Below are 114,218 nucleotides of genomic sequence, written 5' to 3'. Positions count from 1 at the left end.
GGTGACCGCTTCGATGACCTCGGGGGTGACCTTCGTCGACCCGTTGACCACACGTGACACGGTCGCGCGCGAAACTCCGGCCAGCGCGGCCACCGCTTCGAGCGTCGGCACAGCGCGGCTGTCGAGTTTCTCCGAGGTCATCTCGTCGTTCCTCCCGGTCCGGTTTCCATGTTAGGCGTCTGCCGGAAGCGCGGCCGCGAAGCGTGCCGCGGCCTCGGACGTCGCAGCGGATGCCGCATGCGCCTGCGCGATGATCGCCGCGTACTCGAGGCCGCTGTCCTTCACGATCCGCTCCTGTGTCTCGTAGTCGACGCGGATGATCCCGAACCGCTTGTTGTACCCCCAGGCCCATTCGAAGTTGTCGAGCAGGGACCACACGAAGTAGCCCCGCACATCCGCCCCTTCGGCGATCGCGCCGGCGACCACCTCGATGTGCGATCGAATGTACGCCGACCGCTCCGTGTCGTGAACCCGTCCGTCCGCACTGACCGTGTCGTCGTAGCAGGCACCGTTCTCGGTGATGTACAGCGGCGGCAGCGTCGGATACTCCTGGCCCAGGCGCACGAGCAGGCTGCCCAGCCCGTCCGGGTTGACCTCCCAGCCCATCGCGGTGCGGGGGAGCGCCCGCGGCGGGAAGGTGACGTATTCGCTCCCCGGGAACGGCGAGCCTTTGGGGCGGTCGGTCGGCTGGAGGCCGCCCGGAGCATCCGCCGGCTGCGGGTGACCGCTGACGTTGTCGTCGTGGTAGTGGTTGACGCCGAGGAAGTCGATGGGCTGCGCGATGATCGCCAGGTCGCCGTCCTCGATGACCTCCGCGAGACCGAGGCCCGCTACGTCGTCGAGGAGGTCGTCCGGGTAGCGGCCGAGCAGGAGCGGCTCCAGGAACATCCGGTTCCAGAGCGCGTCGATGCGGCGCGCTGCCTCGAGGTCGACCGGGTCTGCCGGGTCGTTCGGAACGGCGTTGGTCAGGTTGAGCGTGATGCCGAAACGCAGGTCGGCGGCTTCCGCATCCCCTGCGGCTGCGCCGGAGCGCTCCCGCAGCGTCTGGATGGCGAGGCCGTGCGCGAGGTGCTGGTGATGCACCGCAGCGAGCGCTGCGCGTCCGTCGCTGCGGCCGGGCGCATGCTCGCCGGCGCCGTAGGCGATGAGGGATGAGCAGAGCGGCTCGTTGAACGTCGTCCAGTGGGTGACGCGGTCGCCGAGCGCTTCGTACACGGCCTCCGCGTAGTCGCGGAACCGGTACGCGGTGTCACGATTCGCCCATCCGCCCCGCTCTTCGAGCGCTTGCGGCAAATCCCAGTGGTACAGGGTGAGCCACGGCAGGATGCCCGCGCCGAGCAGTTCGTCGACGAGGCGGCTGTAGAAGTCGAGGCCGGCCCGGTTGATGGAGCGGTCCCCGGGCTTGACCCGCGCCCAGCTCGTCGAGAAGCGGTACGAGTCGAGGCCGAGCTCCTTCATGAGCGCGACATCGTCGGGCATCCGGTGGTAGTGGTCGACCGCGATCTCGGGGGTGTCGCCGTGCGCGACGGCACCGGGGATTCGGGCGAAGTGGTCCCAGATCGAGTCCTCTTTGCCATCTTCGTGCGCGGCGCCCTCGATCTGCGCCGCAGCGGTGGCCGAGCCCCAGAGGAACCCGTCCGGCCAGCGGTCGAACGTGATGTCTGTCATGCCTAGCCTTTCACCGCGCCCGCCATGATGCCCGAGACGAGCTGCTTTCCGGCGAGGACGAAGAGGATGAGAAGGGGGATCGTCGCCATCACTGCGCCGGCGAGCACGATCGAGTAGTCGACGTATTTGGCGGACTGCAGCTGGCTGAGCGCGACCTGCAGTGTCGGGTTCTGCGGAACGACGAGCAGCGGCCAGAGGTAGTCGGTCCACGCGGTCATGAAGGTGAAGAGCCCGAGGATGGCCATCGCAGGCCGGGCCGCCGGAACGCCGACGTGCCAGAACGTGCTGATCATGCTCGCGCCGTCGACGCGGGCCGCCTCGATGAGCTCATCCGGGATCACGTCGACCAGGTACTGCCGCATGAAGAACACGCCGAACGCGGTGACCAGCGTCGGCACGATCACTGCGCCGAGCGTGCCCGTCCAGCCGAACTGCTTCATCACCATGAAGAGGGGGATGATGCCGAGCTGCGTGGGGACGGCGAGCGTCGCGATGACGAAGACCAGCAGCCCCTCACGCCCGCGGAACCGCAGCTTCGCGAACGCGTACCCGGCGAGCGTGGAGAAGAACACGACCGAGAGGGTGATGACCGTCGAGACGATGATGCTGTTGCCGAGCGCGAGCCAGAACGGCACCGTGTCGAGCACCTGTCCGACGTTCTGCCAGAACAGACCGCCGGGAAGAAGCGGCGGCCAGGTCGCGGTCAGGACGGTGCTGGGGCTGGAGCCTGCGACGAACGACCACCACAGCGGGTAGGCGCCGCCGAGGAAGACGGCGAGCAGCAGCCCGTAGGTGAGGAAGCCGGGGCGGCGGTCGATTCCGAGCGCCTTGCGCCGGGGTTCGCGCGGCTTGGTGGGTTTCGCGGTCGTTGTGGCCTTCGTGGTCGCGGGGGTCCGGTTCTCGGTGACCTGGCTCATACCCGTTCCTCCTCTGCTGCTGCGGCGACGGCGCGGGCGCCCTCCGCCTTGTCCTGCTGGTGCTGTGCGATCCTCCGGGCGGTCCGCTTGCGGCTGACCCGCGCCTCCGTCGACGCGATCCGCCGGGAGATCAGGAAGTTGATCACCCCGAAGATGACGATGATCAGGAAGAGCATCCAGGCGATCGCGGATGCGCGCCCGAAGTTGCCGCGGTTGAACGCCATATCCCACAGGTAGAGCACGGTCGTCTGGTACTGCCGCTGGGGGCCGCCCGGCACCGCGCTCGACGGATTGAACAGCTTGGGCTCTGTGAAGATCTGCAGGCCGCCGATGGTGGCGGTGATGATCACGAAGATCATGGTGGGGCGGATGCTCGGGAGAGTGATCGAGAAGAACCGCCGGAAGCTGCCGGCGCCGTCGAGGGCTGCCGACTCGTGCAGGTCGCGCGGCACGGCCTGCATGGCCGCGAGCAGGATGAGCGCGTTGTAGCCGGTCCAGCGCCAGTTCACCATCGTGGCGATGGCGATGTGGGAGGGGAACGTCTCGGTCTTCCACATGATCGGACTGAGGTGGAAGGACTGGAGGAGGTTGTTGATCAGGCCGTACTTCTCGTCGAAGGCGCTGGAGAAGATGAGGGTCACAGCGACGGGCGTGACGACGTAGGGGATCAGGACGCTCATGCGCCAGAAGGTCTTGGAGCGGATGTTCTGGTCGAGGATCGCGGCGATCGCGACGGCGGCGATCAGCTGCGGGATGGCCGACAGCAGGAAGATGCTGACCGTGTTGAACAGCGAGTTCCAGAAGAACGGGTCGGTGAGCTCTTTGACGTAGTTGCCGAGACCGATCCACTCGCCGGGGCCGGTGAGGAGGTTCCAGTTGTTCAGCGACACGACGAAGGTGTAGCCGAGGGGGAACAGGCCGACCAGTCCGAAGAGGATGAAGAACGGCGCCACATAGAAGTAGGGCGAGGCCTTCACGTCGAAGCGGCTGAGCTTCTGGCGGAACTCGAGCTTGGTGCGGGGTGATCGCTTCGGGCTCGAGGTGCGCCCGGCCGGTCGCTCCGGCGGTTCCGTGCCCTGCACGGACGGGGTGACTGCGGTGGTCATGCGAGATCCTCCCAAGGATCGAGGCCCCCCGGAATCGGGTCTCCGGGGGGCCTCCGTGGAGCGGGTGTGATTACTTGTTGACGACCAGCTGGTCGAGCAGCTTCATAGCGTCTGCCCAGGCCTGGTCACCGGTCTTCTTGCCGGAGTCGAGCTCCTGCACGGACGGTCCGAACACCTGCGACTGGATGACCGAGTCATCCGGTCCCTTGTACTGAGCGACGACGCCCTTCGCCCGTGCGGCGAGGATCTGGCCGATCGGTGCGTTGTTGAAGAACTTCGTCAGGTCGCTCGGTCCGGTCACACCGGGGTCGGACTGCGCTGCGGTCACCGACGGGAAGGTGCCCGCCGCCTGGAAGGTGGCGACCTGCGACTTGGCGGTGGTCAGCCAGGCTGCGAGAGCTGCCGCTTCCTTCGGGTGCTTCGACTGCTTGGGAACGGTCAGGAACGATCCTCCCCAGTTGGCGGCTCCCCCCGGGAAGACGTTCGCGAAGTCCCAGCCGGTCGAAGCGTCGCCGCCGCCGGCCTTGACCTGGCCCTGGACCACGCCGAGCATCCAGCCCGGGCAGACGAAGGTCGCGAAGGCTCCGTCAGTGAACGCCTTGCCCTTGCCCCAGTCCCACTGGGTCTGGTTGGCGGTGAGTCCGGCCTTGGCGCCCGCTGCGAGCTGGTCCCACAGGGCCTTCATGTCGGCGTTGTCCTTGATGTTGAGCTTGCCGTCCTTGGTGTAGTAACCCTCGGGCAGCTGGTTCACCATCGCGTTCCAGACGAAGCCGGACTGGTCGTAGAAAGCCTTGCCGGTCTTGGCCTTGTACTGTTCTCCGACCTTGAAGAAGTCGGCCCAGGTCGCGTTGTCGCCACCGAAGAGCGTGGCGACGGCGTCGCGGTCGCTCGGCAGGCCGGCGGCGGCGAAGAGCTTGCTGTTGTAGCAGAGACCCTCCGGTCCGATGTCGGTGCCGTAGCCGATGATGTGGCCGTTCTTGTCGGTCGCCTGCTTCAGCTTCCAGTCGACCCAGCGGCTCTTGATGTCGTTGGCGCCGTAGCTCTTGAGGTCGTTGAACTGGTCGGAGACCTGCATGACCTTGCTGAGCCAGCCTTCTTCGACGGCCTGGACGTCGGGGAGGCCACTGCCGGCCGCTTCCTTCGTCTGCCAGTCGGTCAGGGCGTTGTCACCAGTGTCGATGTTGGTCGCCTTGATCGTGATGCCCGGGTGTTCTTTTTCGTACTGTGCGTACAGCTTGTCGAATCCCATGGTGCCGAACGTGGTGACGGTCAGTGTGATGGGGCTTGAGGTGCTGCCGCTGCCCCCGCCGCTGGATGAGCATCCGGCTGCGAGGAGAGCGAAGGATGCTGCGCCGGCTACGGCCGCAACGACCTTGGTGCGTCGTGAAAGTTTCACGGTCACTCCCTTGTGCGTGTGTTTGTGCGTGTGGTCAGGTGGTGAGCCGCTGAGAGCGCTCTCACCGAGATGTGTGAGAGCGCTCTCACGACTTCTGTCACAACGTAGGCAGGGGGTTGGCGCGCTGTCAAGATGAATTTCGCTCACGCGGATTGTCGGGTGGGGCTTCGAGACTCGGCGCGCCGTGAGAGCGCTCTCACGGATCCGCGGGATTTCAACGGAAAAGGGCCCGCGCGGTCACGCGCGCCGACTCTCACGGGGGTCGTCGTCGTTACCGAATCGTTACCGGGGCTCGCGCGATCGTCCCCATCGCAAAGCGGTCGAGCACAGGAAAAAGCAGCCCATTCGTCCGAATTGGGCCGCTTTTTCCTGTGCTCGACGCCTGGCGCGGGTGCGGCCCGGCGCGCCACGCAGTCGAGCCCGGGAAAAGTACGCGGATCCGTGAGAATCAGCGGACTTTTCCCGGGCTCGATGCGTGCCCGCGCGGGGTCAGTCGGTGGCGGGGTTCGCCTTCGGACGGACCGCGCGGAGCGAGGCGGTGTCGGCGCCGGGCTCGATCAGGGCACCGAAATCGTCGGCGGCACGGTGGGCGATGATGCCGGTGTCGTACTCCTCCGACTCGATGTCGTCCGATGCAGAACCGAGCACGCGGGCGACCACGGGGATCTGCTCCTCCTCGTCCTCCATCGCGGCGATGCGCTCTGCCTCTTCCTTGTTGTCCGCGGCCTCCTGCAGCGCCGACTTGGAGCGCAGCGGCGGGGTCTTGAAGAACAAGGTGAGGACGAAGGCGATCAGCACGACGATCAACGCGACCCAGTAGATCTGGACGGCGGATGCGTTGAAGCCCTGCAGGAACGGCTTGCTCAGGCGCGGGTCCGCTCCGTTCAGGAACGACGTGTCATCGAGCGAACCGCTGCTGGCCGACGACTTGCCCGCGAGGCCGGACTGGAGCTTCGGGACGGTGGCTGCGACGACCGCTGCGCGCTGCGAGTCGTTCGAGAAGTCGATCGGCTTCGCAGGAACCTGGGTCTCCGCGACATCCTGCGGCACGCCCTGCTTGACGAGCGCGGCCACGCCGGCATCGTGCGCCGCCTTCTGCGCCGCGGCCTCGACGGGCGTCACGATCGGGGTGTAGATCGTGGCCATGATCTTCTTGTTCTCGGGTGCGGTCGCGACCGTCGGGTTCATCGCGGCATCCAGGGCGTTCGTCAGCGTCTCCGTGTTGGTCAGCGACGACTGGATGTTGCCGGGCAGAACCGTGAACAGCAGCGAAAGCAGGACGGCCGTGCCCATCGTTCCACCGATCTGGCGGAAGAAGGTCGAGGCGCTGGTGGCAACACCCATGTCACGCAGGCCGACCGAGTTCTGGCTGGCGATCGTCAGCGTCTGCATCAGCTGGCCGAGGCCGAGACCGATGAGCAGCATCGCGCCCGCCAGGAACCAGTACGACGAGTTGTACTGCAGGAACGTCAGGTCGAGGAACCCAGCCGAGAGGAACAGCGTGCCCAGGATCGGGAAGATGCGGTACCGCCCGGTGCGCGCGATGAGCTGGCCGCTCGCGATCGAGGAGATCATGAGACCGAGGATCATCGGCAGCATCTGCAGGCCGCTCTCAGTGGGCGTGGCGCCGAGCACCAGCTGCAGGTAGAGCGGCAGGGTCAGCATCGCGCCGAACATCCCGAAACCGACGAAGACGCCGATGATGGTGGCCATCGAGAAGGTCGAGGAGCGGAAGAGCTTCAGCGGGATGAGCGCGTCGTCCTTCATGAACATCTCGATGATGATGAAGGCGAGGATGCCGAGGGCCCCGATCACGTAGCAGGCGATCGCACTGGGGCTGTCCCAGCCCCAGGTGCGGCCCTCTTCGGCGACGAGCAGCAGAGGCACCAGCGCGACGATGACCGCCGTGGCACCCCACCAGTCGATGCGCACGGAGTAGCGCTCGTGCTTCGGCAGGTGCAGGAATCGCAGCACGATGAGGAGCGCGACGATGCCGATCGGGACGTTGATGAGGAACACCCAGCGCCAGCCGGCGATGCCGAGGATCTGGTCAGCACCGGCGAACAGGCCGCCGACCAGCGGGCCGATCAGGCTGGACACACCGAAGACGGCCAGGAAGTACCCCTGGTATTTGGCGCGCTCGCGCGGTGCGAGCATGTCGCCCATGATCGCCAGGGGCATCGACATCAGACCACCGGCGCCGAGGCCCTGGATGGCGCGGAACACGGCCAGCTCGACCATCGAGGTCGAGAAGCTGGCGAGGATCGATCCGATGATGAAGACGACGATCGCGAAGATGAACAGCGGACGGCGCCCGTAGATGTCGGACAGCTTTCCGTAGATCGGTGTGGAGATCGTGGAGACGATGAGGTAGGCGGTTGTGACCCACGCCTGCTGGCTGAGGCCGTGGAGGTCGTCGCCGATGGTGCGGATCGCGGTGCCGACTACGGTCTGGTCGAGGGCGGAGAGGAACATGCCCGCCATGAGGCCGAAGATCACGAAGAGGATCTGCCTGTGGGACATGATTCCCGAGGATGGGGCTGGCGGGGCAGCCGGATTTGCTTGTGACATGTGTCCTCGAGTCGATTGCTGGGAGGGGATGCCCGGATCCACGGGCATCACACCGGTGTGGGCTCAGAAAAAGAAAATTGCGGAGAGTGCAAAGTTACACCCACTGACGGTGCCGCGGCAACGTCAGGGTACCCGCGGGCGGTATGGTTCGCCCCTGGCGAACGGATTTCGGGCGATCCGCGCCACGCTGGCCCCCTCTCAGGTGCCACCTATGATTCTCGCGTACCGTTTGAAGCACGGACGTCTCTCCCACCACAAGGTTTTCTTCATGCGCTCTGGTCTGCCCCGCACCACACGAAGCCGGTTCCTCGCACTCGCTGGAACCGTCGCCGCAGCCGCTCTCCTGCTAACGGGATGCGCGGGAGGGCCCTCGAAGGCACCAGCGGCCGGAGCGGGCGGCGGAGACAAGCCGGCCGCTGCCGCTGCGGCGCCTGCGCCCACGGCGATCACCGCAGTCTCGCCCGGCGGGGGTTCGGTGTCAGGCACCAACACGGTCACGCTGACCGGAACATCCCTCTCTGATGTCAAGAGCGTGACCATCGGCGGCCAGGCCGCGGCGATCAGCTCGAGCGGCTCCGACAAGCTCGCAGTGGTCGTGCCGCAGGCGGCGATGTTCAACCCGGCGAAGGTCGACATCGTCGCGAACGAAGCCGACGGCAAACCGCTCGCCACCGTCACCGGCGGCTACCAGTACCAGGTCGTCACGCCGATCGACAAGCAGCTCAACTATGCGATGAAGCACTGGAACAACTACAACACAGCCGTCTACGGCGACCTCAACCCGGTCGGTGGCGACTGTGCGAACTTCGTCAGCCAGTCGCTGATCGCCCGAGGCTGGACGATGAGCGACGACTGGTACAACCACAATGCCGCGGCGAGCTGGAGCCCGTCGTGGGGCTACGTGCCGTCGATGGATGCCTACTTCCGCGCCACGCCGAGCCTCGGCCTCCACGAGTATCCACTCAGCCAGCGCGACAAGATCAAGGTCGGCGACATCGTGATGTTCGACTGGAACAACAACAACTCGCTCGACCACGTGCAGATCGTGTCGCAGGTGCTCCACGTGAACGGCAAGATCGTCATCAAGATGGTCGGCCACAACACCGACTCCGACTATCGCGACCTCGACACGGCGATCACGGTGGACCACCCGGGCGCCGGCGGCCACTTCTGGAGCTTCAGCGCCTGACAGCGGTCGCGCGCCGCGGCGCGCGGGGCGATCTCCTTGGCGGATTCTCAGAGGCGGACCCCTAGTCTCATCAGGTGATGTCGAGATCCGTCGTGGCGCGCGCCGCCGCCGTCCTCCTGGTGCTGGGGCTGGCCGGATGCTCGACGACCCTCCAGCCGGGCACGCCGGGCGCACAGTCGGACACCGCATCGGAGTCGCCGACGACGACCCCGTCGACTCCCGCGACAGCTACGGCGACCCCATCGACGCCGTATCCCGGCTCTGCAGCCACGCTGTCGTCGACCGCGACGCCGGCACCGAGCCTCCCGCCACTGGCCGCATCCCCATCAGCTCCTCCTGCGGTCGTCTTCGACAAGACCGCGCGGTCGGTCGACGACCCGGCGAGCATCTGGGTGGTCGTCAACAAGGTCCGTGCGCTCAACGCGGTCACGTTCGTTCCACCGGACCTCGTCTACCCGGCCGTCACCTATGTGAACCGGCAGCCGATGCGTCGCGAGGCGGCGGGTGCGCTGGTCGCGATGCTCACTGCGGCGCGAACGGAGGCGGGTCTCACGTTCGCGGTACAGAGCGCCTATCGCTCGTATGCGACGCAGACCGAGGTCTACAACGACGACGCCGCCCGCAACGGTCGCGCCCACGCCGACACCGACACCGCCCGGCCCGGGCACAGCGAGCATCAGACCGGGCTCGCGATCGACCTCAGCGCTACGCCCGCGCGATGCTCCCTGGCCGCCTGCCTCGGTGCGACGCCCCACGGGATGTGGCTCGCGGCGAACGCCTGGCGGTTCGGCTTCGTGCTGCGCTACCCGGCAGATAAGGTCGCGGTCACCGGGTTCACCTATGAGCCGTGGCACTTCCGCTACGTCGGCACCGCGCTGGCCGCGGAGCTCCACCGGTCGGGGACGAAGACCCTCGAGGAGTTCTTCGGCCTGCCCGGCGGCGCGGTCTATCGCTGATCCCGCTCCGTGGAGATTGGTTGCCAAAAGATTGGCCACCAATCGCACGGGAAGCCAATCTTTTGGCAACCAATCGCGCTAAGCGTCGGTCGGCGGCCGACGCATCGCACCGGGAAGCCAATCTTTTGGCGAGCAATCGCGCGGGAAGCCAATCTTTTGGCGAGCAATCGCGCGAAGCCAAACTTTTGGCGAGCAACTAGCTGGAAGCCCGTTGGCGCAGCCTCAGGCTCCCTCGAGCGCCCGGTCGACGATCGCCTTCGCGTCGGACTGCACCCGCTTCAGGTGGTCCGCACCCTCGAACGACTCCGCGTAGATCTTGTACACGTTCTCCGTGCCGCTCGGGCGCGCCGCGAACCACGCGTTCGCCGTCTCGACCTTCACCCCGCCGAGCGCAGCGTCGTTCCCAGGCGCGCGGCTGAGTTTGGCGACGATCCCCTCCCCGGCGAGTTCGGTCGCAGCGATCGCGTCGCCGTCGAGCTTGCCGAGCGCGGACTTCTGCGCGGGGCTGGCCGGTGCATCCACCCGCTCGTAGACGGGGCTGCCGAACCGCTCGGTCAGTTCCCGGTAGTGCTGGCTGGGCGTCTTGCCCGTGGTCGCGAGGATCTCGCTCGCCAGCAGCGCCAGCAGGATGCCGTCTTTGTCGGTCGTCCAGACCGACCCGTCGAATCGCAGGAAGCTGGCTCCCGCGCTCTCCTCGCCGCCGAATCCGACCGATCCGTCGACCAGCCCGGGTACGAACCATTTGAACCCGACGGGCACCTCCCACAGTCGGCGCCCGAGCGATTCGGCGACCCGGTCGATGATCGACGATGACACCAGGGTCTTGCCGACCGCCGCATCCGCCCGCCATCCGGTCCGGGTGCGGAACAGGTAGTCGATCGCGACCGCGAGATAGTGGTTGGGGTTCATCAGGCCGGCGTCGGGGGTGACGATTCCGTGGCGGTCCGCATCCGCATCGTTCCCCGTGACGATGTCGAAGTCGTCTTTGTGGGTCAGCACCGACGCCATCGCCGACGGGCTCGACGGGTCCATGCGGATCTTGCCGTCCCAGTCGAGCGTCATGAACGACCAGGTCGGGTCGACGGCGGGATTGACGACGGTGAGGTCGAGCCCGTAACGCTCTCCGATCGCCGCCCAGTAGTTGACGCTGGCGCCGCCGAGCGGGTCGGCCCCGATGCGGATGCCGCTGGCCGCGATCGCCTTCACGTCGATGATGTTCTGCAGGTCTTCGACGTAGTTCCCCCGGAAGTCGTAGGTCTCCACTCCGCTCGGCTCGCTCATCCGCACTCCGCGCATCCCGTCGGCGATGAGCTCGTTGGCGCGGGCGGCGATCCAGCTGGTCGCGTCCGTGTCGGCCGGGCCGCCGTGCGGCGGGTTGTATTTGAAGCCCCCGTCCCTGGGCGGATTGTGGCTGGGGGTGACGACGATGCCGTCGGCCCGGTCGGAATGGCCCGCATTGTTGTAGACGAGGATGGCGTGCGAGAGCGCCGGGGTGGGCACCCAGTCGCCGAACGCGTCGACGAGCACCCGTACTTCGTTGGCGACGAGCACTTCGAGCGCGGTGGTCATCGCCGGGCCGCTGAGCTCATGGGTGTCTGCGCCGAGGAACAGCGGGCCGTCGATCCCCTGCGCAGCCCGGTATTCGCAGATCGCCTGCGTGGTCGCCGCGATGTGGTTCTCGTTGAACGCTGTGTCGAGCGAGCTGCCACGGTGGCCCGAGGTGCCGAACACAACCCGCTGCTCCGGGATGCCCACATCGGGTTTGAGGTCGTAGTAGGCCGCCCGCAGCGCGTCGATGTCGACGAGGTCGGATTCCTGGGCCGGTGTTCCTGCTCGATCGTTCATCGTCCCAGTCAACCACCTTGGATAGGCTGTGGGCCATGCCCGAAACCGCCGACCAGCCTGCCGACCAGCGCGCCGTCGCGTCCGATCCAGCAGCCGAGGTCTACAGCTTCCTCGGTCCCTCCGGCACGTTCACCGAGGCGGCTCTGGCGCAGGTTCCGCAGGCGCGCGGCAAGCACTGGCGCTCGGTGAACAATGTGGGCGAAGCGCTGGGGGATGTGGTGGCCGGCCGCAGCGTCGCGGCCATGATCGCGATCGAGAACTCGATCGAGGGCGGCGTGTCGGTCGCCCAGGATGCGCTCGCGACCATCCCCGATCTCCGCATCGTCGGCGAATACCTCGTCCCCGTGAACTTCGTCTTGGTCGCCCGGCCCGGCACGAAGCTGTCGGATGTGAAGGTCATCAACGCGCATCCGGTCGCCTACGCTCAGTGCCATCTCTGGCTCGACGCCAACCTGCCTGCGCACGGCCACCTGCCCGCTTCGAGCAATGTGGCGGCCGCCGCATCCCTGCTCGACGGCAGCCCGGCCGACGCCGCGATCGCGCCTCCCGGCATCATCGACCACCACGACCTCGACGTGCTCGCCGAGGACATCGGCGACAACCCGAACGCGGTGACGCGCTTCGTGCTGGTCAGTCGCACCACGGGCATCCCCGCCCCGACCGGCGCGGACAAGACGAGCATCATCGCGGAACTCCCCGACGACCGGCCAGGAAGCCTCCTCGATCTGCTGGAGCAGTTCTCGACCCGCGGCGTCAACCTGAGCCTCATCGAGTCGCGTCCCATCGGCGACGCCCTCGGCCGCTACCGTTTCGTCATCGACGCCGACGGTCACATCGCCGACGAGCGGGTGGCGGATGCTCTTCTCGGCCTCCGCAGGTTCAGCCCGGCCGTCATCTTCCTGGGTTCCTATCCGCGTGCCGACGGGCGCCACGTCGACTACGACCACCGCTATCGCGACGCCGTGTTCACCGAGGCGAGGGAGTGGCTGAAAGGGCTCGGGGCGCCGCGCGGCGAGTAGTCTGGCTCCGAGCGAGGAGGCGTTGTGGGGAACGACATCGACCCGAGATTCGACCCGGCGTTCCAGCGGGGGTACAAGCCCAAGCCGGGGGAGCGGTCGCGCACGCGTGTCAAGCCGCCGGAGCCGGTGAGCAGCCCGAACGGTTCCGCACCCGCCCCGCCCCGACCCTACTCGTCGGCATCGGACGAGGTCCCGTGGCCCGATGACGAGGCGGAGGCGGAGGTCGTGCCCGTCCACGTCGTCGACGTGGACACGGGCACGGTCGTCGAGCAGGACTTCGTCGACGAAGGCGTCAGCGTCTTCGCGGGTGTCGAGACCGCGCCGCGCCGCAACCGCTATTTCCTCGCCCTGTGGGTGATGGCGATCGGGTTCATCGTGCTCGGCATCCTTCTCTACGTCATGTCGGTGGCGACGTCGTACACGAGCACGAACACGAACGGGTCGGATGTGGTGCAGCTCGTCTTCAGCCAACTCGGCTGGATGCTCGCGGCTCCCCTGATCACGGTCGGCCTGCTGACCGTGGTGGTGCTGGTGCTCATCCAGGCACTGCGCCCAAGGGTGAGTCGGGACTAGGAACCGCTGCGCGGAACGCGCACGAGGAGCGACCGGTGCCCGACCGTGAAGTCGATGCCCACCACATCGCCGATCTCGTCGCCGTCGAGCTCGAACGGCGCGGGGTCGTCGACGGAGAGCCGTACGGATGAGCTCCGCAGATAGATGAGCTCGGTGCGCCCGCGACGATCGCTCATCCGGATGATGGTGCGGCCGAGTGACGTGCGCCGCAGCACCCGGTTCTCCCAGGTGACGCGCCGCCAGATGAACAGCCAGCCGAGCCACGACTTCGGCTGCAGCACCGCGATGTCCAGTTCTCCGTCGTCGAGGATCGTGTCGGGGATGAGCTCGATCGCCCCGGGGAGGCTGCCGCAGTTGGCCACGAGGATCGTGCTCACGTGAGCGGCGTGTTCCTCGCCATCGTCGAGGGCGTAGCCGACGCGCACCTTCGACGTCTCCGGAAGCGCGCGGAAGCCCGCATCCACGTAAGCGAGCCAGCCGAACCGGCGCTTGAGCATCGGGCGCGTCTTCGCCATCATGGCGGCGTCGATGCCGAGCCCGGCCATGACGAGGAAGGCATGCTCAGTGTCCTCGCCGTCCGCCCGCGACAGGGCGGCGATGCCGATGTCGATGGCCCGGTCCTCGCCCGCGAACGCGATCGTGCATGCCTCGTCGAGGTCGGTCAGCGGCAGTTCGAGATTGCGGGCGAGCAGGTTGCCGGTGCCCGAGGGGAGGATGCCGAGCGACGCGCCCGTGTCCCTGAGGGCCTCGGCGACCGCGCGCACCGTGCCGTCCCCGCCCGCCGCGACGACCAGGGTCGCACCCCGTGCGACAGCTTCGCGGGCCTGCGCCTGGCCCTCTTCGTCCTCGGTCGTCTCGAACCACAGCACGTCGCGCCAGCCCGCGTGTGTGGCGGCCGTGCGGACAGCGGACCTGAGCCGGTTCACATCCGCCTTGATGGGGTTGTAGACGACCGCCGCGCGGGCGGGCAGTTCGGAACCGGGCTCATCCACGAGGTTCACCGTACTCTCACGCCCCGGCCACCGGCGCCCGCCGCCCCAGAACTAGACTGGCTCCCGTGATCGATCCCGTGCTGCTCCGCGAAAATCCCGACCTGGTCAAACGCTCGCAAGAGGCTCGGGGCGAATCCGCGGCCCTCGTCGATGCCGCACTGCTCGCCGATGTCGAACGGCGGTCGTCGATCGCAGCGTTCGAGGAGCTTCGCGCCGAGCAGAACCAGTTCGGCAAGAAGGTCGCTGCCGCGCCGAAGGATGAGAAGAAGGCGCTCGTCGCGCAAGCGCAGGACCTCGCCGCGCGCGTGAAGAGTGCGCAACAGGCCGCCAACGAGGCGGAGGAGGCGTTCGGGGTCGCCATCCGCGCTCTCGGCAACCCGATCATCGACGGTGTTCCGGCCGGCGGCGAGGACGATTTCGTCACGCTGCGGACGGTCGGCGAGAAGCCGGCGTTCGACTTCGAGGCCCGTGATCACCTCGAGATCGGCGAGCTGCTGGGCGGCATCGACATGGCGCGCGGGGCGAAGGTCTCTGGCGCGCGCTTCTACTACCTGAAGGGCGTCGTCGCCCGGCTCGAGATCGCGCTGATGAACATGGCCCTCGACCGCGCGCTCAGCGCAGGCTTCACACCCATGATCACCCCGACCCTGGTCAAGCCGGAGATCATGCAGGGCACCGGCTTCCTCGGGGCGCACGCCGACGAGATCTACTACCTGCCCGCCGACGACCTGTACCTCACCGGGACCAGCGAGGTGGCGCTCGCCGGATACCACTCCGACGAGATCCTCGACCTGGCAGCTGGCCCGCTCCGGTACGCCGGCTGGTCGACCTGCTACCGGCGCGAGGCCGGCTCGGGCGGCAAGGACACCCGCGGCATCATCCGGGTGCACCAGTTCAACAAGCTCGAGATGTTCGTCTACACGCTGCCGGAAGACGCCGAGGCCGAGCACGATCGTCTCGTCGCCTGGCAGGAAGGGATGCTGCAGGCGCTCGGCCTCGCCTACCGCGTCATCGACGTGGCGGCGGGCGACCTGGGCTCGAGCGCCGCACGCAAGTTCGACATCGAGGCCTGGGTGCCGACGCAGGATGCGTTCCGCGAGCTCACGTCGACCTCCAACTGCACGACGTTCCAGGCTCGGCGGCTCGACATCCGCTACCGCACCGAGAGCGGCAAGACCACCCCGGTCGCCACCCTCAACGGAACGCTGGCGACCACGCGCTGGATCGTGGCCATCCTCGAGACGCACCAGCGGGCGGACGGCTCGGTGGTCGTTCCCGAGGCCCTCCGGCCCTACCTCGGCGGTCTCGACGTGCTCGAGCCGGTCGGCTAGATGGCGGAGAACGAGCGTCTGCTCATCGCACTCGACGTCGATGGAACCCTGATCAACGAAGACGAGAGGGTCGGGCAGTCCGTCGTCGACGCGGTCGCGAGGGTGCGCGACGCGGGACACGAGGTGATGCTCGCAACGGGGCGCAGTTGGGAGACCGCCGCGGGCATCCAGCAGCGGTTCGGGCTCGACTCGGAGTTCGTCGTGTGCGCAAACGGCGCCCTGACGATGCAGCGCGATCCGGCGGCCGAGGGCGGGTACCGCCGCGAGTTCGTCGAGGTGTTCGACCCGTCCGAGGTGCTCGAGATGATCCGCCCCCACCTGCCGAGCGGAAGTTTCATGGTCGAGGACCCGACCGGCTTCCGCCGCTACACCGCAGGGATGAGCGAGTGGGAGCTGACGAACGGCGAGGAGGTGCCGTTCGAGGAGCTGTCCGCCCATCCGGCGACCCGTGTCGTCGTCATCTCGCCGCAGCACGACGAGGAGGAGTTCCTCTCCATCGTCGAGCGGATGGGCCTCCACAAGGTCAGCTATTCGATCGGCTGGACCGCGTGGCTCGACATCGCACCGGATGGCGTCAACAAGGCGACCGCGCTCGAGCGCGTGCGCGAACGGCTCGGCATCGATCGCGCGCAGCTCGTTGCCGTGGGGGACGGCCGCAACGACCTGGACATGCTCCGCTGGGCGGGCGCCGAGGGGCGCAGCTTCGCGATGGGCCAGGCTCCGGATGATGTCAAGGCCGCCGCGACGGCCGTTGCGGGGCCGGTGCTGGAGGACGGGCTGGCTGCGGTTCTCGACGCGCTGTAAGACGATCCGGATGCTCTCCGCCCGGCCTCCGCGCATCCGTTCAGAGCTTTGCCAGACTGGTCTGAGAGGCTTGAACACCTGTGCCCTGAGCTGAAAGGAAGTGAATGAGCGACCTGCGACCCCGCGCCAACCGGAGTAGAACCGGAACTGGTGACGCCTCCCCGATCGCCCGTCACGGCCAGCTCAAGCGCCGGAACCCCTTCAGCACGCTCGCGAAGATCGTCGCCGCCACCCTCGGTGTCGTGCTCGTCAGCGGCGTCTCCGTCGCTGCAATCGCGGCGTGGGATGTGACCTCCAGCGTCCACAAGTCCGTCACCCTCGTCGACTCCAAGGGCAACGCCATCGTGCCGCAGGTCGGCGCCATCGACGGCGCCTTCAACGTGCTCCTCGCCGGCAGCGACAGCGGCGACGGCAACGCCGCCTACGGCACCCGCGGCGAGAACCTCAACGACGTGACGATGCTGCTGCACGTGTCCGCGGACCACAAGAACGCGACCGTCATCAGCTTCCCCCGCGACATGTTCGTCTCCATCCCCTCGTGCCCCGACCCCAAGGGCGGGTCGTTCTCGGCGATGAGCTACCAGAAGATCAACAACACGCTCACGTACGGCGGTCTGGCGTGCACCGTGCTCACGGTGGAGAAGCTCACCGGCCTCACGATCCCGTACGCGGGCGTGATCCAGTTCGACGGCGTGATCGAGATGTCGAACGCCGTCGGCGGTGTCCCCGTCTGCGTCGCCGGCAATATCACCGACCCGTACACCGGCCTGAACGTGAAGGCCGGCCAGAACACCCTGCAGGGCGCCCAGGCGCTCGCCTTCCTGCGCACCCGCCACGGCGTCGGCGACGGCTCCGACCTCGGCCGCATCAGCAACCAGCAGGTGTTCCTGTCGTCGCTCGTGCGCACCATCAAGAGCGCGGACACGCTCGCCAACCCGGTGAAGGTCTACGCCCTGGCCAAGGCCGCTGCGAGCAACATGAGCCTCTCCGAGAGCCTCAACAACCCGACGACGATCGCCTCGATGGCCATCGCGATGAAGGGCATCGACCTCAACAAGGTCGTCTTCGTGCAGTACCCGAACCACTACGTCGACGGCGGTGTCGCGCCGACCGAAGACGCGGCCACAGCGCTCATGACGGCCCTGCAGAACGACAAGCCGGTCGTCGTCACCGGTGACACCGGTGTCGGATCGGTGAAGGACCCGAACGCTCCCGCATCCTCGACCGCGCCGTCGACAGGTGCATCGTCCACGGCGCCGTCGACGACCGCACCCTCGACGACCGCACCGTCGACCGGGTCGTCCAACGCGTCCTCGGGCAGCTCGGGTAGCTCGGGCACTGGCTCGGGCTCGGCTGTCGACCTGCCGAGCGACGTGCACGGCCAGACCGCCGGGCAGTACACCTGCTCGAAGCCGTTCTCCGAATAGTCATCGCGTCGGCTCCCTCCGTGACCCCCATATCGGGGTAGGGCGCGTGGGGCAGACCTGCCTGTACAGTGTGCTCCGAGGTTCGCTCGGTCCCTCGACGTGTGCGCGGAGGGACGACGATGCGGAAACTCTCGAGGCTCGCGGTGTCGGCGGTGCTTGCACTCGGACTGGCGGTGGGCGTGCTCGCTGCGCCGACGGCGGCGCTGGCTGTCACAGCGCCGGTGACCACGGTCATCCGCGCGCACGTGAGCGTCGGGCCCGAAAAGCGACCGGCGGTGGCCGGCGAGGTCTCGGTCAGCTACCAGTTCTCGACGGATGACGCGACTTGGGGAGACCCGCAAGCGACCGCATTGACCACCAACGCGAACGGTGTCTTCGGCGCCGTGGACATGCCGGTGGGCTACTACCGGGTCACGGTCACGGATCTCCTCCATCCGAACCTTCTGCCCTTCGTCGGTGTCATCGACGCGACGGGCCCCAGCAGTCCCTTTCTCGACGTCGAGTTGAGTGGGACGACCACCATCTCCGGCTCCGTCCTGCTCGATGATCAGACCAACGCGAATCCGCGCGCCGCGACTGCTGGGGAGGTGCGGGTCTACCTCTGGGAGATGGTCGACGGCAGCATCAGTGGGTGGGAAGTCCCATCGGTCCTCACGGATGCGTCGGGCAGCTACAGCTTCGCGGGCCTCGACACCGCCGACACCGCCTACACGCTCGAATTCGCCTACGCCGGAAGCTCGCCGAGCTACCCCACGATCTGGTGGGGCGGGTCCGACCAGTCCACGGCCGCCGCACCGATCGCTGCGCCCGGGAGCGTGGTGCCTCCACTGGACATCACGATCCCCTTCACGAACACGGTCGCAGGGACCGTGGTCGACAGCGCTTCACGGCCGGTCGCGGGCGTGACGGTCTGCGTATTCAAGAAGCCCTGGCCGTGGCCGCAGCCCACCTCGGCGCCGCACATCTGCGACGGCAGCGCATTCAGCAGTGCCGTCACCGACGCCTCCGGTCACTACGCGATCGGCCGCCTCGCCGATGCGGACTATTCGGTCGCATTCTCTCCGCCGACCACGTACTCGACGCAGCTGTGGAAGGGCCGGAACACCTTCTTGACACCAACGCTCGTCTCGCTGAGCGGCCAGAAGCTCGTGAGCGGGATAGACGCGACCCTGCTGAAGGACGAAACGATCACGACGAGCATCTCGGTCAACGGGCTCACGGCGGCCCAGGCGGCGGCCGTGGGCCACGGATCGGTCGATGTGCAGCAGCTCGATCCGGCCACCAACGCCTGGGTCGACTCGAACCTGTGGAACACGTCTGACGCATCCGGCCACTACACCATCACGTCCCTCCTTCCGGGAACGTACCGGGTGGACCTCAAATACACGGACAAGTACGGTGGCTCGGTCCACCAGCTCTCTTCGCCGGTGACCCTCACAGGCGAAGGGAAGACGACCTCGGTCAGCGCATCCCTGCTGCAGCCGATCCGGCCCGGAACGACGGTGAAGACGCCGACGTCGTCGACCGTCTACCTCGTGGACGGGGCCTCGACGCTCGTCCCCGTCGATTCGATGACGACGCTGAGCGACATCGGCTTCAGCACGAGACCGGTCACCTACGCCGCGAACCGACTCGCGAGCTACACGATCTCCTCGAGCCACCTGAGCAATGCGATCGAGTGCGCAAACGGCCAGCAGTGGATCGGCGGATCAGGCATGCTCAACACCGTCTGGGACGGGACGGGGCTTTCGAAGACCGGGCCCGGTCTTACCAAGCTCGAGGACTCGACCTGCGCGGTTGCGCCGAAATCGTCGGCGGGGACCTACGCGATACCGCCCGTCGTAGCGGTGCACGGAAACTCCACCGTCTACATGATCGGCTCAGATGGCAAGAAGCACGCCTACCTCAACGGGAGCGACCTGCGTCTCGAGGACAGCTACGATCCGATCATCATCTGGACCTCGTCCTACTACCTGAACCGGATCGCCACCGGCAGCGTTCACATTCCGGCGGGGCATCTCGTGAAGACGACGACGTCATCGTCCGTCTACGTGGTCGATGGTCAGTCGCGGCTGCTGCCGCTCACCAACTTCGCGATCGCCGCCGATGCCGGCATCAGCATGCGGATCGACACTGTGGCCCCGTCGCAGATCACGGGCTACACGGTGGCGGTGACCCCGTTCCGCAATGTCTTCGTCTGCCTCGATCAGACACTCATCGCCGGAGGTGGACACCTCTATGTGGTCAACCCTGCGTTGGTGACGGCCGTCCCGAAGCTCACCCTCGACGCCGCGACGTGCGATCAGCTCCACGCCTGGAACAACGGGCAGGTGATCTTCAATCACGCCCTGTTCGTGCGGTCGGCGACGAACTCGACGATCTACTACATCAATGCCGCCGGGCAGAAGCAGCGGGTCTTCTCGATGGCCACGGTCGCGAAACTCAGCGCACCGGATCCGGCACGCTACCTCACCGCCAGCGACGCCTTCCTCGCCACGTTGCCGAACGGCCTCGACCTGGTGACGGCCGGACTGCTCGTGAAGTCCCCGACCTCGACGAGTGTCTACGTCGCGGATGGCGCGGGCGGCCTCATCCCGCTCCGTTCGTTCACGACGGCGACCGATCTCGGCCTTTCCTCGCACTACGTGACCGCAACGGCGGCGACGATGAAGACGCTGAAGGTCGGGTCTGCCGCGCTCACCAACCTGGTGTCGTGTGGGGGTGCCTACGACATCGGGGGAGCGGGCAAGCTCTGGTCGATCGACCCGTCCGTGGTCGGCTCGCTTGCCCTGTCGAGCCTTCCCGCCGGCCTGTGCGCAGTGCTGCCGAAGAGTGCAGCCGCGCTCGGCACCGCCGTGTTCATCAAGAGTGCGACGTCGGCGACGGTCTACACGCTGGAGGCAGGGGTGAAGCATCCGGTCTCCGCCTGGGCGACGCTGGTGCGGCTGGCGGCAGGTAAGCCGGTCACCGTGCTGTCGGTGGACGCTGGGTTCGTCGCGCGCATCCCGACCGGAGCCGTCCGCAGGTAGCGGCGGCGTCATTCGCCCGCCGAGCACAGGAATAAGCACCTCATCCGGCCCGGATGACGTGCCTTTCCCTGTGCTCGACGCACAGCGGCCGTTCGGTAGACTCGTGCGAGCCGGTTCGCGCCGGCACGGGAGGGCTGTCCGAGCGGCCGATGGAGCCAGTCTTGAAAACTGGTGGGCAGAAATGTCTCGTGGGTTCGAATCCCACGCCCTCCGCTTACAAGTGCTGATCAGCCTATATTTTTCTTCGAGCGATTCCTAGAAGACGCCGTGGTCGGGGGGGATCTGGCGACGGACTTCGTCCATGGTTTCCGCGAGTGCGACGGAGTCAGCCATTGTGTGGAGTGGTGACTCGAGGCGGCCCTCGCTCAGATAGTTTGCGAGCGCGGCGGCCTGCCAGACCAAGCCCTGCCGACCGCGGAGGCCTGAGTCGTCCACCCAATCTTCGATGTCATTCGCTGTACGTATGCGGAGGCGTGACGGAAAGACGAAGTAGTCCAGGCATTCGATGCTCCCTTCCGTGCCATGCACAGACGCGTGCCCTGAATTCGTCACAGTCATGCTTGCCGTAATGGCAGCGTGTCGCCCGGTATCTGATCGAAGAACCGCCGCGATCTGTTCGTCGACTCCCGATTCAGAAATGCTGCCGACTGCCCTCACTGCGCTGACATGTCCGATAGCGAATTGCGCGAACCAGAGTGCGTACACACCCATGTCGAGGAGCGTTCCGCCCCCTAGCTCCGGGCTGAAGATCTTGTTGTCGCGGGGTTCAGTGGGTACGCGCCAGCCGACGTTGGCGGTCGCCAGTCGAATGTCACCAAGCGACCCTCGCCGGATGAGCTCGGCGATGACGATGGAGTGCGGAAGATACCGCGTCCACATGGCCTCCATCACGAGAACCTTTGAGGATCTGCCGGCGGCGGCGATCTCTCGAGCTTCGGAGGCGTTCATCGCGAGGGGCTTCTCGACCAGAACGTGCTTTCCGGCAGCGATCGCGAGGAGAGCGAGATCGCGATGAAACGCGTTCGGCGCCGCGACGTACACCGCGTCAACGGTCGGATCCGTAACTGCTGCCTCGTACGTGTCGTATCGTCCATCGACGCCGAACTCAGCTCCAAAAGAGTGAGCTCGGTCTCGCGATCGAGACCCGACGGCGACGACCCGCTGAGTTGAGTTCTGATGCAGCGCCCGTGTGAAGTCGTGGGCGATCTCTCCGGGGGCCAGCACTGCCCACCGAATCGTCGGACCGTTCAGAAGCGACTCCCTCATCGCAACGAGTTCAGCCGTCATTCGGGTTCTCCTCCATCGCGCCTGGGTCACCGCGGTGAGGCGCCACCGATTCGAGTCGGCAGGAGCGCTCCGCGTTGCCGCTAGTCCTCGTCGACCCTTGAGGACTTTCGTCGCTCCAGTCGCCAGTGGATCTCGTGGGTGGTGGGATGACGCCACTCCACCATCCGGTACTCGAAGCCCGGAAGCAGCACGATCGGGATCGGGTCGGGCGAGGCTGGAGCGACGACGCCGACGACGATTTTTGCGTCACTCGGGATGAACGGCGACTGCGCGGGCACAGGTGCGGTAAGGATCTCGACAGGGTCACCGTAGGGTCGCGCCATAACCGCACCCTATCACGCCTGAGAATCCACTGAGAGGACTCATACGTCGATTATACAGACGCCATAGCGGCCTGTTAGGGTTCGTTCATTCATTTTCATCCGCCTTGGCCGGTGTGGGGTGACGCAGCCTCTGGGCAGAGTTCTGAATCGCTGCGTGGGTCTCCGATCCGGCCTCGATGCCAGCCCGTCGAAGGGCGATCAGGGCGGCGCCGGCGACTCCGTCGGTGGCAACGCGGATGTCACTGTCTTGTCGCACTGTGGCGATGAGTTGGGAGAGTGTGTGCGAGTGTGTCAGGATTCCGCCTCCGAGGACGATCGGACCGGGGACGTCGGGTCGCGTCACCGCGGCGAGCGTGTCGAGGAGGTGTTCGGCGGCTTTGTGAACGATGGCGTCGGCGGTCGGGTCGCCCTCGGCTTCGAACGCCAACGGGGCGAATTGCGCGAGCTGTACGGGTCGCAGCGCGTAGACCTTCTTCAGGATGGAGTCGACTGCGGTGGGGCGGCCGTGGTCGGTGGAGTCGGGTGGGGCGTCGACCGCGAGCTCGCGCAGCAGAAGTTCGGTGAGTCGTGTCGGCGCCGCACGGTGATCGAGGGCGGCGAGGGCTGCCAGGACGACGCGATGCCCGATCCAGAAGCCCGAGCCGGCGTCCCCGAGCAGCCAGCCCAGCCCGTCGCTGGTGGCCACGACCTCACCGTGTTCGATGCGGACCGCGGAGGCGCCGGTTCCGGACAACAGCACGTAGCCGTCCAATCGTGCCGTCCCGGTGTGGAACGTCGCGAGAAGGTCATGTTCGAGGCGAAGGGGCGCGGAGATGCCGATCGCCCGCAGTGGCACCTCGATCCAGCTGGTCTCCTGGATGGTGCTCGCACCGGCCATCGCGAGGGTCACTGCCGAGATGACTGCGTGCTCGAGGCCGGCGGTCTGGAGGCAGAGCGAGATGCCATCGACAATCGAGGCGGCAGCGAGTTCGGGCCCGTGGGAGATCGGGTTTCCCCCGGCCGTCTTGCTGTAGGCAAGGCAACGGCCGGAGTCGTCCACGAGCAGGGTTCGCGTTGATGTTCCGCCGGCATCGATGGCTAGGAAGAGGGCCATGGCAGCCCGGTGCGCTGGAGCGGGAATGTAATCACCGCACCAGTATGCGGTACGCGATGTCCTCGGTGACCCTTCAGACCACGCCGGTCGAAATTGGTCTAGCGGACCGTGGGCGAGTGCCCTTCAGCCCCATGCGTTGCACCGAAAATTCGGTCGAATTGGTCTACTCACTGGTTGACGGTGTTGATGCGCGTGCCTGAGATAGTCACTGTGCCAACGACCGATGACCCGTCCGTTCAGGACATGGTGCGCGCGCACGTTCGCGGTCTGATCAGTGAGGCGCGGCCGGGGGACCGGTTGCCCGCCGAACGGGAGCTGAGCGAGCGGTGCGGCGCGGCGAGGATGACCATCCGCCGCGTCGTCGATGGTCTGGTCACTGACGGCGTGGTCGAGCGACGGCCGGGCTCGGGTACGTATGTGCGGCGGCAGCCGCTCGTCCGGTCGTTGGGGTTGACCTCGTTCTCCGAGGACATGCGTGCGCGGGGATTGATACCGGGCTCGCGCCTGGTGGCGTTCACACGTGAGTTCGACGTGCCGAAGATCACTGAACAGTTGAATGTGGACAAGCGTGCGGCAATCTGCCACATCAGCCGGCTGCGGTTGGGAAGCGGGGAAGCGATCGCTCTCGAAGACATCTGGATTCCTGAGACGTTCGTGCCTGGCCTCACGCGGGCGGATTTGGCGGGTTCGCTGTACACGGTGCTGCATCGCCGTTACGGGCTCGCGGTCGATTCCGCGTCGGTACTGATCGAATCGACGGTTCCGGATGCCCGGGTCAGTTCGCTCCTGGGTATCGACCAGAGCCAGGCGTGCCTGCGGTTGCGGATGACCGATGTGGATTCCCGCGGACGCGTGCTGATGGTCGCCCAGTGCGACTACCGCGGCGATAAGTACCGCCTGATGGCGAACGTCGACCGGTCGCCGCGACTGGTGCCGATAGGTCAGGCGTGATGGTCGCGGAAGTAAGCGGATGTGCCACGAAATGAACGTTGAAGAAACAGGAAGGACGGTCCAGATGGATCGCATGGAAAAGTCGTCAGGGTTGCGGTATCTCGACGTTGTCGGGGCGCTGGTACAGCGCCTCGCTGACACGGAATGGCCACACATTCAGAGCGCGGCGACGCTGATCTGTACCGCCTACCGGAATGGCGGGAAGGTCCACGCCTTTGGGACGGGGCACTCCCACATGCTCGCAGAGGAGCTCTTCTATCGTGCGGGCGGGTTGGTCGACATCAACCCGATCATCTTCGACGGGCTCACTGTTCACAATGATCCGGAGTTGAGCACGTCCCTGGAGCGCCTTCCTGGATTGGCGGCGGCGATCCTGGACTCTCACGAGATCTCGGTCGGTGATGTTCTGATCGCGGGGTCGAATTCGGGCGGGAATGCGGCGATCGTCGAGATGGCCCAGTTGGCGCGAGCACGGGGTGCGAGTGTGATCGCTATCACCAGTCTGTCGCACGCCAATTCGGAATCGGCTCGTCACGTGGCAGGTGCCCGGCTGCACGACCGCGCAGACGTCGTCATCGATACCGGGGGACGGGTTGGCGATGCCGCAATCTCGATCGACGGCTTCGAGAAGCGGGTCGCGCCGACATCGACCGTGATCGCGGCTGCTGTGGTCAACACCATTGTCGCCGAGGTCGTCGAACAGCTCGTCGCTGCAGGTGAACGCCCCGGTGTGTACATGAGCGCGAACCTCTCCGGGGGCGACGCCGACAACGCGAGCCTGCTCGCACTCCAGGCGGCGCAATCGTGAGCGGGGGTATCCACGCGCGCTGGCCGCGCCCGGACGACGCGTTCCAAATCCGGGGCATTGTCGAGGGGTTCTACGGGACACCGTGGAGTCACGACCAACGCCTCGAGATGATCGAGTTCATCGCGGCCCGCGGAATGAACACGTTCGTCTACGCGCCGAAGGACGATTCCCTTCACCGCAGGCACTGGCGGTCCCCGTATGAGGGAGACGCGCTCGACCGACTGGCCGAACTGGTCGCACTGTGTCGATCCCAGGGTGTCGAGTTCGTTTACTGCCTCTCACCCGGGCTGTCCATCGAGTATTCGAGCGCCACGGACATTGCTGACCTGTGCCGGAAATACGAGACCGTCCGGTCATTGGGTGTGCGCAGCTTCGGCCTCCTGCTGGACGACATCCCCGCAATCCTGCAGCACGAATCGGATGCCGAGATGTTCGATGACCTCGTCACTGCACACATTCACGTTGTCAACGAGGTCTTCCGAGAGCTGAACGACCAGAGCGCGGACACCACACTGTTCGTCTGCCCGACCGAGTACTGGGGGCGCGGCGACGAGTCCTATATCTCAGCGCTGGGATGCGGGATCGATCCGCGAATCGAGATCTTCTGGACAGGGCGGGCAATCTGCTCACCGACCATCGACCTCGATGACGCGGCGACCGTTGCTCGGGCAACTCGACGCCCGATCGTGTTCTGGGACAACTACCCGGTCAACGACGTTGCAATGTACAACGAATTGCACGTCGGACCGTACCAGGGGCGGGATCGGCATCTGCACCGTTTCGCGCGGGGCGTCATTGCCAATGGGATGGAACTGTTCGAGTCCTCGAAGATCGCGTTCGCGACGATCGCCATCTACCTCAACGACCCCGTGGACTACGACGCTGAGCGGAGTTGGCAGGTCGCGTTGCGCGATGTGACGGGCAACGAAGACGACTTCAACGCCTATCGAACGTTTGCGGACAATGTGCGGTCATCGTGCCTGTCGGCCGGTGGCGCGCCCACGACGGCCGCCGCAATTGCGCAGTTCGTCTTCGAAGTCGAAACCGGGCAAACCACGCAAGCCGCGGAACGCCTTCACCGGCTTGCGCAGGGCTACCTCGCCGCCGCCGAGCACCTTCAGGACGGAACATTCGCGAACTCGCAGCTGATCGCTGAAGCGGCCCCCTGGGTCGAGACCTTCCGACTCGGTGCGGAAGCGATGCATCAGATGGCGGACGCAGTGTTCGACGGCCCGCTGACAACCCGGTCACGGCGGGAACTCACCGACTATCAGGACCGCCTGCGCGCCACGAACAGACGCGTATTCGGTGACAGCGTGGATCTCCTGCTGTCGAACCTCGACCTCATCGACCAACCAGTAACGAACAAGAAAGTAAAGGTGCTCTCATGATTCCGCACACCATCCGACGGACGGCGACGTTGGCCATCGCCGCGACCGCCGCAGTGACCCTGCTCGCCAGCTGCGCGACCGCCGCCCCTGCAGCGACCTCCGCTTCGAAAGCCCCGACGGGGACCATTTCGCTGTGGCACTACTACACCGCTCGTGAAGCCGGTCTCATTCAGACCGTGGTCACCGACTTCGAGAAGCAGTACCCCGGAGTCACGGTTCAGATCCACAGCGGGCAGTCCTACGACAAGGTCGCACAGGTGATCGCGTCGGGCGGTGATGTCGACGTCGTCCTGCTCGGAGGCGGCGACAACCTCGGATCGATCTGCTCCTCAGGCGCGTTCTCCGACCTCGACCCGTACCTGAAGAAAGATCACATCGCTGCGTCGAGCTTCGTCCAAGGTCCGTTCCTCTCCAGCAAGTTCGACGGCAAGCAGTGCAGCCTGCCGTCGATGTCTGACGTGTACGGACTGTATTTCAACACCGCCGAGCTGAAGGCCGCAGGCTACACGGCGCCGCCGCGCACACTCGACGACCTCGAGAACATGGCGCTCAAGATGACCACCTACAACCCGGACGGGTCGATCAAGACGCTCGGGTTCGATCCACTCATGGGGTTCTACGAGAACCAGGCCAGCTCGTTCTCGGCCATCACCGGCGCAACCTGGATGAAGCACGGGAAGAGCGCCATCTCCCAGGACTCGGCCTGGACAGACCTCATGACCTGGCAGAAGGCCTTCGTCGACAAGATCGGCTACAGCAAGCTGAAGACCTTCACTGCAGGTCTCGGCGATGAGTGGTCCGCCAACAACGCGTTCCAGACCGGACAGGTCGCGATGACGATCGACGGCGAGTGGCGGGGCGCGTTCATCGCCAGCCAGAAGCCCGGCCTGCAGTACGGCACAGCGCCGTTCCCCACCGGAACGGGCCACGAGAACCTGTATGGCAGTGGGCTGTCGATGTCGTCATACGTCGGAGTCTCATCCAAGTCGAAGAACGCAGACCTCGCCTGGCTCCTCACGAAATACCTGGCGACCGACACGAAGTCGCTCGTCTACCTCACCAACGAGCTTCAGAACATCCCGACCACGTACGCCGCGCTGCACTCTTCACAGCTGAAGATCTCCAGCCAGTTCAAGACCTTCATGGACATCGCCGGCAACAAGCGCGTGTACTACGTGCCGCAGACCTCCGCAGGAGCGACGCCGGTGACCACGATTCAGAACTACTGGGAGCAGTATCAGTCCGGACACGGCGGTGACCTCGAGGCGGGCCTGAAGACGGTGGACAAGACCACCAACGACGCGATCGCGCTGGGTCAGTGAAGCGATGACACTGGTCACAGTCCCACCGCGGGCGCCCACCGAGCCTTCAGCCCCGATCGCTCCACCCCGACGAAGACCGCGAACGCCACCGGGCGCGTGGTCGAAGATCAGACGCCGCATCCCGATCTGGGTGATGCTCACACCTGCGCTACTCGGGCTGGTGGTGTTCTTCATCTACCCGCTGTGCGCAAACGTCTACTTCTCGTTCACGAGATACAACCTGCTCACCCCTCCCGTCTGGGTCGGGCTGAAGAACTACGTCTACCTCTTCACCCAAGACCCGAACGTGCCGATCGCAGCGCTGAACACACTGTGGCTGGTGCTGATCCTCGTCCCCGTGCGGATCATCACAGCCCTGGGCATGGCCGGGCTCCTGGCCCGGCGGAAGACCGCGGCAGGACTGTGGCGGACCATCTTCTACATCCCGGCGATAGTCCCGCCAGTGGCCGCGACCATCGCGTTCGTGTTCCTGTTCAACCCGGGCGTCGGCGTGGTGAACAAGGGCCTGGCTCTGATCGGCATCAAGGGGCCCCTATGGTTCAACGACGCCGCGTGGTCGAAACCGTCACTCCTACTCCTCGGGCTATGGGTGATGGGGGACATCATGATCATCTTCCTCGCCGCGCTCCTGGACGTCCCGAAGGAACAGTACGAGGCCGCGGCCCTGGACGGCGCGAACGCACTCCAGCGCGGGCGCTATGTGACACTCCCTAACATCAGCCCGGTGGTGGTCTTCGCGATCATCACCGGGGTGATCTGGGCGCTGCAGTATTTCACCGAGGCAGCCGTCGCCTCCAGCGTCGCCAGCGGGAAGACCGGGATATCCGTCAGCCTCAACCAGGTGCTGGGCTATCCGGACAATTCACTGCTCACGTATGCGGAATGGCTCTACGTTCGAGGATTCACGCAGTTCCAGCTCGGATATTCGGCCGCGCTCGCCGTGGTGCTGTTCGTCGTGACGGGACTATTCCTTGTCTTCCTGCTACGCCGATTTCGTACCTTCAGCCCGGGGGGAGCCAGATGACCTCGTATCCCTTGAAAAAGGCTCTCCTGTGGATCGCGGAACATGCGCTGCTCGTCGCCCTGGCGGTGATCTTCGTCGTGCCGATCGTATTCATCGTGCTGACGTCGTTCATGGCGCCGAGCCAGACATTCACCGGTTCCCTCTGGCCGAACCCCTGGGTCTGGCAGAACTACGTGGATGCGTTCAAACAGGTTCCCCTCGCCACATGGTTCGGGAACTCCTTCCTGTACGCCTCCCTCGCCACCGTATTCATGCTGGTCTCCTCGGTGCCCGCCGCATACGTTCTCGCCAAAGTGCGGATCAGGTTCGCGAACGCCATCTTCTTCGCGATCGTCGTCGCGATGCTCCTGCCGCCACAGGTCACGATCGTGCCGATCTACATCATGTGGGCGCACCTCGGTCTGACCGGGACGCTCTGGCCGCTGATCCTGCCGAACCTGCTCGGTGACGCCTTCTCCATTTTCCTGCTGCGGCAGTTCCTGGTGACGATCCCGAACGAGTACATCGACGCCGCGCGCATCGACGGCAGTGGTGAATTCGGTGTCCTCTCGCGGGTGATCGTTCCGATGGCCAGGCCAGGGATCGCGGCCGCCGCGATCTTCCTGTTCTTCCATGCATGGAGCGACTACTTCGGCCCGCTCCTCTACGCATCCGAGAATCCGTCCAACTGGCCGGCCGCTTACGGTCTCGCCGTCTTCCACGGCACGCGGGGCACCGACTGGGGGATGACCATGACAGTGACCGTGCTGCTGTCCGTCCCCGTCGTGATCGTCTTCTTCTTCGCCCAGCGGGTCTTCGTCGAAGGGATCACGCTCACCGGAGTCAAGGGGTGAGGGTGAGCAGAGAGGAAGCGCACAAGATGCAGGCCGCTGACAACCCGCTCGAGCCGGGAACCGACCGCTACGAGAACACGCCGACGCCTAGCGAGCCAGGAAAGCACCTGCCCCAGGGTGCGAGCCAGCACACTACCGCCGGCCCGTACTCACCAGTGCTGCAGGTTCGCGGCGGGTTCGTCGTGATCTCCGGGCAAGTCGCGATCCGCCACGACGGTTCGATCGTCTCCGAGGAGTTCACTCCGCAGGCGATCGCGACATTGCGGAACTGCGAAACGCAGCTCGCGGCAGCCGGATGCACCCTTGCCGACGTGTTCAAGACGAACGTCTACCTCGCTGATCTCGCGAACTGGGCAGAGTTCAATGCTGTCTATCGGGAGCTCGTACCCGAACCTCGCCCTGTGAGGACCGCAATCGGTGCAGCGCTGCTGCCGGGCATTCTTGTCGAGGTCGAGATGTGGGCGACTGTGCCCGCTTCTCGTGGCACGACTGCGTAACGGGGTGCACATGGGTGACGTGTACGAGCACCTCGGGTTATCGACGGTCGTCAACGCAGCGGCAACGTTCACGGTTCTCGGCGGAGCTCTCATGCCGCCGGAAGTGCTCGAGGCAATGCATGACGCCGCCGCACACAACGTCGACATGCACGAGCTTCACCTCGCCGCAGGGGCGAAGATCGCCGAGCTCACCAGGAATGAAGCCGCCTACGTGACCAGTGGGTGCGCAGCCGGGATCGTGCTGGCGACACTTGCCGCTCGAAACGGCGGTGACCCGCAGATCATCAGCGAATGGCCCGGTCATCACCAGGCGCGCCACGAGGTGGTCATGCATGCTGCGCACCGCATCCCGTATGACTCTGCTGTGATGCTGGCCGGTGGAACTATCCGCCAGATCGGAGATATGTTCCAGACCTTCCCCTGGCAGCTCGAAGGCGCGATCAACGACAGGACAGCCGCGGTACTGTACGTGGCCGGTACCCATCTCCCGCAGAGCGCATTGCCGGTCGAGGTCGTCTGCGAGATCGCGCACCGGCACGGTGTTCCCGTTATCGTCGACGCTGCGGCCCAGCTGCCTCCGGCCGAAAACCTCTGGCGGTTCACCCGGGAGTACGGGGCCGACGTTGCTGTCTTCTCGGGCGGGAAAGGTTTGCGCGGCCCACAATCCTCCGGACTGATGGTTGGGTCGAGCGCGTTTATCGAGGCCGCGCGCCAGAATGGCGCGCCGTACCAGAGATGGGCGCGTGCGCTGAAAGTCGGGAAGGAGGAGATCGTCGGTCTCACAGCCGCGGTCGAACGATTCGTCAAGCTGGATCATGCCGCGATGCGACAGCAATCACAGGCTGACTGTGAGGCGTGGGTCGCAGCGCTCGCGGGGCTCGACGGTGTAAAAGCGAACATCGAGGCGACCAACGAGGCCGGTCAGAGCCTGCCCCGTGTACATGTCACCGTGACACACCCAGCCGACGTGACTCGGATGGTTACCTTCTTCGACGCGGCCAAGCCTCGGCTGGCGGTCTACCCGGACGCACCTCTCGGGGTGGTGCAGGGGTTCTGGGTAACACCGGAACTCGTCGGACGGCAACACGTCGAGTACGTGGTCGATACGATTCGGCGCGCGCACGCTGCGAGCATCGGGTGACTGGCGCAGATGCGCTGGACGCAACGAAGACCGCACCCGGCCGGCGCCGGCCTGGCACCGCCCAGCGCGACGAGACCATCATCCGCGGAGCCTTGATTCTCGACGGAAGCGGACGACCGGGTCGAGTTGGTGATGTTCATCTTCGGGGGGGCCGCATCGCCCGGGTAGGTGGGCGTGTCGAGGTCCCTGGAGCCAGAGTTGTGGAGGCGGTCGGGCTGGCGCTGGCCCCTGGCTTCGTCGACATGCATTCCCATTCCGATCTTGCTGTCCTGACCGACCCTCTGCATCTCGCGAAGGTTGCCCAGGGAGTCACGACCGAAGTCGTCGGCCAGGACGGGCTCTCGTACTCGCCGGCGACCGAAGCGTCGGTTGCCGTGCTTCGGGACCAACTCGCGGGCTGGAACGGCATCCCCGACTCCTTAGAGTTCGGCTGGCCTTCCATCGCTGACTACCTGGACGAAGTCGACCGGCAGGGCGTCGCAGTCAACGTGGCCGCACTCATTCCTCAAGCCACAGTGCGTATGAACGTCCTTGGGTCCGAGAACCGTACCGCAACCCCGTCGGAGCTCACAGCGATGCGGGCCCAGGTCGATCGGGGAATGCGCGACGGCGCGTTCGGATTGTCATCCGGCCTCACCTATGTGCCCGGCACGTTCACCACTGGCCAGGAGCTGATCGAACTTTGCAAGGTGGTGGCGGCGTACGGCGGGTACTACGCTCCGCACCACCGCTCCTACGGCGCCGGCGCGTTGGGTGCGTACAGCGAGATGATCGACGTCGCCCGCCAGTCCGGATGCCCCCTGCATCTGACGCACGCCACCATGAACTTCACCATCAACCGTGGCCGGGCTCGTGAACTCCTCGCACTGATCGATGAAGCCCTCGCCGATGGCGTCGACATCACTCTCGACACCTATCCCTATCTGGCCGGGAGCACGACACTCGCTGCGCTCCTTCCCAGCTGGGCGGCGAGCGGTGGGCCGGACGAAACACTTGCGCGACTGCGGGACCCGGAACAGCGCGCTCGCATAGCGGAGGCACTCGACCTCACTGGTAGCGATGGTTGCCACGGAGTCACTGTTGAGTGGCAGACGATCCAGGTGGCCGGGGTCCGAGACCCGAGGCTTGCGGACCGGGTTGGTCGAACCATCGCCGAGATTGCCGCAGCCGAAGGACGGCAACCGAGTGAAACCGCCATGACGCTGATGGTCGCCGATGGACTCGGCACGAGTATCCTCCAGCACGTCGGTGACGAGGGAAATGTCCGAGCCATCATGCGCCACTCCCGGCACACCGGCGGGAGCGACGGCCTGCTCATCGGCGGCCAGCCGCACCCACGTGGGTGGGGAACCTTCCCTCGCTACTTGGCCCACTACGTTCGAGACGAAGGCGTGCTCACGCTCGAAGACGCAATCGTGCACCTCGCGACACGGCCGGCGGCGCGCCTCGGGCTCAGAGATCGCGGACGAATCAGAAGCGGGCTCGTCGCTGACCTCGTACTCTTTGACCCCGAGACGGTCCTCGATCGCGCCACCTACGATAACCCCCGGGTGTCACCGGCCGGGATCCCGTGGGTTTTTGTTGCGGGCGACCCGGTGATCGCGGACGGGGTCCGAACGGCGTCACGTCCAGGGGTAGCCCTTCGACGGGAGGCTCAGCTCGGTAAGGTAGCGCGCGACACGCGGGCTACGGGTCAGTGACTGCGCTACGTCGCCGGACGGCTGCCGGCGAAGCGATTCTCATAGCAAGCTGCGGTATCGGCGGCGACACCGGTTTGCAGCGCTGGGAATCCGTCGCTGGAGTCTGGGAGCTCGGTGCCCGTGCGACGGCTGACCAACTCTCGTCGTTGGTTGTGCACCCCTCGCTTCCGCTCGCCTATGGAGTGTCGGCGATCGGCGAAACGAGTAGCCGCATATATTGCTGGCGCATCGACGGCAACGAGATCGTCGTGCACGGAGAACAGGACGGGTTCGGAGTCGATCCCTGCAACGTGATCGTCGACCCCACTGGGCGGTTGCTCGTTGTGACGAACTTCGCGTCCGGCGATCTCACTGTTCAGAGGCTCTCGGCCGAAGGCACATTCGACGGGCCACCTTATGCCCTTGCTCTCACGGGGAGCAGCGTCGACAAGGAACGACAGAGCCAGGCGCATCCGCATCAAGCCGCTTTCGTCGGGGGTGTGCTCGTCGTCGTCGACCTTGGTGCCGACGTCCTCCGCGAATTCGAGGCCAACCCCTTTGCCGGCGGACCGAATGCTCTTCGGGAGACGCGGCAGACGCCGGTTCCACCCGGTTCCGGACCGCGGCACCTCGCCGTGCTGCCGGATGGTCGCGTCGCACTGAGCGGTGAATTGGCCTCCACCCTTCTCGTCGGACGCCTGGGCGACGGGGTGACCGCGTGGGTTAGCATCCCAAGCACGCAACGCACGGGCCCGGCCAAAACGCGGCATCCGAGGAACTACCCGGGCGACATCCAAGCCTCGCCGGACGGTCGTTTCGTCTATCTGGCGAACCGCGGGTACGACACGATCGCCGTGTTCGCGGTCGACGGCCCAGTCCCCTACCTCGTCTCAGAGCAGGACGCGACGGTTGCGTGGCCGCAACACATGCTTGTGCGTGGCGACAAACTCATCGTCGCCGGCTGGGACAGCTCGAGAGTCGTCGTGCTCCCGTTGGAAGCAGGCGTTCCGGGCACAGCGAGTCCGATTCTCGACTGTTCGAACCCGGTGTGGTTGCTTCGGGCCGACGCAGCTAACTGAGTTCCACAACGTCGTCACGGAACTCGCGCGGATAAGGCTTCGACATGATGGCATCCTTCCAGGCCGCCCTCCGGGCAAGGCAGCTTAGGTGTCACCTATCCGTGCAGCAGACCCTGGCGCTTCGAAATCGTTGATTTTCCGGGGATTCCCAAAGTCATGGCGGCGCTGCCGAGGGCCCGGACAGAGGTCGAATCCCACGCCCTCCGCTTTGTGATGGGTCGGGACATATGTCTCAGATGAGTCTCCGCGTCTTCCGCAACAGCAACGGCCGATATTGGCACCTCAGCGGGCCTCTTCTGGCAACCCCCCGGTTAGACCCGGTTTTCAGAACTATGGTGTTGAAATGGCCCATCTCCCCGGGAACGCGACCACCCGGCACAGCAACGTTTCGTTGCTCTCGGTCGCGACCACGCTGGCTAATCGGATCACCACGTCCCAGGAGATCGAGCGGCACCTGCTGCCGGTGCTCGAGCGACTGAAATTACCAACCGGGCTGCTCGAGAGGGTCGCCGGGGTTCGCGAGCGCCGCAACTGGGAAGAGGGCGCGACGTTCGACTCAGCCGCCGTCGACGCCGGGCGTCGTGCGCTAGCCGAGGCCGGCGTGCGGCCGGACCAGGTTGGCCTTCTCATCAATACCTCGATCACGCGCCCGCATCTCGAGCCCTCGGTCGCCGTGCGCATCCATCACGGGCTCGGTCTGCCATCGTCGGCGATCAACTTCGACATCACGAACGCCTGCCTCGGGTTCGTGAACGGGATGACACTGGCGGCCGGCATGGTCGACTCGGGGCAGATCGATTACGCGGTGGTGGTCGACGGTGAGGATGCCGATCAGGTGCAGGTCAACACGATCGAGCGCCTGAAGCGCGCAGGCATCGGTCGCGCCGAGTTCATGAGCGAGTTCGCGAGCCTTACGCTCGGGTCGGGAGCTGCGGCCGCCGTGATCGGACGCAGCGATCTGCACCCGGAGGGCCACCGGATGCTCGGCGGCGTCACCCGCGCGGCCACGCAATTCAATGCTCTGTGCGTCGGCAGCGTCGACGGCATGTTCACGGACGCGAAAGCGCTCTTGAAAGGCGGTATGGATCTCGTGACCGCAGCCTGGCGAGAAGCCCGCAAGAACTGGAACTGGACCCAGATGGACCGGTACATTCTGCATCAGGTCTCCAACGTGCACACGGACGCGATCGTGAAAGCTGTGAAGCTGGATCGCTCGCGCATCCCGCTCACGTACCCGACGCTCGGCAACATCGGGCCGGCCTCCATTCCGATCACTCTGGCGCAGGAGGCCGCTTCACTGCGACGCGGCGACCGGTTGCTGCTCATGGGAGTGGGCTCCGGGCTCAACACCTCGATGCTCGAGATCGTCTGGTAGGGCGGACATGGGAGCATCCTTTCCGCCGACAGGCCTGCCCGGGCTCGACGGGGACTTCTCGCGTATCGTCACTGCCGCTGGCGCCGAATGGCATCTGCTCGACACGGGACCCGAGCTCGACGCCGCGGGTATCACCCCTGTCGGCACCCTCCTGTGCGTGCACGGCAACCCCACGTGGTCGTACCTGTGGCGCCGCCTGGTCGCCGAGGCAGCGGCTGCCGCGCGGGCCGACCCCGGCCGTGCCGCCTGGCGGGTGATCGCCGTCGACCAGCTCGAGATGGGCTTCTCCGAGCGCACTGGCCGCCTCCGCCGTCTTGCCGACCGGGTCGCCGACCTCGGTGCCCTCACCGACACGCTCGGCCTGACAGGGCCGGTCGTCACTGCGGGCCATGACTGGGGTGGGCCCGTGAGTCTCGGATGGGCCGTCGACCATCCGGAACTCCTCTCCGGAGTCGTGCTGCTGAACACAGCGGTGCATCAGCCGCACGGTCGGGCGATTCCCGCCCCCCTGCGCGCAGCCCTTGCGCCGGGCATGCTCGACGTCGCGACAGCGGCAACGCCGGCGTTCCTCGAGACGACACTGTCGCTTGCGCGACCCCGGCTCGATCGTGACGTCCGCGACGCATTCCGTTCGCCCTACCTGTCAGCTGCGCGGCGGCGGGGCGTCCGCGACTTCGTCGCCGACATCCCTGTCGACCGGTCGCATCCGAGCTTCCCCGAGCTCGACCGCATTGCTGCGGGTGTCGCCGCTCTCGACGTTCCTGCGCTCATCGTCTGGGGGCCGCGGGATCCGGTATTCGGCGAGGTGTACCTGCGCGATCTGCTCGGACGGATGCCGCACGCCGACGTCCATCGCTTCGAGGGGGCCGGGCACCTCGTCGCCGAGGAGGTCGAGTACGCGCCGATCGTGCTCGACTGGGTGAACGAGAAGGTTGTAGGACCCAGCGCAGACACGCCGAACGACCCTGTGGAGTGGTCGAGTGATCCGTTGTGGGCGGCCATCGAGCGCAACGCCGGCAGCGACGCACCGGCGCTGATCGACATGGGCGCCGGACCGTCCGGGACGGCGCGCGTCATCCCGTGGTCGCTACTAGCCAGTCGAGTCGACGAACTGGCGCATGGCTTCCTCGCCGCGGGCGTGCGGCCGGGCGACCGTGTGAGCCTGCTCGTCCCGCCGTCGGCTGACCTCACGGCCGTGCTCTACGCGGCGGTGCGCATCGGCGCGGTCGTCGTCGTCGCAGACGCCGGTCTCGGACTACGCGGCCTCGGCCGGGCGATCCGCGGCGCTCACCCCGCCGTCATCGTGGGTGCGCTCCCGGGGCTCGCTGCGGCCCGCGCGCTCGGTTGGCCCGGTCGTCGTATCTCCGTGGCCACCTTGTCACCCGCTTTGGCGCGCTCCCTGCGGGTCGAGCACTCACTGGGCGACCTGCTGCGCCTGGGCAGGGCGAGGATCGCCGCATCCGATCACGCGCCGCTGGCGACACCGGCGCCATCGGATCTTGCAGCCGTGCTGTTCACCTCGGGTTCGACCGGTCCCGCGAAGGGCGTGCGCTACACGCATGCGCAGCTCAGTGCTCTGCGTGACGCCCTCGCCGACCACTACGATCTCGGCGCAGGGACGGGAATCGTCGCCGGATTCGCGCCGTTCGCTCTGCTCGGGCCGGCGCTCGGCGCCCGGTCGGTGATTCCGATCGGCGACGTCACCTCTCCCCGCACCCTGACCGCGAGTGCCGTCGCCGACGCTGCGGGTGCCGCCGAGGCGACCGTGCTGTTCCTCTCGCCGGCCGCTCTCACCAACGTCGTGGCGACGGCCGATGCCCTCGACGCGACGCAGCGCGACGCTCTGGCGGGAATCCGCACCGTCCTCTCGGCCGGGGCGCCGGTCTCAGCGCGACTGCTCGAGCGCGTCCTCGAGCTCATGCCGGGCGCCGCCGCCCATACGCCCTACGGGATGACCGAAGGGCTTCTGATGACCGACATCACGCTCGAGGGCATCCGCGCCGCGGCGGACGATGCCGCGACCCAGAGCAAGGCCGATGCCGGCGGTGTGTGCGTCGGCATGCCCGTCGCGGGCGTCACGGTCCGCATCGACCCGCTCGATGCGGACGGCCGGCCCTCCGGGGAGCTCGCCGGCGAGCCCGGGGTCACCGGCGAGGTCGTCGTCGAGGCGCTGCACCTGCGCGACGGCTACGACCGGCTCTGGGCGGTCGATCGCATCGCGAAGACGCACAGCGTGCCGGACGGCCGGCGGCACAGCACCGGCGATGTCGGCCACCTCGACTCGCGGGGTCGCTTGTGGATCGAGGGACGGCTCCAGCACGTTGTGGTCACCGCCGACGGAATTGTGACCCCCGTCGGTATCGAGCAGCAGATCGAGGCCGTCAGCGGCGTGCATCGATCCGCCCTCGTCGGCGTCGGTCCCCGTGGCACCCAGGCGCTCGTGGCCGTGGTCGAACTCGATGGCCCGGCGCGCTCGGGACTCGCCGACGCACCGCTCGCGGCTGCTGTGCGCGCGGCATCCTCCCGACCGCTTGCGGCCGTGCTGACCGTGAAGGCGCTGCCGACTGACATCCGTCACAACTCCAAGATCGACCGCACCTCGCTCGCGACCTGGGCCGACGCCGTGCTGCGCGGAGAACGGGCCAGTGGACCGTGAAGGTACTGGTGACGGGAGCGAGCGGCTTCCTCGGGAGTGCCGTCGCGTCGGCCCTCGCCGCCCGAGGCGACGACGTGCGCACGCTCCAGCGCCGGCCGTCGGGTGTCGTGGGCGTCGACGACGTCCGCGGAGACGTCACCGATGCCGCCTCCGTGCGTGCGGCGGTCGAGGGCGTCGACGCCGTCGTCCACCTCGCGGCGAAGGTCTCGCTGGTCGGCGCCGCGGCCGACTTCGATCGCGTGAACGTCGGCGGCACGCGCACGGTGCTCCGAGAAGCGCGGGCGGCGGGCGTGCGCCGTTTCGTACACGTCTCCTCGCCGTCCGTTGCGCACGCGGGCGCATCGCTCGTGGGCGATCCCACCCTCCCCGCCGACCCTGATCAGGCGCGCGGGGATTACGCGCGGACGAAAGCCGCTGGGGAACGTCTCGCACTCGCCGCCGACGGACCGGACTTCGCCGTCGTCGTCGTCAGACCGCACCTCGTGTGGGGGCCGGGCGACGTGCAACTCGTCGGCCGTATCGTCGAACGCGCCAGACGACGGCGCCTTCCTCTCATCGGGAGCGGGTCCGCGCTGATCGACACGACCTACGTCGACAACGCGGTCTCGGCCCTCGTCGCCGCACTCGACCGTGCCGACGCGGTCCACGGTCGTTCCTATGTGGTGACGAACGGCGAGCCGCGCCCGGTGGCCGAGCTCCTCGCCGGCATCTGCGCCGCGTGCGGTGCTCCGGCTCCGTCCTGGCGAGTGCCGGCGTCGCTCGCTCGGACGGCCGGCGGTGTCGTGGAAGCCGCGTGGCGCATTCGGCCGGGCCGCGACGAGCCGCCGATGACGCGGTTTCTCGCCGAGCAGCTTTCGACCGCACACTGGTTCGACCAGCGCCGCATCCGCGCCGACCTCGAATGGTCGCCGACGGTCACCATCGACGAGGGGTTGGCGCTGCTCGCCGCATGGTCGGCCGAATCGGAGCGGGCGACGACCTAGTCGGTCGACGGGCGCTGCCGCACGAGTTCGAGGCGAGGACCCAGCAACACATCGCGCACCGCTGTCGAAATGCCCCTTCCGCGTTCGTGGCACTGGTGAGAGAAAGGAACTCACCATGAAACTCACGATCAGCCTGCAGGTCACCCTGGACGGCGTGGCACAGGCGAACGGCGGGAACAACGAGGAGATGGACCCCGGATTCACCCGCGGGGGCTGGGCGCTCGCGTTCGACGACAAGGATGCTGCCCAGTACATCCTCGATACCTGGCGTCGTCCGGATGCGTTCCTGCTCGGCCGCAGGACGTTCTCCCTCTTCGAGACGTTCTGGGGAGCCCGGAGCGACGACGGAGGGTTCGGTGAGGCGATCAGCTCCAAGCCGAAGTACCTGGTGTCGAACACGCTGACCGATCCGGCCTGGGAGCACACCACCGTGATCTCGGGTGACATCGCAGCCCAGATCCGCGGACTCAAGGCGCAGCCGGGCGGCGAGCTCCTGCTTGTCGGCAGTGCTGCGCTCGCCCGCTGGCTGCTGGAGAACGAGCTGGTGGACGAGCTGAACCTCGTCCAGTTCCCCGTGATCGTCGGGGAAGGCAAGCGGTTCTTCCCGCAGGACGGCCTGGACTTCGGACTCGAGTTGCAGGATTCGACGGTGTTCGGCACGGGCATCGTTGCACTCACCTACCGCGTGGGCGGCCGCCCCGTGTACGCCTGAGCGAGAGGATGGTTGACATGCAGTACTTGGTCAACGTGATCGACAGTCGAAGCGAGTCCGGCACCGCCGAGGAGATGGTCGCGATCGACGCGTTCAACGAGAAGCTGGTGGCCGGCGGCAACTGGGTGTTCGCGGCCGGCTTGGCCGACCCGACCGCATCGACCGTCGTCGATGGCCGCGGCGACGAGCCGGTGTTCACCGACGGCCCGTTCGTAGAGGCGAAGGAGTGGGCGGCAGGATTCTGGATCATCGAGGCCCCCGACCTCGACGTCGCGTTGGAGCTGATGGCTGAGGGCTCCAGAGCCTGCAATCGCCGCCTCGAGATTCGTCCGGTTCTTCCGCCGCCCGAGTGAGCGACGTCGGCGACGCGCTGGCCCGTGCCCACCGCGAGGAGTGGGCGCGGGTCGTCGCGACGCTCGCCAAGCGCTTCGGCAACCTCGACACGGCAGAGGACGCTGCCGCGGAAGCCTTCGCAACCGCAGCGGAGCGGTGGCCGGCGGACGGCATCCCGCCTGCACCCGGCGCCTGGCTGACGACGACGGCGACGCGGAAGGCAATCGACAGGATCAGGCGCGAGAGCACGCGCGATGCCAGACACAGGGAGGCGATGCTCGTGTACGACACCGAGACGGAGCCGCTCGGCGTCATCGACGACGATCGCCTGCGCCTGATCTTCATCTGCTGCCACCCCGCGCTTGCGATGGAGGCGCGGATCGCCCTGACGCTTCGCATGGTCGGCGGCCTGACGGTGCCGGAGATCGCGAACGCTTTCTTCGTGCAGGATACGACGATGGGTGCTCGCATCACCCGCGCGAAGTCGAAGATCACGGCGAGCGGCATCCCGTACCGCATGCCTGCCCCCGAAGACCTGCCCGCGCGGGTGTCGGGGGTGCTGGCCGTGCTCTTCCTGATCTTCAACGAGGGCTACCTCGCGTCGGGACCCGGTACTCCTCCGGTGCGCGAGGAGCTCACGACGGAGGCGATCCGCCTCACCCGGCTGCTGCGCGAGCTGCTGCCGGCGAACGGCGAGGTCACCGGGATGCTGGGGCTGATGCTGCTGACCGAGGCGCGTCGTGGGGCGCGCGTCTCGCCGTCGGGTGAGCTGGTCCCGCTGTTCGAGCAGGACAGGGCCTTGTGGGATACCGCGCTCATCTCCGAGGGGCACGTCCTGGTTCGCGAGCGACTGGATTCCGGTCTCGCGCCGGGGCGGTATCAGCTGATGGCCGCGATCAACGCAGTGCACACCGACGGGCCTGCGACCGACTGGACGCAGGTGGTGGCGCTCTACGATCAGCTTGTGCGGCTCGACCCGTCGCCGATCGTCCGGCTCAGCCGGGCGATAGCCGTCGGCGAGTCCGACGGCCCCGACGTGGGACTCGCACTGGTCGACCAGCTCGCGCCAGAGCTCGACGGGTACCACCCGTTCCATGCCGCGCGGGCGCGGCTGCTGGTGCGCCTTGGCCGGGATGCGGAGGCGCGGGATGCCTACGGTGCCGCGATCGCGCTCGCCGCGAACTCCGCCGAAGTCGCTTACCTGAAGCGGCGACTGTCGGAGCTCCGCTCCTAGGACCTATATGCACCTGGAGCCGAGCTGATCACCCGAAACCGCTATGGCGCCGAACCCCCCAGTACACGCACACCTGTCGTCGCCGGCCGACTCCGTTGACTATCTGCGCTGCGGCCTCGACCACCTCCGCGCGGAGGGCAACGGCGTGCCGCGCATGATGTCCGTCGGCCCGCACCCCTGGCTCTCCGGGCATGCTGCTCGGGCGGCGCGGTGCGGGAGTGGCTCAATGGAAGGCGGCGGCGCCGTTGACCGCGACGACGGTCCCGGACGCGAAGCCGCCTGCATCCGACGCGAGATACAGCGTCGTCGCGGCGACGTCGGCCGGCGTGCCGGCGCGACGGAGCGGGGTAGCGGCGATGCTTGCGAGCTGGTCTGCTTCGGGGGTGAAGCGCTCGTGGAACGGTGTGTCGAGGATGAGGCCCGGCGCGATGGCCGAGACGGCGATTCCGCGCGGCCCGAGCTCTTTTGCGAGGGCGCGGGTGAGGCCCTCGACACCCGCCTTGGCCGCGGCGTACGCACCGGCTCCGGGGCCGCCGCCGTTGTGCGCCGCCAGAGAGGAGATGTTGACGATGCGGCCGCCCTCGACCATCAGCGGTGCGGCCGCGCGAACGACGTAGAAGACACTCGAGAGGTTGAGCTCGAGGACGTGATGCCAGTGCTCGTCGTCCATCCCGTCCAGCGCGCGGCGGCCGACGAGGCCGCCGGCATTGTTGACCACAACGTCGATGCGGCCCCCGAGAGCCTCGGCGATCCGCGGAACGGTCGCCGACACGGCGGCGCTGTCGGTGACATCCATCCGCTCGGCGATCACCCGGTCGGCCAGATGCTCGGGCACCGGGGTCGTATTGGTCGTGATCGCCACGCGGTGACCTGCGCGAAGAAAAGCCTCGGCGATACCGAGGCCGATGCCTGTCGCGCCGCCCGTGATCAGGACGGTTCGGTCGGTGGAGGGTTCGGTCAAGGAGATCTCCATCTCGGTCGGAACAGTGAGTGTGTTGTCATCGGTGTCAGCCGGCTGTCGGTCGCATCACGACCTCGCTGACGGTGGCGCGCGCGGGCAGCCGGATGATCGCGAGGCAGACATCTGCGACGTCTTCTGGCTGCAGAGCGTTCGCCAGCTCGCCGGGTGACGGAGCTTTCGGGCGGTGCCGCACGAAGGCGGTGTCGATGAGACCCGGCGAGATCGTCGTTACGCGTACGCCGTCGCCCCCGGCTTCGAGCGCTGTGGCGCGGGCGAGCGCGGCGAGACCCGCTTTGCTCGCCTGGTAGGCCGCGCCGGAGGAGTCGGCGGCAATGGCCGCGACAGAAGAGATGTGGATGATCAGTCCGCCGCCGTTGGCCCTGAAACCCGGCAGCACCGCCTGGGTGAGGTGGAACGCGGAGGTGAGATTGCCGTCGAGGACCGAGCGCCAGCCGGATTCGTCGAGCTCATCGAGGCGACGGGCTCTGAGGTTGACGCCGACGGCGTTGACGACGACATCTATTCCCCCAACGTCCTCCCGCAGGGCCGCAACGGCAGCGTCGAGCTCGTCGGCGTGGGTCGCGTCTGCGACGGCGAGGTGCGCCGTTCCGCCGGCGTCGATCACCTCGGTTCGCACGGCGTTGAGGCGACTTGCGTCGCGCCCGAGGAGCAGCACGGCCGCGCCCTCGGCCGAAGCACGGAGGGCGACAGCACGGCCGACACCCCCGGCGGCGCCGGCGATGAGCACTCGAACGCCGGATGCGGTCACTGGGACCTCCTCGAGCTCGAAGCACGCACCACAAGGGTGGGCGGAAAGACGAGGGAGCGTTTTCGCAGCTCGCCGGCATCGGTTCCGCCGTTCGCCAGCCCGACCACCGCCTCGGCCATCTCACGCAGCGGCTGCTGCACCGTCGTCAGCGCCGGCGAGACGAGGCTTCCGATCGGGATGTCGTCGAAGCCGACCACAGCGACCTCCGCGATGTCGCGACCGGCATCACGGATCGCGGCGGACGCGCCGAGCGCGAGCATGTCATTGACGGCGACCAGGGCGGTCGGTGGTTCGTCCAGCGCAAGAAGCGCGCGCACGGCCTCGCGCGCGAGGGGGCTGCTGTCGGCATCCCCGAAGTCTGGGGAGAGGGGCACGAGGGCGTCGTCCAGCCGTATGCCGTGCTCAGCGAGCGCCCGCTGATATCCGGCGAAACGCCGACGCCGGCTGACCGTCAGGATCGCACCGGATACGAAGGCGATGCGTCGGTGACCACGCTCGATGAGGTGCTGGGTGGCCATCCACGCGCCGGCCTCATTGTCGATGCTGACGTTCAGGAGGTCCGGAGGGTCTGTCTCCTGGTGCTCGCGGTCGAATGCGATGATCTGGACGCCGGCGTCCATCGCGGGGCGCAGGTGCTCGAGCGAGGGCAGGGACGTGGAGAGCACGATGTGCTCGACGCCGTCTGACCAGAGCTGCTCGACGTAGGCGCGCTCCCGCTCGGGATCGCGATCGCTGTTGCAGAGGTAGATCTGCTGGCCTCGCGAATGGAACGCCTCCTCGAGGTGGGCGGCCCACAATCCCCAGAACGGGTTGGCCACAGAGGGGACGATGAGCCCGAACGTGGGGTTCGGGGCGCCGCGCAACTGCTGCGCGACCCGGCTCGGCCGGTAGGAGAGCGACTCCATGGCCTCGAGCACACGACGCCGGGTCTCCGGCTGCATGAGATGCTCGCGGGCGTTGAGCAGGTTCGAGACGGTGGAGGGTGAGACGCCAGCGGCCCGGGCCACATCTTTGATCGTGGCGATCGCTCTCACCTGCCTTCTGGTTGACCTGTTGAGGATTCACTGTATCGTTGCACGAGTCACTGTATCGTTGCACAAAACCTCCCGATGCCCCAAATAAGGAGTTCGCTATGCCGCACGATGACCCGACGACGACCTGGAGTGTCTTCACCAAACCGTGGCGGGAGCAGCCGATCGACGCTCTCGGCGAGTTGGTGGCGGGCATGGGCTTCGACGCTGTGGAACTGCCGGTACGGCCCGGCTACCAGGTGACACCGGACGAGGTGTCGACGGCCCTGCCGGCGGCCGTGCGCGAGCTCGGGCGGGCAGGCGTCACGGTCGCGAGCATCGCCTCCGGCACCGACGAGGCGACGTTCGCTGCCTGTGCGGAAGCTGGCGTCCCGTTCATCCGGATCATGGTGCCGATCGGGCCCCGTGGATACGCAGCGACCGGCTCCGAGATCATCCAGACCATCGCCGGACTCGCAGGACGCGCCGAGCGCTACGGCGTCCGAATCGCGATCCAACCGCACTATGACGACTACATCGCCGATTCCTCGGAGCTGTTCGCCCTGCTCCGGCAGTTCGACCCCCAGGTCGTCGCGGCGGTCTGGGACTCTGCGCACGACGCCCTCGCGCGCAAGCGGCCGGCGCACGGCCTCGAACTGCTGTGGCCGTGGCTCGGCATCGTGAATCTGAAGAGCGCGTACTTCGAGCGCGTCGACGATCCCGCATCCGCACAGGGCGACCCGGTCTGGGAGCCGGTCTTCACCGACGGACGCAGCGGCATGGCGGAATGGGGCCGCGCGATCGGGTACCTCACGGAGCACGCGTTCGCCGGCCCGATCTGCCTGACGGCGGAGTACACAGACGAGAGCGACCTCGTGGCCAAGGTGACCGCCGATCTCGAATATGCGCGGAGCCTTCGTGCCGCGGCTCGCGGCACCGTCGGGGTGGCACGATGAGCGTCGCCGAGTCGAGACGGGTGCGAGTCGCCGTCATCGGAGCCGGGCAGATGGCGAATCTCGTGCACTACCCGTCGCTGGCCTCGCTGTCCGACGTCGAGATTGTCGGCATCTGCGACCTCTCGACCGAGCGCCTGGAGGCCTCCGGCGAGCGGTGGGGAATCGCCGCTCGCTTCGGCGACTGGACGACGATGCTCGACGTGACGCGGCCCGACGCCGTCTACGTCATCGGGCCGCCGGAGCTCATGTACGGCATCTGGTGCGCCTGCCTCAAACGTGGGCTCGACCTGTTCGTCGAGAAGCCGCTCGGGCTCACGGTTCATCAGGCGCGTACGCTCGCCCGGCTCGCGGACGAGAACGGCTGCATCACGCAGGTCGGCTTCCAGCGGCGCTCATCCCCTCTGCTCGATCGGATGCTCGAGCGGGTCCGCGAGCACGGCGACGTCGTGCACGCGGTATGCCGGTTCTACAAGAACGATCCCACCCCGATGGAGTCGGCGCGCGACCGGATGATGGACGACGGCGTGCATGTGATCGACACGCTGCGGCATCTGTGCGGCGGCGAGGTCGTCGCGGTCTCGGATGTGAGGCGCCGCGTGCTCGTCGACGACCTCAACTTCATCGCGGCGACGCTCGAGTTCGACACGGGCGCGGTCGGCATCCTCATCATGAGCTGGACGAGCGGCCGGAGGACATTCGGCGTGGAGATCCACGCGCCGGGGATCATGGCGGAAGGCGACCTGGAGGTCGGCGGCACCGTGTGGGACGCGGATGGGGCAACACCTCTCGATGCCGCCGAGGTCGCAGGATCGGCTGAGCTGTATCTGCTCGGCGGCTTCCTTGCCAAGAGCGCGGAGTTCATCGAGGCGGTGCGTTCCCGTCGCCAGCCGTCGTCCCACTTCGGGGATGCCCTGAAGACCATGACCGTGGCGGAGACCATCCTCGCTCACGATCTGCTGGACGGAGAACAGTGAACAAAACGTTTCGCCTTTTGGAAAAAAACAGTTGACTCAGCAGGGTCGAATTTCGTAGCATCAGTGCGGTCGTAACGTTTCGCTTAATCACTCAAGGAGGAGTATATGAAGGCACGGTTGAAAACTCTGAAGGGGCGGAGTCGCGTCGGTGTCTCCGTTGCGGTCGCGGGAGTGCTCGCCCTCGGGCTCGCCGCATGCTCGGGAGGTGGCGGTGCGTCGGGCCTCGACGGCAAGACCCTCAAGATGTACACGTGGATCGGCGGCAAGGCCGACAAGCAGCAGTGGAGTGACTACATCGCCGGAGGCAAGCACGCCGACCCGACGATGGCGGTGAGCTTTTCCGGCCCGCCGATCGGCGACTACTACACCAAGCTCCCCACCGTCATGAGGAGCAGTAGCGCGCCCTGCCTGGTCACGTTCCAGAACGGCCGGGTTGGCCAGTACGTGCAGGGGCTGGAGCCGCTCGACGACCTGGCGAAGAAGGACAACCTCGACCTGTCGGCCTACAGCTCCGCCATGCTCGAGCAGCTCAGCGTGAACGGCAAGCTCTACTCCATCCCGTTCAACGCCGGGCCCACCGTGGTCCTCTACAACAAGAAGATGTTCAAGGACGCCGGCGTGGCCGAACCCAGCAACAGCTGGACGACCGACGACTTCATCGCGGCTGCGAAGGCGACCACGAGGAACGGCGTGTACGGCTTCGCGATCCCCCAGGGGTCGAACCCCATCAGTACCCTGATGGCGGCCGATGGACACCCCTGGGCGGACAAGAACGGTCCGAAGTTAACCGACCCGAACTTCCGCGACGCGCTGCAGCTGCTCGTCGACCTGGCGAACAAGTACAAGGTCGCGAAGCCGCTCGAGGCTGCCGCGGGTGGCACTTTCCCCGACATCGACGCGTTCAACACCGGGCAGTCGGCCATGGAGATGCAGGGGCTGTGGGATCTGCAGCACGCGCAGCAGAGCCTCGGCAAGGACAATGTCGGCATCGCCGTCATTCCGAGCAAGAGCGGTACCTCGAAGGGGTTCATCGGCGGATCCGGCTTCGGCATCACGAAGTCCTGCGGTGACAAGCAGAAGGCATTCAAGGCCATCGAGGCGATGACGAGCAAGAGCGGACTCGAGTTCGTGACCAAGTCGCAGGCTTCAGTCCCGGCCCGGCTCGACGCTCTGGACGCTTGGTCCACCAATGTCGGATCGCCGGAGTTCACTGCTGTCATCAAGCAGATGACGGGTGACGCGACGCCCTCGCCCGTGCCGTCGAACCAGGCTCAGATCGACACGCTGCTGACGCAGTACGAGGTGGATGCGTTCTCCGGTAAGAGCACGGTGGAGCAGGTGCTGCAGCAGGTGAAGGCCGGCCTCGCGCAATGACCTTCGTGCGTCTGGACCAAGCGGAGGAAGAGGTCTCCGACGGGTCCGCCGCCCTACCGGAACCCCCGAGGGGTCGGCTTCGTCGCCGGCTCCTCGGGGGCCCCCGCTGGGTGGGGTGGGCCTTCGTCCTCCCCGGGCTCATCGGGCTGGCGGTATTCATCGTCATCCCCCAGCTCGCCTCGCTGATCTTGGGGTTCTCCGACTCGACCCTGCTGGGAGGCACCCAGTTCACCGGCACGGAGAACTACGCCCGGTTGCTGCGCGACCCGCAGTTCCTCAACAGCGTCATGGTGACGGCGATCTTCGTGCTCGTTTATGTCCCGGCGAACATCGCGATCTCGATGGCGATGGCGCTGTGGCTGAAGACGCGCATCGCGGGCCGGAACTGGCTTCGGGTGATCTTCCTGATCCCGGCCCTGTCTCCGATGGTGGCGAACGCCGCGGTCTTCCGTTTGCTGTTCCAGAAGGACGGCGCCGTGAACCAGGCGCTGGCGGGGATCGGACTGGGCCCGATCCCCTGGCTCAGCGACGGGAACTGGGCGCTGGCGGTCGTGATCGGCGTCTCGCTCTGGCAGTCGTTCGGGTACAACATGATCGTGCTCGGCGCTGGTATCGACTCGATCAGCCCAGACGTCATCGCGGCGTCGCGGATCGACGGGGCGGGCCGATTCCGCCGCTTCTTCTCGATCACGCTTCCGCTGGTCAGCCCTGCCCTGTTCTTTACGACGGTGCTGACCGTGATCGGCGCCTGGCAGACCTTCGCACAGGCCTACGTGATCACCGGCGGCGGCCCCGGCAACAGCACGATGACGATCATGCTGTACCTCTACCAGACCGCTTTCACGAACAATCAGCTCGGATATGCGTCGGCCATCGCCACCGTCCTGTTCGTGATCATCGCGATCTTCACGCTGTTCCAACTCTGGGGGCAGAGGAAGTGGGTCCACTATGACTGAGCACCAGCTACCGGCCTCGGGCTCTCGCTGGCGTCGCCGGGGACGGACCCTCGGGTTCGCCGCCAACACCACGGCGGCGTGGCTGTTCGCGCTCGTGTTCTCGTTCCCGTTGATCTGGACCTTCTTCACCGCGCTGAAGCCGGCGAACGAGGTGTTCGCAGCGCAGATCACCTTCATCGGCTCGAAGGTGCTCTGGTCCAACTTCGTGGACGCGTGGACGGAAGTCGACTTCGGGCGACTGCTCGTGAACAGCCTGGTCGTGGCCGCAATCTCGACTGTGCTGACCCTGATCGTCGCGACCCTCACGGCGTTCGCGTTCGCACGGCTGCGCTTCCCGGGCCGAAGCGCCGTCTTCCTGCTGTTCGTCATCACGCTGACCCTGCCGAGCGAGGTCGCCGTCGTGCCCCTCTTCCTCGGCTTCGACCAGGCGGGCCTCGCGGACACCTGGGTAGCACTCATCCTGCCGGGACTCTTCGGTGCCTTCGGAGCGTTCCTGCTCCGGCAGTTCATGCTCCAGATCCCCGCCGAGCTGGAGGAGGCGGCGCGCCTCGACGGTGCCTCGACCTGGCGCATCCTGGTCAGCGTCATCGTCCCGCTGGTGCGGCCGGCACTGTCGGTGCTGGCGATCTTCGCCTTCCTGGGGAGCTGGAACAGCTTCCTGTGGCCGCTGATCATCCTCAACAGTTCCGAGAAGTGGACGATCCCCATCGGGATCGCTGGCTTCACGACCCAGACCGGCACGCAATGGCAACTGTTGATGGCGGCGTGCGTGATGACGATCGCTCCGGTGGTGGTCGTGGTCGCTTTCGCCCAGAGACAACTGGTGGCCGCGATCGGCGCGGGCGCCTTCGGCGGCCGTTGAGCCCCGACCGACGGAGACATATGAACCTCGAACCGCTCGACCCCTCGACCCTCCCGGCGCCCGTCGACGTGTCGGACAACCGTCCGGCTCTCGCGATGGTCGACGCCGTCATCGAAGCGGGGCCGTACGACGCCACCTGGGAGTCGCTGTCCCGGTATCGCGCTCCCCAGTGGTACCGCGACGCCAAGTTCGGCATCTTCCTGCACTGGGGAGCCTTCTCGGTGCCGGCGTTCGGCAACGAGTGGTACCCGCGCACGATGTACCGGCGCGGCACCGAGGCCTTCGACCACCATGTGGCGACGTACGGGCCGCACGACCGCTTCGGTTACAAGGACTTCCTCCCGCACTTCCGGATGGAGCGCTACGACCCGCAGCAGTGGGTCGCGCTCTTCAAGCGCGCCGGCGCACAGTTCGTGGTGCCGGTCGCCGAGCACCACGATGGCTACGCGATGTACGACACCGCCCGCTCGCGCTGGAAGGTGACCGAGATCGGCCCGCAGCGCGACGTCATGGGAGACCTCTTCTCGGCGGTCGACGCGTCGTGGTTGATCGCCGGCGCATCGACGCACCGGGCGGAGCACTGGTTCTTCATGAACGGGGGAGCGGAGTTCGATTCCGATGTGCGCGACCCTGCCTACGCAGACCTCTACGGCCCGGCGCTGCGCAAGGAGATGAACCCCACCGAGCGGTTCCTCGAGGATTGGCTGCTCCGCACCGTGGAGATCATCGACTCCTACCGGCCGCAGATGCTCTACTTCGACACCGGCATCGAGGAGCCCTCGTTCGAGCCGTACATCCGACGCCTCGCCGCGTACTACTACAACCGGGCGGCGGAGTGGGGGCGGGAAGTCGTCATCAACTACAAGTGGGAGGCGTTCGCACCGGGATCGGCGGTGCTCGACATCGAGCGCGGCACGATGGACGGCATCCGTCCCGACGTCTGGCAGAACGACACCTCGGTGTCCCGGACGTCCTGGAGCTGGGTGGAGGGGCACGACTACAAGGACGCCTCCGAGCTCATCCAGGAACTCGTCGACGTGGTCGCGAAGAACGGCAACCTGCTGCTCAACATCGGCCCGCGACCCGACGGGACGATCCCCGAAGATGAGGTCGCACTGCTGGAGGCCGTGGGCGACTGGCTGGCCGTCCACGGCGAGGCGATCTACGGCTCCAGCCCGTGGGTCGTGTTCGGCGAGGGGCCGACGGCTCCGGCCGCCGGCTCGTTCACCGACGCAGCGGCACCCGTCTACACCGCAGAGGACATTCGCTTCACCACGATGACCGAGGTCGGCCACGATTACGTCTACGCGATCGGGCTCGTCCGCCCGTCGGACGGCCGCATGCGGATTCGCAGCTTCGGCTCGGACAGCCGTTCCCTCGACCGTCCGATCGTCGACGTGCGGGTCCTGGGCTCGCGCGAGCAGCCGGAGTGGACCCGCACCGGCGAGCACCTCGAGGTCGTGCTGCCGGAGTCCGAGACCGCCGGGCCCGGCGGCGCCATCGTGCGGGTCGAGCTGGCGCCGGAGACGGCGGAGACGCGCATCGACTTCTTCCACGGCCTGAACATCTGACAGCGATGCGAGCCTTCGTGATGGACGGACCGGGCCGCGGGTCGGTCGTCGACGTGCCCGATCCGCGGATCGGCGACTACGACGCCGAGGTGGAGATGCTCTGGTGCGGGGTGTGTTCGAGCACCGACAAGATGCTCCGCACCGGCACGTTTCGCGGCGGCGTCTCGTACCCCAGCATCCTGGGTCACGAGTCGGTGGGCCGGGTGACGGCGGTCGGTTCCGGCGTGCGCCACCTCGCGATCGGCGATCTCGTCACGCGGCCGGCCGCGTACGCGACCGAGTCGGCGCCCGTCGCGATGCACTGGGGTGGATTCGCGGAGCGCGGCGTCGTCCAGGACGTCCGTGCGGAGGCAGAGGATGGGGGCGTCAGCGGGGGCGTGGCACCCTGGGTGCGGCTCGCGCCCGAGACCGACCCGGTGTCGGCGGCGCTCTCGATCAGCCTCAGCGAGACCTTTAGCGTAGCCTGCCGTGAGGACGTGCTGGGGGCGACGGTCGTCGTCGCCGGCACAGGCGTCGCGGGCCTCTCGCTCATGCGGTACGCCGCATTGCTCGGCGCAGCCCAGATCATCGGCGTCGGGCGCCGCCCCGAGCGCCTCGAAGAAGCGGCACGTGCAGGGGCGACGGAGACTCTGCTCGCCGACGACGCCGCTGGTGAGCTGGCTCGGCGCCATGACGCAGACATCGTGTTCGAAGCCTCGGGCCAGGCGTCGATGGTCGACATCGAATTCGGCTGGCTCCGCCCGGGTGGTCGGCTCGTCGTTTACAGCGCCCCGGAGGGCACCGCAGAGCTGGACCTTATGGCGGCCCCGCGCGACGTGACCCTCCGCGTCGCGTCCACCCATGAGACCGCTGTGCTGCCGAACATCGCTCAGCTCGTGCAATCGGGCTATCTCGACGTCGATTCGTTCGTCACACTGCGCGTCGACCTTGCCGACATCACCGGCGCCTTCGACGCCATCGATCGTGGCGACGTCGTCAAGGCGATGGTGCGGCTCGGCTGAAGGTCCGTCCGCCGAGAACCCAGAACCAATGAAACGGAGAACACACACATGACCGAGATCGACACCGTGCCCGCCCGCCGCCTCGCGAGCGGGGCCGTGATGCCCGCCATCGGTGTCGGGACGTTCGGATCCGACCACTACGGGCCGGACAAGGTGGCCGCTGCCGTGGCCGCTGCGATCCGAGCGGGGTACCGCCTGGTCGACTGCGCCCCCGTGTACGGCAACGAGGCACAGGTCGGCGTGGTCCTCCAGGACGCGATCACCGGCGGCGTGCCCCGTGACGAGCTGTTCGTGATGTCGAAAGTGTGGAACGACGCCCACGAGCCCGAGGCCGCAGTCGCCTCGGTCCGCCGGTCGCTGCGCGACCTCCGACTGGACGTGTTCGATGCGGTGTTCGTGCACTGGCCGTTCCCGAACCACCACGCAGCGTTCGCCGACGCTGCCGACCGCGACCCAGACGCGCGCCCGTACATTCACGAGGAGTACATGGCGCTCTGGCACGCGCTGGAGGGCCTCGTCGATGAGGGGGTCGTGCGGCACCTCGGGACCTCGAACGTCACCATCCCGAAGCTGACGGCGATCCTTGCCGATGCGCGGATCGCGCCGGCGTTGAACGAGATGGAACTGCATCCGTGCTTCCAGCAGCCCGAGCTCTTCCGGTTCTGCCTCGATCACGGGATCCAGCCGGTGGGTTACTCGCCTCTGGGCTCGCCGTCGCGGCCCGAACGCGACCGCGTCCTCTCGGATGCGTCGGACATGGAGCATCCCGTCGTGGTCTCGATCGCCCGCGCGCACGGGGTGCATCCGGCATCGATCTGCCTGAAGTGGGCGGTACAGCGCGGCCAGATCCCGATCCCGTTCTCGGTGAAGGAGTCGCAGCTGGTCGCCAACCTGCGGTCGGTGGTCGAGGATCCGCTGACTCCGGCGGAGCTCGAGGAGCTGCGATCGGCGGAACAGAACAACCGCCTCATCAAGGGTCAGGTGTTCTTGTGGCCAGGGGCGGGCAGCTGGCTGGACCTGTGGGACGTCGACGGCACGATCCCCAGCTGGGATGGTTACGCAGCCGGCCGCGCAGCAGCGGAGGTGTCCGCATGATCACCGGCCCGCTCGTCCATCCTCCGCTGCTGGAGGCGCTCGCCTCGTCGGGCCACGGCTCCGGGGTGCTGATCGCCGACGGGAATTACCCATACCTGACCGCCACCGGATCGGGCGTGCGCCTCATCCATCTCAATCTGCGTCCCGGCCTGCTCGACGTCACATCGGTGCTCGACGCTGTGCTCACCGTCGTCAACATCGAATCGGCAACCGTCATGCAGACCCCGCCCGGGGTCGCCGCCCCAGCGCAGGACGACTACGAACGCAGGCTGGGCGCGGACGTGCCCATGGAGAGAGTCGACCGGTTCGCCTTCTACGACCGGGTGCGCTCACCGGACGTCGGCGTGGTCATCGCCACCGGAGACGAACGCCTGTACGGCAACCTGCTTCTCACGATCGGTCTGCGCTGACGCGGTTGCGCTTCCCGCCCGACGCTACAAAGCCACTCGACTGAGCGAAAAAGCGGCCTGAGCAGCCCCGCCTGAACACATGACCGGATTCGAGGAGACAATGAAAGCCACACCCGACTGGAACAACCCCGCCGCCTACGAATGGGGGAGTGAACCCGCTCATGCCACTCTGGTGACGTACGACACGCTGACGCAAGCGGTGCGGGCCGATCGCTCGGCATCGCCCTTCCGGGTCAGCCTCGACGGAGACTGGAAGTTCCGGTGGTCACCGAACCCGGAATCGCGGCTGCCCGATTTCGCAGACGAGAACGCCGACGATTCAGGCTGGGACCTCATCCCGGTTCCCTCGAGCTGGCAGCTGCACGGGTACGACTACCCGATCGGGGTCAACACGGTCCTGCCGTGGACCGGCGAGAACGGCAAGAACGAACAGCCCGCTCCCACCGGCGACTACCCGCACGCCCCGACTCGCTACAACCCGGTCGGCCAGTACCGGACGACGTTCGAGCTCCCTGAGTGCTGGGCCGGCCGGCGAACGTTCATCCAGTTCGACGGCGTGGAATCCGCGTACTACGTCTGGATCAACGGCCAGCGCGTCGGCTACCGCGAAGACAGCTATACCCGCGGTGAATTCGACCTGACCCCGTACGTGCACAGCGGGCCTAATGTGCTGGCCGTCGAGGTGTACCGGTGGTCAACGGGGTCCTACCTGGAGAACCAGGACAATGTGCGGCTCTCGGGCATCTTCCGCAGCGTGCTTCTGGTCTCCCGCACGCCGGTCCTCATCCGGGACTTCACCGTCAGGACTCCGCTCGCTGACGACTTCTCCGAGGCGGCACTCGAGCTGGCCGTCGAGGTGCGCGACTACGTCGGCGCGTACATCGGGGAGGACTTCCAGGTCAGGGCGACGCTCTTCGACGGAACGGATGCGGGGGCTGTCGAGGTCTGGTCGCGATCCGCGCCGGTTGAACCGGTGGCTCCCGGTCGAGATGTGTCCGCGGCGCTCACGGAGCCGGTGGTGTCGCCTCGGCTCTGGTCCGCTGAGCGCCCAGAGTTGTACACACTGGTCGTCGAACTCTGCGACGCGAATGCGTCGGTAGTGGATCGCGTATCCACCCGTGTCGGCTTCCGCCGAGTCGAGATCGTCGACGGCGTGTACCGGATCAACGGGCAGGCGCTCTCGCTTCGAGGCGTCAACCGGCACGAGTGGAATCCGCGAACCGGTCGCACCCTCAGTTCGGCCGACATGATCGCCGACATCACTCTGATGAAGCAGAACAACATCAACGCCGTCCGCACCTCCCACTACCCGAACGACCCGCGGTGGTACGAACTCGCCGACGAGTACGGGCTGTACGTGTTCGATGAGGCGAACAACGAAACCCACATCAACCGCGTCGACGCTGACGGGCGACCGAACATCCCGGGCGATCGCCCAGAACTCCGGGCGCCCCTCCTGTGGCGGATGCGGAACCTGGTCGACCGCGACAAGAACCACGCGTGCGTGATCGCCTGGTCGATCGGCAACGAGTCGGGAGTCGGCTCGAACCTGAAAGCCATGTACGACTGGGCCAAGAGTTACGATCCCACCCGCCCGGTGAGCTATCAGGATCCGAACGGCTCCGGCTCGCCGATCGTCCCCTCCGACATCTCCGACTTCGACGGCGACTTCTACCCGCCGGTGCCCGAGCTGATCGACCGGGCCGGCCGCGATCCGAGGCCCTACCTGCTCGTCGAGTACGCATTCAGCCAGGGGAACACCTCTGGCTATTTGGATGAGACGTGGGCGGCCATCCGCGAGCATCCGGGCCAGGTGCTGGGCGGCTTCCTGTGGGACTGGGCCGACAAGGGGCTGTGGTGGGAGATCGCGGGACGGCCAGGTGAGGAATTCCTCGCCTACGGCGGCGACTGGGGCGACGATCCCAACGAAGAAGGCGCACACATGAGCGGCCTGGCGCTTTCCGACCGAACCCCCACACCGAAGCTGGAGGAGGCCAAGCTGGCCTACCAACCAGTGAGCATTACCCTTTCAGACCCGGACACCCGGACCATAAAGATCACGAACGAGTACCTGTTCACGACCTTGGATGACCACAGACTGCGCTGGGCGGTCACTGAGGACGGAAATGCGATCCAAAGCGGAACGATCCCCGGCCAACGGCTCTCGATCGGACCGTTGCAAAGCGCGGACATCACACTGCCGTGCTCGCTGCCGAAGCAGCCGCGGGCCGGTTCCGAATACCGGCTGGAGCTCTCGATCGTTCTCGACGCTCCTGCTCCTTGGGCGAAACCGGGCCACGTCGTAGCCAGGGCGCAATTTGCGCTTCCCATCGTCGCTCCCGCCCTCGCGCTCATCCCGTCGGCGGAGTTGGCCTCGCCGCAGATCCGCCAGACCGAGGAGATGATCGAGGTCGCGGGCGTTGATTACGCGGTCAGGATCGACCGCTCCACCGGCCGCCTGACGTCTTTGCGATATGACGGCCGCGAAATGCTGGCAAGCGACCTGATGCCGAACTACTGGCGTGCACCGAATGATCCGGAGTTGTCGATACCTGAATTCAGGGAGACCCTGCCAGAGCCGTCTCAACCGTGGCGCGGCGTCGGTGAAGACTGGGCTATCAGCGAGATCGAATCGTCGTCCGTTCCGGGTGGTGTACGGGTAACCGTGCGCGGAAGCGTCGCCACTACGATACCGTTCCGTCCCAGCCAGCGCATCACGACTTCGCCGCAGTCGATCGTCTACACCATCTACGGAAACGGCCAGGTGGATGTGCTGTCGACATTCGAGCCCCTACCCGGCACGCCCAACCCGCAGGTCGTCGGTACGACATTCGGGCTACGGGCCGAACTCGCAACCATCGAATGGTACGGCCGTGGTCCGTGGGAGTCGACCGCCGACCGGCGGAGTTCGGCATTCTTCGGACGATACTCGGGATCGGTCGCCGATCAGGTCACCCGATACGGCCGACCGCAGGACACGGGGAACAAGGCCGACACCCGCTGGGCTGCCCTTACCGACGATGCCGGCAGAGGAGTGCTACTGGTGGCTGGAGGAAGCATGTACCTCAACGTCCAACCGAACAGTCCGGCTGAACTGGCCGGAAACCGTCACTGGCACGAGGTACCGGAATCGTGGCGGACCGTCGTACGCGCAGACGCTGCGCAGGAAGGCCTGCTCGGCGGCAACTGGGACCTGCTGACGCGCCCGGACAATTACAGCAATACGCCGGCCAAAGGGCCATACACCCTCCTCTACCGCGTCCTTCCCCTTCGCGAAGGGCAGGATCCGGCAGCTTTGGCGACGCAATACGTGGATACTGACCTCCCGAATTGACCGACCTGTGACCGCTCACCACCATCTGGAGATCATCCCCATGGCATCCGCCCCGCTCCCGCTCCCCGTCATCACCATCGACGACCGTGTCACCGAGTCGACCGTTCTCCCGCACGTCTGGAGCATGTGTGCGGGGGCGGGCCGGGCGAATGAAGCGCTTCGAGCCGACTGGCAGCATCAGTTCCGTGAGGCAGTGGATCGCCTCGGGTTCCGCTATCTCCGCTTCCATGGCGTATTCCATGACGACATGTTCGTGTACCGCGGCTCCTACGGCGGAGGCTTCGGGCCGGATCTGCCTCTCGAGACACCGGTGCACACCTTCTCCTACGTGGACAAGGTGTTCGACTTCCTGATCGATCTGGGGGTGCGTCCGTTCGTGGAGCTCGGCTTCATGCCGCGCGAGCTGGCAACCAAGACCGAGACCGTGTTCTGGTGGGGTGCGCACTGCAGCCCGCCCAACGACATGGATCGCTGGGTGGAATTGGTGGAGCGTTCGGTGGAGCACTGGATCGAGCGCTACGGTCTCGCCGAAGTGCGGGAGTGGCGGTTCGAGGTCTGGAACGAGCCCAACCTCGTTCCGCATTTCTGGACCGGCACGAAGACCGAGTACTTCGAGCTGTACGCCCGAACCGTGCAGGCCATCAAGGCCATCGATCCCGGGCTCAAGGTCGGCGGTCCGTCGACCAGTGTCTTCGTGCCGGACGAGCGCTACGCGGGAGAGACCGAGGACCGTTCGGCCGAGCACGCCACCGCCGCTGCATCCGACCCGGACGCGCTGGACTGGCGCCCGGTGTGGATCGAGGACTTCCTCGTCTGGTGCGCTGAGCGGGAGCTCCCGGTCGATTTCATCTCGACGCACCTGTACCCCACCGACTTCGCCTTCGGGGCCAACGGCGAGACCGTCAGTCTCACCCGTTACGCCGATGCCACGCCGGACGACTTGACGCTGCTGCGGCGGCTGATCGGCGAGAGCGCCTATCCGGATGCGGAGGTGCACATCACCGAGTGGTCGAGCTCGCCGTCGAGCAGGGACCACATCCACGACACGGTGTGCGCGGCCACCTACATCACGCGGGCCTATCTCCGGTGCGCAGATCTGGCCGACTCCATCTCGTACTGGACCTTCACCGACATCTTCGAGGAGGGCGGTGCGGGGATCGGCCCTTTCCATGGCGGATTCGGCCTGGTGAACGAGCAGGGCATCCACAAGCCGACCTTCCACGCCTTCGCGATGCTGAACCGGCTGGGCGATCGGCTGATCGCTTCCACCGCGCGGGGCGTCGTCTCGCAGCATGGCGCGACGGGTGAGCTGGCCGCGCTCTTCTACAACTACCCCGACGACATGAACGGCCGCTCGGTCGGCTCGCGCACCTCCTACGAGGCGACGCGCGATTTGATCGGAATAGGCACCGAAGAGCGCGTGCGGCACACCATCGGCGGGCTGGAACCGGGCGCCGTCTTCGCGGTCGAGATCCTCGCACCCGGGCACGGCGACGCGGCCGAAGCGTGGAGTGCCATGGGTCAGCCCCTCAACATCTCCCGTGCCCAGGCCGCCTACCTGCGCGAGCAGGGCGACGCCCTCCAGCGCCAGACCCTCATCGCCTCGAAGAGCGGGACCCTCGAAATCGACCTCGCCCTGGCCCCGTGGGCCGTCGCGTCGGTCTTCGCACTGTAGGACCACGATGACTCCGATCACCGGTGCCCGCGTCTTCGACGTGCGCATTCCAACGTCGCTCAGTCTCGACGGCTCGGATGCGATAAACAAGGACGGCGACTACTCCGCCGCCTACGTCGGCAACCTGCTTCTCACCATCGGCCTGCGCTGAGGGGCGGGCGCTCCTCACTCGTCGAGGCGCTTGACGGATGCCCCAGGGATGAGGTGCGCTTCGAGATACTCGATCCGTGGCGCGGGGCGCTCGCCCGGCGACTCGATGAGGTCGGCGATCAGCCGGGCCGCATGCGTTGCGATCTTCTTGGTCGGCTGCACGACGACCGTCAGCTTCGGTACGAGTGCCTGGGCGAGCTCGCGGCTGTCGAACCCGACCACGGAGATGTCGCGGCCGATGCGCAGGCCGGAGTCGTTCACGGCCGTCACGGCGCCGAGGGTGAGCTCGTAGTTCGCGGTGAAGAGCGCCGTCGGGCGGGGCCGGAGGGCGAGCAGTTCGTGAGCGGCCCGGTAGCCGGCTTCGATCGTCAGCGGCACGAGACGCTCCAGTGCAGGATCGGCCTCGACTCCATCGGAGGCCAGCGCACGCTCGAAGCCTTCCGTGCGTAGGCGCATCGAGGAGATCGCCGGATCGCCGGAGACCAGGCCGATTCGCCGGTGGCCGTGGTCGAGGAGATGGCGGGCGCCCAGGCCGCCGGCGGCGGCGTTGTCGATGAAGACGCCGTCGGCCTGGATGTCGTCGATGAACCAGTCGACCATCACGACGGGTACACGGGAGGCCGCGTCGCGGAGCGCCGGGGCATCGTGCGGTGAGGTGACCGCGACGATCCCGTCGACCATCCGGTCCATCAGAAGGCCGACCGTCTCGTCGCGTGGGTCGGGGCTTGCCGCCACGATCACGCTGATGCCGTGCGGGCGCAGGGCCTCCTCGACCCCGGCGATGATCGTCAGGTGGAAGTCGTTGTCGAGCGCGGGGAGCAGAACACCGACCGTCCGGGACCGTCGGGAGCGCAGCATGCGGGCGAACTGGTTGGGGCGGAAGTCGAGCTCGCGAGCCGCCGACTCGATCGCCTCGCGGTTGGCCTCCAGCACATTCAGACCGTTGAAGTACTTCGAGATCGTTGCGAGCGAAAGCCCAGTGGCCCGCTGGATGTCCTTGTAGGTCGTCACAGCCTCGTCTTTCCTCGGTGTCACGGCCGGCAATCACGTCGACGGCCGGCGAGATTTCTTCGGGCCCGCGATGCCCAGCATAATCGAGCAGAGGTGTAGCGCGAATCGTTTCACCCCGAACAGTAACTCCGCCAGCAACGGGTGAAAACCAACAGTGACCGGGAGGTATCCCTGGTTCGGAGAGGGGTATGCGCCTTTGGTATGAGACTTCCACGAGACTGCGAAGCATACTCGGGACCATGACTACTTCTTCCACCAATCCGACCATCGTCCTGGTGCACGGGGCATGGGCTGACTCGTCGAGTTTCGCCGCCGTCACCGCGTCCTTGCAGCTCGAGGGCTATACCGTCCTGTCAGCGCCCAACCCGCTCCGCGGCGTCGAGACCGACACGAAAGCCGTCGCCGATTTCCTTGCGCAAGCCACGTCCGGACCCGTCGTCCTGGCTGCTCATTCCTATGGCGGTGTCGTCATCACCGGAGCTGCGATGACGCACCCGAACGTAAAAGCCCTTGTGTACATCGACGCATACGCGCCCGATGACGGCGAGAGCGTCATCGGCCTCACGAACGCGCTCCCGGGCTCACTGCTCAACGTCCCCGATCCCACGACCGTGTTCGACTTCGTGCTGCCCGCTGCGGACGCGCCGCAGGGAGACTACGACAGCTACATCAAGCGGGGCCGTTTCCACGAGATCTTCGCCGAGACCCTTCCCGAGGTGGAGGCGAACATCCTCGGCGCGGGGCAGGCTCCTGCGACGCTCGCGGCTCTTGGAACCCCGTTCAGTGGGACACCGGCGTGGAAGACCATTCCGAGCTGGTTCTTCATCGGTGAGGTGGACCGTGTGCTTCCTGCCGCTCAGCAGCGCGTGATGGCGGAGCGCGCGGGCGGTGTCGTCGTTGAGGGCCACGCGCCGCACCTCTCCATGCTTGCCGAGCCCCGGAAGGTCAGTCAGTTGATCGTGCAGGCCTGCACGTCGATCAGCGAAAGCTGACCGGACTCAGGCCGCCGTGGCCGTCGCGCTGGAAAATGCGCCGGCGATGTTGAGGAACTGCTTCACAACCTTCGAGACATTGGCGGGATGCCTGGCAAAGCCGACCGTTCGTTGGATGGGCTGCGGCGGCGTTGCCAGCTGCAGCCCTTCGGCTCGGCCCATCATGGCCACAGAAGGTGGAACCACCGCTACAGTGCGGCCGGTGTGAGCGATCGGTACCAGAAAGTCGCAGTTCGCCACTTCCAGGTGTGATGCCGGCTGCATGTTCATCATCCCGTAGAGCAGCATTCCCCGCTGGTTCGGGTACTGAACTTCCGGCAAATGCATCATGGTCCGCTCCTCGAGCATGGGGGCGGTAAGGGTCGGGATGGGGCCGGTTGGATCCGTGTCAACGCCGCCGGGCCCCAGGACGACGTAGAAGTCCTGTTTGAGAATCGGGTGGGCAACAAGAGCCGGGGAGAGAACCGGGAGATCTACGATCGCCAGGTCGTGCAGACCGGCTTCCACCATCGCGACAGCGGCCGCAGTGGTCTCCGAGGATTCCATGCGGAACTCCACTTCAGGAAGCATCTCGTGGAATCGGCCGATGATGGGGCCGAACGTTGTACTGAGGTGGGATACCCCGACGATGCTCATGGACCCTCGAGTGCCTGATCGCACGAGGTCGATCGCGCCACGGACGGACTCGGCTTCGTGCAAGGCTCGGCGCGCGGGTTCGAGCAGCGCCCTGCCGGTGTCGGTGACGACCACCCCGTGCGGGGTGCGGATGAAAAGGCGCGTGTCGAGCTCGCGCTCGAGTTGTGCAACCCGCCGGGTCAGAGCGGGCTGGGAAAGATAGAGCGCAGTCGCAGCTCTGGAGAAGGATCCATGATCATGCACGGCCAGGACGGCTTCTAAACCTCTCAGGTCCACGGTGTGTCCTCTGCTCGTCCCGCTTTAGCGGTCGTTCATACTCTAAACCTGCCCAGTGCGCCATGTACAGTCGAGCAGCTGTCAGCGCAATGTCCCGCCACTATGGGTGACGGGACATTGCGCTGGATGGCTAGTGGATGGATTTGGCGGCGTCGAGGATGACGTTCGTCACCTGGATCGGCTTGGCCAGCATGGAGAGGTGCGGGGCGTCGACCTCCGTGATGGTCCCGTGCGCACGCTCCGCCATGAGGCGCTGTTCGGCGGCGGGGAGAACACGGTCAGCGGTGCCGATCACGAACCAACTGGGGATCGTGTTCCACGCCGGAGTCCCCATGAACGGAGTTCCGAGCGCGCCGAACGTGATGGGGCTCTGGCCGGCCGCCAGCACGTTGGTGATGGTGCTCGGCAGGCTTGCCGCGAAGACGGACCGGAACTTGTCCTGCCTGATATAGCTGTCCCAGTCGGGTAGGGCTGCGGTCGGTGACGGCAGAACAACGTTGAAGACGGTGCTGGGATCCGTCACACTCAAGAGCGACCCGGGAGAGGCATTGGTCAGAGACTGTGCGCTGTCGCCATCAGCGGGTGCGTAGGCGTCGATGTAGACGAGAGCCTTGACGTTCGGATCGGCGAGGGCGGCTCCGGTGATGAGCATGCCGCCGTACGAGTGTCCGACGAGGACCACAGGTCCGGTGGTTCGCTGGTTGATGAAATCGGCGACGGCCTTGGTGTCGGTCTGGAGGTCTCGAAGCGGGTCGGGTGCGGCCAGCACCGTGTAGCCGGCTGCCTGCAGCGCAGCAGTCTCCGGAGCGAAGCTCGAGGAGTCGGCCCACGCGCCGTGGACGAGCACGATGGTGGGCTTCACCGAGGAGGTGCTGGCGTGGATCGTCGAAGTCTCGGCGACGGATGCACTGCTCATCTGGGCGGGGATTGCTACGGCCAGGAGGCCTGCAACGGCAGCAGCGATCGCTGCGACTTTGGTGCGCGGTGCGCGGGTTCGGGGTTTCATGGGTTCGAGTATGTGCGCCCGGTGGCGTGAAGTCTCATGCCGGATGCGCATACCTGCGCCGCGGATTCGATAGGGCTTGGGCCGAGCTATTCGGGCACAGGAGGCCAGATGCTCCCGTCCCATTCGCGGACCAACAAGTCCACGCCGGTGAACACTCCGCCGGGGACCTGCTGCAGGCGGGACCCCTCAGCCAGGCCACCGAGGTCCAGGGGCGCGAATCCCATTTGGGCGAGGAGCGACTCGAATGCTTCTTTGGAGGGGACGTCGTCACCGCTGACGAAGAGAACGCGGCGATAGCCCGGGACGGGTCGAGGGTCACTGGCGAGAACGGTCGCGAAGAGACTGTTGAGCGATTTGATCACTCGGGCGTCACGGGCCATGTCCGCGACGATCTCGCTGGAGGAGAGCTCTCCCGGAAGGGGAGGAGAGTGCATGAAGAAGTGGTTGGTGGCATCGACGAGGGTCCGGCCATCCCATCCGCCAAGATCCGCCAACGCGGCCGGCACCTGAAGTGCGGGCACCGCGAGAATGACGATCTCCTCGCCGGCCGCTTCAAACTTCGAGGCGGCCCTGGCGCCTGTCCCGAGATCGCGTATGACGTCGGAGAGGCTGTCGGTTCCTTGCGTATTACTCAGGATGACCGTGTGACCGGACGCGATCGCACGGACAGCAAATGCTTGTGCGAGGGCCCCCGCGCCAATGATTCCGATGCGCATGCGTTCACCTTTCGAAGTGGCGGTTCGGGTCGGGTCCTGTGTGAGGGCCGAGACTCGCTGAGAGGGTCAATATGTCTGTGGAAACGTGCCTACGATGGTGAGCGGGGGCATCGTCTTCGAGCCGCCGAAGGAGATGCCGAATGCGATCGTCGAAAGCTGTGACAGCGCAGCGCCGGGACGAGATCCTGGACGTCGCCGTCAGGCAAATCAAACAGCGTGGCGTCGATGGCGTCCGGATCCCCGACGTCATGAACGACGCAGGCATGACGCAGGGCGGCTTCTACCGGCATTTCGACTCCAAGAGCAGCCTCACCGACGAAGCAGTACGCCGTTCGTTTGGCATACACCGAGACATCGTCGAGGGGATCTCGGACGAATGGCGCGGAGACCCCGGGGCGGCACAGGAAGCATTCGTCGAGTTGTACCTCTCGTGGGCCAACCCTGAAAGCCTGGCCATCGGGTGCCCTGTCAGCGCTCTTGCCGGCGACGTGGCTCGCGCACCGCTCAATGCTTCCGTCAGGCAGGTGTGGGTGGAAGAGCTCAAGAAGACCTTCGACGTTGTGAGCGTCCTCGGGGACGCAGAGGACATCTCACCGGACGAGCTGAAGGAACAGCGCGCCCGCGCGATCGCTGAATTCGCCACACTCGTGGGGGCGTCCATGCTGGCTCGCGCAGCGGCCGGCGACCCTCTTTCCGACGAGATTCTCGAAGCAGTGAGGTCACGAATCACCAGCGACACCCCCTAGCTCGGTGTGGCAGCTCGCGCACGTTCATCAGCTGCATCGCGAGCCCCCTCCCCAGCATTGACGCTCGTCCCAGTAGTCAAGCCCGGGCGTCTGCCGGCGTCCAATGTCGATAGCGAGGGCGACCGATCAGCTATTTGCATACCCCCGGAATCGGGGTGGCGTCTCTGGGAGCTGTGTCGCTTCCGGGTCGAGCGCTGCGAGCGCTGCAACGAGGACTCTTGCTGACCGGGTCTGGTCAGCCCGCCTGGTCGGTGGCGGCCCCGGTCGCGGTCGCTGAACGCTTCGCGGCATTCCGGATCACTTCGGGCCCCGTGACGAGCACGCGCCGCCACGGCGCGACCCCGTCGATTTCGATCTGAAGCGAGAAACTCAGCACCACCCGGATAGCCACGACGATCGCGAGCACGGCGGCGTCGGTGAGCGACGGAGTGCTGGTCACGGTCTTCACCAGGTCGGCCGCGACGAGGATTTCCAGGCCGAGGAGGATGACTCCGCCGATCGCCTCGCGCAGGGTGCGGTAGGCGACCGCGCCATCACGCGAGCGCCTCCAGGCCCGGATGGCGATGACGACAGCCACGATGAACCCGACGGCCATCGTGGTGACCCCGGCAGCCTCGAATACGAGGGTGACGGTCTCGAAGTAGCCCTGCATGCGCTCATGGTCCCACACCCCGCGCCGGAGTCGGGTGAAGCGGGAACGTGGAGTGCGGTGGGGGTGTCACAGCGGCGGGGGTGCCGTGTCAGGCTCGGGATCGGCCAGAAGGCTCTCTATGCGATGTTCTTGCGCCATCGCGCGGAGAAACAGGTCGCGGCGAAGCCGATCGACTCGTTGACCTCGAGCATCGGGCGGTTCTCCTCGGCGTTGACCGTCTCCACGCGTTCACACGCGGGGAACCGTGCGGCCAGTTCACGGAGATTGGTGAGCTTCAGCAGCATCCCGAGCCGGTGTCCGCGGTGCTCGCGCAGAACCAGGGTGTCCATCTGGTCGGCGGGCCGGTCGGACTCGGCCGACACGTCGAGCTCCGTGAACCCGGCAGCCTGTCCTGTCGCCTCGTCGACCGCGATCGACGTCAGTGCGATCCGCGGGCTTTCGGCCCAGAGGTCGTCGACGGAACGCACGCGGTCCGCCGTCCAGACGTCGGTCATCTGGATACCGGCGTTGGGAGCGTCGGTGCTCATCCGCGTGCGAAGAAGCGCGATGGCTTCGACCCACTCCTCCGGCGTGCGCCCCTGCCAGGAGACGGTCCGGTAGCCGGCAGCCGCGGTGACCGCTTCGCCGAGGCGAGCGGAAACCACGTTCGCGTCGGCGGGCAGCGGGAGAGCGCTGACGCGCCCCACTTGTTCCAGTGAGAAGCCGTGACGGCGCAGGAATCGGGTCGACGGGAGATCGATCGGCACCGACCCGAAACCCGTCGGTGCGGGGACGGCCTCGCCCTCGACGCCCGCCGGGTAGGTCGTCTGATTCTGGATGGTCGTGCGGCCGGCATCCTGAGCCAGCTGCTCGAGGCGGGCGTAGAGCGCAGAGCCGATGCCGCGGCCACGGAACCCGGGGAGGACGGAGATCGCGCCCCAGCATTCCCCTGCACCGACCGGCAGTGCCAGGTTCCCTCGGGCGACGACGCGGCCGCCGACTTTGGCGACGAGTCCGGCCATGGGCTTGGACTCGTCCTTCCAGTCCGGCAGCAGTTCGGCGGCGGTCATGACCTCGCCGGTGTGGCCGCGCTGCTCCGCCTCGACGGCGCTGCGCACCGCGGCCATGGCGATGAAGTCCGCCGCATCCGTCACGTCGATGCTGACCGGGACGACGAGCGGTTCGATGGTGAAGCCCGAGAGCGTGATGGTGTGATCTGAAGAAGACATGAAACCTCTTTGTTCGCAGGATCGATCGACTCACCCACGGTCGTGGGGAGGAAGGGAATCACTGCTAGAGGACCACGACGTTCAGCATTCCACAGCAGCGCCCCGCACGACAAGGCCCGGGCGCCACCCACTGTGAGACACTACAGTTCATGAGGCGTGCCACCATCTATGACGTGGCCCGTCAGGCGGGTGTCTCGCATCAGACGGTGACCAGGTTCCTCAACGGGTTCGAGGGGATTCGCCCCGAGACGCGCGAAAAGGTCCAGCGTGCACTTGCAGAGTTGAATTATCGTCCGAACGGCGCCGCGCGCTGGTTGAGGTCGCGACAGTCGAACAGGATCGGCGTTCTCGCACACCGCATGGAGCTTTCGGGTCCGGGCCGGATCATCGTGGGCGCGAACGCCGCCGCGCGCAGCCATGGATTCGTGCTCGACATCGCGTCGATGGATGGCGAAGACGCCGCCTCGGTCGATGCCGCCCTCGACCTGGTGATGGAGCACCAGATCGCAGGGGTGTTCGCGACCGCGCAGACGGATGTTGTCAGGGCCGCAGTCGCGAACCGGGCCATCGACATTCCGATCTCGATCGACTCCGGTGAGGGCCTGGCCTCGGCCGGGGATAATCCGCGCGCGCATCCGGGCCTGCTGGCGGCCGCCCACCTGGCCGGGCTCGGTCATCACCGGGTGGCGTTCGTGAACGGGCCGCGCATCTGGATCGCGTCGGGAGAGCGTAGGAACGGATTCGTCGGCGAGGTGGCCGCGCGGGGTCTTGAGCTGGTATGGGAAGCGGAAGGCGACTGGTCTGCCGAGTCGGGGTACCGCGCAGCGCGCGAGTTGCCGGACGGCGTTACAGCCGTCGCCCTCGCGAACGACAGCATGGCGATCGGTTTCATCTTCGGTCTCGCCGAACGCGGCATCCGGGTGCCCGAGGATGTGAGTGTGATCGGGATGGACGACTCTCCGGAGTCGCGGTACCACCTGCCATCACTGTCGACCATCCGTCTCGACTTCGAGGGGGAGGGCGCATACCTGATGAACGTTCTCATCGCCAACATCGAGGGCGAACCCGTCGCTGATGTCCCGGGTTACGAACTTCCCGAGCTCGTAGCGCGCGGTTCGACTGCCGCCATCGTCGCAGAGTAACCATCTGGTCACGGCCCTTGCGTCGCCGTCGAATGCCTGTGTAACCTATCGCTCAAGCTGAATGTTGTCGACAACATTGGTTGGAATGATTCGTTATGTTGTCGACAACAGATACCGACGCGGAAGGTCGACGATGACTCAGAACCCCCAGTTCTCCGGCGTGCTCTTCGGATCCGCTTACTACGCGGAGTACCAGGAGGCCGGGACGCTCGATCGTGACCTCGACCTGATGGTGGAGGCGGGTTTCACCGTCATCCGGGTCGGAGAGTCGGTCTGGTCGACGTGGGAGCCGCGCAACGGTGAGTTCGAGCTGGACTGGTTGCAGCCGGTGCTCGATGGGGCGCACGAGCGGGGCATCTCGGTCATCCTGGGTACGCCGACCTATGCGATCCCGCCGTGGCTCCAGACGTTGCACCCCGAGATCGCCGCCATCGGCGCCGACGGCCACGCCATCGGCTGGGGAGCTCGCCAGGAGATGGACCAGTCCATTCCTGTCTACCGCTGGTACGCGGAGCGGATCATCCGCAAAGTCATCGCCCGCTACGCCGACCACCCGGCCGTGATCGGTTATCAGGTCGACAATGAGCCGGGCAACAACCTGGCTCACAACGAGACCACCTTCCAGTCGTTCGTCGCCTGGCTGCGCACCCGATACGGCACGGTCGAGCGTCTCAACGAGGAGTGGGGGCTCGTCTACTGGTCGCACCGCATCGCCGAATGGTCGGAACTGTGGCGACCAGGTGGCAACCTCATGCCGCAGTACCAACTCGAGTGGCGGCGGTTCCAGGGTGAGCAGGCAACGGATCTGATCGCGTGGCAGGCCGGGATCGTGCGCGAGTATGCTCGCGACGACCAGTTCGTCACGACCTGTATCTCGTACCCGCGGCCGCAGATCTCGGATGACGAGCTCGCCGCCTCGCTCGATGTCACCGCCGGCAACCCGTACTACCTGATGCAGGACGGCCTCTCCGCAGACGTCGATCTTCCGCGACGTGTCGAGTGGTGGCATTCCGGTCCGTGGGCGCTGTTCCAGTGGGGCGACCGCGCTTTCTCGTCGGCGCAGGAGCGGTTCCTCGTCACCGAGACCAACGCTCAGTCGATCGGGGGTCCGTGGCAGAACCAGCCGCCCTATCCGGGGCAGATCAAGCAGGCCGCGTACGCCCTCATCAGTCGAGGCGCCCGCATGATCGAGTACTGGCACTGGCACACACTGCACTTCGGCGTCGAGACATACTGGGGCGGCATCCTTCCGCACAGCCAGCGTCCCGGGCGTATCTACCGCGAGGTGGCGGAGCTCGGGGCGAGCCTGAAACGCATCGGGGGAGCGCTCGACGACTTCGCCCCGGATGCCGACGTACTGATGCTCTACTCCACCGACACCAAGTGGTCGTTCGACTTCTTCCCGCCTCTGGCGACCGAAGACGGGGGGCCGGACCGGCGCTCCTACGCGCACATCGTCGACGCGTTCTACCGCGGGTTCAGCGAGGTGGGCGCCCAGGTGCGCGTGCAGCACACCCGCCAGTTCGTCGAGCAGGATGCAGCGGCGTTGGTCGCGGACTATCCGGTGCTCGTCGCCGCGGCGGAGTACGTGGCCGACGATGCCACCCTCGATGCGCTTCGCGCTTACGCAGAGGCGGGCGGACACCTCGTGCTCGGCATCCGTACCGGCTACGGTGACGAGCTTGCACGGGCCCGTCGTGGCATTGCGCCCGACCGTCTGCACGTAGCGGCCGGGGTCTGGTACGACGAGTACAGCAACCTCGCCGAGCCGGTTGCGGTGACAGCAGCCCGCGCCGGCTTCGAACTCGAGCCCGGCTCACAGGCGACCGCCTGGGTCGACGTCCTGAACGTCGACGGAGCGGAGGTCGTTGTCGAGTACGAGCCGACCGAACTCGGTGCGAGCGCTGCGATCACCACCACTGCCTTCGGAGCGGGCCGGATAACGTACGTCGGCACCGTTCCCAACCAGCCTCTCGCCCGCAGCATCGCGCGCTGGCTTGTGCCGTCCACCGAATCCGGGTCGTGGCGTACCGAACTTCCCGTCACGGTCAGCACCGGGCGGTCCGGCGAGAACTCGGTCGCCTTCGTGCACAACTGGTCGGCGACGACGCACGCTGTGACAGTGCCCGCCGACTGCACCCACGTAGAAACCGGTGAACATCTCGCTGCCGGATCCCGTTTCATCCTCGAACCGCGCGATGTCGCCGTGTTCGAGATCCCCGGTTCACAGGCGTGACCGGATCACCAAGAGAAAGAGAATGCTCATGAGGAAGAAAGCACCGAGAAAAGCAGTCGTGCTCGGCACCGGTCTCCTGGCTGTCGCCCTCGCGTTGACCGGCTGCACAGGCGGCGGCGGAACGTCGGGTACGACGACCAAGCCCGTCTCGCAGTCCGAGATCGACAAGGCGATGACGACCCCGACCACGCTCACGTTCTGGACCTGGGTTCCGAACATCAAGAATGAGGTCGCCCTCTTCGAGAAGAAGTACCCGGCGATCAAAGTCGACGTCGAGAACGTGGGCCAGGGAGCTCCGCACTACCAGAAGCTGCGCACTGCGCTGAAGGCGGGCAAGGGCGCCCCGGATGTGGCGCAGATGGAGTTCCAGTACATCTCGTCGTTCACGGTGACCGGCAGCCTCCTCGACCTGACTCCCTATGGGGCGTCCGGTCTCGGGAACGAGTACGTGCCCTGGGTGTGGAACCAGGTCAAGCAGAACAACGGGGTCTATGCCATCCCGCAGGACTCGGGCCCGATGGGCAACCTGTACCGCAAGGACATCCTCGACAAAGCTGGAATCACCAAGCCGCCGACGACATGGGATGAATACGCCGCGGATGCCGCAACGGTGAAGTCCAAGACCGGCGTGTACATGTCGGACCTGGCTTCGAGCCAGGCCGGCCAGATGCTCGGATTGCTGTGGCAGGCCGGCGTCAAACCGTTCGGGTACGACGGTAGCAAGGGCGTGAAGGTCGACGTCAACAGTGCGGAGGCGAAGAAGGTCGCGTCGTACTGGCAGGGCCTGATCCAGAAGGGATACGTCTCGACCGACCCCGATTTCACCGACAGCTGGTATCAGGGTCTCGCCAACGGCAAATATGCCGGATGGCTGACCGCGGCGTGGGCGCCCGTATTCTTGCAGGGCACGGCTGCAAAAACCTCTGGTCTCTGGCGCGCAGCCGCGCTGCCGCAGACCCCGGGCACGCAGGCAGCGTCCGGCAACTGGGGTGGATCGTCCGACGCGGTACTGAAGACGACGAAGAACCCGATCGCCGCCTATGAGCTCGCCAAGTTCATCAACAACGATCCCGAGTCCACCCTCATGTTCGCGAACAAGCAGTTCCTGTTCCCGACGTTGAACGCGACGCTGAAGGATCCTGCGTTCGTGGACCAGGCGGCGCCGTTCTACGGCGGCCAGAAGGTGAACGCCCTGTTCGCGAACATTTCGACCACCGTCGACACGAAGTTCGATTGGCTTCCGTACATGGACTATGCGTACTCGAGCTATACCGAGACGATGGGCAAGGCGCTCGCGGCGAAGGGTGATCTCTCCGCGGGTCTCGACGCCTGGCAGAAAGCGCTCGTCACCTACGGAACCCAGCAGGGGTTCTCCGTCAACAAGTAAGACCCGCAGGGTGGCGGGCACGACGACCCCGCCACCCTGCGGCGCACCTGGCCGAACAAGGGAGTTCATGATGACCCAGTCCGTCGCACCCGCCCCGGTGCGAGCGCGTGAGCGCACGAACCAGGAACGGCCGAAGCGCAGCGCGAACAAACGACGGCTGAACATCGCCGCGTACCTGTTCGTGGCGCCCTTCATGATCGTCTTCGTCGTCATGCTCCTGCTGCCGCTGTTCTACGCCGGATACCTGAGCCTGTTCACGACGCAACTCATCGGGGGCCAGACGTTCGCGTGGTTCGCCAACTATGTGAGGGCGTTCACCGACCCGGACTTCCTCGCCGGCATCGCACGAATGGCGCTGTTCCTCGTGATCCAGGTGCCGATCATGTTGGCGCTCTCGCTGTTCTTCGCGCTGGCACTCGACAGCGGAAGGGTGCGTGGATCGGTAGCCCTCCGGCTGTTGATCTTCCTGCCGTTCGCTGTTCCCGGCGTGGTGGCCACCCTGATGTGGGGTTACCTCTACGGCAACGACTTCGGTCCCATCGCCCAGACGTTCCGGGCCATCGGACTTGCCGCGCCCGACCTGCTCAGCGACCAGAACATGCTGGGCTCGATGATGAACATCGTCACCTGGGCATTCGTCGGCTACAACATGATCATCATGTATGCCGCCCTGCGCTCCATTCCGACCGAGTTGTTCGAGGCTGCGGAGATCGACGGGGCCAGTCAATGGCGGGTGGCATGGAGCATCAAGATCCCTGGTATCCGCCCCGCCATCATCCTGACGGTGATCTTCTCCATCATCGGCACCTTCCAGCTGTTCAACGAGCCGAGCCTGCTGCACTCGCTCGCGCCCAACGTCATCGACAACGGGTACACACCCAACTACTACGCGTACAACCTCGCCTTCACCAACCAGGACGTCAACTACGCTGCGGCGATCGCGTTCCTGCTCGGGATCGTGATCGCCGTCGTCTCCTACGTCGTGCAACTATCAGCCCAACGGAGGGAGGCCCGCAATGACTGAGACAGCAACGGACCGGACCGTCGCCACACCCGGAGTGGCAGTTCCCAGACGTCGCGCCCGGCGTGGCGACGCACGGGGCTACGCCCGGGAGAACCAGCGCAGCACCCTCCTCACGGTTCTCCTGTGGATCTGCGCACTCTATTTCCTGCTCCCGATCGTGTGGCTGTTCATTGCGTCGACCAAGAACAACGGCGACCTGTTCAGCACCTTCGGCTTCGCGTTCGGGCGTTCGTTCGATCTGTTCACCAACATCGGAGCGGTCTTCACCACGCAGAACGGCATCTACCTGCAATGGGCGATCAACACCCTGATCTACGCCGTGGTGGCCGCGATCGGTGCCTCGCTCCTCGCGACGATGGCAGGATACGCCTTCGCAAAGTACCGGTTCCCCGGGGCGCTGGTGATGTTCAGCATCGTGCTGGGGGCGATCATGATCCCGCTCACGGCGCTCGCCCTTCCGACCTACTTGATGTTCAGCCAGATCGGGATCACGAACACCCCGGCCGCTGTCATCGTGCCGTCGCTGGTGAGCCCGTTCGGCGTGTTCCTGATGCGGGTCTATGCCGCAGACGCCATCCCGGACTCGATGATCGAAGCAGGACGAGTCGACGGAGCCGGCGAGTTCCGCATCTTCTGGCAGGTGGGAATCCGGCTTCTCGCCCCTGGAATCGTCACGGTCTTCCTCTTCGCGCTGGTCGGGACCTGGAACAACTATTTCCTCCCACTGATCATGCTCAACAGCTCAAACCTCTACCCGCTCACGGTGGGCCTCGCCCAATTGCAGGCGACGAGCGCGGCTGGTGGAGGATCGCAGGCGCTGTTCTCGGTCGTGATCACCGGCTCGCTCGTTTCGATCATCCCGCTGGTCATCGCGTTCCTTTTCCTGCAGCGCTATTGGACGACCGGGCTCGCCAGCGGAAGTGTGAAGGAATGAGTGTGTTCTGGTACGGCGGCGATTACAACCCGGAGCAGTGGCCGGCCGAGGTCTGGCGCGACGACGTGCGGCTGATGAGCCGGGCCGGTGTGAATCTGGCGTCGGTCGGCATATTCTCGTGGGCGCGCATCGAGCCGCGTGAGGGCGAATTCGACTTCGCCTGGCTCGACGAGGTGCTCGGGCTGCTGAACGCGGGTGGGGTGCGCGTCGACCTGGCAACGGCCACGGCGTCACCGCCACCGTGGCTGGCGATCGCGCATCCGGAGATCCTCCCCGTGACCGAGGACGGTGTGACGCTCTCCTCAGGGAGCCGGCAAGCCTATTGCCCGAGCTCGCCGGTGTACCGGCGCTATGCGGCTCGCCTCGTGACGGCGATCGTCCAGCGATACGCCGACCATCCCGCCCTGGAACTGTGGCACGTCAACAACGAGTACGGGTGCCACGTCAGCCACTGCTATTGCGACCTATCGGCGGCAGCCTTCCGGGTGTGGCTGGAGGCGAAGTACGGCACGATCGAGGCGCTCAATGATGCGTGGGGCACTGCCTTCTGGTCGCAGCACTACGCAGCGTTCGATGAGATCATGCCACCGAGGGCAGCCCCGACGTTCAAGAATCCGACCCAGTTGCTCGACTTCGACCGCTTCAGCTCCGACGAACTGCTCGAGTGCTATCGGTCCGAGGCAGCGATCATCAGGCGCGCCTCGACCGTGCCGATCACGACCAACTTCATGGGGTTCTTCAAGCACGCGGACTACTGGAAGTGGGCGCAGGAGGTCGACATCGTCTCAGACGATTCGTATCCCGACCCGGTCGACCCGAACTCCGCCGTCTACGGAGCCATGCAGCGCGACCTGATGCGATCGCTCGGTGGCGGTAAGCCCTGGCTGCTGATGGAGCAGTCTCCAGGCGCTGTCAATTGGCGGGAGCGCAACGCGGCGAAGCGTCCCGGCCAGATGCGCGCGTGGTCGTACCAGTGCATCGGGCGCGGGGCCGATGGCATCCTGTTCTTCCAGTGGCGCCAGGCGGTCGCGGGCGCGGAGAAGTTCCATGCCGGGATGGTGCCGCACGGCGGGACGGACACACGGGTCTTCCGCGAGGTTGAGCAGCTCGGGACAGAATTGCGTGCGCTCTCCGAGATCGACGACCTGCTGGGCGCTGCTGTGCATGCGTCTGTTGCGATCGTGTTCGACTGGGACGCCTGGCGGGCGATCGAGCAGGAGGCTTCCCCAACGCGCGTGAGCTACCTGGATGGAGTCTTCGCCTGGTATCGAGCGCTCGCCGCTTGCGGAGTCACAGTTGATTTCGTACGACCGGGCGGGCGGCTCTCCGAGTATCGGGTTGTCGTCGCTCCGACGCTGTTCGTTGCGACGGACGAGCACCTGGCGAGCATGGACGCGTTCGTGCGTGAGGGCGGCACGCTCGTCGTCGGCCACCTCACGGGAGTCCTCGACCAGGATCTGCACGTTCGAACGGGCGGCTATCTCGGCGCACTTCAACGAACCCTCGGACTGTGGATCGAAGAGTTCGCCCCGCCTGCAGCGCCGGACCTGACCAACGTCGGCGGCACGGTTCCACCTCCCTTGACCGTGTCAGGCGAGGCCGTCGGCGGGACCGTCGCCGCATCGCTGTGGGGCGAGTATGTGCGCATCGAGTCGGCGACAGTGGAGGCCTCGTTCGTCGGGGACGCGCTCGACGGGCATCCGGCCGTTACTCGCCACGCTCATGACAGTGGAACCGCGTGGTACGTGGCCACCCAGCTCGAGCCCGCGTCCCTGACCTCGCTCCTCGACACCGTCCTGACGGGCGCAGGCGTGGACAGACTTCCGGTGGTCCCCGGGGTCGAATTCGTCCGGAGGGGATCGTATCTTTTCGCCATCAATCATTCCGCTGAGATCGTCGAGGTCGATATTCAGGGGGCGGAGATGCTGACGGGTACGAAGGCACTGGGTTTCGAGCTGGCCCCCCAGGGGGTCGCGATCATCGCACAATCAGGAGGTAACGAGTAGGAAGAGCCGCTCTGCGGCAGGATGCCGACTCAGTGGTGTGCGAAACGGAACGCCTCCTGTGCCAGCTCCGACCAGGACAGACCACTCTCGGGGTGGACCGACAGCCATTCCTTCATCGGGCGACCCTTGTTGGCGTCGAAGTGGTCGCCGTCGCCGCTCTCGATCAACAGCGCGACGCGCGCGGCCGGCAATTTGACCACCAGGCGATCGTGGGCGAGCATCGCGAAGATGTGCCCGTTGAAACGCAAGGCGGATGAGCCGAAGCCCGCGGTCGCGCGCGGCGGCACCACGCCATCGAGGGATGCGAACTCGGCGACGAGCAGGGCGAACCGATCGGACGGCAGCATGAAGGTCATCCTCGTCCCCTTGCGGCCGCCGCACAACTTCGTGCGCCTTGACACGCCCATCCCCGTTCCCTAGCCTGAGAAACGCGACGAAACCAGTCGTAAATTTCCAGAAATGTTTCGTGACAGCGAGGTCAGCATGGTCGAAGTGCGTCCGCCCGGGTTCGTCCGCACCGAAGGAACCCGGTTTCTCGACGGCTGGGGCCGCCCCACCCGGTTCACCGGCGTGTGCGTGGGCGGCTGGCTCAACATGGAGAACTTCGTCACGGGCTACGCAGCCAACGAGACCCTGATGCGCACGAAGGTCGCCGCCGTGATCGGCGCCGCGCGCGCCGATCGCTTCTTCGGGCGACTTCTCGACGCCTTCTACGGGGAAGCGGACGCCGAGTTCCTCGGCTCGCTCGGAATGACGGTCATCCGTATCCCCGTCAACTACCGGCACTTCGAGAGCGATGCGGACCCGTTCACGATCCTGCCGACGGCGTTCGACCACCTCGACCGTGCGATCGAGGCCTCCGGGCGGCACGGGATCTACTCGATCATCGATCTGCACGCGCTGCCGGGAAGCCAGAACCACCACTGGCACTCCGACAACTCGACGCACGAACCGCACCTCTGGCAGCACCCGCACTTCCAGGATCGGGTGGTGAACATCTGGGAGGCGATCGCCGAGCATTACAAGGACAACACCTGGGTCGCCGGCTACAACCTGATGAACGAGCCGGCCGATGAGACCCGAGCGGTGGTGGGGCCGCTCTATCGCCGACTCTTCGAGGCGGTGCGGGCGATCGACAGCGATCACACGATCTTCCTCGACGGCAACACGTACTCGACGGAGTTCGACATGTTCGACGCGGAGCCGTGGCCGAACGTCGTCTACTCCCTGCACGACTACGTTGCGGCGGGCCTCGGACGCGGCGGAGACTATCCGGGCCACACTGACGGCACGTACATCGATGCCGCCTATGCCAGGGAGAAGTTCCTGCAGCGCTCCGAGTATGCGCGCCGCACCGGAACGCCGATCTTCGTCGGGGAGTTCGCGCCCATCTACACCGGTGACGAGCGAACCGACGCGATGCGCCGGCAGATCCTCGCCGACCAGCTCGAGCTCTACCGCGAATTCGACGTCAGCTGGACGAGCTGGATGTACAAGGACCTGGGCAGACAAGGTCTCGTCTCCGTCTCCGAGGACTCGCCGTACAGGCGCCGCTTCGATGCTTTCGTCGCGAAGAAGAACCGGCTCGCCGCCGACCAGTGGGGCAGCGATCGGCTCGGGGGCGACGGCGTGCGGCCGGTGAGCGAGGCTGTGCAGGAATTGATGGCCCGCGAGTTCCCGAACTGGACACCGTATCCGTGGGGCCGGTTCGACACGGTCGCGACCGTTCTGAACAACCTGCTCTTCGCGCAGCCGCTTGCAGACGATTACGCAGAGCTCTTACGGGGGCTGACCGATGATGAGCTCGACGAACTCGCCGACTCGTTCTCCTTCGAGAACTGCGCGGTGAGCGAGAGCCTGCGAGACCAGTTGGTGTCCGGCCAGGATCCGCAGGATGCCCCTGCCGTGAAAGCCGGACGGGCCTGAAGTGCGCGCGGTCGTACTCCGGTCGCCTGGCGTCCCTCCCGTCATCGAGGACGTCGAGCTGTCAGCACCGCTGCCGGGGGAGGTCCGCGTCCGCATCGAGGCTGCCGGGGTCTGCCACAGCGACTACCACTACATGACCGGCGACCTGAAGGCACCCCTCCCGCTCGTGCTCGGACACGAGGGTGCAGGCATCGTCGAGGAGGTGGCCAGCGGCGGGTCGGGGCGGATCCGGGTGGGGGACCGCGTGGCCCTGCTCTGGCGGCCGCGGTGCGGGCACTGCGCCGCCTGCATCGCCGGCAATCCGGTGCTCTGCGAGCTGGGCCCCGTTCAGGCGAACTCGGGTGGCCTCCCGGATGGCACGTCGCGCCTCACGCTGCCCGGCGGCGGTGAGTTGCACCACCTCATGGGCGTCTCGTGCTTCGCCGAGCGAGTGGTGGTGAATGAGAACGCAGCAGTCGTGGTTCCGGATGGCGTGCCGCCGGAGGTCGCCGCGATCGCAGCCTGTGCGGTCATCACGGGTGTCGGCGCCGTCTTCCACGAGGTCCGCGAGGCAGCCGGGCGACCGCTGCTGGTGGTCGGTGCCGGCGGCGTCGGACTGTCGAGCGTGATGGGCGCTGCGCTCGTGGGCGCACATCCGATCATCGTGGTCGACGTCGACCCGGCGAAACTCGACCTCGCCCGCGAGCTGGGCGCGACGCACACGATCGACGCGCGCCAGGAGGATGTCGTCGAGCGAGTGCTGGAGATCACCGACCGCGCGGGGGTGCCGTGGGCGATCGAGGCGATCGGTCGCGCGCAGACCCTGGAGCAGGCGCTGGCCTGCGTCGCCGCGGGCGGCACTCTCGTCTCTGTCGGGCTCGGCGCGGCGGACTCCCGGTTCACCGTGCCGCTCAATCAACTGGTGCAGCGGCAGAAGCGGGTCGTCGGCTCGCTCTACGGGTCGAGCAATCCCCACCTCGACCTGCCGCGCATCTTCTCGCTCTACCTCGCCGGGCTCCTGCCCATCGACCGGCTTCTCGGCGACCGCCTGCCGCTCGCCGAGTTCGCCGAAGCATATCGGCGGTTGACCGACGGTGCGGTCGGGCGCGGAATACTCTTGCCGTGATGGCATCCAGAACCGAAGGAGTCTGAACAGATGGTCCGCTCACAAGGCTGGTACGGCGGAGAAGGCCGCGACTCGTACATCCATCGGGCATGGATGCGCAGGGGAGTGCCGGACCACGCGTTCGACGGGCGCCCGCAGATCGCGATCGCGAACACCGCGAGCGACCTGACGCCGTGCAACATGCACCTCGACGAAGTCGCCGAGTACGTCAAACAGGGTGTGTGGGAGGCGGGTGGGGTCCCGCTGAACCTGCCGGTCGTCTCGCTCGGCGAGACCCTGGTCAAGCCCACGGCCATGCTCTGGCGGAACATGGCTGCGATGGCGATCGAGGAGATGCTTCGCGCCAATCCGATCGACTCGGTCGTTCTTCTCGGCGGCTGCGACAAGACGATCCCTGCGCTTCTCATGGGTGCCGCCTCCGTCGATCTGCCAGCGGTCGTCGTGCCCGGCGGGCCGATGCTCAACGGCTACTTCCGTGGCGAACGGATGGGCTGCGGCACAGGGGTCTGGAAGCTGTCGGAAGAGGTCCGCGCCGGAACGCTCGCCGCGGCCGACTTCGAAGCGACCGACAAGACCATGATCCGGAGCAAGGGCCACTGCAACACCATGGGCACCGCATCGACGATGGGCCTCATGGCGGAGGCGCTCGGAATGACCATCCCCGGTGTGGCCGGAACCCCTGCCGCCGACAGCAGACTGCTCGAGGCCGCACACGCCTCCGGCCGGCTGGCCGTCGAGCTCGCCCTCGAGGACCGACGCATCTCCCAGGTCATCACGAAGGAGTCGTTCCACAATGCGATCGTGGCGCTCGCCGGAATCGGAGGTTCGACGAACGCGGTCGTGCATCTGCTGGCGATCGCCGGCCGGCTGGGCATCGAGCTGACCCTCGAGGACTTCGACCGGATCGGCGGCCAGGTTCCGCTGCTGGTGAACCTGCAGCCCGCCGGAACCTACCTCATGGAGGATCTGTTCCGGGCCGGTGGCTTCCTCGCTGTGCTCGATCAGCTCGCCGATCTCCTCGACCCGGTCGCGACGACGGTCACGGGCCGGCCCCTCACGGACTACCTGGGCGGCCGCCAGGTCTGGGACCGCGACGTCATCTCCCTGCGAGACGACCCCCTGCAGGACGACGCAGGCATCGCGGTCCTCCGGGGAAACCTCGCTCCCCGCGGTGCCATCATCAAGCCGGCCGCCGCCACTCCGGAGCTGCTGGTGCACACCGGGCGGGCTGTCGTCTTCGACTCGATCGAGGACGCCCACGCGCGTCTGGACGACCCCGATCTCGACGTCGACGCCGACTCGGTTCTCGTCCTGCGCGGATGCGGACCGAAGGGCTACCCAGGAATGCCAGAGGTCGCGAACATGCCACTGCCGCAGAAGCTGCTGAAGCAAGGGGTGCGGGACGTCGTCCGCATCAGCGACGGCCGCATGTCGGGGACGGCCTACGGAACGGTCGTGCTGCACGTCGCTCCGGAGGCCGCTGCCGGTGGCCCGCTCGCCCTGGTCCAGGACGGCGACCTCATCTCGCTGGACGTCCCCCGCCGCAGGCTCGAGCTGCTCGTCGACGCCGAGGAGCTCGCGAGCCGCACAGCTGCCCAGCGCCAGATCGACGCGTTCGCGACGGCCGACCGCGGCTGGCAGAAGCTCTACATCGACCACGTGCAGGGCGCAGACACCGGTGCCGACCTCGACTTCCTGGTCGGGTCGAGCGGGTCCGAGGTCACACGGGAGTCCCACTGAGCGCCGGGGTCGCGGCGGACCTGCCGCCAGGCGTGGCGGTCACTGCCACCCTCCGTCGATGACCCAGGTCTGCGCAGTCGCCAGCCGGGAGTCGTCGGCCGCGAGCCACAGCAGAAGCCGCGCGACGTCGGCCGGGTAGAGGAGCTCGGGCAGGCACTGTGCAGCCAGGATCTTGTCGTGCTCGGCCTCGCCGACCCAGCTGGCGAGTTGGCGAGGTGTCATGATCCAGCCGGGGATGATGCAGTTCACCCGGATGCCGTCTCCGCCGAGCTCTCGGGCGAGCGTGCGGGTGAGCCCTTCGATCCCTGCTTTGGCGGCGATGTAGACGGGCAGGTCCACCAGATCGATGTGCGCGCTGATCGATCCGAGGTTGATGATCGAGCCGCCGCCGGCAGCCTTCATCATCGGCCAGACCGTCTGCGCGGCGAAGAAATGGTGACGGATGTTGACGGCGATCCCCTCATCCCACGCCGTGACGTCGACGTCGGCGACCCCACGCCGGGTGTCGTTCGCGGCATTGTTCACCAGGATGGTCGGCGGGCCGAGGAGATCGGATGCACGGATGATCGCGCGTTGGAGGGAGGGGACATCGCGCACATCCACTGCCTGGAACAGCGGCGCCGGGTCGCCTCTTCCTGCGACGGCCGAGGCCAGCTCCGCCCCCGCGGCCTCGTCGACGTCGGCGAACGCGACCCGGACGCCCTGGGCCGCGAGCTGCGACACGAATTCTGCGCCGAGACCGGTCGCGCCGCCGCTGACGAACGCTGTGCGTCCGTCCAGCGAGGGGTAGCGGGCGTATTCGGGCGACGCAGACACCTCATTGGCGATCGTCATCGATGTCCTTTTCACTGTAAGGTTTCTACGTTCCCGAGAAAACTATCTGAATCGTCAGCGTATGAGGTCACCCGCATCCCGTCAACCGAACCGTCCTGTCGGACGGGCCCGCGTCGCGCCCGCAGCTAGCATGAGGCCTATGCACAACGACGACGCCGCTGAGGCGCCGCGGGCCCGGGCCACGCTCTCGGAGGTTGCCGCTCTCGCGAACGTCTCCGTGGCGACCGTCTCCAAAGTCCTCAACGGACGGAGCGGGGTCTCCGACGAGACCAGGAGCCGCGTCGAGGGCCTCCTCGACGAACGGAACTACAACCGGCGGCTGAGCTCGCAGGCGGCGGCCCCATTGATCGAGGTCCTGTGCTTCGAGCTCGACAGTCCGTTCGGCGGAGCGGCGATCGTCGGCATCGAGCGGGTCGCGAGGGAGCACGGCATCGGCATGGTCGTCTCCGGTGCCGAAGAGTCCCATCTCCCGCCATCCGGCTGGGTGGATGGGGTTCTGCAGCGGCAGCCGCTGGGAATCATCCTGGTCGCGGCGCTGCTGCCCGAGAAGGACAAGGCGCGGCTGCGCAGTCGCTCCATCCCCATCGTCATGATCGATCCGTACGGCGCGCCGGCGAGCGACGCCCCCTCGATCGGTTCCGCGGACTGGAGCGGCGGCTTCCATGCGACGCAGCACCTGATCGAGCTCGGTCACGAGCGCATCGCGATCATCACGGGGCCCGAGAGCATGATGGCCGCGACCGCACGACTCTCCGGCTATCGCGCGGCGCTCGAGGCGGCGCGGATCCCCGTGCGGCGCGACTACATCCGGCCGGGGAAGTTCCACCGGCTCGACGGCTTCACGGAGGCGACGGAGCTGCTCTCGTCGGACGACCCGCCGACGGCGATCTTCGCTTCGAGCGATCTCCAGGCGCTGGGTGTCTATGAAGCAGCGCGCATTCTCGGGCTGCGGGTGCCGGAGGATCTCTCGGTGGTCGGCTACGACGACCTCGCGATCGCCCAATGGGCCGGGCCTCCGCTCACCACGGTGCGCGTTCCGTTGGCCGAGATGGCCGAGCAGGCGACGCACCTGGTGACCCGGTTGCGCGATGAGCCCGAGTTGGCGTTCAGCCGCGTGGACATGGCGACGTCTCTCGTCGTGCGCGAGAGCACTGCGCCACCGCGCACCTGACAGGTCCCTTTCGCGAATCGATCCTCGATTGCCCTCGTATTGCTCGATCGTTTTACGAAACATTTCCAAACTATAGGTAAACCTTGACTTGGGTTTCACCCGGAGATACATTCATCACCAGTGTCACTGCGTGCTCCGGTCCCCCCGGCACGCATCACGAAGACGAAGTGGTCTCTCTCGGCCTCGACGATCTTCGATCACGTCGGGTCGGCTGATCCGGCGCTCACCCGGACACATAGCTGTGTCCGCGACGCAAGAGGACTGACATGCGATTCACACTCACATCGAAGACAGCGCTTCGGTCGATCGCTGCCCTCACGTTGGCCGGGCTGGCCAGCATGGGTCTCGCCGCCTGTTCGGGCTCCGACTCGAGCACCGGAGAAACCGGCTCGGCGACGAAAGGCACGATCAACTGGTGGGGCTGGACTCCGACCAACACCGACGAGGCGAAAGAGTTCATCGCCGCGTTCAACAAGGAATATCCGAACATCACGGTCAACTTCAAGCTGATCGGCATCTCCGACTACCAGGCGGCGATGCGTCCGGCACTCGCCTCCAACAGCGGCCCCGATGTCTTCGATCTGCAGCCCGGCGCATACGTGCAGCAGTTCGGCGGCTACGCCAAAGACCTGGCACCCGCGGCTGAGAAGGCACTCGGCAGCGACTGGAAGTCGCAGATCGCCAAGATCGCCGTCGACGGGCTGACCGCGAAGGGCAAACTGACCGCGTTGCCGATCGGCTCGTCCTACGCGGGCTCCCTCTGGTACAACGCTGCGGACTTCGCGAAATACGGGCTCAAACCGCCGACCACACTCGACGAGTGGAAGAACGTCTGCCAGACGTTGAAGAGCAAAGGCGTCGGATGCTTCGCCCAGGGCGCGTCGCAGGAAGGCTTCGATCAGGACACGCTGCAAGCGATCTCCAACTCCGTCGAGCCCGGCTACTGGACGAAGGCCTCCAAGGGCGACGCGAAATGGGATTCCCCGCAGATCGTCGAGACGCTGAAGATCTGGAAGGACCTCTTCGACAGTGGCATCATGCAGGAGGGCGCCCTCGGGGCCCAGCAGTACCCGGACATCAACAACGCGTTCCTGACCGGCAAGTACGCAATGGTGATGATGGGCAGCTGGTACACCCAGTACGCGACCCAGAATGCGATGACCCAGGCGATCTCCGCCGCGGGAGTCGCCGGCGCCAAGCCGTTCCCGATCCTGCCGATCCACTTCCCCGATGTGGCCGGCAAGGGCAATACCAGTGAGATGTTCGGTGACGCCGACTACGGCCTCGCGGTCGCGAGCAAGTCGAAGAACACTGCGGCCGCCGAGACGTTCGTGAAGTGGATGTCGACCAGCACCAAGGGTCAGCAGGTCGTGGCCGACAGGCTCGACACCACGCCGGTGCTGAAGGGCGTCGCGCCCGACTTCTCCACCATCAAGTTCGTCGACCCCAGCACGCAGACGAAACCGGTCAACGACTATCTGGCCGGCCTGACGAGCATCGCCGAACCCCGGTTCGCCCTGCTGAACGCGGACATCGAGAACGCCTTCCTCGCGGCAGCCCAGTCGGTCGGCGCAGGCAGCGCAACGCCCGAGCAGGCAGCCAAGACGCTGCAGCAGGCTGCGGACGCAGCCAAGGCGAACGGATGACCGTCTCCACCCAACGGGTAAGCAGCGCGGTCGGCTCATCGAGCCGGCCGCGCCGCCACCCCCGTCGTCTCCAGGCTCCGGGCCTGCCGTGGATCCTGCCGGCGCTCGTGCTGAGCGCCGGACTCATCTACTACTGCATCGGCTACACCGGCTACATCTCCACGCTCAACTGGGACGGGGCCAGCCCCGACCCGGAATCCGTCGGGCTGCGCAACTACACGAACATCTTCAACGACCCGGTGTTCTGGGGCGCGATCTGGCACACAGTCCTGTTCTTCATCGTCACGTTCGCCCTCCAGACCGCGATCGGGATGGTCTTCGCCGTCATCATGCACTCGCGCATCAGGCTGGCGGTGGTCTACAAGGTCATCGTCTTCGTGCCGGTGGTGCTCGCTCCCGCCATCATGGCGCCGGTGTTCCGCCAGATCTTCGCGGCCGATGGCCAGCTGAACTGGGTGCTCCATCACATCGGGCTCGGCTTCCTCGCCCAGCCGTGGATCGGTCAGACCTCCACCGCTCTGCCGGTGATCATGGTGATCTCGATCTGGCAGTGGACCGGACTGACGTTCGTGCTCTACTACGCGGCGATGAGCCAGGTCGACCAGTCGCTGATCGAAGCGGCGCGCATCGACGGAGCCGGCAACGTGCGCACCCTCGTGAGCATCATCTGGCCCACCCTGCGCGGGACCACGCTCGCGCTCGCGATCCTCAGCGCCATCGGCGCGCTCAAGACTTTCGACGTGCCCTGGCTGGTGACCGTCGCCGGGCCGAACAACGCGACGCAGTTCCTCGGCACGTACATCTACCAGATGACCATCCAGCTGGCCCACGTCGGCTACGGTGCAGCGCTCGCGATCATCCTGCTCGTCATCGCGCTGGTGATGGCTATCGTGCTGCAGGTCGCCGGCCGCGAGAAGACCGGAGGACGCTGATGTTCGAGGTTCGCCGCTGGTGGAGCAAGGGCCTGCTGCAACTGCTGGCCACACTCCTCGTCCTTCCGTACCTCTTCCCGCTGGTCGCGATGGTCCAGGGCTCTTTCGCCGGCGCCGGGTTGGCCAACTATCGGGACGTGCTCCAGGTGCCCGGCTTCTTCCGGTTCTTCCTCAACAGCGCGATCATCGCGGCCGGCGTCATCGTCCTCGTGTACGCGGTGACGATGCTCGCGGCGTATGGTTTCGCCAAGCTGCACATCCGCTTCCGGGAGCTCTATTTCTGGATGCTGCTGGTCTGCCTCACCCTGCCCGAGGTCGTGCTCCTGACCCCTCTCTTCGTGACCACCCAGGCACTCGGCCTGTTCAACACCTACGCCGCGGTCATCCTGCCGCTCGCTGCGTTGCAGGTTCCTTTCGCGGTTCTGCTGACACGCAACTTCATCAACGGGCTGCCGGACGAGATGTTCGAGGCGGCACGCGTCGACGGAGCGAACTCCGTGCGCGGGTTCTTCCATCTGATCGTCCCGCTGACCCGGCCCATCGCCGCGGCAGTGCTGATCTTCACCCTCATCGGTGCGTGGAACGACTACCTGATGCCGCTCGTGTTCCTGCAGTCGCAGGACATGCAGACCATCACCCTGGTTCCGCAGTTCTTCGTCGGCGAATTCAGCAACGACCAGACGAAGATCCTCGCCTCCGCGGTCCTGACCGCGATCCCGGAGATCGTCGCCTACCTGTGCCTGCAAGGCATGTTCGAACGCGGCCTCGCGGCCGGCGCCATCAAATGATCCGACCACTAGGAGTCTGAAATGCCACTCATTCAAGTCGACCTCGACCGCGGACTCTTCGAGGCGTCGCACGCCGAGATCGGAGACGCGATCCACGGCGCGCAGATCGACGCGCTCGGGATCCCCGCCGACGACCGGTTCCAGGTCTTCCGCCCGCACGGGCCCGGCGAGCTGAAGTTCGACGGCGGCTACAACGGGGTCGACCGGAAGAGCCTGGTGCTCATCCATGTGACCGCAGTCCACATGTATCCCGTCGCGGTGAAGCGCCGGTTCTTCGAAACGGTCGCCGACCGGCTGGCGCCCCTCGGCATCCGCTCGGAGGACATCCTCATCTCGCTCGTCGAGAACGGCTTCGAAGACTGGTACGCGGGAAAGTGAGCACCGACGGACAGCTCCTCCGGTACGACCGGGCACCCCTCCGCGTGCTCTTCCTCGGCGGCACGGGAACGATCAGCTCGTCATGCGTGCGGCTCGCCGTCGCCACCGGGATGGCCGTCTCCGTTCTGAACCGCGGCGCGAACACGGCCGGCCGCTCGCTGCCCGCGGAGGTCGAGCAGGTCACGGGCGATGTCTCCGACCCAGGGTCGCTCCTGGCGGCGCTCGGCGACCGCTCCTTCGACGCGGTCGTCAACTTCCTCTCCTACGACGAGGATGACGTCGCCCGCTCTGTGCGCCTGTTCGCCGGGCGCACGTCCCAGTATGTGCACATCAGCTCGGGCTCGATCTACTCCAAACCGGTGCTGGTGAGCCCGATCACGGAATCGACCCCCGTCGGCCCCAACCCCCCGCTACCGTATGCGACGGCCAAGTGGCGAGCCGAGCTCGCCCTGGCCCGCGCCCATCGGGAGCAGGGCTTCCCGGTCACCGTCATCCGGCCGTCTCACACCTATGACGACTCGAACCCGCCGCTGCCGGGAGGCTGGACCGTGCTCGACCGGATGGCGCGGGGCGCGGAGATCCCGGTCCACGGTGACGGGACATCGTTGTGGACCCTCACACACGCCGAGGATTTCGCGCAGGGTCTCGTCGGGCTGCTCGGCAGCGAACGCGCGGTGGGGGAGACCTTCCACATCACCGGCGACGACGTACTGACCTGGGACCAGATCTACGGGCTGTTCGCCACCGCGCTGGGAGTGCGGCCACGCCTCGTCCACGTCGCGAGCGAGCTCTACCCGGTCGTGGCGCCCGAGTGGTTCTGGTCGGGCGAGTTCGTCGGCGATCTCGGACACTCCGCGGTCTTCGACAACGCGAAGATCCGTCGCTTCGTGCCGGGCTTCGCGCCGCGACTGACGTTCGAGCGGGCGGTGCGGCGGATGCTGGTATGGCGGGCGGATCACCCCGAGACGACGAGGGGGGACGCAGCGACCGAGGCGGTGCTCGATCGTATCGTCGACGCCTACCATGCCGCGCACCGGGCGTTCGCCGACCGTGCGCCGGCACTGCAGGAGGCCGTGTCGTGACACTCGCGACGCGCGCCCTCGGTTTGACCTCCCTCACCGTGACGGAGCTCTGCATGGGGACGAGCCCGCTCGCGAGCATGCCGCAGTTGTACGGCTACGACGTCAGCGACGAACAGGCGATCGCGACGATCGAGGCCGTGCTCGACAGCGACATCCACTTCATCGACACGTCGAACGGCTACGGGCAGGACGGAGAGGCGGAGAAGCGGATCGGCGTGGCACTGGCACGGCGTGGCGGACTGCCGGACGGAGTCGTGCTCGCGACGAAGGTCGATCCGGACCCGGCGACGGGCGACTTCTCGGGTGCCAGGGTTCTGGTCTCCTACGAGGAGAGCCTCGACCGCCTCGGGGTGGACCGGGTGCCGCTGCTCTACCTGCACGATCCCGAGCGCATTGCTTTCGAGGACGGCGTAGCTCCCAGCGGACCGGTCGAAGCGCTGATGGCCCTGCGTGCGCAGGGGCGCGTCGATCACATCGGCATCGCGGGCGGCCCGGTGGACCTGCTCTCGCGCTACCTCGGGACGGGCGCCTTCGACGTCGTGCTCAGCCACAACCGGTACACGCTGCTCGACCGCTCGGCGGAGGACCTGTTCGCTTTCGCTCACGCTCACGGCATCGGGGTGGTGAACGCTGCGCCGTACGGCGGTGGGATGCTCGCGAAAGGCCCGGACGTGCAGTCCAGCTACGGGTATGGCGAGCGCCCGGACCAGGTCGCCGACAGCGCGCGGGCGATGGCAGCCGCGTGTGCACGGTACGACGTGCCTCTCGCCGCCGCCGCACTGCAGTTCTCGCTCCGTTCCACCTCGATCGACGCGACGGTGGTCGGCGTCTCCTCACCGGAGCGGGTCGCGCAGACGCTGGCGTATGCCGACCTGGACATCTCCGAGTCGCTCTGGGAAGAGCTGGAGAGCCTGGTGCCGTCGTCCACGTCGTGGCTGTACTGAAGACGGCCGCGGACGGAGACGCCCTCCCGCGTCTGCCGGGTTCAGCTCGCGACGGACCTGCGGCGGAAGACCCAGTTGACCGTGTCCCGCCACGTGTCGCGCAGTTCGCGGTCCCGTCGCCACTCCCGCCAGGTGAGCCAGATGATCACGGCATCGAACACGGTCAGCACGGCGATCCCGATGGATGGTTTGGTCACCAGCTCATAGATCTGGAAGATCAGGAACGCCCCGAGTGCCGCCATCGCCCACGGATAGATGCGTCGCGAGCCGATCAGCAGCGCGATGACGATCGCGATCTTCACCACGCCGTGCACCAGGAGGTAGGCAGCGACGAAGCCCTGTGCGCCCGCGTGGAGGTGGGATGCGCCGTGGAGGATGAGGTTGGCGATGAGATCGTTCGGGTCTTCCGACAGCTCCTCGCCTGTCACGGCGTTGGCAGCTCCGACGAGCTGCGCCGGGCTGACGAACAGCAGGAACACTCCGCCGGCCAGCTCCAGCAGGCCGTCGATGCCCTTGAACACGACGCCGACGAGGAAGACCAGATCGAGGATGCGCTCTTTCACGATCACGTCCCTGCCAGGGAGCCCCATCCGTGCCGTCGGCGGATCTCAGCCCGGACGCTCACGCGCGCCCGCTCCCGGTTCGGATAGGGGTGGCCGGTGTAATGCATCGACAGCGCATCGATATCCGCCTTGTCGACATCGTCGGTGATGGATGTGACGAGCAGCTGCAGGCTCAGGTGGCTGTACCAGTCGGTTCCGTTGAGAACGGTGAGGGCGAACCGGGGATCGCGACGGAGGTGCGCCAGGCGTGTGCGCGCTGCGTCCAGGTTGACGAGGATGGTCCCGTCCGCCTCCAGCAGGTACCAGGTGGCGACGCTGACCGGGCGCCCATCCTTGGCCAGGGTCGCCATGACCGCAGGGTTCGGCTTTTCCAGGAAGGCGCGGGCGGAATCAGGGAGCGAAGACTGCATATCGGCACAATACGCCCCTGATCGGGGGTGATTTCGAACGATTCCGTGCGCGTTTCGCCCCCACTACTAGGTATTTCGGGGCTTCACGAATCGCAGGAGACTGATTGTGACCCGCAGCATTGAACAGAAGACGCCAACCGCGCCGCCGACCCGCCGCTGAAAGCCGAACCGAAATGCACACCTCCGACACCATCACCGCAGACACCGTCACCGCGGACTCTGAGACCGCCGCCGCCGACCTGTGTGCGTTCTTCCACGGCACTCACGCCCACCAGTGGGAGTACACGAACGGTCACCTGGTGTGTGCGTTCTGCGATTGCAAGCAGCCGTTCACGTCTTAACGATGTAGCCTCAGCCCGCCGGAACATTCAGCACCGGGACGGACGAGGAGATGGATGCCATGAAGAGAGACCTCTTCACCGACGATCACGAAGCGTATCGTGACACGGTCAGGGAATTTCTGAAGCGCGAAGTCGTCCCGAACTGGGAACGGTGGGACGACGAGCACATGATCGATCGCCGTGTCTACGTGAAAGCGGCTGAGACCGGTCTCTACGGCCTGCAGATCCCTGAGGAGTACGGCGGCGCCGGCGAGATGGACTACCGGTACCGGATGGTTGTCGCCGAAGAGATCGCCAAGACCGGTGCCACCTCGTTCGCGGTCACCATCGCAGTGCAGGACGACCTCGTGCTGCACTACCTCCGCGACCTGACGACCGACGAGCAGCGTCAGCGCTGGCTTCCGCCGTTCGCCGCGGGCGAGCTGATCGGCGCCCTCGCGATGACCGAGCCGGGCGCGGGAAGCGACCTCCGCGGCATCCGGACCCGTGCGGTGCAGGATGGCGACGATTGGATCCTCAACGGCCAGAAGACGTTCATCTCGTCCGGCATCATGGCCGATGTCGTGGTCGTGGCCGCGCAGACCAATCCCGAGGCCGGTTCCAGGGGCTTCACGCTGTTCGTCGTCGAGACGGGGATGCCCGGTTTCGAGCGCGGCCGCCAGCTCGACAAGATCGGCCTCATGGGCCAGGACACCGCCGAACTCTTCTTCCGCGATGTGCGGGTCCCGGCGGCGAATGTGCTGGGCGGCGAGGGGCGCGGACTGCAGAACCTCATGAGTCACCTCCCGCGGGAGCGGCTCGGCCTCACGATCAACGCGTTCGCGAAGGCCCGAGCGATCTTCGAGGAGACCCGGCAGTACTGCGCCGACCGGATGGCGTTCGGCAATACGCTCGACAGCCTGCAGCACGTCCGTTTCGAGCTCGCCGAGATGTCGACCGAGATCGATGTCGCCGAGGCTTATGTCGACAAATCGATCCTCGCGTACAACGTCGACGAGCTGACCCCGACGGATGCGGCCAAGGGCAAGTGGTACCTCACGGACCTTGAGAAGCGGGTCATCGATCGCTGCCTGCAGCTGCACGGCGGCTACGGTTTCATGCGCGAGTTCCACGTCGGCAGGGCCTACATCGACACCCGGGTCGAGACGATCTACGGCGGCACCAACGAGATCATGAAGGACCTCATCGGCCGGGAGCTCGTGCAGGAGCTGCGCCGGCACGAGTGACGCCATGCCCAGGCGAACCCCGGCGGACGACGCCGTCGACCCTGTCGACGCGGCGAATTTCGCGCTCGAGCGACATCAGCCGAACGTTGTCACGATGGTCGGGCTGCTTGCGCCGGGCGGGTTCGTCGACGACCGCGGTCATCCGGACCTCCCCCGTCTGCGCAGCGTCCTCGCCGATCGGGTGGCGGCCGTCCCCGCGTTGTGTCGTCGTCCTGTCGAGCAGGGTGGGATGTGGAGATGGGTGGGGGCGGCGCCGGAGATCGAGCACCACGTGCGGCTCGCGGAACCGGCCCCGGCCACGGATCGCGCGCCGGGAACGTCGATTCTCGAACAGACCTGCGCGCAGGCGGTGATGCGGCCGCTGGCGGCGGGCAGGCCGCTGTGGGAGCTGCTGCTGGTGCCCGCGGCGGACGGCCCGCGCTGCGGCATCCTCTTCCGCGTCCACCACGTTCTTGCGGACGGGATCCTCGTCGAGGCGCTGATTCAGGCGCTGTCCGATGTCGACACCGCTGCCGGTGGCGCGCCTCGCATCCAGCGCGACAGGGCTGCAACCCAGCCGGACGGGGCACCGGCTTCGGCCGGAGTTCCCCTTCTCCAGAGAGTGCGGACATTCGCGGAACAGACCATCGCCGTCTTCCGGCGCAGCGTGCGTTCGAAAGTGCTTCTCGGCCCCCTGAGCGACAGCCGCGACGTCGCCTTCTTCGACGTCGAACTCGGCCCGCTCCACAACGGATCGGCCGAACGAGGTGGGACCGTCAACGACGCGTTCCTCGCCTCCTTCGGCCGGGGGATCGGCGCTCTGCTCGAAGAAGTCGGCGAGCCGCTGCCCGAGACAGTTCCCATCTCCTGTCCGGTGCGGCTGCCTCGAAGCCCGGGGGAGGGCAACGCCACCGGCGTCATGCTCGTGCCCGTCCCGGTCGCTGCGGCCGACATCCTCGACGCGGTGACCGTGGTCGCGAAGACCACGCGGACCGAGAAGGTGCGCGCCCGCGCCGCCGGGACCTTCGAGTGGATGCGAGGGCCGCGAATGGCCGGTCTGTTGATGCGGTTCGCCAACAGCCAGCACGCGGTCGCCGCGATCGCCTCAGATCTTCCGGGACCGGCTCACCTCCTGAGGTTGGCGGGCGCGGAGCTGGTTCGTGTGTGGCCGCTGGCGCTGCTTTCGGCCAACGTGCGCGTCGGGGCGCTGTGCGTCTCGTATGCGGGGAGGCTGTCGGTCAGTGTGCAGACGGATGCGCAGCACGTGCCGCGGGCGCGGGTCGTCGCCGACGCGATGGCAGCGGCCCTGCGTGAGATCTCGAAGTGACCACCGGCGCGCGTTCCAGCCGGTTCCCGCACGCAGCTCGTGCATCCGCACACTTTGCGTACCACTGCTCATGTTGCACCGTGGGCGCGGGTTCAGAACCTGTGCGGTCGAGGTCTTGATGGCGCCAACGCCGCCATGGTGCTGCGGGATCGTCGAGATTCTCACGTAGAGCCGGTGAGGTACCGCTGCACGGCCGGCGCCACCGCGGCGACGAGGGTCTCGTGCGAGAGCTCTGCGATCGCTGGGAACTCGAGCACGTGGCGGGCTACGGCGACGCCCAGGAGGTGCGATGCCGCGAGGGCGACACCGCGCATCCGCTGCTCCTCGATGCCGGCGCCGCTGCGCAGGCGGGCCACCATGACGGATTTCAGCATCTCGGCCGCCCGGCTCGACGTGACCGCCGAGCGGACGAGCGACAGCAGGATGGGCCGGGTCTCCGGGTCGTCCCACAACCGCAGATAGGCGTCGGCCACGCGCTCGCCCAGGTCGTCGGGTTGTCCGGACAGGGCTTCGGTCATCCGCTGCGGAATGGTACTGCGATCGGCCACGACGGCGCCGAACAGGGCGTCTTTGTCGCCGAAGTAGTGGCGGATGAGCGCGGGGTCGACCCCCGCCGCCGCGGCGATCGCTCGAATCGAGGCGCCATCGAAGCCGCGCTCGGCGAACAGGTCGCGGGCCGCGTCGAGGATGGCGTCTCGGGTTCCGCTGTCGCCGACCCGCCGGCCGGTGGGCCGTTTTCGGGGCGCGTCGGCGTGTGTCATGGATCCCAGCGTACTCTCCACGTGGGGATATCCTCAGGCGTGGAGTTAGGTCTACGCTGGGAACACCGACAGGAAGGTGCGGGCCGATGAACGCCGACGCGGTGATCGAGATCGAGGGACTGACCAAGTCCTACGGGAAGTTCCAGGCGCTGAAGGGCGTCGACCTCAGTGTGGAGAAGGGCGAAGTCCACGGGTTCCTCGGCCCCAACGGCGCCGGGAAATCCACGACGATCAGGGTCCTGCTCGGTCTGCTGCGCGCCGACGGGGGATCGGTCCGGCTGCTCGGCGGCGACCCGTGGAAAGACGTGGTCGAACTGCATCGCCGGCTCGCCTACGTGCCCGGCGATGTGTCGCTGTGGCCCGGGATGACCGGTGGTGAGGCGATCGACCTGCTCGGCACCCTGCGCGGGGGCCTGGACGAGAAGCGGCGCGCCGACCTGCTCGAGCGTTTCGAACTCGACCCCACCAAGCGTGGCCGGCAGTACTCGAAAGGGAACAAGCAGAAGGTCGCGATCGTCGCTGCGCTCTCGTCGGATGTCGAGGTGCTCATCCTCGACGAGCCGACGAGCGGGCTCGACCCGCTGATGGAGAACGTCTTCCAGGAGGTCATCGGCGAAGCCAAGCAGCGTGGCACAACGGTGCTGCTCTCCAGCCACATCCTCGCCGAGGTCGAGACGCTCGCCGACCGGCTGAGCATCATCCGCGACGGTGTGATCGTGGAGAACGGCACCCTGCCCGAGCTGCGCGGCCACACCCGTACGTCGATCCACGCCGAACTCACGCGTGCGCCGTCCGAGCAGGACCTTGCGACCTTCCACGATGTGCGTCTCGATGGCGCGAAGCTGACCGGCACCGTCGACTCGAACCGGATCGGCGAGGCCATGAACGTACTCGCTCCGTTCGGCATCGCGTCGCTGACCGTGGAGCCGCCGTCGCTCGAATCGCTGTTCCTGCGCCTCTACGAGAACGAGAACGCGGATGCGGATGCGGATACGGATCCGGCGGCGACCCGATGAGTACCGCTCTCGCCGGCACCGCGCCACTGCTGCGCACCTCCGTCAAGCACGACGGACGCGGGTTCGCACCCTGGATCGTCATCGTCACCGCGCTTTCGGTGTCGTCAGTGCTCGTCTATCCGTTGGTGTTCCCCGACCAGCAGCAGCGGGCCGCCTTGGCGACGGCGGTCGGCGCCAACCCGGCGCTCGGTCTGATCTTCGGCCCGGCGTTCGACCTGTCGACGACAGACGGCTTCAACGCCTGGCGCAGCCTCGCCCTCGGCGGCTTCCTTGCAGCGCTCGGCGCGATCTTCGCCGTCACCCGCGCCACCCGCGCGCAGGAGGATTCCGGCCAGGCCGAACTGCTGGCCTCTGGCGTCCTCGGTCGTGACAGCCGGCTGATGGCAGGGGCCGGACTGGCGCTCGTCGGATCGGTGATGCTCGGTGTGGTCGCCGGGGTCGTGACGGGACTGTGCGGCGGCAACTGGGAATCGTCGATGCTCCTCGGCGCGACCTTCACCGCCACCGGCTGGATGTTCACCGGTGTCGCCGCGGTCACCGCCCAGATCGGCTCGGACTCCCGCACCGCGAATTCGATCGCGATCGGCACGCTCGGTGTCCTGTTCTTCCTGCGTGGTTTCGCCTACTCCATCAAGGCGCCGATGTGGACGGTCTGGATCAACCCGCTCGGATGGATGACCGAGACCCGGCCGGCGAACGGCAACCATTGGTGGCCCCTCTTGCTCGCCCTCGCGCTCACGGTCGTGCTGCTGGCTGTGGCGTTCATCCTGCAGGCCCGCCGCGATTTCGGCGTCGGCGCCATCGCGCCACGACCAGGGCCTGCGCGCGGAAGGGATCGTTCCACCTGGCGCCTGACGCTGCGTCTGAATCGCGGGCCGATCATCACGTGGACGATCGCGTTCGTCGCCTTCGGCGTCGTGTTCGGCTATTTCGCGACCTCGATCACCGACATCCTCGGCTCCGACAGTGCGGTCAAACAGGTTCTCGCCGCCGGTGCGACCACTCCGGATGCGCTGGTCTCGGCATTCCTGGTCACCATCCTCAGTCTCGTGGGCATCATCGCCTCCATCCCCGGGGTCCAGATCATGCTGAAGCTGCGCACCGAGGAGCTGGAGGACCGGGTCGAACCGGTGATCGCCACGAAGGTTCCCCGGCCGCGCTACTACGCGAGCAACGTCGTCCTCGCGTTGGCGATGCCCGCGATCTATGTGCTCATCGCCGGCCTGGTGATCGCCACCCTCGCGTCGACCGCCGACATCGGCGTCGAGTTCGGCAACGCGATCCTCCAGGCGGTCGCAACCGTTCCGGCCGTCTGGACCGTCGTCGCGGTCTCCGTCCTCGTCGTCGGCGCGCGACCCAGGGTCAGCATCGCGGCCTGGCTCGGCGTGCTCCTCTCCTTCGTGCTCACGCTGCTCGGCCCGACGTTCAAACTCTGGGACTGGATTCTCGCGATCAGCCCGTTCTGGCACGTGCCGAACGTCACCGACAGCAACGCCGACTGGTGGGGGCTCCTCTGGATCTCGCTCGTGACCCTGCTGCTCGTTGCGGTCGGCTTCGCCGGGTTCCGGCGCCGCGACCTCGCCCGCTGACCGAGCCCGCTGACCGAACCGTTCAGCGACGCCGCGATGATGCCCGGACCGCGAGCCGTGCATCACCCCTTCCGGGTGATGCACCCGATGCACGCGCCGTGATCACTGCAGGAACGGTCACCGTACGGGGTAAGGCGTGGTCGGGTACCGGAGGTGCCGCCCTGGAACCGGCTCGGCTACGGCAACAACGCGGTGGAGGTCGTGTACGTCGACATCGTCTGAGGCGGGCACGGCGTGGCCGAAACGTCAATCCCTTTCGCGCTGGGGCGCATTCAACCTAGCCTTCCTCTGGGAGGAATCATGACGAGCGAACAACGCCAGGCTGCCGCGGCGATGATAGCCGCGTTCGAACTGGAGACGCGCGCCCACGGTGCGCCGGAGGCCGAGGTCCTCTATGTCGTCGAGGCGCTCGGGCGTGAATTCATCGTCTCGGACGAGATGGCCCGCATCTTCCTCCGCCAGGCCGCGCGTGTGCTCGAGGCCGACGAATCGACCCTGGTCGTGTTGCGGCACCATCACGGAGTCGAATTGCTCCTCATCACCGACGACAACTCGTTCTCGATCCGGGCGGCGGAGAACGCCGAAGCCCGGCCGTAGCGCCGACAACCGCGGTCGCCAGGTCAGGGTTGACTGGCGGTGGCGCAGACGTATCATGCAAGTGAGCACCCCGGACCCCGGTGCAGAAATCGGGGTATGCCATGAAGCTCATTTCGACGCCGTCGGCCGTGTTCGTCACCGGGAGCGAGATCGCGGATGCGGTCATCGGCTACGGCCTCGCCCTCGCCCGCAGACAGAGGATCGATGTCGTGGAGATCCCCGTGCGCTGGGACGGCGGTGTTCGCAGCCGCGCTCAGTTCACGGTCGGGTGGCTCGCCGCCGCCGCAACCGTGACCGTCGAACGCGAGGGTGAAGAAGAACTGTGCGACCCGCTGATGGTGTTCGAACTGAACGATAAGGCGGCTCACGTCGGCGTCGTCACAGCGCGGCCGTTCACGTCTACGGAGATCGCGGAGTTCGTCCGCTCAGAGACGGATGGCCTGACCGACGTGCCCTGAGCGGACCGGGGCCGGGTCCGCGGCGGGGTTACCGCACTACGCTGGAAGATGTGGAAGGTCGACGTCGATGACCGGTGCTGACGAGGCCGGGCTGCCGTTCGCCGACGCGTTGCAGAGCGTCGGCGACGAAGGGCTGCCCATCGACCGGGTGGCGGATCCGTTCGTCGCGATCTTCCCCATCTCGGGCACCGCCGTCTCGACGCTCGGGGGGCTCCTCGGATCGGAGACCATCGCGGCGAGCGACGCGCGCGCGGCCAGGCTCGATGAGTTGCAGTTCGATCTCGGCGAAGGACCCTGCTGGGATGCCCTGCGCTCGCGCCGCCCGGTACTAGAGCCGGATGTGGCGGCGACAGAACAGCCCCGCTGGCCGGCGTTCTCGGAAGCCATCCTCGACGACGGCATCGGCGCTCTCTTCGCTTTCCCGATGCTTGTGGGGCCACTCCAGGTCGGGGCGGTCGATATGTACGCCGACCTGCCTGCGGCCCTGGACCGGATGCAGACGCGGCAGGCGTCCGCACTCGCCGACGTACTCGCCCGGCGCATCCTGCGTCACCGGATCGAGACGGCGGGTGCCGAGTACCACGACGACTCGCACAACCCGTTCTCGCGGCGCGCGATCCACCAGGCGACCGGGATGGTGCTGGCGCAGCTGTCGATCAGCGCGGATGACGCACTCCTGGTCATCCAGGCCCACGCATTCGCGAGCAACCGTTCGATGATGGATATCTCGCAGGATGTGCTCGACGGACGGATCGACTTCACGGCGTCGGCGGACGGAGGTGCTGAATGAGCGACACCCGTGAACAGCGGATGCTCCGAGCCTTTGCGACCCTGGCCGACACGCTCGTCGCGGACTTCGACGTCGTCGATCTGCTGCAGAACCTCGTCGACGCGTGCAGTGAGCTTCTCGGTGCGACCGCGTCGGGTGTGCTGCTGGCCGATCAGACCGGCGAGCTCGACCTGCTCGTCTCGACGAGCGAGGCGAGCAGGCTGGTCGAGGTGATGCAGCTGAGCGCGCACGCCGGGCCGTGCATCGAGTGCTACGCGACCGGAGTCGTCGTCTCCGTTCCCGACATTGCGGCCTCCCCGGACCGGTGGTCCGCGTTCCGCGAGAGAGCGATCGAGCAAGGGTTCCGGGCGATCGACGCGATCCCGCTCCGGCTGCGTGACGACACGATCGGCACGCTCAACATCCTGCGGAGCGACACCGGCGACCTGCCCGAAGACGACCTGGTCGCGGCGCAGGCCTTCGCCGATGTGGCGACCATCGGCATCCTTCATGAGAGACGGCTGGCCGAAAGCAACCACGTGCGCCAGCAGCTGCAGGCCGCACTGAACAGCCGGGTGGTGATCGAGCAGGCGAAAGGCGTGATCGCGCAGACCCGGGGCATCCCGATGGACGCGGCCTTCGACATCCTCCGCAGTTACGCGCGTGCGAACCGCGTCGGCATTTCGCTCGTCGCGGCCTCCGTCGTGGACCGTAGCCTCACGCTCTGACCGCTGCGCGGGCACCGCATCCACGTCCGCCCCGGGCACTTCGCCCGACTCCTTTCCGCAAGCGATGTCAACTCCCTTGCGGCGTCGACGGACGCGCGTACGTTACATGCCAGCGAGTGACGCCAGTGGAAGGGAACGGGAATGTCATTTCCTGAGCAGCACCAGGAGCCGCCGGGCTCGACCGAAGCGATGAATCCGAGACCGGACCACGGGGAGGACTCCTACCGCGGGTCCGGAAAGCTCGAAGGAAAGGTCGCGCTGATCACCGGAGCCGACAGCGGCATCGGCAAGGCGGTCGCGATCGCCTATGCGCGGGAAGGCGCGGATGTCGCGATCAGCTACCTGGACGAGGACGACGACGCCGAGGACACGGCCCGCTGGGTGCGGGAGGCGGGCCGCCGGGCGTTGCTGCTGCGCGGAGACCTTGCAGACCCTGCGCAGTGCCGCGAGGTCGTCTCCCGGACGGTCTCCGAGCTGGGCGGCCTCGATGTGCTCGTCAGCAACGCCGCCTACCAGATGACGCACGAGACCGTCGAGGAGATCGAGGACGAGGAGTGGGACCACACGATCGCGACCAACATCTCCGCCTTCTTCCACCTGGTCAAGGCGTCGCTGCCGCACATGGGCCCCGGCTCGTCGATCATCGGCTCGTCGTCGGTCAACTCCGACTCGCCGTCGCCCACATTGATGCCGTATGCCGCGACGAAGGCGGCGATCGCGAACATGACCGCCTCGCTGGCCCAACTGCTCGGCGAGCGGGGAATCCGCGCGAACAGTGTCGCACCCGGCCCGATCTGGACTCCGCTCATCCCGTCGACGATGCCGACCGAGAAGGTCGAGCACTTCGGCGAGGACACCCCGCTCGGACGGGCGGGCCAGCCGGCGGAACTCGCGGCCGCGTACGTTCTGCTCGCGTCAGACGAGGCGAGCTACATCTCGGGTGCGCGCCTCGCCGTCACGGGCGGCCGCCCCATCCTCTGAAACCGGAAATCACCACCAGAAAGGCGCACTCCACATGAGCCCTACAGCAACAACGCAACGGTCGTCGGCCGCATCGACAAGGAAATCGGGCACTGCGGGATCGGCCACGAAGGCCGGAAGCGCGGCCCGCATCACCCGCCGTGAGCACGCCGAACGCGGCTTCGTCGCGTCGAAGGAACTCGCCGCGAACCTCCAGAAGGTGCACGTCGACCTGATCGAACTGCATCTCCAGGGCAAGCAGGCGCACTGGAACATCGTCGGCACCAACTTTCGCGACCTGCACCTGCAGCTCGACGAGATCGTCGCCGCCGCGCGCGAGTTCAGTGATGTCGTCGCCGAAAGGATGCGTGCGCTGCACGTGACGCCGGACGGCCGCAGCGCGCAGGTCGCGAAGTCGACGAGCCTCGCCGAATTCCCCAGTGGCGAGGTCGACACGTCCGACGCGATCGACCTGATCACGGAGCGGCTCGAGGCCGCGGCCGGCACCGCGCGGGACGTGCACGACCAGGTCGACGAAGAGGACCCGACGACCGCCGACATCCTGCACGGGATCATCGCTTCGCTCGAGCAGTACGCATGGATGGTCAGCGCCGAGAACAGGACGCCGTCACGTCCATGACCGCCGACCCTCTGCTTTCCGCCGAGACCGCTTTTGGCCTGCCTGGGCGGCGGGTCGGCGCATGGACGCAGGGGCAGCAAGCGTATCTCGATGCGGCCGCTGACTGCGACGGACTGGTTGCTCCGCTCCTGACGGCGATCGAGTGCAATGACGTCGCCGTGCCGCCCGGTGCGGGCTCCGTGGTCGCGACATGGAGTCTGCTGGCATCCGTGGCGGCCGTCGACGTGACGGCGGCCCGGGTGCTCGAGCCGCATCTCGACGCGATCTCGATTCTCTGCGAAGCAGGAGACGGCGCTGTCGCAGCGACGGCAGGACACACGTGGGGTGTCTTCGCGGCCGAGGGACCCGCATCCACGCTGTCCGCGCACCGTGATCGCGACGGTGCGTGGACCCTGTCGGGAGTGAAGCCGTGGTGCTCGCTGGGCGGCAGACTGACCGACGCGCTCGTCACCGCGAAATCCGATGGTGTCGCACGGCTCTTCCGCGTCGATCTGCGGCAGCAGGCCGTGACGGCCGACGACGTCGCCTGGGTCGCGCGGGGCCTCGCGGATGTCGCGAGCGGCCCTCTGCGCATGGAGGCCGCACGCGCTGAACCCGTGGGCGGTCCCGGCTGGTACATCGAACGCCCGGGGTTCCGGGTTGGGGCGGTCGCCGTCGCGGCCTGCTGGTGGGGCGCGGCGGTGCCCTTGTTCGAGGCGGTGCGCGAGGCCGGCGACCGGGGCCGGCCCAGCGACCTGCGGGCGAGCCGGATCGGTCGCGTCTACCGGCAGCTCGAAGCGGCGCGCGTCCTGATCGACGAAGCCGCACGCTCGTTCGAACGGCTCCGGCTCGACGATGACCGCGCAGCCGATGCCGCGGCGACGGTCGCCCACACGGTTCGCGGCACCGTGGTGGATGCGTTGGATGCGACGTTGGACGCCGTCCGCGACCTCCTGGGGCCGTCGGCTCTCGCCTTCGACGAGGACCTCGCCCGTCGCTGCGCCGATCTCGAACTCTACGCATCGCAATACCATCGCGGTCCGGATGACGCAGCGATCGTCGCCCACCTCCCTGGGGGCAGCACATGGTGAGCTTCGACCCGCGGATGGCCGTGACGCCATCCGCCGAATGGATCGCCCGGCCGGAGTGGGAGACGGTCGCGGCCATCGACCTCGACGAGTTGCGCGTCCTCGACGAACTCGTCGTCTTCTCCGCGCATGCCGACGACGAGACACTCGGTGCCGGCATGCTGCTCGCCACCGCAGGGCGGCTGGGGACCCCGGTGACGGTCGTGGTGGCGACCAGTGGAGACGAGCGCCGGCCCGCAGAACTGTCCGACGCGCTCGAAGCACTGGGTGTTCGCGCTCGGGTCCGGTATCTCGACTTCGCGGACGGCGGCTTGAAGCATCGCGCCGGCGAGCTCGCCAGTGCGATCTCGCGCATCGTCCGGCTCGACGGAAAGCGGCGCTGGGTGCTCGCGCCGTGGCCGGGTGACCGCCATGGCGACCACAGGACCCTGGGGCGCGAGGTCCTGAACGCGGTGCGGTCGCCGCACACGTCGGTCTACTTCTATCCGGTGTGGCTCTGGCAGTGGGGCGTGCCCGGCGACTGCCCCTGGGAGCGGATGCTCGAGGTGCCCTCGTCGGCGGACGCCGCGGAGAGGAAGCATGCGGCTATCCACCGGTTCACCTCGCAACTCGAGTCGGCGGCGAATCCGGCCGGGGTCCTCGGCCCCCCGTTCGTCGAGAAGATCGGGAAAGGTCGTGAGGTGCTCATCGTTCCGCAGCCCCTGCAGTCGCGACCGCCCCGGCACGTGCTCGAGGCGCATTTCGAAGACCTGCACTCGGAGCGCGCGGACCCGTGGTCGGTGCGGAGCCGGTGGTACGAACAGCGGCGGCGCTCGGTTCTCCTCGCATCGCTTCCGGAGGAGCGCTACCGCCGAGCCCTCGAGATCGGATGCTCGATCGGCGCGGTGACGACCGAGCTCGCCGCGCGCGGCGAGCGCCTCGTGGCGCTCGACGGCGCTGAAGCGGCGGTCAGGCTCGCCCGGGCCGCGGTCGGTGACGATCCGCGTGTGACCGTCGAGCGCAGGCGCATACCGGCTGACTGGCCGAGCGGCCGATTCGACCTGGTCGTCATCTCGGAGGTCGCGTACTACCTCGCGGCCGACGAGTGGGCGCAGACCATCGAACGGTGCGTGGCCTCCCTCACCGATGACGGCGTCGCGCTTCTGTGCCATTGGTCGGGAAGCGCCGAGGATTTCGCCCAGTCAGGCATGCAGGCGCACGAGACGTTCGCCGAACTGTCCGGTCTCGATCGCGTGGTGCTGCATCGCGACGAGGCGTTCGTGCTCGAAGTCTTTCAGAAGCGGCGCCAGGGCCGGTGAGGGAGAACATCGAGAGCGTGCTCGTCGTCGTGCCTGCGCGCAACGAGGGGCAGACGCTTCGTGCCTGCCTCGCGTCCGTCCTTCGAGCGTGCGAGTCGGTCCAGGCAGACGTCGAGACGAGTGTGGTGCTCGTACTCGACAGCTGCGACGACGACTCGGCGGTGATCGCGCAGGAGTTCGGTGAGATCGCCGTGCGGACGGTCACCTTCGCCGACGTGGGACGAAGCCGTGCATTCGGTATCGCGCAAGGACGGACGCGGCTGAGGGACGCCGCCGCGCGGACCTGGATCGCCTGCACGGACGCCGACAGTGTCGTTCCCGCGGAGTGGCTGCACGAGCACCTGCGGGCTGCTGCCGCTGGAGCGGACGCGTTCGTCGGCGCGGTCGTGCCGGTGCTCTCGGACCTCGACGACGAGCGACGCGCCGCCTGGGTCCGGTCGCACGGGCCGGGATCGACGCTCGGCCATGTGCACGGGGCGAACCTCGGGGTGCGCGCATCGGCTTATGACGCGGTCGGCGGTTTCATTGCGGCCGAATCGGATGAAGACGTCTCACTCGTCCACCGACTCCGGGCCGCGGGTGTGCCCATCGTCGAATCCGAGTGTGCGCCCGTGGTCACCTCGAGCCGCCTGGCAGGCCGCGTCGACGGCGGATACGCGCAGTATCTCGCCGATCTCGTCGCATCCTGACCGGGCGGTTCAGCCTCGGGCACGACGCCGGCGGAAGATCCCGACCACGATCAGGATCACCCCGACGAGGAGGACGATCGGACCCACGGTGCCCCAGAAGGATGAGCCGCTCATCACCGAGCCGCCCAGCACGTTGAGCCCCTGGAGGGTCCACACCAGTCCGACCGCAGCCAGGATCACGCCGGGGACGATGAACGGCCAACTGCGCTTCATAGTGCTCACCCTACGTCTGTCGCGATCCGGGAAAGGTTACGATTGCGCCGCGCCGCACCCCGGTGTCCTGAGGAGGGCGCGTTGGCCGCTACGCGAACTGGTGGTTCACGGCCTCGGCTGAATAGAGGGCGTCCGTGACGATTCGCGCCATACCCACCAGTCCCGCATCCGATCCGAGTTCGCCCAGCCGAACCTCAAGGTTGCGGGTGGCCCGGGGAAGTGAGCGGAGGTAGAGCGTCTCCCGCAGGCCAGCGATCAATGCGCCCGATGCGAGATCGCCACTGACGACCAGAACACCGGGATTGATCATCGACACGACGGTCGCCATGACCTCCCCGATGCGCCGACCGGCTTCGTGGGTGAGGCCGAGCGCCTCGACATTGCCGGCTTTCAGGAGCCGTGCGACATCGCTTCCGGATCGCGCCGGCACGCCGTTCTCACTCAGGTGCTGGGCGACCGCGCGGCCGCTGGCGACGGCGGCGAGGCAGCCGCGGGAGCCGCATTGGCAGATCGCCTCTTCGCCCGCGATCCTGATGTGGCCGATGTCCCCGGCGCCGCCGTCGATGCCGTGGTACACCGACCCGTTGATGATGAGGCCGGAGCCGATACCGGTCGACACCTTCACCAGGCAGACCGACGTGCTCGCGGAGAAGTTGGTGGACTGCTCGCCGAAAGCCATTGCGTCGGCGTCGTTCTCTACGAAGGTGGGAACTGGAATCACGTCGGCCAGGTGGTCGACGATGGGGTAGGCGTCCCATCCCGGCATGATGGGCGGTTGCGCGGGACGTCGGGTCGTGGGATCGACCGGCCCCGGAACCGAGATTCCGGCACCCACGACCGGGCGACCGTCGGATCCCGAATCCACGAGCCGGAGCATCGAGGCAGCGAGCGCATCCAGGACGACCTTCGGCCCGTCGCCCACGGCGACATCCACGGTGTCGCGGGCGATGATCCGACCGCTGAGGTCGGTGAGCGCCACGGCCGAGTGCGCCGTCTCAACCGTCGCGACGGCGAGGACGGAGCGCTCGATGTCGAACTCCAGCTGATCCGGTCTGCGGCCTCCGGTCGCACCTCCGCCCCCAGCACGGTCGGTGACGAGCCCGGCGTCGATGAGGGCGTCGACCCGCTGGGCGACGGTGAGTCTCGAGAGGCCGGTGTGGTGCTGGATGTCGCGGCGCGTGTTCGCGGTCGAACGACGGATGAGCTGGAGTACGTCTCCGGGACCTGAACTCATCAGCCGCCTTTCCGCCGGGGGCACCCATTGGCGCAGTCCCATCGTATGAGGTGCCTGCTCTGCCGACGTCATCCCTTGTCCGCTCCGCTGGTGAGCCCCTCGGTGAGCGAGCGCTCGGTCAGCCCGTACAGCACGATGATCGGGATCGTGAGGAGCACAGAACCGGCCATCAGCACCGTCTTCGACACCTCGATCCCGTTCGACAGCTGGGACAGCCCGAGCGACACGGTCCACAGGTCGCGGTCTGCGGCCAGGAAGAGCAGCGCGAAGAGGAACTCGTTCCACGCGATCATGAAGACATACAGGCCGGTCGAGATGATCGACGGCATCGCCAGGGGGATGGTGATCTTCCAGAGGATGCGCAGGCGTCCCGCGCCGTCCACCATCGCGGCCTCCTCGACGCTCTGGGGGATGGAGCGCAGGTACGAACGCAGCATGTGGATGGAGACCGGGATGGTCTGGGCGATGTAGACGATGACGAGCCCGACGAGGGATTCCCGGATGCCGAGGGCGGAGAAGCCGACGAACAGCGGGATCGCGATGATGATCACCGGGAAGAGGTAGACGGCGAGGAACAGCGCGCTGATCTGGCGTCGACCGAAGAACGTGAGGCGCGAGACGGCGTAGGAGCCGGGGATCGCGACCAGCAGGGTGATCGCGGCACAGGCGATGGCCACGATCGCGGAGTTCATCATGAACTGGGCGAACCCCTGGCCGCCTTGGTCCTGCGACTTCAGGACGTTCGTGTACGTCTGGAGCGTGAAGTTCTCGATGGGGATCCAGAGCCGGTCCGGATGCAGGAGCACCTGCTCGATGGGAACGAAGCTCAGTTCGACCATGTAATAGAACGGGAACGCCGTCGCCACGATGAGCACGGCGATGAGAATCCACCGGAGTGCGCCGAAAGTGCGCTTCTGGACAACGATGCGACTCATTCGTCGTCTCCCTTTCCTGCGAAGAACTTGACGTAGATGAAGAGGAAGACGCCGAGGATCGCCGACAGGACGAAGGCGTTCGCCGCGGCACCGCCGATGTCGAAGCTGCCGATGAGGGTGTTGTAGACACGCACCGCCGAGACCTCGGTGCCGGCTGCGCCGCCGGTCAGCAGGTAGACGTCATCGAATTTGTTGAACGTCATGATGAGCCGGAGCACCGACAGCAGCGAGATGACGGGCATGAGCTGCGGGAGCACGATGTGGCGGAAGTTCTGCCACGGCGTGACGCCGTCGACGAGTGCGGCCTCCTCGATGTCCCCGGGGAGCGCGACGAGGCGTGCCGTGATGAAGAGGAACGCGAAGGGGAAGTAGCGCCAGATCTCGAACATGATGACCGTGATGAGGGCGTAGGGCGCCTGACCGAGGAAGTCGATCGGGTGCTGCCACCCGAACCATTCCTTGCCGAGGGTGTTGACGATGCCGAACTGGGAGTTCAGCATGATCTGCCAGACGAAGGTCACGGCGACGACGGGCGCCACGTAGGGGAGGAGCATGAGGGAACGCGCCACCCCGCGGCCCTTGAACGGCGCGCGGAAAGCAAGTGCGGCACCGAGACCGACGGCGATCGATCCGGCCGTGGAGAATACCGAGTAGACGATGGTCGTCCACAGGGAACTCCAGAATCCGGGGTCGGTGAAGACGGCGATGAAGTTGTCGAGCGTGAGCGGGCTGAACAGGCCGTGTTCTGCGATCGACGTGAAATCCGTCTGCTGGAACGAAAGGATGAGGTTCCAGATCACGGGGATGATGACGATCGCGAGGATGATGATGACCGTCGGAAGGACCATCACCAGGCCGGCGCGATTGTCGCGGCTTGCCAGCCTGGATCGGCGCGGGCGGCTGGGGCGGCCCCCGGTGGGGGCCGCCTTCGTCGCTTCGGGGAGTGGTGCGAGCTGGGTCATCGGACTACTTCAACTTCGCCTGCATCTGCTCGACGGAGTTGTTGGCAGCCGATGCGGCGTCGCTCGGGCTCGTTCCCGATCCGAGGCTCGCTACGGCCTTCGACACGGGCAGCTGGGTGTTCACGGGGCCGAGAAGCGCACCCTGACCCTGCGGGATCGCCCAGCGGTCGATCTGGGACGGTACCTTGAGGAGTGCGTCGATCGTCGCTGCGTCGTAGATGTCGGAGAGCTTCTTCTTCGTATCGACTCCGGCCTCGAGGGTCTTCCAGCCGTCGGTGTATTCGGTGGCGTTGGCCTGGGTGCCGGTGCGAAGCGGGAACTTGCCCTCGGGCGCCATTCCGAGCCATTTGAGGTAGCCGTCGGAGAGCATGTACTCGATGAACTTCTCAGACGCGGAGGCGTTGGCCTTCTTCGTCACGAGCCAGCTGGTCGCCTCGCCGTACGTCGCTCCGTCGCCGCCGTCGGGGCCGGCGATGGACGTCACGATGCCGCTGTTCTTCGCGAGCCAGGTCGGGTCGGATGTGCACTGCGGGCAGGTGGGCAGCGCGTCGTTCCGCAGTCCGCCGAGCTCGTCGAGGATGTAGGTCGACCAGTCGACCATCGCGGCTTGTCCGGCGAAGTAGGTGGCGCGGGTCGTGTCGACCGTCTGGGTCCCGGACGGCGAGTAGTGCTGTGCGAGCGAGCCGTACAGGTCCCACGTCTTCTTGCATTCGCTGGATTCGAGGCCGACCTTGCCGCTCTTGTCCACGAGCTGGCAGTTGTTGCCGAGAGCGAGGGATTCGAACGTCTGCGAGGTGAACACATCCGCGGGGTCGGTCGCCAGCGTGATGCCGTACTGCTTGCCGGAGGTGAGGGTCTTGGCGGCCTTTTCGAGCGCGGCGTAGGTGGTCGGCGCCTCCAGCCCGGCCTTCTGGAAGAGGTCCTTGCGGTAAACGAGGATCTGCGCGTACGCAGAGTCCGGAACGGCGAGCTGACGGCTGCCGTCCTGGTCGAGCTTGAGTGCGGACGACACGAAGGTCTTCTCGTCGAGGTTCTTGACGACGTTGGCGGCCGAATCGGTGTTGAGCAGCTTCTGTGTGTCGAGCTGCCGAACGATCGAGAGCGGGATCGCCCCCATCACATCGGGCAACTTGCCCGAGATCGCCGCCGATGCGACGAGCTGCGGCACCTGCGCCTCGTCGACGGGGACGAGCTTGACCTTGATGCCGGTCTTCTTGGTGAAAGCGTCGATGACCGTCTGGGTCGTCTTCACGCGGTCTGGCTGGTTCTCTTCCGACCAGACGGTGATCGTCTTGCCGTGATCGCTGCTGCTTCCGCTGTTCGAACAACCGGCGAGCGTGGCAGCGCCGGCGATCAGGAGCGTGGCGCTCGCTACGACTCTCATTGTGCGCGACCTCTTCATCGCGTCTCCTCTCAGGATGGGTGGTTTGAACAGTAGCCCACCTTCTGCATAATGTCTATACACAACTTGTATAGCGACAGTGCTAATGTTGCACAACCATTGAACGGAAGGAACCGACGATGAACAGCCTTCTCCGTTTCTCGGCGCCCCACACCGTCGAAATCGTCGACGCGCCGCGGATCGAACTCCAGCCCGGACAGGTCAGGGTTCGCACCCTCTACTCGGGCATCTCCGCGGGAACCGAGCTCACTGCGTATCGCGGGACCAACCCGTACCTGACCTCGGAATGGGACCCGGACATCCGGCTGTTCCGTGGCGCGTCAGGCGACAACCGGCTCGCGTACCCGCTCGATGGCTGGGGCTACTCCGAGGTCGGCGAAGTCGTCGAGATCGCAGCCCAGGAGCCGGAGCTTCCCACCGATGCGCCCCGTGTCGGTGACAGGGTCTGGGGCATCTGGGGTCACCGTGCCGAAGGAGTGCTCAGCCTCGAGGCTCTGCGCGGTCACGTGCTGCCGCCCCACCTCGACCCACTTCCTGCTGCGTTCGTCCGGGTCGGCGCCATCGCGCTCAACGGGGTGCTCGCCGCAGACCTCGGTGTCGGATCGACGGTCGTCATCCTCGGACAGGGCGTCATCGGCCTGCTCGCCACCCGGTTCGCGACCCTCAACGGCGCGACGGTCATCGCGGTCGACGGAATCCCCCAGCGTCGCGAAGCGGCGACACGCTGGGGCGCGACTCATGTACTGCCGCCCGATGAGAATCTCGCTTTCGCGATCAGGGAGCTCACCGGTGGTGCCGGCGCCGACACCGCGATCGAACTGAGCGGCAACTACCATGCACTGCACTCGGCGATCCGTGCCGTCGGCGCTGATGGGACGGTCGTCGCATCAGGGTTCTATCAGGGCGCGGCCGACCCGCTTCGGCTCGGTGAGGAATTCCACCACAACCGTGTGCAGCTCCTGGCCTCGCAGATCGGTTCCGTTCCCAACCGACTTCGTGCACGCTGGGATGTGCCGCGCCTCCAGCGCACCGTCGTCGATGCACTGGCAGACGGCCGTCTCCACGCAGCCGAACTGGTCACCCACACCTACCGCATCGAAGACGCGGCCGAGGCGTATCGCCTGCTCGACACCGACCCGTCCGCCGCCCTCCAGGTGGTGTTGGAGTTCTGATGAACCAGATCACTGTTCAGGAGCAGCATCTTCCCGGCGGCAGCCTGGAGGAGAAGTTCGACACCGCCCTCGCCTGGGGCTTCGACGGGATCGAACTGCGCAGCCGGGGCGAATTCGCCTTCGCGAATCGACTGCCCGGCCTGAAGCGCGCACGCGCTGCGGGAGTCGTCATGCCCACGACCTGCGTCGAGATGCCGCACTTCATCGGCGCATTCGATCCCGACCTCCGCGAAGACGCGATCGCCCAGCTTTCATCGCAGCTGTCCGTGATGGCCGAGATCGGAGGCGTCGGCGTCATGACGCCGGGGTCCTACGGGATGTTCTCGCGGCGCCTGCCTCCCTTCGAGCCCCCGCGTTCGCCCGCGGAGGACCACAGCATCCTCATCGACGCGCTCGGTCGCCTCGGCGACCATGCGGAGCGCGAAGGGGTCGAGCTCTTCCTGGAGCCGCTCAATCGTTACGAGGACTACCTCGTGAACACACTCGCCGGTGCCGCTGCCCTCATCGAAGAGGTCGGATCGCCCGCGGTCAAGATCGTGGCGGACACGTACCACATGAACATCGAAGAGGCGGATCCTGCGGCCTCGCTCCTCGCTGCCGCCCCTCACATCGGACATCTGCAGGCGAGCGACTCGAACCGCCTGGAGCCGGGCGCCGGCCACGTCGACTGGGCCCTGTTCGGCGCGACCGTGAACGCGATCGGCTACGAACGCTCCATCGCGATCGAGAGCAGGCTCTCGGGCGAGGCATCGGAGGTACTGCCTACCGTTCCTCCGCTTCTCCGGCGGTACCTGTGAACCCCCTCGAGTCCGCTGCAGCGGCCGTGCTGATCGGCAACTGGCGCGGCAGCTACACCGTTCCGGCCGGCGGACTCTACCCGCACCAGTGGAGCTGGGACTCGGCCTTCATCGCGATCGGGCTGCGGCACCTTTCGCCGAGGCGGGCGCAACAGGAGTTGGACACCATCCTCAGCGCCCAGTGGGCGGACGGCAGGCTTCCCCAGATCGTCTTCCACTCCGGACGCGACGACGGATATTCCCCCGGCGTCAGTTTCTGGCAGAGCAGCCGGATCCCCGGTTCCGCGGTGGTGCAGTCCGCCGGGCTCATCCAGCCGCCGAACCACGCACTGGCCACACTCCTGGTGCACGAAGCGGATGCCGTCGCCTCGGAGAGCCGCAGGTTCCTGGAGCGCGCGTATCCCCGTCTCGTGCGCTGGCACGAGTACCTGCGCACCCGTCGCGGCGGGGACGAGGGGCTCGCTCGCATCGTCCACCCCTGGGAGAGCGGGATGGACAACTCCCCGTATTGGGATGCCTGCCTCGCGGGCATGACCCAGACCTACGACAACGACATCCCCCGGCCGGACCTGATGCATGCGAGCCCCGAGCAGCGCCCGTCGAACCACGAATACGGCAAATACCTCTACCTGGCCGCGCGCTACCGCGATCACGGCTGCGACGATGCGGATGCGGACTTCCCCTTCCAGTTCGAGGACCCTGCGTTCAACGCACTGTGGGCACGCTCTGAACTAGCGCTCGCGACCATTGCCGAATTGATCGGGGCGGACCCCGAGCCGCACCGTTCCGAGGCGCGCCGGATCTCGACTGCCCTGGAGACGCTCTGGTCGGACGACCTCGGCTGCTACGTCGCCCGCAACGCACTCACGGGTGGACTGGAGCAGTTCCGGACGGTCTCCGGGCTCGTTCCCCTGCTGCTTCCCTCGTTGCCGCGCACGGGTGACCTCCTCGACCTGCTCCGCGGGCCCCACTTCCGGTTGGGTCAGGTTGCAATGGTGCCCAGCCACGATCTCACGGCTGCGACCTTCGACTCATCCCGCTATTGGCGCGGACCGTCATGGTTCAATATCGCCTGGCTCATCGCTGAGGCGTTGTTCGAGCGAGGGTTCACCGAAGAGGCGGAACAGCTGTCCCGCAACATGGACGATGGGGCCCTCGCCCACGACTTCCCGGAGTACCTGGACCCGTACTCGTTCGCACCGCGTGGAACACGAAAATTCAGCTGGACCGCTGCCCTTTCCCTGGACCTGTCGAAGAGACTGGAGACATCGCGGGGTACGCGACTGTCCGAGGAAGCCGAGGTCGCTCGATGACGTTCACCGCCACGGTGTGGAACGAGAACATCCACGAGACGCTCGAGCCGCACATCATGCCGTTCTACCCGGCGGGAATCCACGGTGCAGTCGCGGATGCGCTCTACGAGCAACTCGGCGATCTGGTCGAGGTGCGCACGGCGACGCTGGACCAGGAGGAGCACGGACTGAGCGAGTCCGTACTCGCCAACACGGACGTGCTGTTCTGGTGGGGACACCTGGGTCACGACCGCGTGGACGACGAGGTCGTCGAGCGGGTCCAGCGTCACGTCCTTGGGGGAATGGGCCTCGTCGTCCTGCACTCCGGCCACTTCTCGAAGATCTTCACCCGGCTGCTCGGGACGACGTGCTCACTCGCCTGGCGAGACGATGCGGACCGTGAGGTCGTCTGGACGACGGCGCCGGGCCATCCGATCGCGAAGGGTGTTCCGTCACCCCTGGTGATCGATCACCACGAGACGTACGGCGAGTTCTTCGACGTTCCCGAGCCGGATGACACCGTCTTCATCAGTTCGTTCAGCGGTGGCGAGGTGTTCCGTTCCGGACTCACCTATCGGCGTGGCCGGGGACGCATCTTCTACTTCAGCCCCGGCGACCAGAAGTATCCGGTCTATCTGCATCCCGATGTGCGGCGGGTGCTCGGCAACGCCGCGCGCTGGGCCGCCGGCGACGACATCCGCCGGACTCCGGCCGTGAGTCACCCCGCGCTCGGCGAACTCATCGAGACGGCGGCCCGCCCCCGATGACGAACCGGCCGTTGCGGGTGGTCGTCGCGCCCGACTCCTTCAAGGGGTCGGCGCCCGCGTCCGCCGTCGCGACGGCGATCGCGGATGGCTGGCGCTCGGTGCGCCCGCTCGACGACCTCATCCTCATGCCGATGGCCGACGGCGGCGAGGGCACCGTCGAAGCGTTCGGCGGCGTCGACGGCGCAACCGTCGAGACGACGACGGTGGAGGGGCCGGACGGTCGGCCTGTCGATGCGCGCTGGGTGCGGCTTGCTGCGACCGCGGACGCTCCCGACGGGACCGCGGTGGTCGAGATCGCCGGTACGAGCGGACTCGGGCTGCTCGATCCGCTTCTCCCGCTCGACGCCCACACACGCGGGCTCGGGCAGGCCATCGGTGCGGCGCTCGATTCGGGGGTGTCGCGCATCCTGGTCGGGCTGGGAGGGAGCGCGTCGACGGATGGCGGAGCCGGTGCGCTGCAAGCGCTCGGGGCGCGGCTCATGACCAGCGACGGGCAGGAGATCTCCGGCGGCAACCGGGGTCTTGCCGCACTCGCGACGGTGGACCTCTCCGGATTGCGCCGTCTGCCGCAGCGCGGCGTCGTCCTCCTCACGGATGTGCGGAACCCGCTGCTCGGCGCTCGCGGCGCAGCAGGCGTGTTCGGCCCGCAGAAGGGCGCGAGCCCGGCGGATGTCGCGATGATGGAGGCGAATCTGCGCCGGTTCCGCGATCGGGCAGCCGCCGAAGACGCGACGGCTCCGGCGTTGAGCGAGGAGCCCGGCGCCGGTGCGGCGGGCGGAACCGGCTTCGGCTTGATGCTGTGGGGCGCATCCGTTCGCTCCGGAGCGACCGAGATCGCGGACCGCATCGGGCTGCCTGCGGCGCTGGCGGATGCGGACCTCGTCATCACCGGCGAAGGTCGCTTCGACGCCCAGACGAGCGAAGGCAAGGTCGCGTCGCACATCGTCCACGTGGCCACGGTCGCGGGCGTTCCTGTTCTTCTCGTGGCCGGCTCGATCACGTCGGATGCGGGGATGTTCGCCGACCACGCCGAGCTGGCCGGACTCGCGGGCTCCGCGACCGAGTCGCTCGAGCATCCCGAGCACTGGGCGCACGCGGCGGGCGCCGCGCTCGCCGCGCGCTGGGGGCTTGTCGGCGGCGCGCGCGCCGAATAGAGTTCGATCGCGAGATCCTCGACGAACGGAGCGATCCATGCCTGCGACAGCCCTGCCCCCCAGCGGAGATGTGCCGAGCGGAGCGCCAGGCGGCGCGAAGATCTGCGACGCACGGGGCATCGCCGAGATACACCGGATGTTCCGCGCGGGCTTCGGCGAAGCATCCGACCTGGTCGCCGGGGTCGCCGAGGGCGACTCCGCCCATGCGGATGTGGTGGGCGACCACCTCGCGATGCTGTCCATCGAGCTTCACGCCCACCATGAGGGTGAGGACGCGCACCTGTGGGACACGCTCGAGCAGCGTGCGCCGTCGTGCGCCGTTCATGTCGAGCGGATGAAACAGCACCACGCGCAGCTGCTCGTCCACCTGGTAGAGCTGGACCGCGCCCTGCCGGGATGGCGCGCCACGGGGCGCACGGCGGATGCTGTGGCCATCCAGTCCGCGATCGACGGGATCAACGCATCCCTCGCCATCCACCTGCCCGATGAGGAGGCGAACATCGTCCCCGTGATCGAGACGACGCTCACGCCCAAGGAGGTCGACTGGTTCGCGGTGCATGGGCGCAAGGCGACGCCCAAAGGAAAGTCCTGGGAGACGTTGGGGGCGATCCTCGCAGCCCAGCCCGACGGTGGCGCGGAGTGGCAGCGCGAGAACCTCCCGTGGCCGGCGCGGATGCTGTGGCGCACGGTCGGCAAAGCGAAGTACGAGAAGAATCGGGCTCAGCTGACCGGGGCTCGTTGAGCGGGTTCGCGCACGGCATCGGCCGCCGAGAGGGACACCTGCGGCCGAGCGCGCCTGTTGCGCGGGGCGCGCTCGACCGGAACGGGCCTCCTCGGCCGTGCCCACGCTGCGCGACGCCGCCCACGCTGCTCGGGCCGTGCCCACGCCGCGCGACGCCGCGCACGCTACGGGCGCCCGGGCCACTCCCGCCCGGCCCACGGGTCGTAGTCCGCGACCAGGGCACCCTGGGCGGGCCGCTCCGCATCCGGTACATGCTGCAGGTTGATGCGCACGCGGTACCAGAGGGAGCTCGAGCCGCGCATCCCATCGACGAGCTCGTCGGCCGGGTGCAGGAGTGCTGCAGCATCCGGATGCGCATCCTTCCACTGTGCGAGCGCCGCGAGCGCCTCCGGCTTCGTCTTGGTGCGTGCGACCTCGATGAGCGGCATCTGCGATACGCGCCGGCCCGCCCCATCGCCGGACTTGGGCGGCTTCTCGGCCGGCCCCAGTCGCTCGGCGAGTGCGAGAAGGCCGTCGAGCGAGCCGACAGTGTCGTCGATCGGCGCATGCGGGTCGCCGCGTTCGGCGAACCGGCGCAGCACGGTCGTCACCGTGAACTCCTCGGGGCGGCGTGCGCGCACTTCATCCCAGTCGAGGGGGGTGGAGACGCGGGCATCGGGCAGCGGCCTGATGGAGTAGGCGGATGCGACGGTCCGGTCCTTCGCGTTCTGGTTGAAGTCGACGAACACGCTCTCCCCGCGCTCCTCCTTCCACCAGCGTGCGGTGGCGAGTCCTGGCGCCCGGTTCTCGACCTCGCGGGCGAGCGTCTCGGCGGCGAGCCGAACGTCGGCGAACTCCCACTGCGGTGCGATGCGGACGAGGATGTGGAGGCCCCGCGACCCGCTCGTCTTGGGCCAGCCGATGAGACCATGGTCCCCGAGTACTTCGCGGGCGACGAACGCGACATCCACGATCTGCGACCAGTCGACGCCCGGCATGGGATCGAGGTCGACCCTCAGCTCGTCAGGATGGTCGAGGTCCTCGGCACGCACCGCGTGCGGGTTGAGATCCAGGCAGCCGAGGTTCGAGACCCACGCCAGACCGGCCGCGTTACGCAGGACGGCCTCCTCGGCCGACCCCCCGCTCGCGTAGTGCAGTGTCGCCGTGTCGATGTACGGCGGATGGCCGTCGGGCACCCGCTTCTGGAAGAACGGTTCCTGCGTCAACCCTTTGACGAAGCGCTTCAGCACCATCGGTCGGCCGCCGGCGCCCCGGAGGGCTCCGTCGGCCACGGCGATGTAGTAGTTCGCAAGGTCGAGCTTGGTCAGACCGGGTTCGGGGAACACGATCTTGCCCGGGTTCGAGATCCGCACCTCGTGGCCGTCGACCTCGAGGAACGTCTCCGACTTCGCAGACGGACTCATGGGCTTTACGCTAGCCCGCTACGCCGATTTGTCGAGAGTGCCCGTTGCTGTCCAGAGTCGCTGTTCCACAGGGCACTCTCGACCGTAACGGGCACTCTCGCGTCACTTTTCCGACCCGCAGGTCTAGATTGGGCGCAAGTGGGCCGAGGGTGGTGAGCGGATGCGCATACTCGTCTTCGGCGCGGGCGTGATCGGGCGCATCTATGCGGCTCGTCTGGCGCTCGTGGGCAATGACGTCGCACTCGTCGCGCGCGGTGCGACGGCCGAAGCCCTGGCCCACGGCATAACCATCCGGGTGGATGGACGAAGCGCTCAGACGGCGGACGTTCACGTGGTGACCGACGTAAGCGCGGCAGGTGACGTCGATGTGGCCTTTCTCGCCGTGCGGCGCGACCAGGTCGAGACGGCCGCCGCCGACATCGCCCGGATCAGGTCGCGTGTGGTCGTCAGCCTCATCGATCTTCCGCTCGGCTTGCCGGGGCTTCGGCAGCTCATCGGCCCCGAGCGTTTCGTCGCAGCATTTCCGGGCGTCGGCGGCTCGCTCGCCGATGACGGCGCCGTCGATTT

The 114,218-nt window shown here is 66.8% G+C and carries 106 protein-coding genes and 1 tRNA gene (2 of these 107 running past the window's edge); 76 read left to right on the top strand and 31 right to left on the bottom strand.

Going from position 1 to position 114,218, the window contains the following annotated elements; genetic code table 11:
- From ACV7NN_RS10025 to ACV7NN_RS10000, 6 genes are all read right to left on the bottom strand, one after another.
- Positions 1 to 141, bottom strand: partial view of a LacI family DNA-binding transcriptional regulator gene (locus tag ACV7NN_RS10025; protein ID WP_463349429.1) — the beginning only. It extends 882 nt beyond the left edge of the window; 141 of the gene's 1,023 nt are visible here — the first part of the coding sequence; it begins with the start codon at positions 139 to 141; its stop codon lies beyond the left edge, outside the window.
- 30 nt (positions 142 to 171) lie between these two features.
- On the bottom strand, positions 172 to 1,668 hold the full coding sequence (locus tag ACV7NN_RS10020) for a glycoside hydrolase family 1 protein (protein WP_463349428.1): 1,497 nt from the start codon (positions 1,666 to 1,668) through the stop codon (positions 172 to 174).
- A 2-nt stretch (positions 1,669 to 1,670) separates the two neighbouring features.
- A complete protein-coding gene (locus ACV7NN_RS10015) occupies positions 1,671 to 2,585 on the bottom strand; it encodes a carbohydrate ABC transporter permease (RefSeq protein WP_463349427.1) in 915 nt (304 codons plus the stop codon).
- Positions 2,582 to 3,691: a carbohydrate ABC transporter permease gene (locus tag ACV7NN_RS10010; RefSeq protein WP_463349426.1), complete on the bottom strand. Its 1,110-nt coding sequence runs from the start codon at positions 3,689 to 3,691 to the stop codon at positions 2,582 to 2,584. The genes ACV7NN_RS10015 and ACV7NN_RS10010 overlap by 4 nt, the downstream gene beginning before the upstream one ends.
- Before the next feature lie 70 nt (positions 3,692 to 3,761).
- Positions 3,762 to 5,087 (bottom strand): ABC transporter substrate-binding protein, encoded by a 1,326-nt coding sequence (locus ACV7NN_RS10005; RefSeq protein WP_463349425.1) that lies wholly within the window; start codon positions 5,085 to 5,087, stop codon positions 3,762 to 3,764.
- 489 nt (positions 5,088 to 5,576) lie between these two features.
- On the bottom strand, positions 5,577 to 7,610 hold the full coding sequence (locus ACV7NN_RS10000; protein ID WP_463349424.1) for an MDR family MFS transporter: 2,034 nt from the start codon (positions 7,608 to 7,610) through the stop codon (positions 5,577 to 5,579).
- 316 nt (positions 7,611 to 7,926) lie between these two features.
- Here ACV7NN_RS10000 and ACV7NN_RS09995 point away from each other — a divergent pair, with 316 nt between their 5' ends.
- Both ACV7NN_RS09995 and ACV7NN_RS09990 read left to right on the top strand, forming a co-directional pair.
- Positions 7,927 to 8,847, top strand: coding sequence for an amidase domain-containing protein (locus ACV7NN_RS09995; protein ID WP_463349423.1), 921 nt, complete (start codon positions 7,927 to 7,929; stop codon positions 8,845 to 8,847).
- A gap of 77 nt (positions 8,848 to 8,924) precedes the next feature.
- The gene (locus tag ACV7NN_RS09990; protein WP_463351273.1) at positions 8,925 to 9,803 is read left to right on the top strand and encodes a M15 family metallopeptidase; all 879 of its coding nucleotides are present in this window, start codon (positions 8,925 to 8,927) and stop codon (positions 9,801 to 9,803) included.
- Between the two features lie 222 nt (positions 9,804 to 10,025).
- Here ACV7NN_RS09990 and pgm read toward each other — a convergent pair whose 3' ends face one another.
- On the bottom strand, positions 10,026 to 11,648 hold the full coding sequence (gene pgm, locus ACV7NN_RS09985) for a phosphoglucomutase (alpha-D-glucose-1,6-bisphosphate-dependent) (protein ID WP_463349422.1): 1,623 nt from the start codon (positions 11,646 to 11,648) through the stop codon (positions 10,026 to 10,028).
- A 35-nt stretch (positions 11,649 to 11,683) separates the two neighbouring features.
- Here pgm and pheA point away from each other — a divergent pair, with 35 nt between their 5' ends.
- Positions 11,684 to 12,667, top strand: a complete 984-nt coding sequence (gene pheA, locus ACV7NN_RS09980) for a prephenate dehydratase (RefSeq protein WP_463349421.1) — start codon at positions 11,684 to 11,686, stop codon at positions 12,665 to 12,667.
- Between the two features lie 24 nt (positions 12,668 to 12,691).
- Complete coding sequence (locus tag ACV7NN_RS09975; RefSeq protein ID WP_463349420.1) at positions 12,692 to 13,240, top strand: hypothetical protein; 549 nt, start codon at positions 12,692 to 12,694, stop codon at positions 13,238 to 13,240.
- On the opposite strand, the gene ACV7NN_RS09970 is transcribed toward ACV7NN_RS09975, so the two are convergent.
- Positions 13,237 to 14,232 (bottom strand): diacylglycerol/lipid kinase family protein, encoded by a 996-nt coding sequence (locus ACV7NN_RS09970; RefSeq protein ID WP_463349419.1) that lies wholly within the window; start codon positions 14,230 to 14,232, stop codon positions 13,237 to 13,239. The genes ACV7NN_RS09975 and ACV7NN_RS09970 overlap by 4 nt on opposite strands.
- A gap of 65 nt (positions 14,233 to 14,297) precedes the next feature.
- Here ACV7NN_RS09970 and serS point away from each other — a divergent pair, with 65 nt between their 5' ends.
- From serS to ACV7NN_RS09945, 5 genes are all read left to right on the top strand, one after another.
- Positions 14,298 to 15,563 (top strand): serine--tRNA ligase, encoded by a 1,266-nt coding sequence (gene serS / locus ACV7NN_RS09965; RefSeq protein ID WP_463349418.1) that lies wholly within the window; start codon positions 14,298 to 14,300, stop codon positions 15,561 to 15,563.
- On the top strand, positions 15,564 to 16,367 hold the full coding sequence (locus tag ACV7NN_RS09960; RefSeq protein ID WP_463349417.1) for an HAD family hydrolase: 804 nt from the start codon (positions 15,564 to 15,566) through the stop codon (positions 16,365 to 16,367). It abuts the gene before it with no gap.
- 104 nt (positions 16,368 to 16,471) lie between these two features.
- Complete coding sequence (locus ACV7NN_RS09955; RefSeq protein ID WP_463349416.1) at positions 16,472 to 17,794, top strand: LCP family protein; 1,323 nt, start codon at positions 16,472 to 16,474, stop codon at positions 17,792 to 17,794.
- A gap of 119 nt (positions 17,795 to 17,913) precedes the next feature.
- Positions 17,914 to 20,823 (top strand): hypothetical protein, encoded by a 2,910-nt coding sequence (locus ACV7NN_RS09950; protein ID WP_463349415.1) that lies wholly within the window; start codon positions 17,914 to 17,916, stop codon positions 20,821 to 20,823.
- Positions 20,824 to 20,951: 128 nt separating this feature from the next.
- A tRNA-Ser gene (locus ACV7NN_RS09945) sits at positions 20,952 to 21,036 on the top strand.
- Positions 21,037 to 21,078: 42 nt separating this feature from the next.
- Here ACV7NN_RS09945 and ACV7NN_RS09940 read toward each other — a convergent pair.
- The 3 genes from ACV7NN_RS09940 to ACV7NN_RS09930 all read right to left on the bottom strand — a co-directional run bounded on the left by ACV7NN_RS09940 (position 21,079) and on the right by ACV7NN_RS09930 (position 23,526).
- Entirely contained in the window at positions 21,079 to 22,110 is a 1,032-nt protein-coding gene (locus tag ACV7NN_RS09940) for a Gfo/Idh/MocA family protein (protein WP_463349414.1), read from the bottom strand.
- A gap of 80 nt (positions 22,111 to 22,190) precedes the next feature.
- On the bottom strand, positions 22,191 to 22,433 hold the full coding sequence (locus tag ACV7NN_RS09935; protein ID WP_463349413.1) for a hypothetical protein: 243 nt from the start codon (positions 22,431 to 22,433) through the stop codon (positions 22,191 to 22,193).
- Between the two features lie 85 nt (positions 22,434 to 22,518).
- On the bottom strand, positions 22,519 to 23,526 hold the full coding sequence (locus tag ACV7NN_RS09930; RefSeq protein ID WP_463349412.1) for an N-acetylglucosamine kinase: 1,008 nt from the start codon (positions 23,524 to 23,526) through the stop codon (positions 22,519 to 22,521).
- 210 nt (positions 23,527 to 23,736) lie between these two features.
- Here ACV7NN_RS09930 and ACV7NN_RS09925 point away from each other — a divergent pair, with 210 nt between their 5' ends.
- The 16 genes from ACV7NN_RS09925 (at position 23,737) to ACV7NN_RS09850 (ending at position 41,544) form a co-directional block, all read left to right on the top strand.
- Positions 23,737 to 24,477 (top strand): GntR family transcriptional regulator, encoded by a 741-nt coding sequence (locus ACV7NN_RS09925; protein WP_463349411.1) that lies wholly within the window; start codon positions 23,737 to 23,739, stop codon positions 24,475 to 24,477.
- 64 nt (positions 24,478 to 24,541) lie between these two features.
- Positions 24,542 to 25,285, top strand: coding sequence for a sugar isomerase domain-containing protein (locus ACV7NN_RS09920; protein WP_463349410.1), 744 nt, complete (start codon positions 24,542 to 24,544; stop codon positions 25,283 to 25,285).
- Entirely contained in the window at positions 25,282 to 26,676 is a 1,395-nt protein-coding gene (locus ACV7NN_RS09915) for a protein O-GlcNAcase (RefSeq protein WP_463349409.1), read from the top strand. The genes ACV7NN_RS09920 and ACV7NN_RS09915 overlap by 4 nt, the downstream gene beginning before the upstream one ends.
- Positions 26,673 to 27,998, top strand: a complete 1,326-nt coding sequence (locus ACV7NN_RS09910; protein ID WP_463349408.1) for an extracellular solute-binding protein — start codon at positions 26,673 to 26,675, stop codon at positions 27,996 to 27,998. Before ACV7NN_RS09915 ends, ACV7NN_RS09910 begins: the two co-directional genes overlap by 4 nt.
- 133 nt (positions 27,999 to 28,131) lie before the next feature.
- On the top strand, positions 28,132 to 29,022 hold the full coding sequence (locus tag ACV7NN_RS09905; RefSeq protein ID WP_463349407.1) for a carbohydrate ABC transporter permease: 891 nt from the start codon (positions 28,132 to 28,134) through the stop codon (positions 29,020 to 29,022).
- The gene (locus ACV7NN_RS09900; RefSeq protein WP_463349406.1) at positions 29,019 to 29,855 is read left to right on the top strand and encodes a carbohydrate ABC transporter permease; all 837 of its coding nucleotides are present in this window, start codon (positions 29,019 to 29,021) and stop codon (positions 29,853 to 29,855) included. The genes ACV7NN_RS09905 and ACV7NN_RS09900 overlap by 4 nt, the downstream gene beginning before the upstream one ends.
- A 2-nt stretch (positions 29,856 to 29,857) precedes the next feature.
- Positions 29,858 to 30,352: a RidA family protein gene (locus tag ACV7NN_RS09895; RefSeq protein ID WP_463349405.1), complete on the top strand. Its 495-nt coding sequence runs from the start codon at positions 29,858 to 29,860 to the stop codon at positions 30,350 to 30,352.
- Positions 30,353 to 30,371: 19 nt separating this feature from the next.
- On the top strand, positions 30,372 to 31,493 hold the full coding sequence (locus ACV7NN_RS09890; RefSeq protein ID WP_463349404.1) for an aminotransferase class V-fold PLP-dependent enzyme: 1,122 nt from the start codon (positions 30,372 to 30,374) through the stop codon (positions 31,491 to 31,493).
- Positions 31,490 to 33,193, top strand: coding sequence for an N-acyl-D-amino-acid deacylase family protein (locus ACV7NN_RS09885; protein WP_463349403.1), 1,704 nt, complete (start codon positions 31,490 to 31,492; stop codon positions 33,191 to 33,193). The genes ACV7NN_RS09890 and ACV7NN_RS09885 overlap by 4 nt, the downstream gene beginning before the upstream one ends.
- Positions 33,190 to 34,251 carry a lactonase family protein gene (locus tag ACV7NN_RS09880; protein ID WP_463349402.1) on the top strand — a complete coding sequence of 354 codons (1,062 nt, stop codon included), beginning with the start codon at positions 33,190 to 33,192 and terminating at the stop codon, positions 34,249 to 34,251. Before ACV7NN_RS09885 ends, ACV7NN_RS09880 begins: the two co-directional genes overlap by 4 nt.
- 343 nt (positions 34,252 to 34,594) lie before the next feature.
- Positions 34,595 to 35,626 carry a 3-oxoacyl-ACP synthase III gene (locus ACV7NN_RS09875; protein WP_463349401.1) on the top strand — a complete coding sequence of 344 codons (1,032 nt, stop codon included), beginning with the start codon at positions 34,595 to 34,597 and terminating at the stop codon, positions 35,624 to 35,626.
- Between the two features lie 7 nt (positions 35,627 to 35,633).
- On the top strand, positions 35,634 to 38,282 hold the full coding sequence (locus ACV7NN_RS09870) for an alpha/beta fold hydrolase (protein WP_463349400.1): 2,649 nt from the start codon (positions 35,634 to 35,636) through the stop codon (positions 38,280 to 38,282).
- A complete protein-coding gene (locus ACV7NN_RS09865) occupies positions 38,279 to 39,265 on the top strand; it encodes an NAD-dependent epimerase/dehydratase family protein (RefSeq protein ID WP_463349399.1) in 987 nt (328 codons plus the stop codon). The genes ACV7NN_RS09870 and ACV7NN_RS09865 overlap by 4 nt, the downstream gene beginning before the upstream one ends.
- Before the next feature lie 115 nt (positions 39,266 to 39,380).
- Positions 39,381 to 39,977 (top strand): dihydrofolate reductase family protein, encoded by a 597-nt coding sequence (locus ACV7NN_RS09860; protein WP_463349398.1) that lies wholly within the window; start codon positions 39,381 to 39,383, stop codon positions 39,975 to 39,977.
- Positions 39,978 to 39,994: 17 nt separating this feature from the next.
- Positions 39,995 to 40,330 (top strand): YciI family protein, encoded by a 336-nt coding sequence (locus ACV7NN_RS09855; RefSeq protein ID WP_463349397.1) that lies wholly within the window; start codon positions 39,995 to 39,997, stop codon positions 40,328 to 40,330.
- Complete coding sequence (locus tag ACV7NN_RS09850; RefSeq protein WP_463349396.1) at positions 40,327 to 41,544, top strand: RNA polymerase sigma factor; 1,218 nt, start codon at positions 40,327 to 40,329, stop codon at positions 41,542 to 41,544. Before ACV7NN_RS09855 ends, ACV7NN_RS09850 begins: the two co-directional genes overlap by 4 nt.
- 223 nt (positions 41,545 to 41,767) lie before the next feature.
- Here ACV7NN_RS09850 and ACV7NN_RS09845 read toward each other — a convergent pair whose 3' ends face one another.
- Genes ACV7NN_RS09845 through ACV7NN_RS09835 form a run of 3 tightly spaced genes read right to left on the bottom strand, consistent with a single transcriptional unit; the run spans position 41,768 to position 44,308 of the window.
- Positions 41,768 to 42,505, bottom strand: coding sequence for an SDR family NAD(P)-dependent oxidoreductase (locus ACV7NN_RS09845; protein ID WP_463349395.1), 738 nt, complete (start codon positions 42,503 to 42,505; stop codon positions 41,768 to 41,770).
- Positions 42,506 to 42,551: 46 nt separating this feature from the next.
- Positions 42,552 to 43,274, bottom strand: a complete 723-nt coding sequence (locus ACV7NN_RS09840; RefSeq protein ID WP_463349394.1) for an SDR family oxidoreductase — start codon at positions 43,272 to 43,274, stop codon at positions 42,552 to 42,554.
- A complete protein-coding gene (locus tag ACV7NN_RS09835) occupies positions 43,271 to 44,308 on the bottom strand; it encodes a LacI family DNA-binding transcriptional regulator (RefSeq protein WP_463349393.1) in 1,038 nt (345 codons plus the stop codon). The genes ACV7NN_RS09840 and ACV7NN_RS09835 overlap by 4 nt, the downstream gene beginning before the upstream one ends.
- A 98-nt stretch (positions 44,309 to 44,406) precedes the next feature.
- On the opposite strand from ACV7NN_RS09835, the gene ACV7NN_RS09830 reads away from it, so the two are divergent.
- The 12 genes from ACV7NN_RS09830 (at position 44,407) to ACV7NN_RS09775 (ending at position 58,643) form a co-directional block, all read left to right on the top strand.
- Entirely contained in the window at positions 44,407 to 45,240 is an 834-nt protein-coding gene (locus tag ACV7NN_RS09830; RefSeq protein ID WP_463349392.1) for a sugar phosphate isomerase/epimerase family protein, read from the top strand.
- Positions 45,237 to 46,214, top strand: coding sequence for a Gfo/Idh/MocA family protein (locus ACV7NN_RS09825; RefSeq protein ID WP_463349391.1), 978 nt, complete (start codon positions 45,237 to 45,239; stop codon positions 46,212 to 46,214). The genes ACV7NN_RS09830 and ACV7NN_RS09825 overlap by 4 nt, the downstream gene beginning before the upstream one ends.
- Before the next feature lie 105 nt (positions 46,215 to 46,319).
- Positions 46,320 to 47,588 carry an extracellular solute-binding protein gene (locus tag ACV7NN_RS09820; RefSeq protein ID WP_463349390.1) on the top strand — a complete coding sequence of 423 codons (1,269 nt, stop codon included), beginning with the start codon at positions 46,320 to 46,322 and terminating at the stop codon, positions 47,586 to 47,588.
- Positions 47,585 to 48,544 carry a carbohydrate ABC transporter permease gene (locus ACV7NN_RS09815; protein WP_463349389.1) on the top strand — a complete coding sequence of 320 codons (960 nt, stop codon included), beginning with the start codon at positions 47,585 to 47,587 and terminating at the stop codon, positions 48,542 to 48,544. The genes ACV7NN_RS09820 and ACV7NN_RS09815 overlap by 4 nt, the downstream gene beginning before the upstream one ends.
- Positions 48,537 to 49,406: a carbohydrate ABC transporter permease gene (locus ACV7NN_RS09810; RefSeq protein WP_463349388.1), complete on the top strand. Its 870-nt coding sequence runs from the start codon at positions 48,537 to 48,539 to the stop codon at positions 49,404 to 49,406. Before ACV7NN_RS09815 ends, ACV7NN_RS09810 begins: the two co-directional genes overlap by 8 nt.
- A 20-nt stretch (positions 49,407 to 49,426) precedes the next feature.
- The gene (locus ACV7NN_RS09805) at positions 49,427 to 50,977 is read left to right on the top strand and encodes an alpha-L-fucosidase (protein WP_463349387.1); all 1,551 of its coding nucleotides are present in this window, start codon (positions 49,427 to 49,429) and stop codon (positions 50,975 to 50,977) included.
- Between the two features lie 5 nt (positions 50,978 to 50,982).
- Positions 50,983 to 51,978, top strand: a complete 996-nt coding sequence (locus ACV7NN_RS09800; RefSeq protein ID WP_463349386.1) for a zinc-dependent alcohol dehydrogenase — start codon at positions 50,983 to 50,985, stop codon at positions 51,976 to 51,978.
- A gap of 48 nt (positions 51,979 to 52,026) precedes the next feature.
- On the top strand, positions 52,027 to 53,073 hold the full coding sequence (locus ACV7NN_RS09795; protein WP_463349385.1) for an aldo/keto reductase family protein: 1,047 nt from the start codon (positions 52,027 to 52,029) through the stop codon (positions 53,071 to 53,073).
- On the top strand, positions 53,070 to 53,483 hold the full coding sequence (locus tag ACV7NN_RS09790) for an RbsD/FucU family protein (protein WP_463349384.1): 414 nt from the start codon (positions 53,070 to 53,072) through the stop codon (positions 53,481 to 53,483). The genes ACV7NN_RS09795 and ACV7NN_RS09790 overlap by 4 nt, the downstream gene beginning before the upstream one ends.
- Before the next feature lie 100 nt (positions 53,484 to 53,583).
- Entirely contained in the window at positions 53,584 to 56,817 is a 3,234-nt protein-coding gene (locus tag ACV7NN_RS09785) for a glycoside hydrolase family 2 TIM barrel-domain containing protein (RefSeq protein ID WP_463349383.1), read from the top strand.
- A 40-nt stretch (positions 56,818 to 56,857) separates the two neighbouring features.
- A complete protein-coding gene (locus tag ACV7NN_RS09780) occupies positions 56,858 to 58,492 on the top strand; it encodes a GH39 family glycosyl hydrolase (RefSeq protein WP_463349382.1) in 1,635 nt (544 codons plus the stop codon).
- Positions 58,493 to 58,499: 7 nt separating this feature from the next.
- Positions 58,500 to 58,643, top strand: coding sequence for a hypothetical protein (locus ACV7NN_RS09775; RefSeq protein WP_463351335.1), 144 nt, complete (start codon positions 58,500 to 58,502; stop codon positions 58,641 to 58,643).
- 14 nt (positions 58,644 to 58,657) lie between these two features.
- On the opposite strand, the gene ACV7NN_RS09770 is transcribed toward ACV7NN_RS09775, so the two are convergent.
- Complete coding sequence (locus ACV7NN_RS09770) at positions 58,658 to 59,653, bottom strand: LacI family DNA-binding transcriptional regulator (RefSeq protein WP_463349381.1); 996 nt, start codon at positions 59,651 to 59,653, stop codon at positions 58,658 to 58,660.
- Positions 59,654 to 59,892: 239 nt separating this feature from the next.
- Here ACV7NN_RS09770 and ACV7NN_RS09765 point away from each other — a divergent pair, with 239 nt between their 5' ends.
- Positions 59,893 to 60,645: an alpha/beta fold hydrolase gene (locus ACV7NN_RS09765; RefSeq protein ID WP_463349380.1), complete on the top strand. Its 753-nt coding sequence runs from the start codon at positions 59,893 to 59,895 to the stop codon at positions 60,643 to 60,645.
- A 6-nt stretch (positions 60,646 to 60,651) separates the two neighbouring features.
- On the opposite strand, the gene ACV7NN_RS09760 is transcribed toward ACV7NN_RS09765, so the two are convergent.
- From ACV7NN_RS09760 to ACV7NN_RS09750, 3 genes are all read right to left on the bottom strand, one after another.
- Positions 60,652 to 61,557: a LysR family transcriptional regulator gene (locus ACV7NN_RS09760; protein ID WP_463349379.1), complete on the bottom strand. Its 906-nt coding sequence runs from the start codon at positions 61,555 to 61,557 to the stop codon at positions 60,652 to 60,654.
- A 130-nt stretch (positions 61,558 to 61,687) separates the two neighbouring features.
- A complete protein-coding gene (locus ACV7NN_RS09755) occupies positions 61,688 to 62,563 on the bottom strand; it encodes an alpha/beta fold hydrolase (protein ID WP_463349378.1) in 876 nt (291 codons plus the stop codon).
- Positions 62,564 to 62,649: 86 nt separating this feature from the next.
- On the bottom strand, positions 62,650 to 63,279 hold the full coding sequence (locus ACV7NN_RS09750) for an NADPH-dependent F420 reductase (protein ID WP_463349377.1): 630 nt from the start codon (positions 63,277 to 63,279) through the stop codon (positions 62,650 to 62,652).
- 140 nt (positions 63,280 to 63,419) lie between these two features.
- On the opposite strand from ACV7NN_RS09750, the gene ACV7NN_RS09745 reads away from it, so the two are divergent.
- Positions 63,420 to 64,025 (top strand): TetR/AcrR family transcriptional regulator, encoded by a 606-nt coding sequence (locus ACV7NN_RS09745; RefSeq protein ID WP_463349376.1) that lies wholly within the window; start codon positions 63,420 to 63,422, stop codon positions 64,023 to 64,025.
- A 235-nt stretch (positions 64,026 to 64,260) separates the two neighbouring features.
- Here the strand turns inward: ACV7NN_RS09745 and ACV7NN_RS09740 are convergent, their stop codons facing one another.
- Both ACV7NN_RS09740 and ACV7NN_RS09735 read right to left on the bottom strand, forming a co-directional pair.
- Positions 64,261 to 64,677 carry a DUF1622 domain-containing protein gene (locus tag ACV7NN_RS09740; protein WP_463349375.1) on the bottom strand — a complete coding sequence of 139 codons (417 nt, stop codon included), beginning with the start codon at positions 64,675 to 64,677 and terminating at the stop codon, positions 64,261 to 64,263.
- Between the two features lie 116 nt (positions 64,678 to 64,793).
- Entirely contained in the window at positions 64,794 to 65,885 is a 1,092-nt protein-coding gene (locus ACV7NN_RS09735) for an N-acetyltransferase family protein (protein ID WP_463349374.1), read from the bottom strand.
- Between the two features lie 149 nt (positions 65,886 to 66,034).
- Between ACV7NN_RS09735 and ACV7NN_RS09730 the strand changes: the two genes are divergently transcribed.
- From ACV7NN_RS09730 to ACV7NN_RS09705, 6 genes are all read left to right on the top strand, one after another.
- A complete protein-coding gene (locus ACV7NN_RS09730) occupies positions 66,035 to 67,027 on the top strand; it encodes a LacI family DNA-binding transcriptional regulator (protein WP_463349373.1) in 993 nt (330 codons plus the stop codon).
- Positions 67,028 to 67,160: 133 nt separating this feature from the next.
- On the top strand, positions 67,161 to 69,263 hold the full coding sequence (locus ACV7NN_RS09725; protein WP_463349372.1) for a beta-galactosidase: 2,103 nt from the start codon (positions 67,161 to 67,163) through the stop codon (positions 69,261 to 69,263).
- 28 nt (positions 69,264 to 69,291) lie between these two features.
- On the top strand, positions 69,292 to 70,650 hold the full coding sequence (locus ACV7NN_RS09720) for an ABC transporter substrate-binding protein (RefSeq protein ID WP_463349371.1): 1,359 nt from the start codon (positions 69,292 to 69,294) through the stop codon (positions 70,648 to 70,650).
- Between the two features lie 70 nt (positions 70,651 to 70,720).
- Positions 70,721 to 71,674, top strand: coding sequence for a carbohydrate ABC transporter permease (locus ACV7NN_RS09715; RefSeq protein ID WP_463349370.1), 954 nt, complete (start codon positions 70,721 to 70,723; stop codon positions 71,672 to 71,674).
- Complete coding sequence (locus ACV7NN_RS09710) at positions 71,667 to 72,608, top strand: carbohydrate ABC transporter permease (protein WP_463349369.1); 942 nt, start codon at positions 71,667 to 71,669, stop codon at positions 72,606 to 72,608. Before ACV7NN_RS09715 ends, ACV7NN_RS09710 begins: the two co-directional genes overlap by 8 nt.
- Positions 72,605 to 74,614 (top strand): beta-galactosidase, encoded by a 2,010-nt coding sequence (locus tag ACV7NN_RS09705; protein WP_463349368.1) that lies wholly within the window; start codon positions 72,605 to 72,607, stop codon positions 74,612 to 74,614. Before ACV7NN_RS09710 ends, ACV7NN_RS09705 begins: the two co-directional genes overlap by 4 nt.
- Positions 74,615 to 74,643: 29 nt before the next feature.
- Here ACV7NN_RS09705 and ACV7NN_RS09700 read toward each other — a convergent pair whose 3' ends face one another.
- Complete coding sequence (locus tag ACV7NN_RS09700; protein WP_463349367.1) at positions 74,644 to 74,970, bottom strand: hypothetical protein; 327 nt, start codon at positions 74,968 to 74,970, stop codon at positions 74,644 to 74,646.
- Between the two features lie 103 nt (positions 74,971 to 75,073).
- Between ACV7NN_RS09700 and ACV7NN_RS09695 the strand changes: the two genes are divergently transcribed.
- The 3 genes from ACV7NN_RS09695 to ACV7NN_RS09685 are packed head-to-tail and all read left to right on the top strand — an operon-like array spanning position 75,074 to position 79,385.
- Positions 75,074 to 76,540: a glycoside hydrolase family 5 protein gene (locus ACV7NN_RS09695; RefSeq protein WP_463349366.1), complete on the top strand. Its 1,467-nt coding sequence runs from the start codon at positions 75,074 to 75,076 to the stop codon at positions 76,538 to 76,540.
- Position 76,541: 1 nt separating this feature from the next.
- Entirely contained in the window at positions 76,542 to 77,645 is a 1,104-nt protein-coding gene (locus tag ACV7NN_RS09690) for a zinc-binding dehydrogenase (RefSeq protein WP_463349365.1), read from the top strand.
- Between the two features lie 30 nt (positions 77,646 to 77,675).
- Positions 77,676 to 79,385, top strand: coding sequence for an IlvD/Edd family dehydratase (locus ACV7NN_RS09685; protein ID WP_463349364.1), 1,710 nt, complete (start codon positions 77,676 to 77,678; stop codon positions 79,383 to 79,385).
- 39 nt (positions 79,386 to 79,424) lie between these two features.
- Here ACV7NN_RS09685 and ACV7NN_RS09680 read toward each other — a convergent pair whose 3' ends face one another.
- A complete protein-coding gene (locus tag ACV7NN_RS09680) occupies positions 79,425 to 80,219 on the bottom strand; it encodes an SDR family NAD(P)-dependent oxidoreductase (RefSeq protein WP_463349363.1) in 795 nt (264 codons plus the stop codon).
- 139 nt (positions 80,220 to 80,358) lie between these two features.
- Here ACV7NN_RS09680 and ACV7NN_RS09675 point away from each other — a divergent pair, with 139 nt between their 5' ends.
- The 7 genes from ACV7NN_RS09675 (at position 80,359) to ACV7NN_RS09645 (ending at position 87,160) form a co-directional block, all read left to right on the top strand.
- Positions 80,359 to 81,390, top strand: coding sequence for a LacI family DNA-binding transcriptional regulator (locus ACV7NN_RS09675; RefSeq protein WP_463349362.1), 1,032 nt, complete (start codon positions 80,359 to 80,361; stop codon positions 81,388 to 81,390).
- A 266-nt stretch (positions 81,391 to 81,656) separates the two neighbouring features.
- Positions 81,657 to 83,036 (top strand): ABC transporter substrate-binding protein, encoded by a 1,380-nt coding sequence (locus ACV7NN_RS09670; protein WP_463349361.1) that lies wholly within the window; start codon positions 81,657 to 81,659, stop codon positions 83,034 to 83,036.
- The gene (locus ACV7NN_RS09665; protein ID WP_463349360.1) at positions 83,033 to 83,968 is read left to right on the top strand and encodes a carbohydrate ABC transporter permease; all 936 of its coding nucleotides are present in this window, start codon (positions 83,033 to 83,035) and stop codon (positions 83,966 to 83,968) included. Before ACV7NN_RS09670 ends, ACV7NN_RS09665 begins: the two co-directional genes overlap by 4 nt.
- Positions 83,968 to 84,756: a carbohydrate ABC transporter permease gene (locus ACV7NN_RS09660; RefSeq protein ID WP_463349359.1), complete on the top strand. Its 789-nt coding sequence runs from the start codon at positions 83,968 to 83,970 to the stop codon at positions 84,754 to 84,756. Before ACV7NN_RS09665 ends, ACV7NN_RS09660 begins: the two co-directional genes overlap by 1 nt.
- Before the next feature lie 21 nt (positions 84,757 to 84,777).
- A complete protein-coding gene (locus ACV7NN_RS09655; RefSeq protein ID WP_463349358.1) occupies positions 84,778 to 85,134 on the top strand; it encodes a tautomerase family protein in 357 nt (118 codons plus the stop codon).
- Positions 85,131 to 86,216 carry an NAD-dependent epimerase/dehydratase family protein gene (locus ACV7NN_RS09650; protein ID WP_463349357.1) on the top strand — a complete coding sequence of 362 codons (1,086 nt, stop codon included), beginning with the start codon at positions 85,131 to 85,133 and terminating at the stop codon, positions 86,214 to 86,216. Before ACV7NN_RS09655 ends, ACV7NN_RS09650 begins: the two co-directional genes overlap by 4 nt.
- A complete protein-coding gene (locus ACV7NN_RS09645) occupies positions 86,213 to 87,160 on the top strand; it encodes an aldo/keto reductase (protein WP_463349356.1) in 948 nt (315 codons plus the stop codon). The genes ACV7NN_RS09650 and ACV7NN_RS09645 overlap by 4 nt, the downstream gene beginning before the upstream one ends.
- A gap of 41 nt (positions 87,161 to 87,201) precedes the next feature.
- On the opposite strand, the gene ACV7NN_RS09640 is transcribed toward ACV7NN_RS09645, so the two are convergent.
- Positions 87,202 to 87,723 carry a DUF2127 domain-containing protein gene (locus ACV7NN_RS09640; protein ID WP_463349355.1) on the bottom strand — a complete coding sequence of 174 codons (522 nt, stop codon included), beginning with the start codon at positions 87,721 to 87,723 and terminating at the stop codon, positions 87,202 to 87,204.
- Positions 87,724 to 87,725: 2 nt separating this feature from the next.
- Positions 87,726 to 88,133 carry a TIGR03618 family F420-dependent PPOX class oxidoreductase gene (locus ACV7NN_RS09635; protein WP_463349354.1) on the bottom strand — a complete coding sequence of 136 codons (408 nt, stop codon included), beginning with the start codon at positions 88,131 to 88,133 and terminating at the stop codon, positions 87,726 to 87,728.
- A gap of 173 nt (positions 88,134 to 88,306) precedes the next feature.
- On the opposite strand from ACV7NN_RS09635, the gene ACV7NN_RS09630 reads away from it, so the two are divergent.
- The 3 genes from ACV7NN_RS09630 to ACV7NN_RS09620 are packed head-to-tail and all read left to right on the top strand — an operon-like array spanning position 88,307 to position 91,006.
- Positions 88,307 to 88,474 carry a hypothetical protein gene (locus ACV7NN_RS09630; RefSeq protein WP_463349353.1) on the top strand — a complete coding sequence of 56 codons (168 nt, stop codon included), beginning with the start codon at positions 88,307 to 88,309 and terminating at the stop codon, positions 88,472 to 88,474.
- A gap of 59 nt (positions 88,475 to 88,533) precedes the next feature.
- On the top strand, positions 88,534 to 89,700 hold the full coding sequence (locus ACV7NN_RS09625) for an acyl-CoA dehydrogenase family protein (RefSeq protein ID WP_463349352.1): 1,167 nt from the start codon (positions 88,534 to 88,536) through the stop codon (positions 89,698 to 89,700).
- 4 nt (positions 89,701 to 89,704) lie between these two features.
- Positions 89,705 to 91,006, top strand: a complete 1,302-nt coding sequence (locus ACV7NN_RS09620) for a wax ester/triacylglycerol synthase domain-containing protein (protein WP_463349351.1) — start codon at positions 89,705 to 89,707, stop codon at positions 91,004 to 91,006.
- Positions 91,007 to 91,167: 161 nt separating this feature from the next.
- Here ACV7NN_RS09620 and ACV7NN_RS09615 read toward each other — a convergent pair whose 3' ends face one another.
- A complete protein-coding gene (locus tag ACV7NN_RS09615; RefSeq protein WP_463349350.1) occupies positions 91,168 to 91,767 on the bottom strand; it encodes a TetR/AcrR family transcriptional regulator in 600 nt (199 codons plus the stop codon).
- A gap of 86 nt (positions 91,768 to 91,853) precedes the next feature.
- On the opposite strand from ACV7NN_RS09615, the gene ACV7NN_RS09610 reads away from it, so the two are divergent.
- From ACV7NN_RS09610 to ACV7NN_RS09560, 11 genes are all read left to right on the top strand, one after another.
- Positions 91,854 to 92,783 carry an ABC transporter ATP-binding protein gene (locus ACV7NN_RS09610; protein WP_463349349.1) on the top strand — a complete coding sequence of 310 codons (930 nt, stop codon included), beginning with the start codon at positions 91,854 to 91,856 and terminating at the stop codon, positions 92,781 to 92,783.
- Entirely contained in the window at positions 92,780 to 94,372 is a 1,593-nt protein-coding gene (locus ACV7NN_RS09605; RefSeq protein WP_463349348.1) for an ABC transporter permease, read from the top strand. Before ACV7NN_RS09610 ends, ACV7NN_RS09605 begins: the two co-directional genes overlap by 4 nt.
- Positions 94,373 to 94,672: 300 nt before the next feature.
- Positions 94,673 to 94,969, top strand: a complete 297-nt coding sequence (locus tag ACV7NN_RS09600) for a TetR family transcriptional regulator (RefSeq protein ID WP_463349347.1) — start codon at positions 94,673 to 94,675, stop codon at positions 94,967 to 94,969.
- A 101-nt stretch (positions 94,970 to 95,070) separates the two neighbouring features.
- Complete coding sequence (locus ACV7NN_RS09595) at positions 95,071 to 95,427, top strand: hypothetical protein (RefSeq protein WP_463349346.1); 357 nt, start codon at positions 95,071 to 95,073, stop codon at positions 95,425 to 95,427.
- A gap of 67 nt (positions 95,428 to 95,494) precedes the next feature.
- Positions 95,495 to 96,217: a GAF and ANTAR domain-containing protein gene (locus tag ACV7NN_RS09590; RefSeq protein ID WP_463349345.1), complete on the top strand. Its 723-nt coding sequence runs from the start codon at positions 95,495 to 95,497 to the stop codon at positions 96,215 to 96,217.
- Positions 96,214 to 96,924, top strand: a complete 711-nt coding sequence (locus tag ACV7NN_RS09585) for an ANTAR domain-containing protein (protein WP_463349344.1) — start codon at positions 96,214 to 96,216, stop codon at positions 96,922 to 96,924. Before ACV7NN_RS09590 ends, ACV7NN_RS09585 begins: the two co-directional genes overlap by 4 nt.
- Before the next feature lie 141 nt (positions 96,925 to 97,065).
- Entirely contained in the window at positions 97,066 to 97,905 is an 840-nt protein-coding gene (locus ACV7NN_RS09580) for an SDR family oxidoreductase (RefSeq protein WP_463349343.1), read from the top strand.
- A gap of 34 nt (positions 97,906 to 97,939) precedes the next feature.
- Positions 97,940 to 98,524, top strand: coding sequence for a Dps family protein (locus ACV7NN_RS09575; RefSeq protein WP_463349342.1), 585 nt, complete (start codon positions 97,940 to 97,942; stop codon positions 98,522 to 98,524).
- The gene (locus tag ACV7NN_RS09570) at positions 98,482 to 99,594 is read left to right on the top strand and encodes a hypothetical protein (RefSeq protein ID WP_463349341.1); all 1,113 of its coding nucleotides are present in this window, start codon (positions 98,482 to 98,484) and stop codon (positions 99,592 to 99,594) included. Before ACV7NN_RS09575 ends, ACV7NN_RS09570 begins: the two co-directional genes overlap by 43 nt.
- Positions 99,588 to 100,889, top strand: a complete 1,302-nt coding sequence (locus tag ACV7NN_RS09565; RefSeq protein ID WP_463349340.1) for a PIG-L family deacetylase — start codon at positions 99,588 to 99,590, stop codon at positions 100,887 to 100,889. The genes ACV7NN_RS09570 and ACV7NN_RS09565 overlap by 7 nt, the downstream gene beginning before the upstream one ends.
- Positions 100,886 to 101,578 (top strand): glycosyltransferase family 2 protein, encoded by a 693-nt coding sequence (locus ACV7NN_RS09560; RefSeq protein ID WP_463349339.1) that lies wholly within the window; start codon positions 100,886 to 100,888, stop codon positions 101,576 to 101,578. Before ACV7NN_RS09565 ends, ACV7NN_RS09560 begins: the two co-directional genes overlap by 4 nt.
- A gap of 9 nt (positions 101,579 to 101,587) precedes the next feature.
- On the opposite strand, the gene ACV7NN_RS09555 is transcribed toward ACV7NN_RS09560, so the two are convergent.
- The 5 genes from ACV7NN_RS09555 to ACV7NN_RS09535 form a co-directional block, all read right to left on the bottom strand.
- Positions 101,588 to 101,791: a hypothetical protein gene (locus ACV7NN_RS09555; RefSeq protein WP_463349338.1), complete on the bottom strand. Its 204-nt coding sequence runs from the start codon at positions 101,789 to 101,791 to the stop codon at positions 101,588 to 101,590.
- Positions 101,792 to 101,879: 88 nt separating this feature from the next.
- Entirely contained in the window at positions 101,880 to 103,025 is a 1,146-nt protein-coding gene (locus tag ACV7NN_RS09550) for an ROK family transcriptional regulator (RefSeq protein ID WP_463349337.1), read from the bottom strand.
- Between the two features lie 68 nt (positions 103,026 to 103,093).
- The gene (locus tag ACV7NN_RS09545; protein WP_463349336.1) at positions 103,094 to 103,960 is read right to left on the bottom strand and encodes a carbohydrate ABC transporter permease; all 867 of its coding nucleotides are present in this window, start codon (positions 103,958 to 103,960) and stop codon (positions 103,094 to 103,096) included.
- Positions 103,957 to 104,922, bottom strand: a complete 966-nt coding sequence (locus ACV7NN_RS09540; RefSeq protein ID WP_463349335.1) for a carbohydrate ABC transporter permease — start codon at positions 104,920 to 104,922, stop codon at positions 103,957 to 103,959. The genes ACV7NN_RS09545 and ACV7NN_RS09540 overlap by 4 nt, the downstream gene beginning before the upstream one ends.
- Before the next feature lie 4 nt (positions 104,923 to 104,926).
- Entirely contained in the window at positions 104,927 to 106,324 is a 1,398-nt protein-coding gene (locus ACV7NN_RS09535; RefSeq protein WP_463349334.1) for an ABC transporter substrate-binding protein, read from the bottom strand.
- Between the two features lie 119 nt (positions 106,325 to 106,443).
- On the opposite strand from ACV7NN_RS09535, the gene ACV7NN_RS09530 reads away from it, so the two are divergent.
- The 6 genes from ACV7NN_RS09530 to ACV7NN_RS09505 are packed head-to-tail and all read left to right on the top strand — an operon-like array spanning position 106,444 to position 112,248.
- Entirely contained in the window at positions 106,444 to 107,496 is a 1,053-nt protein-coding gene (locus tag ACV7NN_RS09530; protein ID WP_463349333.1) for a zinc-dependent alcohol dehydrogenase, read from the top strand.
- Entirely contained in the window at positions 107,496 to 108,293 is a 798-nt protein-coding gene (locus ACV7NN_RS09525; RefSeq protein WP_463349332.1) for a sugar phosphate isomerase/epimerase family protein, read from the top strand. The genes ACV7NN_RS09530 and ACV7NN_RS09525 overlap by 1 nt, the downstream gene beginning before the upstream one ends.
- On the top strand, positions 108,290 to 109,606 hold the full coding sequence (locus tag ACV7NN_RS09520) for an MGH1-like glycoside hydrolase domain-containing protein (RefSeq protein ID WP_463349331.1): 1,317 nt from the start codon (positions 108,290 to 108,292) through the stop codon (positions 109,604 to 109,606). Before ACV7NN_RS09525 ends, ACV7NN_RS09520 begins: the two co-directional genes overlap by 4 nt.
- Entirely contained in the window at positions 109,603 to 110,352 is a 750-nt protein-coding gene (locus tag ACV7NN_RS09515; RefSeq protein WP_463349330.1) for a ThuA domain-containing protein, read from the top strand. Before ACV7NN_RS09520 ends, ACV7NN_RS09515 begins: the two co-directional genes overlap by 4 nt.
- Entirely contained in the window at positions 110,349 to 111,506 is a 1,158-nt protein-coding gene (locus ACV7NN_RS09510) for a glycerate kinase (protein WP_463349329.1), read from the top strand. Before ACV7NN_RS09515 ends, ACV7NN_RS09510 begins: the two co-directional genes overlap by 4 nt.
- A gap of 37 nt (positions 111,507 to 111,543) precedes the next feature.
- On the top strand, positions 111,544 to 112,248 hold the full coding sequence (locus ACV7NN_RS09505; RefSeq protein WP_463349328.1) for a hemerythrin domain-containing protein: 705 nt from the start codon (positions 111,544 to 111,546) through the stop codon (positions 112,246 to 112,248).
- A gap of 164 nt (positions 112,249 to 112,412) precedes the next feature.
- Here ACV7NN_RS09505 and ACV7NN_RS09500 read toward each other — a convergent pair whose 3' ends face one another.
- Positions 112,413 to 113,651 carry a DNA polymerase domain-containing protein gene (locus ACV7NN_RS09500; protein ID WP_463349327.1) on the bottom strand — a complete coding sequence of 413 codons (1,239 nt, stop codon included), beginning with the start codon at positions 113,649 to 113,651 and terminating at the stop codon, positions 112,413 to 112,415.
- Positions 113,652 to 113,811: 160 nt separating this feature from the next.
- On the opposite strand from ACV7NN_RS09500, the gene ACV7NN_RS09495 reads away from it, so the two are divergent.
- A protein-coding gene (locus ACV7NN_RS09495; RefSeq protein ID WP_463349326.1) for a ketopantoate reductase family protein crosses the window boundary here: on the top strand, positions 113,812 to 114,218 show its beginning. Its footprint extends 469 nt past the window's final position; only the first 407 of its 876 coding nucleotides appear in the window; the start codon lies at positions 113,812 to 113,814; the stop codon falls past the right edge of the window.

It is taken from the genome of Leifsonia sp. Ger2509 (assembly GCF_055231915.1).
The sequence above is the reverse complement of the archived record's forward strand: the minus strand, read 5'-3'. Positions and strand labels throughout refer to the sequence as shown.

Coding starts and splice junctions, on each gene's coding strand:
- ACV7NN_RS10020 (WP_463349428.1), bottom strand. CDS start 1,668: ATGACAGACATCACGTTCGACCGCTGGCCGGACGGGTTCCTCTGGGGC.
- ACV7NN_RS10015 (WP_463349427.1), bottom strand. CDS start 2,585: ATGAGCCAGGTCACCGAGAACCGGACCCCCGCGACCACGAAGGCCACA.
- ACV7NN_RS10010 (WP_463349426.1), bottom strand. CDS start 3,691: ATGACCACCGCAGTCACCCCGTCCGTGCAGGGCACGGAACCGCCGGAG.
- ACV7NN_RS10000 (WP_463349424.1), bottom strand. CDS start 7,610: ATGTCCCACAGGCAGATCCTCTTCGTGATCTTCGGCCTCATGGCGGGC.
- ACV7NN_RS09995 (WP_463349423.1), top strand. CDS start 7,927: ATGCGCTCTGGTCTGCCCCGCACCACACGAAGCCGGTTCCTCGCACTC.
- ACV7NN_RS09990 (WP_463351273.1), top strand. CDS start 8,925: ATGTCGAGATCCGTCGTGGCGCGCGCCGCCGCCGTCCTCCTGGTGCTG.
- pgm (WP_463349422.1), bottom strand. CDS start 11,648: ATGAACGATCGAGCAGGAACACCGGCCCAGGAATCCGACCTCGTCGAC.
- pheA (WP_463349421.1), top strand. CDS start 11,684: ATGCCCGAAACCGCCGACCAGCCTGCCGACCAGCGCGCCGTCGCGTCC.
- ACV7NN_RS09960 (WP_463349417.1), top strand. CDS start 15,564: ATGGCGGAGAACGAGCGTCTGCTCATCGCACTCGACGTCGATGGAACC.
- ACV7NN_RS09955 (WP_463349416.1), top strand. CDS start 16,472: ATGAGCGACCTGCGACCCCGCGCCAACCGGAGTAGAACCGGAACTGGT.
- ACV7NN_RS09950 (WP_463349415.1), top strand. CDS start 17,914: ATGCGGAAACTCTCGAGGCTCGCGGTGTCGGCGGTGCTTGCACTCGGA.
- ACV7NN_RS09940 (WP_463349414.1), bottom strand. CDS start 22,110: ATGACGGCTGAACTCGTTGCGATGAGGGAGTCGCTTCTGAACGGTCCG.
- ACV7NN_RS09935 (WP_463349413.1), bottom strand. CDS start 22,433: ATGGCGCGACCCTACGGTGACCCTGTCGAGATCCTTACCGCACCTGTG.
- ACV7NN_RS09930 (WP_463349412.1), bottom strand. CDS start 23,526: ATGGCCCTCTTCCTAGCCATCGATGCCGGCGGAACATCAACGCGAACC.
- ACV7NN_RS09920 (WP_463349410.1), top strand. CDS start 24,542: ATGGATCGCATGGAAAAGTCGTCAGGGTTGCGGTATCTCGACGTTGTC.
- ACV7NN_RS09910 (WP_463349408.1), top strand. CDS start 26,673: ATGATTCCGCACACCATCCGACGGACGGCGACGTTGGCCATCGCCGCG.
- ACV7NN_RS09905 (WP_463349407.1), top strand. CDS start 28,132: ATGCTCACACCTGCGCTACTCGGGCTGGTGGTGTTCTTCATCTACCCG.
- ACV7NN_RS09900 (WP_463349406.1), top strand. CDS start 29,019: ATGACCTCGTATCCCTTGAAAAAGGCTCTCCTGTGGATCGCGGAACAT.
- ACV7NN_RS09875 (WP_463349401.1), top strand. CDS start 34,595: ATGGCCCATCTCCCCGGGAACGCGACCACCCGGCACAGCAACGTTTCG.
- ACV7NN_RS09870 (WP_463349400.1), top strand. CDS start 35,634: ATGGGAGCATCCTTTCCGCCGACAGGCCTGCCCGGGCTCGACGGGGAC.
- ACV7NN_RS09860 (WP_463349398.1), top strand. CDS start 39,381: ATGAAACTCACGATCAGCCTGCAGGTCACCCTGGACGGCGTGGCACAG.
- ACV7NN_RS09855 (WP_463349397.1), top strand. CDS start 39,995: ATGCAGTACTTGGTCAACGTGATCGACAGTCGAAGCGAGTCCGGCACC.
- ACV7NN_RS09830 (WP_463349392.1), top strand. CDS start 44,407: ATGCCGCACGATGACCCGACGACGACCTGGAGTGTCTTCACCAAACCG.
- ACV7NN_RS09825 (WP_463349391.1), top strand. CDS start 45,237: ATGAGCGTCGCCGAGTCGAGACGGGTGCGAGTCGCCGTCATCGGAGCC.
- ACV7NN_RS09820 (WP_463349390.1), top strand. CDS start 46,320: ATGAAGGCACGGTTGAAAACTCTGAAGGGGCGGAGTCGCGTCGGTGTC.
- ACV7NN_RS09815 (WP_463349389.1), top strand. CDS start 47,585: ATGACCTTCGTGCGTCTGGACCAAGCGGAGGAAGAGGTCTCCGACGGG.
- ACV7NN_RS09810 (WP_463349388.1), top strand. CDS start 48,537: ATGACTGAGCACCAGCTACCGGCCTCGGGCTCTCGCTGGCGTCGCCGG.
- ACV7NN_RS09805 (WP_463349387.1), top strand. CDS start 49,427: ATGAACCTCGAACCGCTCGACCCCTCGACCCTCCCGGCGCCCGTCGAC.
- ACV7NN_RS09800 (WP_463349386.1), top strand. CDS start 50,983: ATGCGAGCCTTCGTGATGGACGGACCGGGCCGCGGGTCGGTCGTCGAC.
- ACV7NN_RS09795 (WP_463349385.1), top strand. CDS start 52,027: ATGACCGAGATCGACACCGTGCCCGCCCGCCGCCTCGCGAGCGGGGCC.
- ACV7NN_RS09790 (WP_463349384.1), top strand. CDS start 53,070: ATGATCACCGGCCCGCTCGTCCATCCTCCGCTGCTGGAGGCGCTCGCC.
- ACV7NN_RS09785 (WP_463349383.1), top strand. CDS start 53,584: ATGAAAGCCACACCCGACTGGAACAACCCCGCCGCCTACGAATGGGGG.
- ACV7NN_RS09780 (WP_463349382.1), top strand. CDS start 56,858: ATGGCATCCGCCCCGCTCCCGCTCCCCGTCATCACCATCGACGACCGT.
- ACV7NN_RS09775 (WP_463351335.1), top strand. CDS start 58,500: ATGACTCCGATCACCGGTGCCCGCGTCTTCGACGTGCGCATTCCAACG.
- ACV7NN_RS09765 (WP_463349380.1), top strand. CDS start 59,893: ATGACTACTTCTTCCACCAATCCGACCATCGTCCTGGTGCACGGGGCA.
- ACV7NN_RS09755 (WP_463349378.1), bottom strand. CDS start 62,563: ATGAAACCCCGAACCCGCGCACCGCGCACCAAAGTCGCAGCGATCGCT.
- ACV7NN_RS09750 (WP_463349377.1), bottom strand. CDS start 63,279: ATGCGCATCGGAATCATTGGCGCGGGGGCCCTCGCACAAGCATTTGCT.
- ACV7NN_RS09745 (WP_463349376.1), top strand. CDS start 63,420: ATGCGATCGTCGAAAGCTGTGACAGCGCAGCGCCGGGACGAGATCCTG.
- ACV7NN_RS09740 (WP_463349375.1), bottom strand. CDS start 64,677: ATGCAGGGCTACTTCGAGACCGTCACCCTCGTATTCGAGGCTGCCGGG.
- ACV7NN_RS09735 (WP_463349374.1), bottom strand. CDS start 65,885: ATGTCTTCTTCAGATCACACCATCACGCTCTCGGGCTTCACCATCGAA.
- ACV7NN_RS09730 (WP_463349373.1), top strand. CDS start 66,035: ATGAGGCGTGCCACCATCTATGACGTGGCCCGTCAGGCGGGTGTCTCG.
- ACV7NN_RS09725 (WP_463349372.1), top strand. CDS start 67,161: ATGACTCAGAACCCCCAGTTCTCCGGCGTGCTCTTCGGATCCGCTTAC.
- ACV7NN_RS09720 (WP_463349371.1), top strand. CDS start 69,292: ATGAGGAAGAAAGCACCGAGAAAAGCAGTCGTGCTCGGCACCGGTCTC.
- ACV7NN_RS09715 (WP_463349370.1), top strand. CDS start 70,721: ATGACCCAGTCCGTCGCACCCGCCCCGGTGCGAGCGCGTGAGCGCACG.
- ACV7NN_RS09710 (WP_463349369.1), top strand. CDS start 71,667: ATGACTGAGACAGCAACGGACCGGACCGTCGCCACACCCGGAGTGGCA.
- ACV7NN_RS09705 (WP_463349368.1), top strand. CDS start 72,605: ATGAGTGTGTTCTGGTACGGCGGCGATTACAACCCGGAGCAGTGGCCG.
- ACV7NN_RS09700 (WP_463349367.1), bottom strand. CDS start 74,970: ATGACCTTCATGCTGCCGTCCGATCGGTTCGCCCTGCTCGTCGCCGAG.
- ACV7NN_RS09695 (WP_463349366.1), top strand. CDS start 75,074: ATGTTTCGTGACAGCGAGGTCAGCATGGTCGAAGTGCGTCCGCCCGGG.
- ACV7NN_RS09685 (WP_463349364.1), top strand. CDS start 77,676: ATGGTCCGCTCACAAGGCTGGTACGGCGGAGAAGGCCGCGACTCGTAC.
- ACV7NN_RS09680 (WP_463349363.1), bottom strand. CDS start 80,219: ATGACGATCGCCAATGAGGTGTCTGCGTCGCCCGAATACGCCCGCTAC.
- ACV7NN_RS09675 (WP_463349362.1), top strand. CDS start 80,359: ATGCACAACGACGACGCCGCTGAGGCGCCGCGGGCCCGGGCCACGCTC.
- ACV7NN_RS09670 (WP_463349361.1), top strand. CDS start 81,657: ATGCGATTCACACTCACATCGAAGACAGCGCTTCGGTCGATCGCTGCC.
- ACV7NN_RS09665 (WP_463349360.1), top strand. CDS start 83,033: ATGACCGTCTCCACCCAACGGGTAAGCAGCGCGGTCGGCTCATCGAGC.
- ACV7NN_RS09660 (WP_463349359.1), top strand. CDS start 83,968: ATGTTCGAGGTTCGCCGCTGGTGGAGCAAGGGCCTGCTGCAACTGCTG.
- ACV7NN_RS09655 (WP_463349358.1), top strand. CDS start 84,778: ATGCCACTCATTCAAGTCGACCTCGACCGCGGACTCTTCGAGGCGTCG.
- ACV7NN_RS09635 (WP_463349354.1), bottom strand. CDS start 88,133: ATGCAGTCTTCGCTCCCTGATTCCGCCCGCGCCTTCCTGGAAAAGCCG.
- ACV7NN_RS09630 (WP_463349353.1), top strand. CDS start 88,307: ATGCACACCTCCGACACCATCACCGCAGACACCGTCACCGCGGACTCT.
- ACV7NN_RS09625 (WP_463349352.1), top strand. CDS start 88,534: ATGAAGAGAGACCTCTTCACCGACGATCACGAAGCGTATCGTGACACG.
- ACV7NN_RS09620 (WP_463349351.1), top strand. CDS start 89,705: ATGCCCAGGCGAACCCCGGCGGACGACGCCGTCGACCCTGTCGACGCG.
- ACV7NN_RS09615 (WP_463349350.1), bottom strand. CDS start 91,767: ATGACACACGCCGACGCGCCCCGAAAACGGCCCACCGGCCGGCGGGTC.
- ACV7NN_RS09610 (WP_463349349.1), top strand. CDS start 91,854: ATGAACGCCGACGCGGTGATCGAGATCGAGGGACTGACCAAGTCCTAC.
- ACV7NN_RS09605 (WP_463349348.1), top strand. CDS start 92,780: ATGAGTACCGCTCTCGCCGGCACCGCGCCACTGCTGCGCACCTCCGTC.
- ACV7NN_RS09600 (WP_463349347.1), top strand. CDS start 94,673: ATGACGAGCGAACAACGCCAGGCTGCCGCGGCGATGATAGCCGCGTTC.
- ACV7NN_RS09595 (WP_463349346.1), top strand. CDS start 95,071: ATGAAGCTCATTTCGACGCCGTCGGCCGTGTTCGTCACCGGGAGCGAG.
- ACV7NN_RS09590 (WP_463349345.1), top strand. CDS start 95,495: ATGACCGGTGCTGACGAGGCCGGGCTGCCGTTCGCCGACGCGTTGCAG.
- ACV7NN_RS09585 (WP_463349344.1), top strand. CDS start 96,214: ATGAGCGACACCCGTGAACAGCGGATGCTCCGAGCCTTTGCGACCCTG.
- ACV7NN_RS09580 (WP_463349343.1), top strand. CDS start 97,066: ATGTCATTTCCTGAGCAGCACCAGGAGCCGCCGGGCTCGACCGAAGCG.
- ACV7NN_RS09575 (WP_463349342.1), top strand. CDS start 97,940: ATGAGCCCTACAGCAACAACGCAACGGTCGTCGGCCGCATCGACAAGG.
- ACV7NN_RS09570 (WP_463349341.1), top strand. CDS start 98,482: ATGGATGGTCAGCGCCGAGAACAGGACGCCGTCACGTCCATGACCGCC.
- ACV7NN_RS09565 (WP_463349340.1), top strand. CDS start 99,588: ATGGTGAGCTTCGACCCGCGGATGGCCGTGACGCCATCCGCCGAATGG.
- ACV7NN_RS09555 (WP_463349338.1), bottom strand. CDS start 101,791: ATGAAGCGCAGTTGGCCGTTCATCGTCCCCGGCGTGATCCTGGCTGCG.
- ACV7NN_RS09550 (WP_463349337.1), bottom strand. CDS start 103,025: ATGAGTTCAGGTCCCGGAGACGTACTCCAGCTCATCCGTCGTTCGACC.
- ACV7NN_RS09545 (WP_463349336.1), bottom strand. CDS start 103,960: ATGAGTCGCATCGTTGTCCAGAAGCGCACTTTCGGCGCACTCCGGTGG.
- ACV7NN_RS09540 (WP_463349335.1), bottom strand. CDS start 104,922: ATGACCCAGCTCGCACCACTCCCCGAAGCGACGAAGGCGGCCCCCACC.
- ACV7NN_RS09535 (WP_463349334.1), bottom strand. CDS start 106,324: ATGAAGAGGTCGCGCACAATGAGAGTCGTAGCGAGCGCCACGCTCCTG.
- ACV7NN_RS09530 (WP_463349333.1), top strand. CDS start 106,444: ATGAACAGCCTTCTCCGTTTCTCGGCGCCCCACACCGTCGAAATCGTC.
- ACV7NN_RS09525 (WP_463349332.1), top strand. CDS start 107,496: ATGAACCAGATCACTGTTCAGGAGCAGCATCTTCCCGGCGGCAGCCTG.
- ACV7NN_RS09515 (WP_463349330.1), top strand. CDS start 109,603: ATGACGTTCACCGCCACGGTGTGGAACGAGAACATCCACGAGACGCTC.
- ACV7NN_RS09510 (WP_463349329.1), top strand. CDS start 110,349: ATGACGAACCGGCCGTTGCGGGTGGTCGTCGCGCCCGACTCCTTCAAG.
- ACV7NN_RS09505 (WP_463349328.1), top strand. CDS start 111,544: ATGCCTGCGACAGCCCTGCCCCCCAGCGGAGATGTGCCGAGCGGAGCG.
- ACV7NN_RS09500 (WP_463349327.1), bottom strand. CDS start 113,651: ATGAGTCCGTCTGCGAAGTCGGAGACGTTCCTCGAGGTCGACGGCCAC.